Here is a 113,427-nt window from a genome sequence, read left to right on the forward strand (position 1 = left end):
ACACCCCCGTTCCACCCACCCCTGGTCATCTGGTTCGCGCCGAACCAGGGCGGCGACCACGTGGCCACAACCCCCGACGAACTCGATGCACTGCTAAACCGCATCGCGAGCCACCTCTACAAGACGGGAATCGTCGCGGAGATCACCCGAGAAGGCGACGACGACACCACGCTCTACGCCGGATTCCGGGGCGAGGTCGGAGCCCTGCGCTACAACGACGACAAGGCGCTGCACTACAGCTCGAACGAGGGCAACGCGGTAGTCACAGGCCCCCGCGGGCAGGGCGAAGCCCACACGATGACGGTGTTGCGATACCGGTACCAGGACAACGAGATGGAACTACCCCCCGACGCGGAGATCCCCGTCGCGGACGTCCGAGCAGCAGTGCACCAGTACGCGCGCACCGGCACCCGACCGACTACGTGTCGGTGGCAGCAATGGAAGGCCCCACGAACCCCGGGTAGCGATATGCCCGACCCCCTCGACGCCGACGTCTGGGGATGACCAGACGCACAGGTGGAAGCGCGCGCGCTGCAACCAACCGCGCCACAGCGCGGCCAAGGCAAGCGAGCACTTAGTTCACACCCCACCCGAACCGCCGAACTGTATCGACGTGGCTGGCCTATTACGTCCGGGCACGCCGCCGTCGGCCAGCACGACAACGACCATTTGGGTTGGTGAAAGCCTTTCCCTGGCGGCCCCCCGGTTGCCGCTCGCCCTTCGCTCAACTCGCCCGCGGGCCAAGCTGGCTCGGACGACCAGCGTGCGGCGTCAGCTCGGATGGGTCTGTAGGCGCCTCGTGTTGTTCACGACCGGCCGGCCGCACTACGGGAGACGTGTGCTTGAGCTGGAACGGCGGCCACCGTCACTCTGCTCCAACAGGAGCGTGATCTCGAGCCCCGTGTTGCTCACGGAGAAACACGGTGTGCCTCATCGCTGAGGTTTCACCGATGAGGCACATCCGACGCTGCGTTTCCGGGATGGTCAGTGTGATCCGGTGGTCGCCTCCGGCGGGGCGAGTGTGAACCGCCTCGGCCGGTCCTGGGTTCGTACCGCGACACCATCGCCGACCAGTTTGTCGAGCGCGTTGCTGACTGCGCCGGTGGATTTGCCGCCGAGCTTCCTGGCGATCTCGACAGGGCTGCACTCCTGGCCGGGATGATCGCGCAGATAGTCCTCGACCATGCCGCGCAACACGCCCGGAGCCAGTCGCTCGGTCTTGCCCCCTTCACCATCCGCCGTCGCGGCGGATTCGGCACTGCCGACCGGAGGCTCGGCGGCCTTGGTGACGGTGTCCTCGTCAGTCGGGGTGGAGGGCTCGCGAGCAGCCGCGCCCTGAACGTCCGTGATGGTCGGGGGCGAGGCGTTCGCGACACTGTCGGCGGATTCGGGGTCAGCGAGGACCGGGTTGTGCGGTGCGGGCGCGGGGGTGTCGGCTGCGGCGTGGTCGGTCTCAGAGGCGACGTCGGTGGCGATGTCGGGCGCGACTACGTCTGCCGGGGGAGCGGTCTTGTCAGTGATCGTCCACAGGTCGGCGGCGCGGCGTCCGGCCTCAACCCTCCCGATGGTGCGGGTGACGCCACCTTCGCCTGCCCATCGGAGCAGAATCTTCTGCGCGGTGGATTTCCCGATCCCGGCGACCTTGGACAGCACTGCGGCGGTGCTGTTCGGGTGGGCGTGCAACGCCGCCCACAGCTTGTCCTCGCTGTCGGTTCGAGGTGTCGCGACGTGGTCGGGGTTCGGCGACAGTGTCCGGGACGTCTCGGTCGTTTGCGTCGGCCCGCCGGTGGCGCGGGTCTTGTTGTTCGCACGGGTGCGGGTTGATGCGGTCATGACGTTCCTCGATTCGGTTTCGTGATCGGCTCAAGCTTCCTGATCGACGGCTGGCTGACGCCTCGGCCGGAGCCGGATGACACGAGTGCGCCGCCGGTCGTTCTGGGCCACACGACCATGGACGCTCTGTCGGCCCTCGAAGTCAAGCGATGCTTGGAGCGAGACACGGTCTCTTGTGGATTATCACCCGGTTCGGTGTATCGCTTGACAGTCCGGCCGGAGTGGAGCGTCCATACCGCTTGCCGGGCAATCGCCGGGCGCATACCGCCCAACGACGGGGGGCAGTGATGGAATCGCAGCAGTTCGCCACACTACGACTTCGCGGCGTCGACGGGATGACCGTGCACGGTCCCTACGCCGACCGCGCCGACGCCGACATCGTGACCGGACGATTCGCCAGCGACATCAGCACATTCGCCTGCACGCTCGCGATGTACCCTCCTGATGCCGACCCCATCACCAACTGCGCCACCACCGCACCGACCGGCACAGTGCTCGAACTGGCCGACGACGTCGCCGACGCACTACTCGCCGCCAGCGAATCCGACTCTGGGACCGACCGCGCAGGACCCGTCGCGGTGGCCGTGCTGGTCGATCCGCCCGCGCGGCGACTGCTCCTATGGATCGGACCCTTCCCCGACACCACCGCAGCACAGTCCTGGCTGGAGCAGGCCAGCACCGTCAGCGGCGGCACCTACCGCGCGACCATGGGCGTACACCCACTACACGCCACCGACGTCGCCGAGCCGGAAGCGGAAGCCGGCCCGACAACGACCGGAACCGTTACCTGGCCATGCCCGTTCGTGAACTCGTAGCCAACATGGATCAGGCGGCCACAGGGCCGTCGCGTCTGGTGAAGGGGTGTTACGTCATGACGCACCTCAACTTCCCGGACCCTGACTTTGTGTGGGGCGCTCAAGCGGGCATTGGTCTCGGCTACACCTTGGAAGCCGCCGCCGTCCGGCTCGCGAACGACATCGCCGCACTCCGCCAGGACGGAGGCATTCCCACGCAGGTGCGTACCGTCATCGCCGTGCTGCCGCACCAGCGCGTCCTGGAAATCCGCGTGGAGGGACTGACGGTCGAAGCCGACCCCGACCGCACCACCGTCCGGGAGGTCGCCAACACGCTCTTCGAACTGGCCAGCGACCACAACATCATCACGCTCGATGACAAACCACCGCTGTTCACTCAACGCATCCTCTTCCTCGGCACCGACGGCCGACCGTTCACAGCCATGGTCGGAGCAGGTGTCGGCGACGTCGACACACGCCCTGTGTCCTCGTGATGTTGAACGTTGGACACTTTCGCCGACGCCATTCTCAACCACAGCAACTGCCACGGTCGACATCCGGGCACCGCGGTTAACCGCCGCCGTCGGTGTCCGCGTCGGGATTGGTCTCCGGATCGTTGGCGTGGGCGAGGGTGGCCAGCAGTTCCCTCGGCCGCGCGGCCAGCAGGGCGGGCACGGCCTCGTCCTCGGGGATCAGCACCCACACGTTGCCCACGCCGGTCACCGCTCGCCGCTGGTGTCGACGGCCGAGAGCGGCGCGGCCGCGGTGACCTCGGGCTGGGGCTCGGTGTGGGGCTCGGTGCCTCGCGGCGGCGCAGGCGGGCGCCGATGCGCTTGCGCACGTCGTTGATGTGGTCGTCGTCGTAGGCGGTGCGCACCCCGGAGACCGACATGCCCCCGGCCTGGGCCAGGACGTCGAGGGTGTAGGGGCGCGGCTCGACGAACTACCGGCCGTAGGCCAGCAGCAGCCGCATCCGCTCCTCGGCCGCGGCGATCTCCGCCCGCGCCCGCCGGATCTCGTCGATCACCGGGCGTAGCGGTCGACGACCTCCCAGCTCTGGCGCAGCTCCTCCTCGCACTCCCGCCGTCGCCGGTTGGTCGGCCTCGTGGGCTTGGTCGCTCCACACGTCGAGCTCGAACTCCTCGGCGTCCGTGCCGGGGTCGTCGACCTGCTAACCAGGCTCGAACACCGAATTGGTTAACGATGTCCCCCCGTCGTGCGCCGTGGTTCGTCGACCACGACGGCGACCGGGCCTGCAGGACCTCGCCGATGTGCTCGCCGGGCGCCCGGGGCGAGGACTGGCCCGTGCTGGCGGCCCCCGTGCGGACGCCGACGTCGCCGACCTGCGCGAGCTGCCCGCGTCCTACCACCGCGCCGTCGCCGCCCGCGTCCGCCACGAGGACATGTCGCAACGCCGCCGGAGGCCGCGGTCACGGCATGATCGTCGCCATGACCGGTCCCGAGCGCTACCGCGCCGCCGAGCAGTTGCTGAGCGAGGTCGACGAGGTCGGCGACGACCCGCCCCTCGCCGTCGCCGCCCGCACCGAGTTGCTTGCCTGGGCGCAGCTGCACGCCACGCTCGCGGTGGCCGCGGCGACCGCGCTGGCCGCCGAGCCGTCGGGCCTGCCCACCGAGAACGGCTACGCCGCGATGGGCCACGAGGACATCACCGCCTGGAAGAAGGTCGCCGGGACCGCGCCGAAGCGCTACAACCACGGCTGACCCGAGCCCGGCGGTCATGTCGCGGGGACGACGCCGTGGTCCTCGGCGATGGCGCCGACCGCGGTGATGCGCAGGGTTGGCTGGTCGAGGTGGGTGCCCGGCTCGTGGAGGCCCGTCCTGTTCGACCGGCCGTGGACGGCTCGGCCTGTACCGGCTGCCCGCCGACCTGGTCCCGCGCTGATCAGCTACCGACCTCGCGCGGGAGGTTTCAGGCGTATTCCGGTCCGATCTCGTCCACGCGCGGCACCACCGAACCCGGGGCGGCTCGCGCTCGGCGTCGATCGTGACGCCCGCCACATTGGCGGCGATGTTCGTCGTTCCGGGTCTTTCTTGCAGCTAGGAGGTGGAGGTGAAGTCGATGACATAGGGGCGGTGCACGATGGCGACCATGAGGAAGGACAAGCGTCGCGCGGAGGATCTGCTCGCGCTGATCGGCCGGATGCTGCTGGAGAACAAGGTCGGCGGAACGCTGATGGTGAGCGACGCCGTGGTTCAGGCAGCCACCGGTCTCTCGCGTGCCGAACTGATCAATGACGCGGTGTGGGCGACGCGCCAGGGGAGACTTGGCGGTCGTTGGCGAAGGACGTCCTTCCGTCGGAGCTTCTCTCACGCCACCGCACTGCCACCCCTGGCAGTTCTACGAGCTGCCGGACACGTCGCCCTGGGCCTGGGGCCTGGGGGTGACATTGGTAGCCAACCGGTTCGCGGCATTTCAGGCCGACGTCGTCGGGGCGCTGTTGCGCGATCTCGACCTCGCTGGCGACCGGGAGGATCTGCCCCGGCGGTTGATCCTGGCCGAGGCCCGCGCGGTCCGCGCGCACCTGCTGTCTCCGGACGGCATGGACTCCGGCCCGGTGGAGGAGTTCGCCTTCAAGTGGTTGGGATACGCCCGTCCGCCGCGGGCAGAGGACCGGCAGGCCCTGCTCGACGCGGTGGTCGAGGTGCTGCTCGGCGAGGGCTGGGACAGCGGAGACGTCCGCGGGACGTTGCGGGCCACGATCGACCGCGTCCACCAGGGAACGCGCCCGATATGGAAACGGCAGGCCCGCAGCCGCACGGTCGTCTCCTATGACGTGATGGTCCCCGGCCCGATCATCGGCAGCCGCGTTCCACTGATCAGCGCCATGCCTCCCCCCGCCGACGTCGAGGTCATGGCGTTCTACAACCTGCACCTGAACCCCGGGGTGCAGTTCCTTGCCTCCGTGCTGCTGCCGGAGGAGATGCGGGTGGTCCTCTACTACGCGGCCAACCACCAGCAGATCGGCTGGACGGAAGCGGCGACCCTGCTGGGGTACCCGGCCCAGACGGGAGAGAGCGTGCGCCGCAAGGTGGCCTACCGGGTCGGCCAGTACCAGAACGCTCAGCAGGCCCGAGCCCGGCGACGTGTCCCCAGCCGCACATGCTGATCAGCGATTCCGCCCGACATGAGCGGGACCTTGGCCTTGCGGCCGCCCTTGCCGACCATCTCCAGCACTCGGTGCCCGCGGTCATGTCCGAGGTCGTCGAGGCCTGCGCCCGCGTCGGCCAGACCCCGACCCACAGGTCCACGTGCGCCGGGCCCGTGGTCAGCACGTCGACGCAGTGTTCGTCGCACCAGGCCAGCCACGTCCGCACGTCCTGCAGGTACGAGCGGCGGGTGCGCGGCGAGCGCAGGCTTGACAGCCAGGCGGCTGCCAGCAGCCGCTCGCGCTCCGGCAGCCCGAGCACCGCGAGGAACTCCGCGACCGCCCGGTCGACCAGCTCGTGCGCCAGCGCCCGCCGTGTCGGTGCTACCGGTCGCCCCAGGTGCCGGGCGACCTTGTCCATCGGGAAGGCCAGGTCCGCCATCACCTTCGTCTGCGCCTGGTTTATTACCCGGTCTGTCGGTCGTCATTGGGCTGCTCGCGTCGGGGGAGAAACGGTTCCACCTCTGGGGGGATGCCTCGCTCAAACCGCGCCCCGTCGAAGTAGGTAGCTGGGTTGTCGTCAAACGCCGCCAGACCGAGGTAGGGCGAGCGGCTACCGTCGACGGAGCCGGGAAGGCTCACCTGATCGAAGTGGGTTGCACCGCTGAAGATGCTCGCGCTGAACACAGCATCGCCGGTGAAGCGGGTCCCGTTGAACCACACGTCACCGCGGAAGACGGTCGCCTTGAACGCGGCAGCGCGAGCGAAGTTGACAACGCCTAGCCGGACGTTGTCGGTGAACGTGGCTCTGCTGAACACGGCGTCGTCGCTGAAGGCGGTCCGATCGAATACAGCGTCGCCGTTGAAGGTGGCCCGAGCGAACACGGCGCGGCGGGCGGCGCAGCCGTCAAGAGTGAAGTCGATGAGGGTGGCGCCGGTCAGGTCGAGATCGATATCCGCCCAGAAGCTCTGGGGTTTGTTGCCGCGCCTGTCGCGCGCGCGAAGGTGGTTGGTGAGGATACGTTGGGCCGCCAAGCGAACTTCGCGCTCCTGTGTGCGCTCGCGGTGAGCGTCAACGAGCTGGTCGTCAGTGTCGTCGAGGACGGGCGGGTTGTCGGGCGGGACGTAGGGCATGCGCAGGTAGGCGCACAGCACGTTGACGATGGTCTGCCGCTGCTCGACGTGGTCCTGGGCCAGGCGCTCCAGGGCGTAGAGCCCGCCCAACCGCACCGGCGCCTTGTCGGAGCCGAGCTGCTCGACGGCCTTGGTGTAGAGCTCAGTGATCCGGCGGGCCTCCGCATCATGTCGGTTGGTCTCGGCGGTCTCGCGCTGCAGCTCGTAGGCGCGGGCGACGTCGGCCTGGTCGCGCTCCTTCTGCTGCAGCGCGATCTCGGTGGAGCGTTGCCGCCGCCACGCCAGGTACAGGCCGAACAGCCCGCCGGTGCCCAGCAGCACGGTCAACCCGGTCCGCACCAACTCCAGCTGGGTGGGTGCCTGCGGGGAGCCGCCGTCGACCAGTAACCACAACAGCGTCAGCAGCCCGCCGACCACCACCACGACCCCACCCACCGCGGCGACGACCGCCCGCTTGGAGGGCGGCTTCATCGGCGCGGGCGGCCGCTCGGGCTGCGGAACCGGGGAACTCGTCACTCACTGATCATCGCCGTAGCAGCCGAACCGGTTTCCGAACACCTGCCCCCGTAGCCGCGACCGATACCGCCCGGGGCTGCCCCGTCCTCGCCGGCGGGCGGGCTTCCGACGGGCGGCACCAGGTCATCGATGTGGTTGTTCGGCGACGAACCTCGCGGGTTGCCTGGCCAATCCGCGGTGTTGCAGGCGTCGGGCCGCTGTTCTAACCGAGGCCGGAAGGTGTTGCGCAACGGTGTACTTGTCCTGCTCAGGTTGATGAATGGGCAGGTCAGCGTTGCGCAACATCGATCCGGCGGTGACGTCATGTGAAGGGCGGTGCTGCAATAGACAGGTCACCGCGCAGGACATGCCGTGCGGTGACGGCCTCTGGCTCGGCGCGTGGTTGCGGTGAGCACCAGGGCTTTCACACGGGTGCACTGGACATGTGCCCGTGTTGCGCAGTGAGTTCAGCCCCCCGCGGTCTGGCCGCGGGGGCTGACGCGCATCGAGACAGACCGCCGGATTGCCTTGCGGGGGACGATCTCGCCTGGCCTACTGGGCTTAGTCAGTACGAGCGGTCCGGTCGTGTCCAGACGACCAGTCGCACGAGCAGCATCTCCAGACTCACCGCAACCACGTCACCAGCGCTGCGCCTTCAACGCGCCGCGCTACCAGCCAGTCAGGGGCCACCTCATGACCGCGTCCAGGTCCAGATCCAGCGCGCCGCCCTCCACCCCCGTTCTGATCACCCGGTGGGGGTGGCCCGAGGTCGCCACACTGGGAATCGTCTGTGGCCTCGTCACCGCCTTGGTCTCGCGGGACATTCCCGTCTGGGAAGCCGCCAAGGTCGCCTTGGTGGTCTTCGTCGCCGTCTCCACCCCCCGCGCCCTGCGCTCCCTGCGCACGCTCCTGACCGCTGGCCACCTCAGCGGCTATGCCGGCACCGGCGGACATGGTGACGAGGGCGTCGTCGACCTGGGGGACCGCCGTCGATGATCACTCCGCCCGGCCCTGAGCGCGACCACGCTCCGGTGCCCGCCGCCGACACGATCGCCCAACTCCGCGCTGATCTGCGCCAACTCCTCGAGAGGGACGGGGTCTCCCTACGCGCCGCCGCCGACATGGTGCACTACAGCCCGTCGACCTTGTCTCGAGCTCTAAGCCCCGATAGTCCCGCACTCCCGACTCGGGCTGTGGTCACAGCTCTCGCGAACACCTTCGACGCCAAGAACACTAGGACGTGGATCGACCGCTGGACCGCCCTCGCCAAACCCGCGCCAGCAGCCGACGACCAAGACTCGCAGCCACAAGCCCCCGGAACCACCAGCAGAGCACCACGGCGCTATCGGAACGTCGAATCATTCCTTACAGAGCACGGAGCCAGGGAATGGGGTCCGCTGGCAGTCCTGTCACTGACGCTGATCTCCCTGGCGATGGTGCTGATCTCGATCGTGGCGAGCTCCGACGGCGAGATAAACCCGTTGGAGCGCGGGGGCGAGTGGAGACCAACACCTACGACTTTGACTATTGGCGCGATCGGGTTGGTTCTCCTGCTGATGGTTGCGAGTTCCGTCATCACCGTCCTGGTGTTGGCGCGTGCCCGGGGGCCCGTCCCCCAGGCAGGCGACAGTGATGACGCCACCCGACGCGTGCGCGAACCCGAGAAGTGACCACTCGGCTCATCACCAAACCCGACTCCGCCGCGATCACCGCCCACGGGCTCGGGTTCCGGCTCGCCGGGGACGCCGAGCTGGGCCCGAACGACGAGGACCCCGCACCGCTGGCGACTGTGATACGCCTTCCCAGTGCGGAGGTGCGTCCGTGCCGCCTGTCGGAGGCCCGCCCGGCGGCGAGGACCGGGTCAGCCCCGGGGCGGGTGTGGGTCGCGGCTGCGGGGGTAGGTGTTGCGGGCGCCGATGGTGCCGTCCTGGTTCTTGATAACGTGTTCGATCCCGCGCTGCTGGGCCATCTCGCGGCCGCGGGCCTGGGCCTCGGCTTTGGTGGGGGCGGTGTTGGCCGCGCGGGAGGAGCCCTGGACCTTGTTCTTCCAGGTCCCGTCCTCGTGGTAGGTCTCGATGTCGCCCTCGGCCACCTGGTCCTCCTGCTCACTGTCGACGCCGACGCTTCTCAGGGTGCGTCGCATGCCGCCGCCGCGCACGTCGAGGCCTGGCCAGGGCGGCGTGTCGGGTCACGTGTGCTGGAAGGCGGCGCTGATGTCCGTGCTCCGGCGGTCGGGTCGCAGGCCGCGCCAGCTGGGGTGGCGGAGTCTGTTGTCGCTGGTCCAGGCCCGATGTTCCACCTTTCCGACCAGCCGGGGCTGTACCCAGCGGGCCCGGCGCGCGTAGAGGGTGGGCACGAGGTCGTCGAACGGGCTGGAGTCGCGGGCCAGCTCGTGCAGGAGGTTCTGCAGGTCGTCGAGCGCGCGTTGGGTGAAGCCGGTGCCGACGTTGCCGACGTAGCGCAGCCGCCCGTCCGCCTGGTCGTGGACGCCGAGCAGCAGCCCGCCCAGGCCGCGGGCGCGGCGGCCTTCGCCGGGGGTCCAGCCGCCGATGACGACCTCCTGGGTCAGGCGCAGCGCGGTCTTGGTCCAGGCGCGGGAGCGGCGGCCGGGCTCGTACCGGGAGTCCGGCCGCTTGGCCACGATCCCCTCCAGCTGGCTGGCGGCGGCGATGTCGAGCATGTCCGTGCCGGTGACGTCGAGGTAGTGCGGCGACACCGGCAGCACCCGCCGGTCGATCCGCAGCCCGGCCAGCGCCTCCGGGCCAGGTAGGGCTCGTCGACGAGCTCGCGGTCGCCGAGGACGAGCAGGTCGAAGGCGTAGAAGGTCACGGGCCGCAGGGTGCGCAGCCCCGCGCTCGGCAGCGCCACGTGCATGCGGTCCTGCAGGCGCCCGAAGTCCGGGCGGCCCCCGGGGTCGAGCACCACCAGCTACCCGTCCAGCAGCACCGGCTCCCGGAACGCCGGGATCAGGCCCTGCGGCTCGGGGAACGACGAGGTCACCTCCCGCATCGACCGGGTCGTCACCTGAACCGCGCCGGCGCCGACGGCGACCTGGGCGCGCATGTCGTCCCACTTGAACTCGAACGCCCATCCCGGCCCCGCCGGAGCCTGCCCCGGGGCGGCCAGCATCGGCGGCACCGCGGCGGGCGGCGACTGTCCCACCCCGGACATCCTGCGCCCACCGCCGAACCCCGGCATCAGGATCTTCGCAGATCAGCCTGGTCATCCTCTACGGCCAACCGATCAACAAGATCGCCACACTCCGCGCCGACGACCTCGACCCCACCGCCGACCAGGTCCGGATCCGTCTCGGCACCGACTGGCTCGACGTCCCCGAACCCCTCGCCACCCTCCTGCGTCTCGCTCACACTCGCCGCCGCACCATGAACACTGCCGCCAACCCCACCTACCCTTGGCTGTTCCCCGGCCAGATGCCCGGACAACACCGCAGCCACCAACGCATCACCACCACCCTCACAGCACTCGGCATCCCACCACGAGCCATGCGCACCACCACATGGCGCACCTTCGTCCGCCAAGCACCACCACCAGTCCTCGCCAACGCACTCGGCGTCACACCCGCCACCGCCCTGCGCCACGCCCAACTCGCCGGAGCCGACTGGACCAACTACACCGCACGCCGAGCCCACGACAACTGATCACAGCCGAACACCCGGCTCTACCGGTTTTGACGTGATCAGTCCGCCGGCTCGGGGACAAACCGCGCTACCTCAGGCGGCACACGCCGCTCGAACCGCGCCGAGATGAAACTCGTCCATGGCGACGGCGTCGTGTGGTCGTCGAGGCGGGCACTTGGCAATGTGGCCCCGTCGAACGTGGCGTCACCGGTGAAGGTGGTCCCCGAGAAGTTGACGTTTCCAGTGAAGGCGGCCTCGTCGAATCTGACGTCGCCGGTGAACGTGGCCCCATCGAACGACGCAGCGTCGGTGAAGGCCGCCTCGCTGAACCAAGCTCGGTCGGTAAAGGCGGCTCCGCGGAACGAGACGATTGTGAAGATGGCGCGGTCGAACCAGGCGCGGCCGGTGAAGGTGGCCCCCCGGAACGAGACGTCGGCGTCGAAGACGACCTCTCCGAACCAAGCGACACCGGCGAATACCGCGCCATCGAACCCGGCGTTGCCGATGAAGGTCGCCTCGCTGAACCCGGCGTCGCCGGTGAACGTGGCCGCGGCGAACCCGGCGTCGTCGGTAAAGGTCGCGTCGTAGAACCTGGCATCGCCAGTAAAGGCGGCTGCGTCGAACCAGGCGTCGCCGGTGAAGGTCGCCCCTTCGAACCCGGCGGTGCGGATGGTGGTGTTGGCGAGGGTGAAGTCGATGAGGGTGGCGCCGGTGAGGTCGAGGTCGATGTCGGCCCAGAAGGTGGGGAGGGTGCGGCGTCGTAGTCGGGATCGGCTGCCAGGCTGGAGATGGCGGTGCAGGATGTGTTGGGCGGTGAGCCGGACTTCACGCTCTTGTCGCCGCTCCTGTTCCTCGGTTGTCGGCGCCTTGGGCGCCGTGAAGTTGGTTGGCCTGGCGTGAGCGGGGCGTAGCGGCGCGCGCAGGCCACCCAACCTGCTCGCCCCAGGTTTGTCGACGAGCGGGGTGTAGGGGGCGCGGAGGTAGGCGCAGATGACGTCGATCACGGTCTGGCGGTGGTCGGGGTTGTCCTGGGCGACGCGCTCCAGCGCGTACAGCGCCCCGTGCCGCACCGCGGCCTTGTCCGAGCCGAGCTGCTCGATGGCCTTGACATACAGCTCGGTCAACCGCCGCTCGGCCGCGTCGTGCTCGGTGGACCACTGCCGACGCCACGCCAACACCAACGTCATCACCGCGCCGGTCCCCGCCCCAACGGCCAGCGCGGTGCGGATCATCTCCAACCGGCCCTGCGAGGATGCCACATCCAGCATCCGCATCAGCACCAACACCGCGGCCGTGGTGGCCAGCACCACCGGCATCACGATCACCAGCACCGGCCGCACCCAGCCGGGTCCACCTCGTTGACGTCTCGCCACGGGACGATCATCGCGGACGGGTGGGTGACCGTTCCCGCGCCTGGCGAACTCGTCACCCGTCGAATACGCAGCTCTACCGGTTCTCCGCGCTCAGTTTTCCGCGTCTGCTGCGTCCCCCTCCGACGGTGTCGACACGAACCGCGCCACCTCCTCGGGTACTCCCTGCTCGAAGCGGGCGTCGGAGAAGTCGCTCCACGGCGACAACGTCGAATAGTCCACGTAGCGGCTGCTCGGCAAGCTCGCGCTCCTGAAATCGGCGTCGCCGGTGAAGGTGGCCCTGCCGAAATCGGCCGTTCCGGTGAAGGTTGCCCCGTAGAACCAGGCGCCGCCGGTGAAGGTGGCCCCGTCGAACCCGGCCGTCCCAGTGAAGGTGGCGGCGCCGAATTCGACGTTGCCGGTGAAGATGGCCCCGCGGAACCAGGCGTCGCCGGTGAAAGTCGCGCCACTGAAACGAGCGGTGCCGATGGCGCAGTCGGTAAGGTCAAGGTCGATGAGGGTGGCGCCGGTGAGGTCGAGGTCGATATCAGCCCAAAGGCCGTCGCCGGGACGTCGAGGTCCTCGCCGAAGCGCAGGTGGGTGGCCAGGATGCGTTGGGCAGTGAGGCGGACTTCGCGTTCCTGGGTGCGTTCGCGGTGCTCGGCGAGCAGTTCTTTACGCGCCTCGATGTCGGCGGTTGTGTCGGTGTCCGGATCACCAGGCATGGTGTAGGGCATGCGCAGGTAGGCGCAGAGGACGTTGACGATGGTCTGTCGCTGCTCGATGTGGTCTTGGGCGAGGCGTTCCAGGGCGTAGAGCCCGCCCGACCGCACCGGGGCTTTGTCGGAGCCGAGCTGCTCGACGGCCTTGGTGTAGAGGTCGGTGATCCGCCGGGCGACGGAGTCCTCGCGCTGCAGGTCGTAGGCGCGGGCCACGTCGGCCTGGTCCTGCTGCTTCTGCTGCAGGCCGATCTCCGTGGAGTGCTGCCGCCACCACGCCAGGTACAGCGCGAACAGCCCGCCGCCCCCGAGGCCGATGCTCAACCCGGTGCGCAGCGCGTCGAACCGCGCGGTCACCAACTTCTCCCCGTCCAGGCCGCTGGTCCCCGCCCACCACAACACCACCACCAGGGCGACGGTCGCGGTCGCGATACCCGCGGCGACCCAGGCGATCGCCTTCTTCGACAGCGGCGTCATCGGCGGGTCAGGCTGCGGCGGCTGCGGTACCGGTGCACTCCTCACCCACCGATCATCGCCTCAACCGCCGCCCGGTTGCGGGCCGCCTCGGGTCGGGAGGAAGCACGTCCCTATGGAAAGCGAGTGTTCGCTTACGCACACGCCGGGCGGGTCGGCCGCCCGTCGTCCACCGGATCGGGGGCGACTCCGGCGATAGACTGACGGCGGAGCCGTTCAGAGTCTGACGACGGCTGTCGCGGCCGACCCGCGCCCTTCTCCCCCGCCCCGGCGTGCAACAGGCCTACCTGGGTGCGATCTGGACCGGCCCGGCGGTGAGGGTGACGTCGAGCAGCTTCACGCCACCCACGACCAGGCCCGCGCACACAGTGATCACCACGAGCAAGCGGGTCGTGGTGCCCCAGGAGCCGAGCGCGTCCCGGACAACGCCGACCAACGTGGCCGGAGCGCTCGGCTGCGGGTCACCGGGCCGCCCGCCGCTGTCGGATGACTCGTCGTCGCCCATGCCTGGCACCGGCAGGGAAGGGGGATCTAGCCTCACAGAGGGTCGCCTTTCGGGGCTGCTGGAACGGTTTTCGACGGAGGCGACCTGCGCTGACTGGGTCGGAGGTGCTGGTCAGCGATGGTCCCGGCTACGCCTGCCAGCGTGGCCGGGACCGACATCATGGTTGCCGCCTGTCACCAGTGAGGCTAGGACCGATCCACTGGGCCGCAGACCTACTCAGCGCCGGACGGCAGCCGTCCCACGGTAAGCGCGAACCGATCTTCGGCCGGACGGGTCACGACCTCCGCGTCTTTCCTGACCTGCAACTAAGCCCCTTTCCGCAACGCGAACCCACTGACGGGCCGAAGTGCTGTTCGGGTGGGCGCAGGTGAGGCGCACGATCATGTGGACGGCCGGACATCGGCCTGTCACCCGCCCGTTGACGATCGACCCATCACGCGGTCCGTTCACCGCAGTAGAAGGCGCAATCCTGGTGACGGCTCGGACGGACAGGCGCCACCAGCCCAGCGGTTCGACCCACACGGGTCACCGGATCGGTGGAAGTTGCCGTCACCGGCGAAGTGTCGCCGTGGGCGGCAGCGGACGGGCGGCCAAGCTGCTGGCCATGCTGATCCCCGATGCCGCGCTGATCCCCGATGCGGCGAAGTCCGGCCCGGCCATGCGGTACGAGGTGATCGGGCGGGTGTTGATGGCCCTGCACGACACCTAAAGCCCGGCCCGCTGGAGGGCGCGCGCGAGCTGCAGCAGTGGATCACCGGCGACGGCGGGCTGGACCTGTCCTGGGTCGGCGGCCCACACGCCCACGAGGTGGCCGAAGCGCTGCTCGAACTCGCCGAGAACACCGAGACCTACGACGGCCTGGACCCCGGCGACGTGGTGATCGGCCGCACCGGCCGCGGCCCCACCCCGACCGACGCCGAACTCCGGGTGCGTGGCCTACGCGTGCGGCTGCGCCCCAGCGGCACCATCGGCCGCGAGGCCGCCATCGCCGCGGAATTCGACCGGATCCGCGACCGCCACCGCGCCCAGGCCTGACGCCCCCTGCCTCCGAGGCGGCTGGCCAGAAGGCCACCCTCCGAGCTGAGACCGCGCTGGCCGGGCGGGCGCACGCCGATCAGCCCGGCGCGTCCCGGAGCTGGTCGAGCAGCACGTCGAGGTCGGCGATCGGCCACCGTCGGTCGAGCGCTCTGGCGATCACACTCGTACGTGTGTTCGACTGCAGGAGTGCATCCGCGAGCCCGTGCCGAGCGCGACCACCAGCAGCGACAGCGGCTGGCCGCAGGCTCCGACCGGCTACGACGGCTGGCCCAAGCGCTGCCGTGGTTGCGCGTGGACGTCGTCGACGGGCAGACCGTTGCCCTCGACGGCGGCAGCATCGTTCTGGTCATCGCCGACCGCCGCCGCGAGGCGATGATCCGCTGGACCCGGGTGTTCGACACCAGCGCCGTGGCCGCCCTCGCCGACCTGCTCGACGTCGCCTCCCGCACCCAACACGTCCCCGCCCCGATCCTGGACCGACTCCTGCGCCTGGCCGACCGCTCCGACGTCGACACCGACCTACACCCACCCCGTCACGGCCTCGGCCACTAGCCCGGCCCCCCATCCGACGGGTAGGCCGTTCGGGTGCGACCAACACAGATCAATTGCGATGATCGCAAGAGACGGCGTAGCGCGTAGATCATGACGACACGCGATGTTTTCGCCGATCTGGCACTGCTGCTGCACCCGCTGCCCGCGCGCCGCCTGCCCGCAGCGGGATCACCCCATCTCGAAGGCACGGCAAATGATCGTTTGTTCGGCCATCCCCTCGCCATCACGCGCTCGGGCGTGCGGCCAGACGAACCTTCGCCCCCAACCGGGTGACATGGGGGGCTCGATCTTCCGCTCTGCTTGAGAGATGCCTATGCAGTACTCAAGTGCAGACGGAGATGTTCATTCTTCGGGCGGAACGTAGGCCGCGATAGGGGCTGCCGGGCGGGTGGCTCCGGCGTAGTCGTCGCCGTTGTAGCGGTGGTTGTCGATCTGTACCGGTTGGCCGAAGTCGGGTGCGTTGATCATTTTGCCGTCGCCGAGGTAGAGGCCGACGTGGTGGATCTTGTCGGGTGTGCCGTAGAAGACGAGGTCGCCCGGCAGCAGCGGCTGCCCGGCCGGGACGCGTGGGCCTGCGTTGAACTGGGTTTGTGCGGTGCGGGGCAGGGGCACTCCGGCGGCGGCGTAGGCGGCGGTGGTGAGTCCGGAGCAGTCGAAGCCAGCGTGGCCGTGGTCGGGGCCGTTGCCGCCCCACACGTAGGGCAGTCCTCGTTGGCCGCACGCGTAGTTGATCGCGGCGAGGGCGATGGCGTTGGGGGCTTGGATGGCGTCGCAGTCGCCGGTGCCGATGCTGGTCGCGGCGGCCTCGGCGTATGTGGCGGCTTGGTCGAGGACCTTGTCGACGTACCAGTCGGCGTGGTTGTAGGCGAAGATGGCCGCCCGCAGGTCGCCGCGCCGGACGCCCTCGTCGCACAGTAGGAAGGTCGCGGCGTGGATGGCGTCGTGCGGGTTGTACCGGGAGGGCGGGTTGGCGCCGCCGGGCGGGATCCGGTGGGCGGTGATGACGGCGTTGAAGGTCGGGGCGAGGAACTGCATCGGCCCGCCTGCGCCAGCATAGTTCTCGCCCTCGGTCACGCCGGGTGCCTTCAGGCGGCCGTGGTCGGTCTCGACCTTGCCGATCGCGGCGAGCACGGTCCAGTCCAGGCCGGGGCAGTGCGGGGCGGCGGTGAGGTAGAGCAGGCAGTACTCGGGCGGGATGTCCGCGATCGGTTCCGTGCAGTCGATGGTGGTGTTGGAGGAGTTGCCGAACAGCGCGTCCACCACGGCACCGCCGCTGTGGCCGATCATGACGGGGATGAGCAGCAGGATGGCCGCGGCTCCGATGGCGACCTTGGGGAGCACGCTGTCACCACCTTTCCTGTCGGGTCGCGTCGCGTGACGCCGGTGGGCTGATCGGGGCGGGCGGCATCGGCGGGGGCGGTGGCGACATCGGCTGTTGCGAGTCCGTGCCCGTCGGGTTCTCCTCGGTGGGTGTTACCGGCGGCGGCACGTGTGGCCAGGCGTCGGGCAGTCCCGACAGCGGTCGCCGGGACGCCCCGGCGGGGGAGGCCAGTGGGAGCCACATTGCGTCGGCAGGGCTGGGGTGGGCGGCTTCGGGATTGAGCAGCTCGGCCGCCGCCGTGGCGATCGGCACCGAGTTCCGGTCGTCGAGCTCGCGCCACGCCTTCGCGAGCAGTCGACGGGCGGCGGCCTCGCGCCGCGAGGTCGGCAGCCAGACCAGCAGCGGCGTGGTGATGCCGGTGGCTAGCGCGAGGGCGGCGTAGCCTGCCAGTTTCCCGGCGAGCTTGCTCAGCGGTTCGGTGCCGAAGTCGTACTCGAGGAACCACTCGACCTGCCGGTCACCGTGCTGATCGCTGGACCTCCAGCGGCCGTAGCCGTCGGGTTTGACCAGGTCGCCGAAGTGGCGGGCGCACCGGGTCTCCGACCACCACGCCGCCAGCTCGACCTGTTCGCTCGCGTGGGGGTGGCGGGCGCGGTCGACCAGGGCGGTGAACCACTCGTTGACCCCGACGGTGTGGGCCAGGCGCAGGCTGTGCGCTATGCCGAAGACCCGGTCGTGCCGGTAGCCGAGTTCCTTGAGGTCCAGGCCGTCTTCGGCGGCGAGCACGGCCGCACCGGCGGGCGCCAGCACGTAGTGCATCGGCGCGGTGCCGACGGTGACGAAGGGCTGGAAGCGGTCGACGACACCCCACAGGTAGAGCTCGCGCAGCCGCATCCGCCCGGAGCGGAAGCTGGGGAAGGCCAGGGCGGTGATCTGGTGGGCGGTGAGCACGCGGTGTTCCCAGAGCATCCGGGCGATCCACTTGTCGCGCGGGGTCAGCCGCCATGCCAGCACGGCCTGGTGCTCGGCGGTGTTCGCCACACGTGAGGTGGGTCGGGTGGGCTTGTGCCCGCGCAGAGCACGCTGCCGGGTGGGGTGGGTGATCATGGCAAGAACCTCCAGATGGTGCGCAGATTGGGGCTTAGATGAATTGACCAACCTAGACGGTTATGATCAAGATTCACTGTCCCGATTTCGACAGGAGGACGATGGTCAAGGAAGTTGAGTCCGTACGCGGTGACGCTGACCCGTCAGGGCCGTGGATGTGGGAGAACGCCAGGCTGGCAAAGGCGGGTTCACCGCCTGTGGGCGCCCTGGAGATCGGGTTTTATACAGATTCCTGGCGCGTGGACCTTCAGGGGAACGCTGGGCCACTCACTTTCTTGAACCAGTTGTACAATGTTTACCCGGCCGACTATCCATTGGGTGCTCACTCGGTGGGGTTGATGGTGCGTGTTGAGCAATACGTGGATCGGATATTGGATGAGTATCTGGATGATGCCTGGGAGCAAAGCGACCAAGCTGTTTTTCACGGCGGGGATGCCAGCGACGAACTGGCGGCGCTCGTATCGCTTGCCATCGGAGAACGCATACGATCGGCTGGTATTGCGAGGGTGTTCAGTGTGGACGACGACGATCTACGAGGGCAACCACACGTGTTGAGGGAACGGATTCCATATATTTCTCCGTCGCGTTTTGTGCGAGTCCTTCCCCATGTCGGCGCCCGGCATCGACCGGATGTTGCAAGATCGCTCAACCTGCTCGACCTCTATGCTCATTTGTCGCCGAACGAGGCCCGGGCGCTGGTTCGGGCGGCACGTACCTATCAGGAAGCGTTGTGGATCGCAGAGGCCGACCCCCGGCAAGCTTGGCTGCGATTGGTCAATGCGGTCGAGATTATCGCCCAGTTGGCTCCGGACATCCCTGCGGATGCACGCCTGGTGGAGGCCTTTTCGGACGCAGAGTCGTCGGCAATCGTGGGTCGCTTGATTGCAACGGAGGATGACGAATTGATCGAGTGGGTCGCAAAACGCCTCGCCGATCAAGGTAGGTCTACCAAAAAGTTTCTCAACTTCCTACAGAAGTACCAACCGCGGCAACCTCCTGGTCGCCCAACGGTGAAGGCTGCGCAAGTAGACTGGGCGAACATGCGTAAGCACTTTCGCCGTGTGTATGAGTACCGGTCGAATGATCTGCATGCCGGTATTCCTTTTCCGGCGTCGATGTGTGCCCCTCCTCGAAGAACCTCGCAGAACACTCCTTATGAAGTAGCCCCTGAGGCAAAGGGGGACAGGGGATCCTCTCTGATTCTGCTGCATACATTCGAATATGTCGTACGGGGTGCAATTCAGAAATGGTGGCTGCTGAACGGGCGGAAGAAGGCAAAATAGGTCCACCTGGATCATCTCGACGACGGGCCGCGTGCTACTCAATACGGCGTGGGTCCGCGCTCTGAGGGTGCCAGAGTGGCCGAGTGTTCGTGGCGTGGATCCTGTTGACGGCGGCCTTGGGCGCGCGAGTCTGCGCCGCGCGGCGTGCCACTGCGCGGATCACCCGTGCCCTGCCGGGGATGGCGGGCGGGAGTGGCTGGGTGAGCATGGTGAAGGGCTGGGCTTCCTCGCCGTTGAGCACCAGGCGCACGGCGGCGTGGTAGGAGCCGAGGTGGGCGAGGTCGTGGTCGGACAACCTGGGTGCTGTGTGGCGGGACAGTTCTCGGGCGTCTTCGGGGCTGGCGTTGAAGAAGATCTTGCTGCGGGCGTTGGTGGACATGCCTTCGCGGAGTTCGCGGGGGAGTTGGCCGAGGTGTTGGTGGGCAAGGGTCATGGCGACCCGGAACCCGCGCGCCTCGGCGAGCATGTCCTCGATGGGGTAGGGCAGGTTGAGGAAGTTGTGGCATTCGTCGATCACCAGGGAGGCGTCGCGGCGTTGGCGTTGCGGGGTGCGGGCCCGGCCGGTGGTGGCCTGCCAGGTCCGCGCGACCACCAGTGAGCCGACCAGCCGGGTGGTCTCCTCGCCCAGCGAGCCCTTCGGTATACGCACGAGGCCGATGCCGCCGTCGAGCACCTGAGCCATGTCTACTGTGGAGTGCCCGCCTGCGATCGCGTCGCGGACGAACGGCCGCAGTAGGAACGCGCGGAGTTTGTTCATGAGCGGGCTGATGACCTGGGAGCGGGACGAGTCGGTGAGTTCGGAGTACCAGGACCAGAATCCGCGCAGCACGGGGTCGGTGATCCCGGCGGTGACCCGGTTGCGGAACGCCTCGTCGGCCAGCAGTTTGGGGAGGTCGGCGAGGGTGGCGACGCCTTCCTGTGCGCGGAGGGTGAGGCTGGCGGCGCGCATGACGTCGTCGGTGCGCGGTCCCCAGAACGCCGAGTAGACCCGGCGGAAGACGCTGACGAGGTTGTCCACGGTCAGGTCGGTCTCGCCGCCGTCCAAGGGGTTGAGGCAGGGCGGGCGGGATTTGCTGTCGGCGTCGAAGATCACGACCCGGTCCGCGGCGGAGCGGGGCAGGCGGGACAGGACGTCGGTGACGAGGTCGCCCTTGGGGTCGATGAGCACGATGCCTCGGCCTGCTTCGGCGTCGGCGAGGATCATGTTGCCGAGCAGCGTGGACTTGCCGGAGCCGGTCGCGCCGATGACGTGCAGGTGGTGGCGGGCGTCGGGGACGCGGAGGGCGACGGGGCGCTGGTGGCCGGTGTCGGGGACCCCGATCGGCTTGGCTTCCGGCCCTGGGGTGGCGATGCCGGGTGGGGGTGCGATGGCGCGGGCTCCGGCGCGTTGGATGCCGGGGATGGCCTCGTCGGTGGGCAGGTGCGCGATCGTCGCCAGCTCGGGCACCGACAGCAGGTCGCCCCGCCCGAGTCTCCGGGAGTCCATCACGGCACCGGGATGGCGTAGGCGGTGGCGGGTGTAGTGGTTGTGCTCGGTGTAGGAGGCGAACGAGGCCGCCAGGGCGTGCGCCCGTCCGCGGGCGACATCCCGCGCCTGGCGGACCTCGCCCTCGTCGATATCGGCTGGCATCATGGTCGCCACGGCGTAGCGGATCACCGTCTCGAACTGGCTGCCGCGCTGCTTGCTCACGATCGCCCGGTTCTGCGCCGCGTACTCCAGCGAGGTCTGCGGGTCACTGTGCAAGGCGCCGGTCTTCGTCCGCGCCGCAGCCGTACGCCGCGAGCGGCTGCCGGTGCTGGGGGTGATCGCGTCGAGCAGGCGGCCGACCAGCCGGGTGGAGCCGCGGGTGTGGACCCGCCGAGCGGCGCGGCGCGCCTTCTGCACGCGGCGGCCGGTGACTGGGCGGGCCAGCACCTGCACGCAGGCGTACTCCTTCCGTCCGAGCCCGACTGGCGCGCCGATCAGCGCGCGGATGGGGTCGGCGTCGAAGTCGCTGCGGATCGGCAGCGCCTCTGGGCGCGCCAGCCGCAGCTCGCCGCCGACCACCAGGCGCCGCTGCCCCTCACCGGGCACGGGCAGGGGTGGCTCGGCCGGGCCGACGCGGGTGTGCGCGCCGGGCCACGCGGCCTCCACGGCGCGTTCGACCAGGCCGGGCGGGATGACACCGGGCACCCACAGCCGGATGGCGACCCCGGCTTCGGAGAACACGTACTCGCACGCCACGTGCGGCTGGCCGGTGAACGCGCGACGCCAGCCTGGGCGCAGGAGGCCGACGAGGTTGGACCACAACGCGGCTCCGCCCGCGGGGTCCACCGTTGGTGGGGCGAGCACGGTGACCTGACGGGCGTCGGCCAGCAGCAGCTCGTGGCAGCGCCGTGCCCACCACCGCCTGCTGAGCACGATCCCGGTGATGAGGACCGCGAGGACGGGGGCCGCGACCGGGCCCCGGTGCAGGGCGAGGTCGCGCAACCGGGCCAGCAGCGCGAGCAGTGCGCCGCCGGGATCGCGGAGGTAGTCCTCCAACCATCCGGCGGCGACCGGGGCGATCGCGTGGGTGGGCACGGTGGCCAGCAATGGAGTCGGCTGGTGGAGGGCGGACGCTATCCAGCTTCGTGTTCGCGGCAGCATGAACGACTCCCTTCACGGGAGATGCGAGGAGGTGTGGGCGGGTCAGGCGGCGTCGAGGTGAACCTCGTCGCCGGAGTCAGGGCCGAACTCGTCCCCGTCGGGGCCCAGGTCGACGAACGCGGCCTCGGTCTCGTCGCTGGGTTCGCCGGTGTCGGTGTAGGCGGCGAGTTCGGCGGGGTTGCTGGTGACCAGGTAGTGCTCGGTGGGGGAGGCGATGCTCTGGAACGCCACTCGCTGCGTTCCGGCCGAGAGCAGGCCTTGGCCGCGGTCGGCGGAGAGCAGGAACGCGCGTTCCCCGGCGGAGAGGTCGAAGGTCTGGGTGATCTCGTCGATGGCCTGGGATGCCTGTCGCAGCAGGATCTGGGTGGCGGCGTTGGCCACGACGGCCTTGCCGAGGTCGCTGCCGAGCAGGTCGGGGGTGTCCTGGGTCGCGACGGTCACTCCGGCCCAGTGTTTGCGTGATGCCTTGGCCATGCGGAACAGGAACTCGGCCCCGGCCTTCTGTTGCATGAGCAGCCATGCCTCGTCCACCACGACCAGGCGTGGGCGGCGGATGGCCGGGTTGGACACCCGCCGCCACACCGCGTCCAGGGTGAGCAGGGTGCCGATGCCCTTCAGTTCGTCGGGCAGGTCGCGCAGGCTGAACACGACGAGGTGGCCTTCGGGGTTGACGCTGCTGGGGCCGTCGAACAGTTGGTTGAACGCGCCCTCGACGAATGGGTGCAACCGAGCGGCGAGTGCGTCCGCGGCCGGGTCGCCGGCGTGCCCGGCGCCCGCGAGTTGGTCCCGTAGGACCCGGAGGGTCGGGGAGGGGCGGGTCCAGGTGCGGGCGTCGGCGGTGATGCCGACGCTGTGGTAGGTGGCGGCGATCGCCCGGTCCAACGCCGCCCGGTGGGCCGTTTCCAGCTCGCCACCGGTGAGGACGGCGATGACGGTGTGCAGGAACAGGGAACGGCGGACGAGGGCGTCCTTGGGGGCGGTGCGGCGGCCATCCGGTCGGGTGTGGATGGGCAGGTCGAACGGGTTGAGGCGCACGCCGCGCGCGCCGAGGTGGACGTAGGTGCCGCCGACGGCGGCGGCCAGGCGGGCGTACTCGTCCTCGGGGTCGACGACGGCGATCTCGATGCCCCGGTACAGCGACCGCAGGAGTTCCAGCTTGACCAGGTAGGACTTGCCCGCGCCGGAGCGGCCGAGGATCACCGAGTTGTGATTGTGCATCCCGTCGCCGAACCGATCCCAGTGCACCAGCCCCTGCGAGCCGACGTTGTAGCCGTAGAGCACACCGGACGGTGCCGAGGCCGAGGTGGGGTCGGCGGCGGGCAGGTCGGGGCTGGTGAACGGGAACGCCGCCGCCAACGCCGAGGTGTCGAACGTGCGGCGCATCCCGATGAGGTCCAGGCCCATCGGCAGGGTCGACACCCAGCCCTGCAACGAGCGGTAGGTGGTGTGCTTGGCGTCCAGCAACAACGACGCGCACAGCGACCGCAGCGCGGCCACCTCGTCGGTGAGGGTCTTCTCCGAAGCGGCGTGGATGGTCAGGTACAGGCCGACGCGGAACAGCTTTCCCTCCCCGCGGGCGACGCGGGAGGACAGGTCGTAGGCGTCCTCGGTGGCGGCCTCGACCTGCGGGTCGAACAGGCGGCCGTGTTCGGCGGTGTGCCTGCGCCCTGCCTCCAGCTTCGCGAGCTGCTTCTTGAGTCGGGAGGCGGCGGTGGCGGGGTCGATCGGCTCGATGTGCACCGAGACGTCCAGGCGGCCGGGGTAGGTCAGCAGCGGGGCGAGCCAGCCGGGGTGGACCTCGCGCGGGAAGCCGACCACCGCGAAGGAGGCGACCCACTCGCCGCCGACTTCCAGGTGCCGGGCGGCCACCGACAGGGCGTCGGGGGTGAACGCGGCCGCCGACGGGGCCGCCGGGGCGGACGGGCCGTGGTTGCCGCGGGTCTTGCGTGTGCGGGTGGCCATCAGGACTGCCCCCTCTCCTCGTCGTCGTAGTCGTCCTCGTAGTCCCAGTCGTCGTGGTCGTCGCTGCCCTCGCCCTGTCTGGTGGGCGCGACGAAGGAACCGCCGTCGAAGTCATTCGCAAAGTGATCCGTGATGTCGTCCGTGGCGAGGTCCGAGCCGGACGTGGTGGTGATGACCTCGTCCGCCCCGGCCAGCCCGGCCGACGGGGGCAGCAGGCTGTCGGGGTTGCACGCCGAGGCCAGCACCGCCGTGGCCTGCCCCGCGTCCAGCGGGGTGACCACGATCCCGGCCGGGGACAACAGCTCGATCGCCTCGCCGAGACGGCGCACCAGGCGTGACTCCGCGGCTCGTCGGGTTCCTGCGACGACGTGTTCACCGCTCTGCCTGCGGCGTTTGCCCGCCATCGAGCCGAGCACCGCCAGCGGGCCTGGCCCGCCCAAGCCATCGGTCAGGGGCGCCACGCCGAACGGTTCGCGCAGCACGAGCAGGACTTGGCGGCGCAGCAGGTCGGACTGCTGCCCGAGCCGGACCAGGTAGTCGGCGTGCTCGACGGCGGCGGTCTCCAGGGCGGGGTGGGGTAGCGCGCCCGCGCGCTCGCGCAGCTCGGCGATCTGGGCGGAGAGGTCGAGTCGTTCGGTGCGCACGAGCACCTGCACCGGGGCGGTCAGGGAGTGCAGGTAGCGGCCGAACGAGGCGACCAGCGCTTCCTGCTCGGTCGGGGTGCGCAGCGCGAAGTTGACCGTCGAGGCGACCGCGACCACCGCCAGGCCGTCGGCGCCGAGGTCGACCACCCCGGTTGCGGTGATGACTTCGGCCGGCAGCCGCAACGCCGAGGGCGACACCTGTTCCGGCTGCCCGGTTCGGCCCTTGCGACGACCCGAGGTCGGGCCTGTGGTCCGGTCGTTCTCGGGGGTGAGCCAGGCGGGCGCGGGGCGCACGCCCTCGGGCGCGGCGACGCGGTGGCGGGGTGCGAGGCGTTGGCGGATCGCGGCGACGAGCAGCGTGTCCATCGGCACGCCGTCGCGCCTGCCGAGGGCGAGCATCGCCGCGGCCGCGCCGACCGGGACGGCGAAGGCCAGGAACACCGGGACCGGCACCACGGCGCGGGTGGCCGCCCACAGCAGGTAGAGCACCGCGCCGGCGGTGGCGAGGATGGCCAGTTGGCGGGCGGTGAGCGGGCCGAGGACGCGGTCGTGCATGTCGACGTCGGCCGGGATGCGGACAGGTGTGGTCATGGGGTGCTACCTCCGGGCTCGGGAGGCCGCCGCGTCGCCGGCGGTGTCGGTGGTGGGGGTGGGCTGACGGCGGGTGTCGACGGCTTGGGTGGCTTCGGCAGGTCCAGCGGCAGTCGCAGCTGCCGCCCCGGGGGCGGTGCGGGTCGGGGTGGTGCCGCTGGCGGTGCGGGTGGGGGTGCGGGCACGCGGCGGACGTTGTCGAGGGGCAGCGGGTATTGACCGCTGCGGGTGGCCCGGTTGCCCTTGTAGGGGTCGAACGGCAGCTGCGGCTGCACCACCCGGTGGGCCGCTGGCCGCACGGTCGGAGGTGGTGGTGGGCTCGGCGGGCGCGGCACCCGACGGATGCCGTCCAGGGGCAGCGGGTACTGCCCGGAGCGGGTGGGGCGGTTGCCGCGGTAGGGGTCGAACGGGAGTGGGAGTTGTCCGCCGTTGCCCTTGCGGCCGGGCCGCCTTCTCTCGGTGTCGGTCCCGTCGGGCGGGGCGGGCGGCGGGGTGCGGTGGACGTTCAGGTGCAACCGGTACTGGCCGTCGCGGCCGAGGACAGGTTTGTTCTCCGGCCAGTCCTCGCCCAGCGGCAGCGCCAGCTGCCGTCCCTGCGCAACGGATGGTTTCGGTGCCGGGCCGCCCTTCGGGCTGGGGCTGCCCGCCGGGCGGGTGCGGCGTATGCCGGGTAGCGGCAGGACGTACTGCCCGCCTGCGGTGGTGCGCGGGTTGGCGTAGGGGGCGGGCGAGCCGCGGTTGGTGCTTGCCCCGGCGCGGCCGCCCCGGCCACCGCCGAGTGTGTGGGGTGTGCCGCCTTTCCCGCCGCCGCGGGCACCGAGTAGGCCGAAGGTCTTGTAGGCGAGGAAGCCTTTGACGAGCGAACCGATCAGCGACCGGCCGTTGCCGGTGCGGATGGAGGACAGCACCCAGAAGGGGATCTTGAACAGGATGTACATCAGCGCGAGCGCGACGAGGAGGTTGACCAGGCCGGTCATGGTGGGGCCGAAGAGGGTGAACCCGCCGGGGGCGAGGAAGACGTTCATCCCGACGATGAGGGTCATGCTCTGCCCCACCTGGATCGCGAGGCAGCCGCCGTAGGCTTTCCACCACCAGTAGGCGATGCCCTCGGTCTGCGGCAGCGCGTGGAACATCAACGCCAGCGGGGCGCCGGCGATGAGGATGATGGTGAGCGCGACGCGCACGACGTAGGTGACGAGCAGGGCGATGAGCATCCCGGCGAGGAAGATGCCGATGAAGATGATCCAGATGCCGCCGTTGAGGGAGCCGAGGACGAGGTTGCGCAGCGTCTCCCCGGCGGCGCCTGCGTCGACGCCTCCGCCCATGATGGCGGCGACGAGTCCGTTGGCGATCTGGATGCCCTTGGTCGCGACCCACAGCGACAGCGCCCCGGCGAGGAACCCGACCACGAGGCGCGGGGCGAGTTCCTTGATGGAGTGTCGGGTCTGGACGCTCTGGTAGCTCATCGCGATGACCCCGGCGATGAGGACCAGGAGTCCGTAGGCGAGGAGCAGGATCTGCCAGGAGTTGTCCCACAGCTCGCCCACCCTCGGCAGCTCGCCGGGCATGGGGGTGGTCAGCAGCGTTCGGGACAGGAGATCGAGGAGCGGGTTGAGCGCTTCGGTGACGATGCCGCGGAAGAAGGCGTTGATGGCCTCGGTGATGCAGGCGCCGATGTCGGTGATGCCGCACTCGTCGGTCGGCTCCCCGCCCTGACCCGGCGGACCCGTGCCGGGGTTCGTCGGGGGAGGGGTGGTGGCGTCGGGTCGGGGGATGCAGCCCTCGCCGGTGCACGGTGTCGACGGCGCGGTCGGGACCGTGGTGGGGTTGGGGGTGCAGGGCTGCTGCGGCAGTGTGGGGTCGCACGGGTCTGGGTCGACGGTCGGGAACGGTGGCGGCACCGGCTGCACGGCGACGGCGGGGGAGACCGCAGCCGGCGTGCTGGCCGTGGCGGCGAGGGCACCGCCCACCAGGACGACCAGGCTCACCGCCAACGCGAGGAGCGCGCGGCCGCGAGCGGTGTGGACACGACGCGACCCCGGGCGATCCTGGAGGCGGTGCGCGGCCGCAGGCGCGAGCATCGTCCGGCGGTCGACGTGCCTCGACCGGGCTTCCCAGGTCCGTGCCGGGTCGGGCGGCGGGATGACCGTGGAGGCGACCGATGCGCGGCGCGGGGTGGATGTGATCGTCGGGCGCATGGTCAGGCACCCACGATGCCTTTGAGGACGGTGACGACCAGCGGGGCGAGCGCGGCCAGTGCGTAGCCGATCCCGGCGGCTTTGAACGCCTCCTTGGACTTCTCCTGCTCGCCGGGGTCGCCGCCGCCGAACACCCGGCGCACGCCGCCGATGGTGAGGAACACGGTCGCCAGCGCGGCGAGGATGCCCATCAGCCAGTTGCGGATGTTGGTCAGGACCTCGTCGACGCTGCCGGCGATCGCGAGCACCACGGTGTCGGCGTGCGCGGTGGCCCCGGGGAACAGCAGTGTCCCCGCGACGAGTCCGGCCACCAGCAGCATGTGGCGGCGCGCGTTCCGGCATCGACGACGGTGCGTCGCGGACGTCGAGGACGTGCCGGGGTGAACGGTCTCCCGGTGCGGGGCGGACCACTCGGGCGGCTGGGAGAGCGAAGCGGTACCACGCGGGTCGGCGGCCGCTGCGCCGCCGGGCTGGTGGTCGTCCTTCGGGCGGTGGCGAGGGTGGACAGGGGGTTGGGTCAGGCGCATCGCGGCACTCCCGGAGTCGAGCCCGAGGGCCGTCGCGTCGGCTCGGGCGAGGAGGAGGTGGTGTGCGCGGGAGCGGCGTGCGTCCTCCCGCACCCCTGAACTCCGGGAAACCGGCTCCGCGGGGACACGCGCCCGCTCCCTGTCTTTCCCGTGCGTGCCGTCGGGTCGGTGACGGTGCGTGATGGCGGGGTGGTGTGGGTGGCGTGCGCGGCGGCGTCGGTGATGGTCACCGCGTCGGCCACCTGGGTCGCCAGATCGTGCTCGCGCGGCCCGGCGTGGAGGGTGTCGGAGGCGTCGTGGAGCAGGTAGGCGACGAGGCGGCGCTCGGCTCGGTGGCGTGCCTTCTTCGCCGCCTGATAGGACAGGTTCCGCGCGGCCGCGGCGTCGGCGAGCGGCACACCTTCCAGGCGGGTGGCGCCGATGAGTTCGGCCTCGGCGGCGGTGATCGCCCGCTCGGCGACCGCGCGGGCGAGGACGAAGTCCGGGTGACCCGACGGCGGCGGCGGCTCGGTGGAGCGGAACCCGTGCCCGTAGGGCGTCGGCGCGTCCAGTGCCTCGCGCACCGCCGCGTGCCCGGCGCGATAGGCCGCCCACCGCAACCGGAGCATGACGCGCGGGCGGCGCAGGTCGATCGTGTCGAGCTCGGCGACGAACCCGGTCAGCACCGCGGCGTGGATGTCGCTCGGGTCCCCGGCGAAGCGGGCCGAGAGGGTGGCGGCGATGGTGGTCAGCGCCGGCAACGCCACACCCACGCACCCGACCGTCCAGGCGCCGCCCTCGGCACGCGCCAACAGCACCAGGTGCGCCCACACCGCGTCCCGCAGCGCCTGCGGGCAGCCGCGGCGCAGCAGCCGGTCACGCACCTCGTTCAGCGGCACCCGCCGCCCCGGCAGACCGGGGAACAACCGGCCATCCACACCCAGGGGGTGCGGGCCGGTGACGAGCCACTCGAACGCCGCCCGCGCGGCGTCCAACGGCATGTGATCGCGCTCGAAACCCGAACGCGGAATAGCGTCACGAGAACTCATGAATGACCCCCGAAGCGAGTCGGAAACGACGACTCGCCCAGGACGCCACACCGGGTGGTACCGACCGATCACCGAACCGGTACCGGTCTAGTACCGCGCAGGTACCGGCGATCGTCGGTCACCATGCGACGGCACTTCGACATCCACGCGAGGTGTCGCTGTGGATCTAGCGATCTCGACAGACAAGATCGGGAGTCCTGCGCTGACAGTGCCCTTCTAGCTGCTGATACGAGGTCGTGGTACTAGCTCGGTACCAGTTCGGTAAGAGCCGTGGTCGTGCCGTCGCGCCCCACATCGACGCGCCGGGGGCGGGTGCACCGTCGGGGTTGATAGTCGATTCCTTGCACTGTTCTGTCGGCGTTGGCCTGTCCATTTCTCGCGCGGACGTATGCGCGGGCCTCTACGGCTGTTTCCGACGGTCGTGAAGCAGTGGGAAATGCGACGGCAGGTTGTCCCCGAGGGGCCTGTATTTCGGAGTTCAGGGCTGTCAACAGCGCCGTACACCCACGGCGCACTTACCCCGGCGAAGGGGATGCTCGTGACCCAGCCCGACCACTCCGGCCGCCGCTCGCCCCGGCGCCGCGCCGCCTCCACCCACCCGGCCTCGACCCGTGCAGGCGGGCGTCGGGCGGTGGAGCGCAGGCCCTGGCCGACCGCGCCGACCACCACCCGGGTCAGCCCCGGCAAACCCGTCGGCGAGACTCCTCGCTCACGGTCGCGAGGGTCGGCGACGACCCCGACTCCGGCGACCGTGTGGACCGCCGGCAGCGACCCGGTCGACCTCGACGCGACGTGGCCCGCTGCGCTCATCGAACGGATCGTCACCTCGTTCAGCGAGCCCGCCGCGCGGGTCGTGCTGCTCGCCCGGCCGACCCCGCACAACACCGGCCGCACGCTCGCCGCAGTCGGAGACGACGGCGTCATCGACCGCGCGCCCGGCACCGAGTCGGACCCCGAGGTGGCCGACGCCGCGGCCGTCGTCGAACGCCTCGGCCGCACCGTTCGCGTCGAGCACCTGCCCGCCGACCCGAGCGTGACCAGTCCTGCTTCCCGACCCTTCTGGGCCGACCTCGTCACCGGCTCCACCCCGGCCCCCGCGCCCCTCCCGACGGCCTCCGCCAAGGTCCCCACGTCGCACCCGGCGACGGGCACCGTCGGGGACGCGGACCTGATCGTGACGAGCCTGCCGCCAGCCCACTGCGGCGACCGCGCGGACCTCGTGGCGTTGTTCGCGGCTCGAGCGTTGCGGGTCGGCGGCATCCTCGCCGTGCTCACCCACTGTGACTGGACGAGCGGGGAGTTGACGGACCCGACGGGGGCGGTGGTGGCCGCCGGGCAGAACGCCGACCTGCTCTACCTGCAGCACATCGCAGCCCTGCACGCGCCCGTCCGCGACGGCCGCTTCGACCTCCCCGACAGCCCCGCCGACGACCTCGACGAGGAGGTCCGCGCGCGGCACCGCGCCGTGGTGCGCGGACTGCCCGCGCCACATCGGCGCATCCACTCCGACGTCCTCGTCTTCGCCCAACCGCACGACCACCAACCACCGCCCCCGCTGTCCGCGAACACCGCCGCGCAGGGCGGAGACCGCCGATGACCACCACGCCGAACACCGACCCCGCCCGCTCCGCCGACGGTGCGGCCGACACCGACCGCAGCGGCGAGTCGACCCAGCGCATCCCGGCGGCGGTCATCGCCGAGCTCGACACCGCGCCCACCGCTGTGGACAGCGCGGCGGGCGAGGAGGCCGGGGAATCGCCCGCGGTGTCGGTGTGGACGACCGCGCAGTCCTCGCCCGCCGCGCAGCGCAAGAACTCCTACGTGCCGGAGTCGACCGCGCATCCGGCCAAGATGCTGCCCGAGGTCGTCCGCCACGCAGTCGCGCACTACACCCGGCCCGGTGATCTTGTGCTCGACCCGATGTGCGGGATCGGCACCACGCTGGTCGAGGCGGTGCGGCTGGGCCGCCGCGCGCTCGGGGTGGAGTACGAACCGCACTGGGTCGACGTCGCCTGGGCCAACCTCGACCTCGCCCGCGACCACGGCTTCGACCACGACGCCCGCGTGATCCAGGGCGACGCCCGTCAGCTCGTGACGCTGTTGGCGCCGGAGTACGTGGGGCAGGCAGCGCTCGTGGTGACGTCCCCGCCCTACGGGCCCTCCACACACGGGCAGGTGTCGGTCGCCCCGGGCGCGGGGGTGCAGAAGTACCACCACCTCTACGGCAACACCCTCGACCGCGGCAACCTCGCCAACATCGGCCATCACCGCCTGCTGGCCGGGTTCACCCGCATCCTCGCCGCGCTGCGCACCTTCCTCAAACCCGGCGGGCACATCGTCATCACCATCCGCCCCTGGCGCGAACACGCCGAGCTCATCGACCTGCCCTCCCAGATCCTTGCCTGCGGACGCGCCGCCGGACTCATCCCCGTGGAGCGCGACGTCGCCCTGCTCGCCCGCGCCGCCGCCACCGACCTCGTCGCCCGCGGCTCGTTCTTCCAGCGCGACTTCATCCGCAAACAGCGCGAGCGCGGACTGCCGCTGCACCTGATCGCCCACGAGGACGTCCTCGTCTTCCGCACCGCCCTCCACAAGACCACCGGGAAAGCCGCGGCCGCTGCTCCGGACGCGGACGTGGTCGACCTCGAGCAGTACCGCTCCACGCGATCGGCGCGCGCCACGAGCCGAGGTAGGGCGGCATGACCACCCGTCCATCCCGTCCGCCCCACTCGGGGACGCGGCGTTCGCTCGCGCGAGACGATTCGGTCACGGCATCCGGTCCGGTCGTGGGCTCGTTGTGCACCGGCTACGGCGGCCTGGACCTCGGCGTGCTGGCCGCCCTCCGCGGCGGCCGGATCGCGTGGGTCGCCGACCCGGACCCGCACGTCCGCCTGATCCTCGCCGCCCGCATGCCTGACATCCCGAACCTCGGCGACCTGCGACGCATCGACTGGGCCGCCGTCGAGCCGGTCGACGTGCTCGTCGCGGGGTTCCCCTGCCAGGACATCTCCGCCGCCGGGAAACGCGCGGGCATCGAGAAAGGAGCGCGCAGTGGCCTGTGGGCCGACATCGTGGCGGGCCTTCGCCTACTACGACCCGCGCTCGTCGTGCTGGAGAACGTCGCCGCGCTTCGCTGGAAAGCGGGAGGTCTCCACCGTGTACTCGGCGACCTGGCCGAAGCGGGGTATGACGCGCTCTGGCGTAGCGTCCGCGCCGCCGACATCGGCGCCCCGCACCGCCACGAACGCGTGTTCCTGCTCGCCTGGCGCCGCGACCACGACGGCGCCGCCGACCAACCCCCAGGACGGCGAGGACCCCGCGACCTGGTCGCGGCCACGCCGACGACACCGGACCGGTGTCGATGGCAACGGGATGGTGATGCCGCTGTCGATCGCGGTGCGGCTGCTGCCGACGCCGAGAGCCTCGGACACCGGGACGGCGGGCCGCAAAGCCGGAGCGGGGTTCCGTCCACCGCTGTCGCAACAGGTGCTCCCCTTGGTGGAACGCGAAGCGCTGCTGCCGACCCCGCGGGCGACGGACGGGACGAAGGGCTGCCCGGCACAACGGGGCTCCAAGGGCGACCTGATGCTGCCCTCGGCGATCAGTCGCCTGCTCACCCCACCGGCGCGCAGCCGGGTCGACGGCAGCGGGACCGACACCACCTCGTAGCGGTCCGCGACGGCGAGGAGGGCGAGGCGAGCCGGGCGTCCGCCGTCGAGGCGACACCGGTGAACTGGGGTGTCTACGAGGCGGCGATCCGCGGCTGGGAAACGGTCCTCGGTCGACCGGTCCCGTATCCGATCCAGTCCGGCAATCACGGCCGGCCGGTGCTCGCGCCCGCCTTCGTCGAGCACCTCATGGGCCTCCCGCGCGGATGGGTCACCGACCTCCCGCTGCCCCGCACCGCCCAGCTCCGGGCGCTGGGCAACGGCGTCGTCCCCGCACAAGCCGCACACGCCGTCGCGCTGCTGCTCGAGGACCTCGCCACCCTCCTCCACGCCGAGCACCGCCCGCCGGTCCGGCGGGAGGTGGCGGCATGACCACCCACTCGACGTCGCCCGATCCCTGGCCCGCGCTGCGGCTGCTGTCCCTGGGCGCCGGGGTGCAGAGCACCACCGTGCTGCTGCTCGCGTGCGAGGGCGAGATCCCACCTTTCGACGTCGCCCTGTTCGCCGACACCGGCTGGGAACCCCGCGCGGTCTACGCCAACCTCGACCGCCTCGCCGCCCACGCCACCAGACACGGCATTCCGGTGCGCAGGATCTCGGCAGGGAACATCCGCGCCGACGCCCTCGACCCGCGCCACCGCTTCGTCTCCATGCCCCTGCACACCCTCAACCCCGACGGCACCCGAGGCCTCGCCCGCAGGCAATGCACCTCCGAATACAAGATCATCCCGCTCAAGAAGGCCGCCCGGGAACTGCTCGGCTACCCGCACCCGCGGCGCGTGCCGCGCGGGGTGTACGCCGAACAGGCCATCGGGATCAGCACCGATGAGGTCCACCGTGCCAAGGACTCCGGGCTGCGGTTCCTGCGCAACGTTTTCCCGCTGATCGAGCTCGGCTTCGACCGCGCCCGCTGCGTCGAGTTCCTTGCCGAACGCGGCTTCGGGCAGACGGTGAAGTCCGCCTGTGTCGGGTGCCCGTTTCACGGCAACGTCGGGTGGCGCTGGGTCCGCGACAACGACCCCGACGGGTGGGCGGAGGCCGTCGAGTTCGACCGCGCCATCCGCCACGGCTACCCCCACGCCACCACACAAGGCCAGGAGCTGCGCGGCCAGTACTTCCTTCACCGCTCCTGCCTTCCCCTGGACCAGGTCGACCTCGACACACCCGCCAAGCCCCGCAGGCACCTGCGGCTGATCAGCGCCGACACGGTCGATGACGACGGTGACCCGGACGGCTGCTCGCCGTGGTCGTGCCGCTCCGGCGAACCAGCCACCGCCACCGACGACCCCGGTCACCGCGAGCGTGCGGCGTGAACACCGCGATCGCTTTGCCACAACGCGACTCGATGTCGCTCAAGCGGCGGGGCTGGCCAGCGGTCCCGCGATCTGTGAGGTGGGCCGGGGTGGCGGTGGTGGGGTGGCTGCTGTTGGTTGTCGCGGCCAACGTCGCCTCGGTGCACTGGCCGCCGCTGGTGATCGGCGGGCTGGTGGTCCCGGCGGGCACGCTGTTCGCCGGAGCAAGCCTGACGCTCCGCGACCTCGTCCACGACACAGCGGGGATCCGTGGTGTCGCCGCGGGGATCCTCACCGGAGCGGGGCTGTCGGCCGTGCTGGCCGCCCCGCAGATCGCGGTGGCCAGCGTCCTCGCGTTCACCGTCTCGGAGGTCGTCGACGCGCGCATCTACGCGCGGCTGCGCCACCGCGGGCGGACGGCGGCTGTCGCGGCATCCAACGCGGCCGGGCTGGTGGTCGACAGCGTGCTGTTCGTTCCGTTAGCCTTCGGCGGCTGCGCCGCCGTGCCCGGCCAACTCGTCGGCAAGACGCTCGCCACCGCCCTCACCCTCGCCGCACTCCACACTGCCCGCTGGGCGGTGAGCCGGTGAAGTTCTACCTGGGCACCCATCAACCGTCCTGGCTCGCCCGCGACCTCGGCGTGCCGTTGCTGGTCAGCCACCGCCGACTGGCCGGCCGCCGCACCCTTCCCCGCGCCAGCGGCCCGTGGGCGTTGGACTCCGGCGGCTTCACCGAGCTGTCGCTGCACGGCCGCTGGCGCACCGACACCGCCACCTACGTCCGAGCGGTGCGCCGCTACGCCACCGAGATCGGCCACCTCGACTGGGCCGCACCCCGCGACTGGATGACCGAACCCCACGTCCTGGCCCGCACCGGCCTCAGCCTGCGCACCCACCAACACCGCACCGTCACCGACTACCTCCGCCTCCGCGACCTCGCCCACGAACTGCCGATCATCCCGGTCCTTCAAGGACAGACCATCACCGACTACCACCGCTGCGCCGACCTCTACGAACACCACGGCATCAACCTGGCCGCACTGCCGCTGGTCGGGATCGGCAGCATCTGCCGCCGCCAACACACTTACGAAGTCGAACAGATCATCCACGCCCTCGCCCACCGCGGATACCGGCTGCACGCCTTCGGCGCCAAGGTCCTCGGCCTGTCCCGCTACGCCACACACCTCACCTCCAGCGACTCCGCCGCCTGGAGCTTCCGCGGCCGCCACCTCCCCGGCTGCGCCCCCGGACACCGCAGCGAATCGAACTGCCTGCGCTTCGCCCTTGCCTGGCACCGCCACCTCACCGACCGCGTTCCCGAGATCACCCCACCCGCCGACATACCCCCACGACCCGACAACCGCTCTCGGCCACCCAATCCGAGGCCCGGGCGGACCCACCCACGCCGTCCTCGATCGAACTGCACGCAAGGAGCCCGACATGGTCAACAACGGTCCCCGTCGTCCCGCCCGCCTGGCCGGACCCCAACGTCCAACTCCCGGCAACCGTCCCCAACCTCGCCGCGGTGATGATGCCCCGTCTACAGACCAGCGGTCGGACCAGATCGCGACGGTGGGGGAGGAGGGGCTGGTTCTGCTCACCGCCGAGCAGGCAGCGGCGCGCCTGCAGTTGCGGCCCTCGTGGTTGCGGCGCAAAGCAGCCGCCCGCGTGATCCCGTGCCGCTACGTCGGCAAGCACCTGCGCTTCACCCCGGAGGACCTCACCGCCATCGCCACCCAATACGCCCACACACCAGCCGAACCCGGTCTACAACTTCGGCGGCGGGTCCCCTGATCGGGCGGCCTCCGGCAGCCCCGCTTGCCCACTCGCCCCGACGCACGCGTCCATACAGCCGTACCCCGTCGACCCGCGATGAGAAGAGGTGCCGCCCGTGGCCTACGTCGAACCCTCCGGGCCCAACACCTGGCGGGTCCGCTTCCGCAAACCCGACGGATCACTCGGTTCGATCCCCGGCTTCACCAGCATCACCGACGCGCAAGACCGCGCCGAGGAGATCAACGTCGACCAACGCCGGGGCCAGTTCATCGACCCCGACGGCGGGAAGACCCGCCTCGAAGCATGGGCCGACCTGTGGTTCGACGCACTCGACGTCGGACCCAACACCGAACGCCAGTACCGCAGCCTCTGGCGCAACCACCTCCAACCCGACTGGGGCCACCAGGCCCTCGCCGGGATCACCAACCTGTCCGTGCACGCCTGGGCCAAGACCAAACGCGCCGACGGCTACGCCCCGACCACCGTGACCACCATGGTCAAGCTCCTGTCAATGCTGCTCACCGACGCCGCCGACGAACGCCTCATCCACGCAAACCCCTACCGCCCCAAACGACGCGGACCCCGCCACGCCACCGCCCCACGCGAACGCGTCCACACCACACCCCACAACGCCCTCCGCGTCGCCCTCCACGCCCACCAACTCGCCGGAGCCTGGGCGGCCGTCCTCATCATCACCGGCGCCTGGACCGGAGCCCGCTGGGGCGAACTCCTCGGCCTGCAACGCCACAACCTCCACCTACCCGCCGACAGCCCTGGCCGCATGGTCATCCACCCCGACCACGGATCCCTGCTGGAAATCGACGGCAAATTCCAACTCGCCCCACCCAAGACCATCGAATCCGCCCGCACCATCACCCTCCCACCCTTCCTCACCCAACTATTGCGCCACTACCTCTCCACCCACACCCACCCCCACGTCTTCACCACCCTCGCGGGCGACCATCCCCGCCGCTCCAACTTCTCCCGCCGCGTCATGCGCCCCGCCGCCGACGGCACCACCGGCCACCCCGCCCACTGGCCGCGCCTGTCCCCGATCGAACCCGGCCTCACCTTCCACGGCCTACGCCACAGCCACAAGACCTGGCTCATCGCCGACCTCATCCCCGACATCGCCCAAGCCAAACGCCTCGGCCACCGCCTCGCCGACAAGATCGAACACATCTACAGCCACGTCGCCCCCGAAGTCGAAACCCGCCTCCTCGACGCCCTCCAACAACGCTGGTGTAACGCCGTGCAGAACATCATCGCAGCGGACCTACGCCCACTGCTCGAACTGACCCCGAGCCTTGCCGCCTGATCCAAACGGCGCGTTGCTGATCACGCCCTGATCCCAGCTACGTGCCCGTACCTGGCCGCTGTTTGGCGAAGCTAAACGGCCTAGTCGCTTGGAATGTCTGGCCCCTCCGGCGTGACAACGAGGGAGAACAACCCGACTACTCCGCTCAGCTCCAAGATCCGCAGTACGCGAGGGTGGCAGTGCGTGATCACGACGGTCTTTCCCTTGCGTTTGCAGTCGGCGTGCAACTGAGTCAGGAGACGCACGCCGCTCGATCCGCAGAACGTGACCTCCGCTAAGTCCAGTTCCACCCGCGCGCCAGGCAAGGTGAGCACGGCCAGCAACTCCTCCAACACCGCAGGCTCGGTGGCCATGTCCAACTCACCGCTCACCGTGGCCATCGCCCCGGTGTCAGTCTTATCGACCCTGACCGCTGCGGACCTCTTGTTCACCCGTCGCTCCCCGGACACCATGCCCGCCGCGACGCAGACCGGGTGTTCCCCGCGCCAAACGTCGGGGCCGCACACGGCCACCGGTGAACTGTAGCCTTTATGTCCAGCCCGAAGCCATGCCAACCCGCCTGCATTGCCCGGAGGTGGGAGGACGGCATCGCGTGGCGCAACACTCGACACGGCCCTCCGTGTGGGGGCACGCTGCTGTTTACTGGTTTGTAACCTGGTTTAGCAGCGTGTACCCCTGCGCGACCGGCGCGCCGACTACGGCCCAGAGGGCACCGGAAATCCGGCGAAACGTCTGATGGCACTCAGAGCAGCAATTGTGCTGGTTTCTCACGAGAACGTCACCTCTTTTTCTATACGTGGTGATCGTCGACCACGACAGGCCACCAGGGCGGTAAGTGCACAGTTTGTGCGCTGACCCACCCGATCGTTGATCAAATCCGGCGGTAGGAGAACGGACTTAGTCACGGGTGAGACACGGTGTCCTACCCGTGGCTAGAGGTGGCGGACCGTCGCCTGCGGAAACTAGACCGCCACTCCTCGATGACCAGCAATCAACTTCGCGTCAAGGTAGCGCGTCGCTTCCAGAGCGCCTCGCCGCGGAAAGCTGAGCGCGAAGACCGGGTGATAATCCGCTGCATCACTCAGTCTCTGTCGGTGCCTGTGGTCGATCACCTCTGGCACCTCTTTCGCGATGGTTGATCAGGGCTACCGTGACAGGGGATGCTGTCAACCCTGGTTGACCACAGCAGGTTCGTCAACTACCGTTGACAGATGGATGTGGGAAAGCTGACCGAACTCGCGGGATCGACAGCCAACCATGACTCGTTGATGGGACCGGCACTGTAGCAGGGCTCCGCATCGAGTTTGGGCGCATCGAGGTGGCTGTGCTGCGCCACACGAGACAGTGGCGCCGGATGGCCGCAGATCGCGGCTGTCGTGGGTGTCGTGAAGCACTGGGTCCACACTGGCGCTCATTGCCTGATCGGCGGCCGGTCATGACCAGGAACCACGGTGACGAGCGGCTCGCGGCCAGGCTCGGCGAGCTGTTGGGGCCGCGCCATCCGATCGCCGCAGTGGCCGTGGTCTCGCCCCAGGGCACGGCACTGGCCTGCCGCGGCGCCAACCTCGACGCCGACTTCGAGATCGGGTCGATCGCCAAAGGCGTCACGGGGCTGCTGTACGCCGAGGCGCTTGCGCGAGGTGAGGTCGGCGCTCACACCTCCCTCGGCGAGCTGCTGCCGCTGGGCGACGCCCCCGCCGCGCGGGTGACGTTGGAGTCGCTGACCACGCACCGGTCCGGTCTGCCCAGCCTGCCTCGATCCGCCCGACCATGGCGGCGCACCATCGCGTTGTGGCGCCACGGCACGAACCCCTACGGCGAGGACCTCGGACAGTTGCTCGTCCAGGCCCGGGACGTTCCGCTCGGCAGACCGCGGCCCCGCTATTCCAACCTCGGGTTCGAATTGCTTGGCCACGCCCTCGCCCGCGCCGCCGCGACGACCTACGCCCAACTTCTGCACCGGCGTATCGCCGCCCTGTTGGAACTCGACCACTTCTACACTCCGGCGACCGCCGACCAGCTCCGTCCTGGGGCGCTCACCGGCAGAAGCCGTCGAGGAGAACCTCGGCAGCCGTGGACCGGCGAGGCATTAGGACCGGCAGGCGGCATCCGCGCCTCCATCACCGCCATGGCGCGCCTCACCGCGGCGCTGCTCGGCGGAACCGCCCCGGGCGTCGCCGCGCTCGACCCGGTCGCTTCCTTCGGCACAGGTGCCCATATCGGCGCAGCCTGGATCACCATCCAAAGGAAAGACCGATCGATCACCTGGCACAACGGAGGCACCGGCGGCTTCCGGTCCTGGCTCGGACTCGACCGCGGCGCAGGCACCGGCGTTGTCATCCTCTCGGCCACCGCCGCGTCGGTCGACCGCCACGGATTTACACTCCTCGCCGAGCACGACGGCAACGACAGTCAATGACAGCGAACCGACGCCGACACACACCTCACACTCGCAGAACGTCCCTGACGAACCGTCGGGCAGCTGTCTCGTACCTGACGAGAATGGTCATGTGGTGGTGACGGCAGGCAGAAGTGGTCAAGTTCGCGTGGCAAATCACAGCGGCGTCCTTTCCGCATAGAGGTGACCACGAGGATGTCGTCGCGTGCGGTTCCGCGCGTGTCCTTTCCGCTTTGAAGTGAACACCTTGGCGGCTTCCTTCTGCCGCTTCCGTGGTAGTTGACCACTGCTGGTGGTGCTTCTTTGGCGGCGTAGTTGATTGTTGGCCCTTCAGCTGGTCGGATCGAAGTCGATCCTGCGTCCGCGGACGGCGGCCACGGCCCTGGCGACCTGCGCGTCGAAAGCGTCGAGCTGTTCGGCTTCGGCAGGGCTCGCGACGAAGGCCTTTCGGTCGCAGGCTGTGCCCGCGCGCCAGATTCGCTCGATGCTGCGGGTTGTGGTGATGTCCGTCAGCGGGTCACCGGACACCAGGACCAGGTCCGCGCGTTGCCCGGCGGCAACCCGTCCTCGGTCGGCGAGGCCGAACACGCGTGCCGGTTGGGTTGTGGCAGCGGCCAGGGCCTGGGCCGGGCTGATGCCGCACCGGACAAGGAGCTCCAGCTCCCGGTGCAGGCTTGCCCCGAACACGGTGCCCGGGTTCGGGGCGTCGGTGCCCGCCAGCAGTGTGACCCCCGCATCAGCCAGCCTCCGCACGTTGTCCTCGGCACGCGAGTAGGGCGGCATGTCCCGGCCACGCGGTCCCGAGACACCCGAGGTCAACCGGCGCGCCCAGGCGTCCCCCAGCGCCTCAGCCAGCCGCGGATCCCCTGCCACTGCCGCGCCACCCGCTTCACCGAGGGTGTTCTCGATGGTGGCCAGCGTCGGACAGATCACGATTCCGGCCTCGGCGATGCGGTCGACCAGGGCCTTGTGCAGCTCGGCAGCCGCGGGGACGTGGGCCAGCACGTCGACACCGGCGGACACGACCTGCTTCACCCCGGCTGTCGAGCTCACGTGAGCGACGACGACCAGGCCACGGGCGTGCGCGGCAGTGACCAGTGCCGTGATGGTGTCGAGATTCAGCGACGGCCACAGACCCCCGGTGCCGGAGAAGATCTTCAAGTAGTCCGAGCCCTCCGCGATCCGTTCCGCGACGAACCGCTCGGCCTGGTCAGCGGCGGTCAACGTCGGGAACGGGGCATAAATGATCGATGGGTGCCCGCCGGGTGCGGTGGCGCCGACGCCCGAGGAACGCACATCGGCCACGTCCGGACGGGAGCTGGCCTGCTCCTTGGCCTTGGCCACCACGTCGGGCTTGCTGAACATGTCCAGAACGGTGGTCACGCCGAAGGTCAACGATTGCGCGAGAGCGCCGGGAACGAGGTGCACGTGCGCGTCGATCAGACCAGGAAGCACAGTCCCGCCCGCCGCGTCGATCACTTCGTCGCCTTCATGGGCGGCCGAGGCCGCCGAGCACTCGGTGATCAGCCCGTCGACGAACCTGACCGAAGTCCAGTCCCGGGACATAGTCCCGTCGAACACCTTCGCGTTCACAATAGTTGTTGCTGCGGCCACAACATCCTCCCGATCTACGAGTCCTGCACCACCGGCACAGTAGGGGAGCACCCGATGTCGTCCGGCGTACTCGCCGTCCTCTTTCTCCTCTTCAACGAGGGCCACCTGACCGCTGGCCGTACACCGTCCCCTGACACGACCTGACAACGGAGGGGATCCGACTCATCGCCTGATCCACGCCTTTACACCGGGCGATATGAGGTGGCCGGACTGCTGGCGCTGGTGCTCCTCACCGACGCCCGCCCCCGCCGCACATCAAGGTGGCTCCCGCCGGGCAGCATTCGCCCTGCACCTAGTAACGAACCCCGTCTCGAGGCGAATTTCTATGCGGATGTCCACACCTGACTTTTCGAGCCGCTGCACGGCCACAAACCACCCGCGACAGCGCCCGCCTTGGCAACCTAGCCGGTTTCCTGATGGCGGTTAGAACCGGGCGCGATTCTCGCTTCACGGTCTTTAGTTGCTATCGGCCGGATGACCTTGGGCGCACATCGTCGTAGGACGGGGTTCCCCGGACGCTGATCGGTCAGCAGGTCGGGGGATGTACTTCCCGATGGCGGTTCCACCACGGCTGGAACACCGGACTGGCCTTGGCGTGCACGGCGTAGGCGGCGGCTGCCTCTGTGTACACGGTGGCGGCTTGTTCCCAGGTGAGCCGTTGGCGCCGCCAGGCCATGACCAGCCGCATTCGCAGTGGTTCACCGACTAACGGCCGGATTACCAGGCCAGGCGCGCCCTTGGAGGTTGGTTCCACCAGCTGTACGGCGGTTCCGGACGTGATCAGCCCCCGGCCCGCTCCGCTGGGAACCTCGAATCGGATCTGCGGCGTGAAACCCGCTTCCCTTGCTGCGGCGCGCAGCGCGGCCAGCGATCCGTCCTCCGCGCCTGGCGGCCTGATCCAGGACTCGTGCGCTAGGTCGGCGAGGTTGACCGCGGGTTGGTCGGCGAGCGGATGGCTCGCCGATAATGCCACGAACACCGGCACCCACGGCAGCAGGATTCGCTGCGCGAGGTCGCGCTCCAACGGGATGTGCTGCTCCTCCGCCACTGCGAGCACGGCAGCATCGAGGTTGCCGCGGCCGAGCTGATGAGCCAGCACCGTGCTCGACGGTTCGACCGTCAACGACACCTTCGCGTCGGGGAAGGCATCGTCGAGCCGTTGGAACAAGGTGGCGACGCACTCCATGTGCACCGACCCGAACCGGATCGGTCCAGTGTTGTCACGCGTCAGGTCTGCGCCGATCGTCTCCAGATCAGTGAGCAGCAGCTGTGCACGTTGCACCAACTGCGCGCCCAACTCCGTGGGTGTCACACCAGCGCGGCTGCGCTCGAACAGTTGCCCATTGACCAAGCGTTCCATGCGCTGCAACAGCCCGGTGAGCGACGGCTGTGAGATGCCGAGCCGTGACGCGGCTTGGGACAGGCTGCCGGCTTCAGCGATCGCGCACATCGCACGCAGATGTCGGATCTCCAAGTCCATAGGACGAGCCTATCCCCGGCAATGAATAGTGGGAAGTGATTCCCCGCCGCTAGCGGGTGACATCGCGAAGCTACTTTCCGGTAGCCTAGGAGCGGCCGGGCGCACGGACTGGCCTGTCCGCTGCTCTTGCGATCAGCAGCCTCTGGAAGGCCGTCTTCGCCGGTCAGGCACGTTTATAGGCCCGTCCTATCTGGGGCTGAGATAGCTGGGTGGCGCATCGGCGTGTGACGCTGTGCTCACGGTCAGGTTCCCTGCCACCCTGCCGAAGCGACGTCCGGCGTCGCTCCACTGGAAAGAGAAGTCATGAACCTTCAAGGGTTTCGACGACGCATGCCCGCAATCCTGCTCGCAGTCGCCGTGGCACTTGGCGCGACAAGCGTGCTCCCAGCGCGAGCGGATGTCGCGTCGCCAACCAAACGTGCTGTACCGACAGGAACAGATACTTCCTTCCCGCACATCACGCGATCGGCCTTCCGGGCCGACCAGAGGCCGCCGCGTTCGGCGTCCTCCCACGAATTGCGCCGCACCTACGACAGCCCTCAGCAGGAATCGGCGGAGCCGCGTCCGTCGATGAACGGCGCGAAAACGGCCGCCACGTGCAACGTCTCTGACTTCACCAGTCGCACCGGATGGGCGTTGGTGGACCAGATCCGAGCATCGACCACTGAGTGTGTGAACACGCTGTTCAGCCTCACCGGTTCCGACGCGTACCACGCGTTCCGCGAGACCCAGATGACCAGCGTCGCCTACGGTCTTCGGGACAACGGCACCTCGTATCCGGGCAACAACTCGACCGGAACCACTCAACTGGCGCTTTACCTGCGCGCTGGCTACTACGTCCAGTGGTACAACCCCACCGACGTGGGACAGTACGGACCGACGCTTCGCGCGGCGATCCAGTCCGGACTGGACGCGTTCTTCAACAACCCGAACGCGTTCGCCGTCAGCGACGCCAACGGTGAAACCCTGTCCGAAGCCGTCACGCTCATCGACAGCTCGGAGCAGAACGCCCGCTATCTGTACGTCGTCAAGCGCCTGTTGACCAGCTACAACTCCACCTACGACAGCTCATGGTGGATGCTCAACGCGGTCAACAACGTCTACACGGTCCTGTTCCGCGGCCACCAGGTGCCAGAGTTCGTCTCCACCGTCCGGGCTGACCCGAGCATCACGGACACGCTGTACAACTTCGCTTCCCGCCACCTAAACCTGCTTTCGGGGGAACGGAGCTATCTGACGTCCAACGCTGGGCGGGAACTGGGCCGCTTCCTGCAACACACCTCCCTGCACTCGAAGGTGCGGCCCTACGCCAAGGGCCTGCTGGACATGTCGTCGATCCGCGGTTCCACGGCGGCGTTGTGGGTTGGCGTGGCGGAGATGACCGACACCTACGATAAGGCCAACTGTACCTATTACGGCACATGCGATCTCCAGAGGCGTCTGGCTGCCGAAGTGCTACCGATCAACCACTCGTGCAGCACCTCGTTACGTATCCGCGCGCAGCAGATGACCTCGACCGAGCTGTCGCAAACCTGCACGTCTCTGCTCGAGCAGGATGCCTACTTCCACCGCGTGGCCAACGACCCCGGTCCCGTCTCCGGTGACCGCAACACGAGCCTGGAAGTGGTCGTCTACGACTCTAGCACCGACTACCAGACCTATGCGGGAGTCATGTGGGGGATCGACACCAACAACGGTGGAATGTACCTGGAGGGTGATCCGTCGGCCTCCGGGAACCAGGCTCGGTTCATCGCCTACGAGGCCGAGTGGCTGCGGCCGACGTTCGCCATCTGGAACCTCAACCACGAGTACACCCATTACCTCGACGGCCGGTTCAACATGCACGGCGACTTCACGTCGAACGTGTCCACTCCGACCATCTGGTGGATCGAGGGCTTCGCCGAGTACATCTCCTACTCCTACCGCAACGTCACCTACGACGCGGCGATCACCGAGGCGGGCAAGCGCACCTACGCGCTCAGCACCTTGTTCGACACCACCTACAGCCACGACACCACTCGAATCTACCGGTGGGGCTACCTCGCGGTGCGCTACATGCTCCAGTCGCACCGCGCCGACATGGACGCTGTGCTGGGCTACTACCGCTCGGGAAACTGGAGCGCCGCGCGCACTTTCCTCAAGAACACCATCGGCAACAGGTATGACGCCGACTGGTACAACTGGCTGTCCGCCTGCGCTGCGGGCAGCTGCGGTGGCGGTGGAGGCGGCAACCAAGCGCCCACAGCGGACTTCGCCACGTCGGTCAACGGACTCACCGTCACGTTCACCGACCGATCCCGCGACCCCGACGGCACTATCGCCGCACGACGCTGGGACTTCGGCGACGGCACCATTTCCACAGCCACCAACCCGACCAAGTCGTTCGCCACGGCGGGCACCTACCAGGTGACCCTGGCAGTGACCGACAATCAGGGGGCCACGGCCACAGCTACCCGGTCAATCACGGTCGGCAACAGCACCCTGCCCGAATGCACCATGACCGACACCCGCGCACTGGGCAAAGACTGCTCGCGCAGCAACCGCGGCACCTCGGCTGGTCAGTACGACTACCTCTACCTCTACGTCCCCGCTGGCGCGACCGATCTGCGCATCACCAGCACCGGAGGAACCGGCGACTGCGACCTCTATTACAACCCGACCGGCTGGGCGACCACCTCCGCCCACACCCAACGGTCCACCGGAACCGGCAACACCGAAACCGTGACCATCGCTACCCCGCCCAGTGGCCACAACTACGTGAGCCTGCACGGCAAGACAGCCGGCTGCACCGGGGTCACCGTCGCCGCCACCTTCGTAGCCGGGCAACGTGGCACGCCCGCCATCTGAGCACAACTCAGGTCCGTCAGGTATCCAGCACCCACGGGAAGGTCAGATGAGAAGCAGACGACTAACGGCGCTCACCCTAGCCGCGGGAGTACTGACCACGGCACTCGTCGGCACGCCCGCCATGGCCGCGCCGGATCCGCGCCCCGAAGCGGCACGAGCGGTCGACACCGCAGCGGCCCAACTCGCCCGCGACCACGGCGTGAGCACCGCCGAGGCCGCGCGGCGCATCGAGCGCCAGGACGCCCAGCTCGCGATGGCCGACGAGATGAAGACCCGGCTCGGTCAACGGTTCGGCGGCGCGTGGATCGACCACGACCGGGGCGGGCGGCTCACCGTCGCGGTCGCCGAACCCGAGAAGGCAACAGCGGGCGCCCTCACGCGGACTGTCACCGACGCGGCCGCCAGCAAGGGGCTCACCGACACGCACACGGTGTTCGTCAAGCGCACCGAAGCGGACCTCGACCGCATCTCGGCCAAACTCGCGGAGCGCATCGCGGGCGCGAACAGCGGCGCCGAGCACGGGCTCCAGTCCGCGATCGACGTGACCCGCAACCTGGTGCGCCTTGACCTGCCGAAGGACAAGGCGCTGACCAAAGCCCAGCAGGAAGTCGTCAACTGGGCCAGGAACACCTACGGCGACGCGATCGAGGTCGCCCACTACGACAATCCGTCGGTCCCGCGCTACTGCGGCGATCAGTACTCCTGCGACCCGCCGCTGCGCTCCGGGCTGGCCACCTACATGGGCGGAGGCCGGTGCACCACGGCGTTCATGACCTACGCGGGAAGCTATTACTACATGCTCACGGCCGGTCACTGCGCCGAGATGGGGTCGTACTTCTCCGTCCCCACCTACACCTATGGCACCCAGACCGTGGGTGTGAGCGCGGGCTACGACTTCGGGTACTACGGTGACTCGGCGGTCGTCCGCGTCAGCGACGCCTCCTGGTGGCAGCCGCGCGGATGGGTGTACCCGCAGACGGCGATCCGCTCTTACGGTTACGATTACGTCGGGCAGTACGTCTGCAAGCAGGGTTCCACCACCGGTTACACCTGCGGACAGGTCACCGAGACCAACGCGACGGTCTACTACCCCGGCCGCACGCTCACGGGCATGACCTGGAGCACCGCGTGTGTCGCCGCAGGCGACAGCGGCAGCGGCGTCTACTACGGCTCCCGCGCGTACGGCATCCTCAGCGGTGGGCCCAACAGCGGATGCGGCATGATCCACGAGCCCATCACCCGCGCGCTCAGCCGTTGGGGGGTGACGCTCCTGGCAGGCTGACCACCTGAGTCGGTGGCCGTCGCACCCGGACGCGACGGCCACCGACGCATGCGCGCGGCTTCCTAAGTCGCCCAGGCCGAACTCAGGTCCGGTGACCAACCCGCTGTCCACGTCCCGGATCAGCGACCCTCTCGACGTGGCGGGATCGACAGCCTGGGCAGCCGCCATCGCGCGGTGCTATGTGATTCGCCGACGCGCAGCGACCCAGTCCGCGATGCCGTCCGGATCGATCGGCAGCGCCGCGGACAGGATCTCGGCGGCGGTGTCGGTCACCACCAGGTCGTCTTCGATCCGGACGCCGATGCCACGCAGCTCGGGCGGGACGGTGAGGTCATCAGGGTGGAAGTAGAGCCCAGGCTCCACAGTGAGCACCATCCCGGGTGCCAGTTCGGCGTCGTGGTAGGCCGCGGGTCGCGCGTCCGCGCAGTCGTGCACGTCCAGTCCGAGGTGGTGGCCGGTGCCGCAGACGATGTAGCGACGGTGGTGCTGTCCGTTGCTCGCAAGTGCCTCGTCCACCGACACCGGAAGCAGTCCCCAGTCGCTGAGCCCTTGCGCGAGCACGGCCATCGCGGTGTGGTGGAAGTCGCTGAACACCCTGCCGGGGCGGACTTCGGCCAGCGCGGCGACGTGGGCGGCGTGCACCAGGGCGTACACCTGGCGCTCGGCGGGGGAGAACGACCCGGAGACCGGCATGGTGCGCGTGACGTCCGCGGTGTAGAGGGTGTCGGCCTCGACCCCGGCGTCGATGAGAATCAGGGCGTCCTCGGCCACCGGACTGTCGCACCTGGTCCAGTGCAGAATCGGCGAGTTGGCGCCGGACGCGACGATCGAGGCATAGCCGGGGCCGTTCCCGAGAGTGCGCGCCCGCCGGTCGAAGGTGCCTTGCAGCCAGCGTTCTCCCCCGGCGAGGACGGCCTTGCCGAACTCGGCCGCGACATCGGCGAATCCCACGATCGTCGCGTCCACCGCTGCCCGTAGCTGCGCGATCTCCCAATCGTCCTTGATCCGCCGCAGCTCCGCGAGCGTGAGGCGCAGTTCCGGGCTGTGCCCACCGACCAGCGCGCTGAGGCGGGGATCGTCCGCGGGCGCCGCGAGGATGCCGGGGTGCCTGCCGCGAAGCGTCCGGGAAAGGTCGTCCACGGGGCGGCACGGAATGCCGAGGGCACGCGCCCAGTCACCGGGTTCGGCCTCCCTGCCGACCCAGAATCGGCTCCGGTCGGCGTCGGCGAAGAAGTCCGCGTCATCGACGGGCGCCGGGGCGGGGAGGAACAGGGTCGCCTCGTGCCCGCCGGCGACCGGCGTCATGACGAGGACCGCGCCGGGAACCTGGCAGCCGGTGAGCCAGACGAAGTCGGAGTTGGCCCGGAAGCCGTGGAACGTGTCGTTGGACCGGACCGATGGCAGCCCTGATGCCACCGCGATGCGCTGCCTCGGCAGCGCGGCGGACAGCCGGTCGCGGTGCGCCGCTGCGGCCGCGGCCGTCTCCGGGGCACACGGAGCGGGTGTCTCCCAGCGGTCCCAGTCGGTCTGGATGGCCGCTCGGAACCCTGCGGCGTCAACCAGTTGGGCCATGTCTCGGCGGGTCCGCCTGCTCATGCTCATGCACCTTCCATCGGCTGTCGGTGTCACCCAGTCTCACCGTCGGAGAGGCGAAGCAGTAATGCGGAGTGGCATAACGATCACTGATAGCGGACCGGTCATAGCGCGCTCCTATCCGCCAATTCTATGAATCGGTCGGATCGACAGAATCTACACTGCACGAATGGACCTGGACCTCCGCCACCTACGCACTGTCGCGGTGATAGCCGAGACCGGCAACCTGACGAAAGCGGCGGCGGTGCTGGGGCTGACCCAGCCCGCGCTCTCGAGTCGGCTCAAGCGGCTGGAGGGCTGGATCGGCGCGCCGCTGTTCATTCGGAGGCAGACCGGCATGGAGCTGACCGCGGTCGGCAGGTTCACGCTGCTGCGGACCCGTGCGATCCTCGCGTCGGTCGCGGAACTGCGGCGAGGGGCGCTCCAGTTCACCCACAATGTCGATCCGATGATCACCATCGGCGGTTCGGCCGACTCGGTCCTGCTGGGGCTGGCAGACCGCCTGGCGACTCATCTGCCGCTCATGGAGGCCCACATCCTCATGGAGTACTCGCCGGTGCTGCTGCGCGATCTCGTGTTGGCGGGCCGACTCGATGCGGCCACCACAGTGGAATACCCCGGTTTCCCCACCCTCGCCCACGAATCGCTGCACTCCGAGGTCATCGCCGAGGAGCCGGTGTTCATCGCGATCTCGGCCGCCGATCCGCTGGCCGAGCGCGGCGCGATCGATCTGGCCGACCTGGCCCGCCATCGGTGGGCGATCTCGCCACCAGACGGGGCCGGGTGGCCGGACTGCTTCCGCGTCGCCTGCGCCGAGCACGGCTTCGATCCGGACGTGCGGTACACCACGCCGAACGCGGGCTCCATCCACGCGCTTGTCACGGCGGGGCGGGTCGTGTCGCCGGTCCAGCCCTCCTACCCGGCCGACCACCTCGTCGCCGTCCGGCCACTGACCGGGAACCCGGTCGTCCAGCGGCATGTCCTGCTGTGTCCCCGCGACGGAGTGCTCACCTGTCAGCTCGGTCTCCTGACGGAGCTCGCCACCGAGTCGTACTGGTCGTACGTGCGTGACCACACCGATCATTTCGCGCTTCTCCGGTGCGGTGGGTGACCGCCGGGAAGGCGGGCGCCCGGGCCCTGAGGCGCGGCCGAACCAGAGCCGGAGGCCACAGCCGGTTCCGGGAACCGGAGCGCGGGCGTACCTGAGCACCATGAACCCGGAAACGGACAATCCCCGAAAGGCGGTGTTCGTGCCATGGCTGCCACCAGACTGGAGTTGCGCCACCTGCGCACGCTGTGCGTGATCGCCGACGCGGGCAGTCTCGGCCAGGCGGCGCTGGCTCTGGACCTGTCCCAGCCCGCGGTCAGCAAGCAGCTGAGCAGGTTGGAAGCGCTCATCGGAGGAAAACTGTTCACCCGGAGCAATCATGGCGTCCGCCTGACCCCCCTCGGTCAGGACGTGGTGGACGAGGCAAGGGACATCATCGCTCGCGTCGATGTGCTCGGCGTCGGACCGTCGAAGGCTTCGGTGGCGGTCACTACGCTGCGGATCGCGGCGACGCACACCCCGGTGCTTCCCGGTCTGGTCGCCAGGATCAAGGCCGCCTACCCGGATATCGGCATCACGGTGCGCAGCGAGTACGCGATCGACGCGCTGGTGACGTTGCTGGAAACGCGCGAGGTTGACGCTGCCCTGGTGCTTGACTACCCCGGTCGGGAACTGCGCGAGTCCGCCACCATCGCTCGGCGCGTCTTCGCGAACGAATCGTCGTTCGTGGCCCTGCCGACCGGACATCCGCTGTCGCGTCGGGTCGAACTCGCTCTCGACGAGTTGTCGGGGGAGGCGTGGTTCGTCACCCCCAGCGACGGAGCGGGCTGGCCGGAGGTGTTCTACCAGGCCTGTGCCCAGGCGGGCTTCACGCCCGCGAAGACCCACGAGTTCCTTGGTGACAAGGCGCTCCACGGCCTGATCGCTGAAGGTTTGGGCATCACCGCATGCCAACCCACCACCGCCGCCGTGCCCGGGGTCCTGGTCAAGCCCCTTCGCGGATCGCCGATCCGCTACCGCCAGCTCCTCGCATGGCATCGCCAAGGCCCCGCTCATCCGGTGTCGGCCGACCTGCACCGATTCGCTGCGGAGGCGTACCGGGAACTGGCCTCACGGGCGCCGCACCTGCAGGCGTGGCTTCGCCGCCGGGCGCTAGCCTGAGCCCCACTCCGCGCAGCGTGTGCAGGTAGCGGGGGTGGGTCGCGGTGTCGCCCAGCTTGCGCCGCAGCAGGTGAAGGTGGACGTCGATCGCGCGGTTGACGTCGTGCGTCGCTCCCGGCCACACCTCGCGGACCAGGTCGCGTCGGGTCACCACCTCGCCAGCCCGGTTGGCCAGACAGGCCAGCATGTCGAACTCGCGCCGGGAGAGCCTGAGCGGCTTGCCGCTCAACCACGCCTCCCGGCTCGCCAGCTCGATCCGCAGATCGCCGATGGTCAGCGTGCCGCTGCGGTCGCTGTGGCCGCGGCGGAGCGCCACCCGGGCGCGGGCCAGCAACTGCGCCGCCGAGAACGGTCGAGAGAGGAAGTCGTCGATGCCCGCGGTGAGGAGCCCGGCCGGGTCCACCGGTCGGGGAGACTCGATCAGGACCAGGGCGGCCGCCGTGCGTCGTCGGATGATCAGGACCGACTCGGTGATCTCCGGGATCGACCCGTCGACCAGCACCAGGTCGATGCGCTCGCGGCCGATCGCCGCGCATGCCTCGGCAAGCTGGTGTACGACCTCGACCTGGTACCCGGTGTCGGCGAGGGCTCTGGCGACGCCAGCGCCCGATCCCGGGGGCGTGAGCAGGAGAATCGACGCAACCATGGGAGAAGGGGACAGCATCCGACGTGCCGGGACAACCGGCTCCGCCGAATGTCATGGCCCCTCATAACCCGAGGGAATGGCCGGTTCGGGAAAGTGACACGCGACGACTCCCCGGCTGGTGCGGACCAGCTCGGGCCGCTCCACCCGACACCGGTCGGCGGCCTTCGGACACCGCGGTCGGAAGGCGCAGCCGGACGGCGGGTCGGCCGGGTTCGGCGGGTCGCCGGACAACACGATCCTGGTCCGCGTGCGTTCCACCAGCGGATCGGGCACCGGCACAGCCGACAGCAGGGCCTGCGTGTACGGATGAGCGGGCGCGGTGTAGAGCTGCTCGCGGTCGGCGACCTCGACCACCCGGCCGAGGTACATGACCGCGATCCGGGTGCAGACCTGCCGCACGACCGCGAGATCGTGTGCGATGAACACATAGGACAGACCGAGGTCGCGGCGAAGTTCCGCCAGCAGGTTGATGATCTGCGCCTGGATCGAGACGTCCAGCGCGGAGACCGGCTCGTCGGCGACGACCAGCCTCGGCTCGGTGATCAACGCGCGGGCTATCCCGATCCGCTGCGCCTGGCCGCCGGAGAACTGGTGGGGGTAGCGGTCGATGTGTTCGGCGGCCAGTCCGACCCGATCCAGCATCTGCCGCACGGCGGCGCGCTCATCGACCTCGGGCCGCAGGATGCGCAGCGGTGTCCCGATGATCTCACCGACCGTGTGCCTGGGGTTCAGCGACGAGAACGGGTCCTGGAAGATCATCTGGAGTTCGCTGCGCAGCGGGCGCATCCGACGCTGGCCGAGATGGGTGATGTCCTGCCCCGCGAACGTTATCCGACCCGCGCTCGGATCGAGCAGTCGGACGAGCATGCGGCCGGTGGTCGACTTCCCGCATCCGGATTCGCCCACCAATCCGAGTGTCTCGCCCGCGTGCACGGTGAGATCGACGCCGTCCACCGCCTGGATCACGCGGCGTCGTCCTGCGGGGAACGTCTTGGCCAGCCCGGCAACTTCAAGCAGGGGCGCGGTCATCTCGTCTCCTCCAACAGGTGGCAGGCGGCGCGATGCGCCGGACCGGGCTGGGGCAGGAGCGGCCTGATGACCGCGCACGGCAGCCGCTCCTGGCGCTCCGCGCAGCGGGGGTGGAAGCGGCAGCCGTCGGGCGGGCTCAGCAGCGATGGCGGGTTGCCGGGAATGGGGATGAGCGCGGCCTCGGCGTCACCGTCGAGACGGGGCAGGCAGTTCAGCAGGCCCCGGGTATAGGGGTGGCGCGGCTCGGCGAACACGGTCAACGCCGGTCCGTGCTCGACCGCGGCACCGGCGTACATGATCAGCACCTCGTCCGCGGCCCGTGCGACGACGCCGAGGTCGTGGGTGATCATGAGCACGGCCAGGCCGTGGTCCTGCTGGACGCGAGCGATCAGCTCCAGGATCTGCGCCTGCACGGTCACGTCCAGCGCCGTCGTGGGCTCGTCGGCGATGAGCAGCTCTGGCTCGCAGGCCAGCGCCATCGCGATCATCACCCGCTGGCGCATACCACCGGAGAACTGGTGCGGGTACTCGGCCAGCCGCCGCTTGGGGTCGGGAATGCCCACCTCGCCCAGCACCTCCGCGGCCCGCAGGCGGGCCGCCCTCCGTCCGGCGCCGAAATGCAGCCGGTAGGCCTCCGCGATCTGCTCGCCGACGGCATAGGCTGGGTGCAACGACGACAGCGGGTCCTGGAAGACCATCGCCATCCGCCGACCGCGCATCCGGCGGACCTGGTCAGCCGGGGCGCCCACGACCTGGACGCCGTCCACTTCGATCGAACCCTCCACCGCGGCGTCGCGGTGCAGTCCCATGATCGCCAGGCTGGACACCGATTTGCCGGAGCCGGACTCGCCGACGATGCTCAGGGTCCGTCCCCGGTCGAGGGTGAAGGACAGACCGTCGACGGCGCGCAGCGCGCCACGACCCGTGGTGAACGTGACCCGCAGATCCCTTACTTCCAGCAGGCTCATGAGACGCGCACCCTCGGGTCGACGACTGCGTAGAGGAGATCGACCAGCACCGTGAAGAGGGTGATGAAGAACGCGGCGAGCAGTGCCACGCCCATCACCACCGGCTGGTCCGACTTGTTGATGGCGTCGATGGTCAGCTGGCCGATACCGGGCAGCCCGAACACGCTCTCGGTGATGATCGCGCCGCCGAGCAGCGTGCCGAGGTCCATGCCGAACACCGTGACGATCGGCGTCAAGGCCGAACGCAGTCCGTGCTTGATCACGACGACCCGCTCGGGCAGTCCTTTGGCCCGTGCCGTCCTGATGTACGGCTCGGAGAGCGTCTCGATCATCGACGAGCGCGACAGCCGCGCGTACATCGCCGCGTAGAGCAAGGCCAGCACGATCCACGGCAGGATGAGGTTGCGCGCCCAGCCGAGCGGGTCGTCCCCGAAGTCCACGTAGGTCGGGAACGGTAGGAGCCCGGCGACCTGGACCACGAGGTAGAGGGCCATGAGGCCGGTGAAGAACACGGGCAGGGACGCGGCGGTCAGCGTCGCGGCCATGAGCGAGCGGTCGAGCCCGCTGCCCTTGCGCAGCGCCGAGCCGATGCCCACGGACAGGCCGATGACCAGCCACAGGACCGCGGCGCCCGCCGCGATGGACGCGGTCGTCGGCAGCCGGTCGACCATCAGGTCCCACACCGGGCGATCGGCCTGGTAGGAGAAGCCGAAGCAGGGGAAACCGCAGTGGACGGCCAAGTCTCCGGTGCCGATGGTGCGACCGCCCACGATACCGCCCAGGTAGTCGGCGAACTGCTGCCACACAGGCTTGTCCAACCCCATCTGCCGGTGCAGCTCGGCGATGCGTTCTGTGGTGCAGCTCTTGCCGCACGCCTGGAGCGCGGGGTCGCTGGGCAGCAGGTAGAAGATCGCGAAGGTCGCCGCGCAGACGGTCAGCAGCACGAGCACCAAGCCCGCGACGCGGCGCAGCGCGAAACCCGCCATCAGGCGCCCTCCTTGGGATCGACGGCGTCGCGAAGGGCGTCGCCGAGCAGGGTGAAGGCGAGCACGGTCAGGAACAGGCAGGTGCCCGGGATGAGGAAGAACATCGGGTCGATCTGGTACCAGGCCATGGCCTTCTGCAACATCTGTCCCCAGGAGGGGGTGGGGGGTTGGACACCGATTCCGAGGAAGGACAGGGCGGCCTCGGTGCCGATATTGACCGGGATCGACAGCGCCGCGTACACCAGGATGGGGGCGAGCAGGTTCGGCAGGATCTCCCGGACCAGGATGCGCATCCGGTGCTGGCCGCCCGCGCGCGCGGCCTCGACGAACTCGCGCCGCCGCAGCGACAGGGTCTGCCCCCGCACGATCCGACCGACATACGGCCAGCCGAAGAAGCTGATCACCAGGACCAGCAGCAGCGTGCGGTCGCCGCCCGGCAGCACGGACACCAGCGCGATCATGAAGATGAGCTGCGGGAACGACAGGACCAGGTCCATGGTCCGGCTGATGGCCGCGTCCACCCAGCCACCGAAGTAGCCCGCGGCCATCCCGAGCACGGTGCCGATGACGACGGACACGCCGGTGGCCAGCAACGAGATCACCAATGAGACGCGGGCGCCGTAGGTGACGCGGGCGAGGACGTCGCGTCCGTTCACCGGTTCGACGCCGAGCCAGTGGTCCGCGCTGATCCCGCCCAGCACACCGATCGGCGGCCCGCCGAGGGACTTGTCGATCAGGTCTTCGTTGAACTCGTTCGGGTCGTTCCCGGTGAGCATGCTGATCAGTGGCGCGAAGACGGCCAGCAGCACGAACAGCGCCACGATGGCCAGGCCGACCCGGGCGCCGCGGTCGGCCCACACGCGTGCGGCGAGCGCTCGGAAGGGCGCGGCGGGGGCCGTCGGTTCGGCGGCCCCCGCGATCGTCGTCGTCATGCCACCGAGACCGTGGCGTAGTCGATCTCGCCCTGCCAGATCGGATGCCCGAAGGCTCCGCTGACCCGCGATCCCCGCAGCAGCGGCATCTTGTCCCAGACGAGCGGGACCGCGGGCATGAGCGCGACGATCCGGGCGTCGAGTTCGCCCCACGCCCGCTGGGCCGCGGCCGGGTCCGTCATCCCGGCGATCGCGTCAATCTGGGCGTTCACCTCCGTGTTGTTGAGCTGGCTGATGATCGTGTTCCCCTTGGGCTGGATGTTGCGCCCGTCGAACTTCTGCGGGATGAACGACGCCCCGTTGGGCCAGTCGGCGCACCAGCCGTCGAACACCATGTGGTCCTGACTGGCGGGTGTTCCGGTCGTGGAGTAGAAGACCGACGCGTCGACCGCGTTGATCCGCACGGTGACGCCGATCCTCGCCAACGAGGACTGAACCGCCTCCGCCGTGGCTCGCCCCTGGTCGCTGGACGTGGTGGTGAGTGTGACCTCGAAGCCCTCGGGCATGCCCGCTTCGGAGAGCAGGCCCCTGGCCCGCTCGACGTCGCCCTCCGGCGGCGCGGTGAACGCCTCGTTGACCGTGCCGCCGGTCAGCGCGGGCGGCATGTAGGACGAGGCGAAGTCGGCGATCGCCTCGCCGCCCTTGGCGGTCCGGTAGGATTCGCGGCTCAGACCGTATGCGACCGCTTCGCGCGCCTTCTGGTTGTCGAAGGGCGCCTTGGCGGTGTTGAACGCGAGCATGCGGGTGCAGATGCTCGACTCAGCGATGAAGCGCGCCCGGACATCGGGGTCGCCGAGCACCCTGGGCATGCTGGCCGCGGAGATGTCCTGCCAGGCGACGGCGGTCTGGTCCGGGCCCTGGTCGGCGATGAGGCGCTGGTCGATGGTGGCGGCCGAGAGCCCTTGCCGGACCTCGATGCGGTCGGGGTTCGCCTTGCGGATCGGGTCGGTCGACTGGTCCCAGTGCGGATTGCGGACCAGGATCAGCTCCTTGCCCCGGTCGTACTTCTCGATCATGTAGGGGCCGGAGGAGAACACCGCGTTGTCATAGTGGACGCCGGTGTCCTTCGCCTTGAGCACCGGCGCGGAGGTCGGCAGCGCCAGGATGTAGTCGAGGTCCGCAGTGGACCGCTTGAGGTGGAACACGATCGTCTGGTCGTCCGGAGTCTCGATGGAGGGCAGTCCCGCCGGATCCTTGTACGGCCCCTCGTAGTCGTCCCCGCCGACGAGCATGTCCCGGAGGTAGCCGGGCCCCTCCTGGAGTTCGCCGTCGAAGATGCGCTCGATGCCGTACTTGACGTGCTCGCTGGTGACGGGCGTCCCGTCCTCGAACTTGACGCCGTCGCGCAGGCGGTAGGTCCACGTCTTGTTGCCGTCGGACGGTGCGCCGAGCGCGGTCGCGAGGTCAGGGAGCACCTGGGTGCCCTCGGCCCCGGGAGCCGCCGCGTACGCGGTCAGCGTGCGGTACAGAGTGCGTCCCCCGAACAGGATGTCGCGCATGGTCCAGTTCTGAGCGGGGTCGAGATGGGCGAAATCGGCGGTCGCCAGGACGGTCAGGGTTCCTCCGCGACCCCCGGTGCTCTCGGCGGCCTGCCGGGGTGCCCCGCCGCAGGCGGTCAGTGCCACGACCAAGGCCGCGCCCACGGCGATGAGGGGTCGTCTCTTCATGCTGTGCTCCGGGAGGGTGCGGTGACAAAGGCGATTCGCGGTCCCTGATCAGCGAGACGATGACCAGGGGACATGGCGGTGAACCGTAGCTAGCAGCGGTAACCCCGGCCAGCCTCGTTAAGGCTGCGTTGAGGAAGTCGACTTGCGATAAATCCACGGAATGGCCTGCCTCGGCAGCTGTGCCTGCAGGACAGATTTATGGACTTTCTTATCGTTTGGGCGCGGATTATCGCCGATACGCTAACCCCGATATCGGTTCCAGTTGGAACGAGGCCACCCACCCTGCTCCTTGAAGTCGAGGCGACTTCACGAAAGGTGTCCCGTAATGAGAATCCGAACATCCCGTCACATCGCGGTTGCGCTCCTGGCCGCGGCCATCGCGCTGGGCGTGGCGAGCCCCGCGACCGCCCAGGACGCGGTCACGCAGGCCGCGCCCGCGCAGACCACGCCCGGCGACCCGCCACCCGCGGGCCACCCCGATGTCGACTCCGAAGCCGAGCACGTCGCGCGCACCGAGCTGCCGGTCTCCCGCCGAGCGCCGATGCCGTCCACGGACGCCGAACTGCGCGCGGACTACGACGAGTCCGAAAGCCACACCGGCCAGGGCCGCGCAACATGCGGCATTGTCGGGCTGAGTGGCGCCGCGCTCGCCGACTCGGTCGCCGCCGCCGACCCGAGCTGCGTCAGCGGGCTGTTCGCGCTCACCGGACAGGACGCGCGGCGAACACTCAGCGAGGCGAACATGGCGGCGGTGGCCGAGCGGCTCCGTACCGTCGCGGCAGCCTATCCGGGCGACGACTCCACCGGAGCGGGCAGGCTGGTGACGTTCCTGCGCGCCGGCTACCACGTCGCCTGGCACGAGACAGCCATCGGCGGCTACGGCGACGGCCTGACGGACTCCGTCCGCTCCGCGCTGGACACGTTCTTCGCGGCCGAACGGGCCTTCGACATCAGCGAGGGCAACGGCCGCGTGCTCAGCGAGGCCGTCCTGCTCGCGGACGGCGCTGGTCTCGGCGCCCGCTACCTGCCTGTGGTCAAGCGTCTGCTGAACGGCTACAACTCCGCGTACGACCGTCACCCCGGGATGGTGGACGCGGTCAACTCCGTCTACACGTTGCTGTTCCGCGGTCACACCCATCCCGACTTCGTCGCGGCGGTGGACAAGGACCGCGGGGTGCTCACCGCTCTGCGCGGCTTCGCCGTGCGGCACAAGGGCCTGCTCTCCGGAAGCAAACGCTTCCTGCCCGCCAACGCGGGCCGGGAGCTCGCGCGCTTCCTCCAGCACGACTCCCTGCGTCCGGCGGTGCGCCCGATGGTCCTCCAGCTCCTGGCCCAGTCCAGCAGGCGCGGCGGCACGGCCGCGCTCTGGGTCGGCCTCGCCGAGATGACGGACAGCTACGACAAAGCGAACTGCGCCGCGTACGGCACCTGCGATCTACGGGCGACACTGTCGGCCGACGTGCTGCCGATCAACTACACCTGCGCCTCCACACTGCGTATCCGTGCCCAGGAGATGACCGCATCCCAGCTGAGCCAGACGTGTGCGAGCCTGCTCAACCAGGACGCCTACTTCCACAGTGTCGCCAGGGACCCCGGACCGGTCTCCGGTGACCGCAACACCAGCCTGGAAGTGGTCGTCTACAACTCCAGCACCGACTACCGCACCTACGCCGGTGCGCACTGGGGGATCGACACCAACAACGGCGGCATGTACCTGGAGGGTGACCCGTCGGCCTCCGGGAACCAGGCTCGGTTCATCGCCTACGAGGCCGAGTGGCTGCGGCCGACGTTCGCCATCTGGAACCTCAACCACGAGTACACCCATTACCTCGACGGCCGGTTCAACATGCACGGCGACTTCACGTCCAACATGCGCACGCCTACGGTCTGGTGGATCGAGGGCTTCGCCGAGTACATCTCCTACCACTACCGGGGAGTGACCTACTCATCCGCCATCACCGAGGCGGGCAGGCGCACCTACGCGTTGAGCACGCTGTTCGACACCACCTACAGCCACGACTCGACCCGGGTCTACCCCTGGGGCTACCTCGCGGTCCGCTACATGCTCCAGTCGCACCGTGGTGACCTGGACACCGTGCTGTCCTACTACCGCAGGGGCGACTGGAACGGCGCGCGGTCGTTCCTACTCAACACCATCGGAACCCGCTACAACAGCGACTGGTACTCGTGGCTGTCCCGGTGTGCCAGCGGACAGTGCGACGGAGGGTCCGGCGGCAACCAGCCCCCCACCGCCGACTTCACCACCACCATCGCCGGACGCACCGCTGCCTTCACCGACCGCTCTACCGACGCCGACGGCACCATCACCTCTCGCCGCTGGGACTTCGGTGACGGAACCACCTCCACCACCACCTCGCCCACCCGCACCTACACCGCCGACGGCATCTACACCGTCACCCTCACCGTCACCGACAACAACGGGGCGACCGCGACGACCAGCAGGTCCGTCACCATCGGCTCCAGCTCGCTACCGGAGTGCACCGGCTCGGACACCAGGGCGCTCGGCAAGGACTGCCAACGCTCCAACCGGTCGGCGAGCAACAGCTACTACGACCACATGTACCTGCTGCTGCCCGCAGGCACAACGCAGCTGCAGATCACCGCTTCCGGCGGGTCCGGGAACTGCGACCTCTACTACAACGCGGGCACCTGGGCGACCTCGGACAACGCGACCCACCGCTCGACCAGCCCGGCCAACCAGGAATCTGTGACGGTGGCGAACCCGCCGTCCGGCTACGTCTACATCAGCCTCAAGGGCTCGACCGCGTGCACCGGAGTGGCGGTGAGCACCAGCTTCTGATCACCCGATGGTCCGTCCTCCGGCTCAGGCCGGGGGACGGACCTCCCAGCACACCCGCAACCCGTCATGCACCTGGGCGATGTGGCAGCGCGCCGTCGAAGTCTTCACCCGAGCATGGTGATGTTCCAGTCCGCATTGCAATCGCCATCGGCGGGACATGGGCGTTCTTGCCACGGAGAGTTGGCCGTGCAGACCACCTCTGAACTGCCCGGCCCGGGTTGCGCGGCGTCACGTCACAACCCGGGCCGAGCAGGTTCAGCTACACGTCATCACTTCGCGGTGCGACAGGTGTTGGGTCCTGCGTCATCGACACACACCCGGAAGACCAGGAACTTGATCGGGTGCTTCCATTTGATGTAGGAATCGAAGGTGGCGTACTTCGCCTTGCATCCCAGCTTGTTGTACCGGGCCGGGAGCCAGGTAGGGGACGTGAGACTCGTCTCATCCCAGACGCCCGCCTGGATGTAGACCGGGTGGCCGTCACACTTGTTGTCCCTGACCGACATCCTGACCGGCTTGTAGTACTGGTTGTTGACCTTCGTGAACGTCGCGCTGCCGCAGGCTCCGGCGAAACACGCATCCACCCGGCCGGTCGCCCCCGCGAGCTCCGATCCCCCGCCCTCGGCGGCCGAAGCCGCACCGACGCCCATCCCCAACAATGCCAAAATAGTGGCAATGATGGTGATTATCCTGCCTCCACGCATTTCATCTCCCCTCGTCGAGGTGGTGCTCTAGCAACGCCATCCTGACACGAATTGCAACCCGATGTGCCGAACTTCGAAGACGTGCAACCCACTTTTTCCTCACCCATCAAGCAATCACCTCGATTCGTCCGACTAAGCCCAACGGTGGCATATGTGCCGTCCTATGACGCATTCGGCGCCGTGCGAATTTTTGAGCGTCGTGCCGGACTTGCCGCGATCCCGGTTCCAGGACAACAGGGCAGCGACCGGCGGCGCGGTCAGAGGTGCGGGAGCGCCTGGACAAGCAGGAATGGCGCGTCGACGCCGACGGAAGGGCCCAGGTAGGCGGCGTGGCCGGACCCGACCCAGATCGTGGCCCTGTCTCTCGGCAGCACGTTTCCGGAAACCCGGCGTCGTCCACGCGCGGCGATGGTTCACGCGTGCGGATGAGACGAACAGGACTCGGCCACACGTCGCTCGTGACGATGAGCTTGATCAACCTGTCAGGGGGCGGAAGCGGTGCTGGCGCGCAGGTCCGGGGAGTGAGCGGACGACCGTCACCGTCCTCACTGCGTTCTTCCGCGGCGGCGACAGGTTCGGGCCTGTGAGGATAAACCGGCAGGAAGGCGGCCAGGAACGGGAGCGGGCAGGGTGACGCTGGGTGTGGTCGAGAGGATGGAGCACCACCAGATCGCGATCTACCTCGCGGCGATGGCGGTCGGCGGCCTGCTCGGCTGGACGCTGCCTGCCGCCGGGCCGGGTCTCGCGCACGCCATCAACCCGGTGCTGGGCGCCTTGCTCTACGTGACCTTCCTCCAGGTTCCCGCGGCCGAGCTGCTGCGGTCGCTGCATGACGGGCGGTTCCTGTCCGCGACGCTGGCGGTGAACTTCCTGCTCGTCCCGGCCGTGGTCGTGGCGATTGTCGTGTTCCTGCCCGCCGACCAGGCCGTGCGCATCGGGGTCCTGCTGGTCTTGCTCACCCCGTGCGTGGACTACGTCATCGTCTTCTGCGGCCTCGCTGGCGGCAGCAGCCGGCGGCTGCTGGCCGCCACCCCGCTGCTGCTCATCGCCCAGATGCTGCGCTGCCGGTGTTGCTCTACCTGTTCGTGGGCACGGAGCTGGCCGACATCGTCGAGCCCGGGCCGTTCGTCGAGGCGTTCCTCGTGCTCATCGTGGGCCCGTTGGCGCTGGCCTGGGCCACCCAGGCATGGGCCGCCCGCGCACCCGCGGGTCGGGCTGTGTCCGCAGCGGCGTGCACCACAATGGTGCCGCTGATGGCCGCCACCCTGCTCCTCGTCGTCGCCTCCCAGGTCCCCAAGCTGGACGGCAACCTCGCCGCTGTCGCCGCCGCCGTCCCTTTCTACGTGGCGTTCCTGGTGATCATGGCCTTCCCCGGGTGGGCGGTGGCCCGCGCGTTCCGCCTCGACGTCCCGGCCGTCCGCGCGGTGGTGTTCACCGGAGCGACCCGCAACTCCCTGGTCGTGCTCCCGCTCGCGCTCGCCCTACCCGACCGATTGGCGTTGGCGGCGGCCGTGGTCGTCACCCAGACCCTGGTCGAGGTGATCGGCATGCTCGCCTACATCCGCGCCGTGCCGCGGCTGCTGCCGGACCGCACCGCCACCGCCTCCTGAGCGCGTCCGGCGCCGGTGGCGCTGCCCGGCAGCTGTCGGCGGATCGTGTCAGCCTCGGTCAGGTTCGCTGACCGCATCGTGTCCTGCCGAGATTCCGAGCGCGGGCAGGCCGTCTGAGGCTCTGGCTGCCTCGGTCGGGCGGAAGACGAGTTGGCGGCAGTCGCCGTCGTCGATGGGGCGGACGGTGACCCGGTAGATGGGTTCGACCACCTCGGGGGTCAGCACCTCCTTGGTCGGGTCCGAGGCGGCGACCAGGCCGCTGTCGAGGAGGACGAGGTGGTCGCAGTAGCGGGCGGCCAGGTTCAGGTCGTGCAGGACGACCACGGTGGTGATGCCGAGGTCGCGGACCAGGTACAGGATCTCGTGCTGGTAGTGGATGTCGAGGTGGTTGGGGGGTTCGTCGAGGAGCAGGTGGCCGGTCTGCTGGGTCAGGGCGCGGGCGATCAGGGTGCGTTGCTTCTCCCCGCCGGACAGGGTGGCGAAACCGCGGTCGGCGTGGTCGCGCATGCCGATCCGGTGCAAGGCGGTCGCGGCGATGCGGTGGTCGTCCGCGGTGTAGGACTGCAGGGACAACCGGTGGGGCGAACGTCCCAAGAGGACCATCTCGGCCACGGTGACCGGGAGTTCGGGCGGGGCCTCCTGGGCCACGACGGCGATCCGGCGGGGCAGTTCGCGGCCGCGGAGGTCGGACACGGGTGTCCCGTCGATCAGCACGAGGCGTTCTACAGCGGCGGTGTGGAGTTCGCCGCCGGGACGTTGCCGCGGGGCTCGGCGGGCGGGTCCAGCGTGGCGGTGGTAAAGCCGATGTCGGTGCCCGCGGACTGGCGATCACGTGCGCACCGCCACCAGGGATTTGGTCAGACCGAACGCCTTCTCGTGCCAGACGGTCGAGTCGGGGAACAGCAGCCGCATCTCGGTGAGTGAGATCAGGTCGGTGGTCAGCACGGCTGTGAGGGCTTGCTCTCCGCTCAGCTTGGCGTGGCTGAATGGCCAGTGCCGCACCACCGCCGCGCGCAGGTTGACGGGTAGGAACTGCAGGCCGGGGAACACCCAGTGTGGCTCGACCGGGAAGTAGCGGTAGGGAGTCTGCACCCAGTGGCGCTCGGCGAAGGCGTGTACGACATCGGCCAGCGCCTGGCGTGGGGTGTGCCCGCCGACGTGCTCGATGAGGCTGTTGGACACCACCAGGTCGAACCGCTCGCCCTTGATCCGATCGGGAGCGCAGGCGTCGTCGACCAGATGCCGCAGCCACGACTCCGGTGCGTCGGCGTCGACCAGAGTGACGGTGGTGACCTCGGCTGGCCGGGTGGGCGCGCTGCGCCAGAAGTCCGGAAGGCCGCCGAGGTCGAGCACTCGCATCGCGGCCAGGTCGGGAAAGCGCCGTTCCAACTCGTCCCAGCGGCGGGCCCGGGCTCTCGCGGACACTGGATCTCGGATTGGTCGGCTCGTTGAGCAACGACCGCATCCATCGGAGCGCACTCATCTCGGATCCCCTCGTCAGCCACGTACCGGGGAAGATCGACTTGCCGGTGCTGGGGGTTATCCGGCCGTTGAGAACTTCACTCGGCAGGCCGAGCGCGCTCGCACGGACGGTGGCCCAGGTTGAACCGGTCAGGCCAGTACAGATCCCTATGCTGCCGGAGCGCGGACGGTGAGGGTGGTGAAGCCGCGTTCGGTCCACCCCTCCCGGGGACCCGGAACTCGGAGGCCGATGTCCTGCGATGCGGGTCGAAGGAGGCCCCAGATGATGTCCACCGCACCGTCCAGACATCCGCGAGTCCAGGGGTGCCCGCGTGGCCCACTCGACGCTGCGCAGTGCTACCTCGGTTTCAGGCAACTCCAGGTGGGCGGTGGGACCGGGGAGCAAGCCTGGGCAGGTCGGGTGGATCGGCGGGGATGGGTCCGGCGCGGCGGCCTGGAAACAAAGAAGGTGACGATCGGTCGGGTTTCGGTCCGTTACTGCTGGACAGGCCCTGCTGCGGCGCGTTCCCAACAGTCGTCCGTTGACTTACTCGGCGTCACTGGCATGAAACTCGAGCACCGCGTCCATCCCTCATTCGCTGTGCTCGGGCTCCACCCGGTGCGAATGCCCGGGTCAACCACGGTTGTGGCCGTATCTCCGACAGCCCGGGTCGCGGTCCTCCATACTTGTGGGGCGTGTCCGTGATCGAGACGGGGTGCGGGTGGTCGAGCCGGGGCTGACGCTGAACACCGTGCGGACTGGGACGGTGATCGGGTCGATCGTGCAGGCGCGGTCGGTGGTGTTCGGCAGTGGTGACGTGCCGGTCGATGAGGCCGTGTGTGACCCGGGGCCGGTGTTCGCCGACGTGCTCGCCGACGGGTTCACCGGGCGGGGGTGGCTGATCGAGCGGATCGACCGGTTCCTGGGTGAGCGCCAGTGCGGGTATCTGTGGGTGGAGGGGGACGCAGGCGTCGGCAAGACCGCGCTCGCGGCGCACCTGGTGCGGGAGCGTGGATGGGTAGGGCACTTCGCCCGTCTGACCCGCGGCGGCCTTGCCCGTGTGGGGCTGCGGAACCTGGCGGGACAGCTGGCGCGCCTGCCCGGGCTGGATGATCTCGCCCCGGGCGGGTTGCTGCCTGAGCGGTTGTGCACTCCGGAGGGTTTCGTGACGGCGCTGGCCAAGGCCGTCGGCCGCATCCGGCCGCCGCTCGTCCTGGTGATGGATGGCGCCGACGAGGCGGAGCGGGTGGCGGGGGCGCTCCCGTGGGGGCTGCCGGTCGACCTTCCCGCCGGCGTGTTCGTGGTCGGGACCTACCGCACGGGAAGCCCGCCGCCGCTGACCGCCGCGCCGACAGAGGTGGTGCGTGTCCGCGCGGACGCCCAGGAGAACATCGCCGATCTGGAGGAGCACCTGGCCCGGTTGCTGCCCGACCGGATCGCCAAGGAGTTGACCGCGCGCTGTCGGGGGCTCTGGGTATACCAGAGACACGTGCGCGCGGAACTTCGGCAGGGCACGCAAGTCGATCTCGGCACTCTCCCCACGGGGCTGGCTCGGTACTACGCGAACCGGTTGGAGGGGTGGAGCCAGGCAGACGACTGGCACAGTGCGCTGCTGCCGTTGCTCGCCACTTTCGCCGTCGCCGGTGAGCCGCTGGCGGCGCCATCGCTGGCCAGTCTGTCCGGTGTGGACGAGGACGTCGTGCGCGCGCACTGCCACACGACGTTGCGCCCCTTCCTCAGCGCCGTCGATAACCCTGATGGTCGTCGATTCCAGCTCTACCACGCCAGTCTGACCGAGTTGCTGAGTGGCGTGCGGCCACGCGACGACGGACCTGAGCAGGACTGGAAGTGGTGGGACATCCTCAGCGCGGCCAGCCTGCAGGCTCATAGCCGCGTTGCCGACCAGTACCTGCACGTGTTCGGGCCCGACGGGTTGCAGGCCCTGGTCGCCGACCCGGCGTTGGCCGCCGTCGACGGCGGCTACCCGCTGCGACACCTGGCGCGGCACCTCGTCGCGGCGCGCAGGTACGACGACCTGCACAGCCTGCTCCGCGCCGGGCCGACGGCCTGGTTCGCCGCGCATGACCACGCCAACACCATCGACGACTTCCTCGCCGATGTCGCCACCGCACGCGCCCTGCACACAGCGACGACGGATCGAGCTCTGTCCGCCGGGATGCCCGCGCCGACCCTGTGCGACGAAGCGCATTACGCGCTGGTGGCCGCGTCCGTCGTCAGCCGCGCCAACGCGGTCTCGGCCGAACTGGCCGCCGCGCTGGTGGCGGAGCGCGTGTGGACACCGGAGCGCGCGGTCGCCCACGCCCGGCGGCTGCCGACGGCGAGCGCGCGGGCCCACACCCTGGCCGTGCTCGCCGCGACCCGACCTGACCTCGTGGACCAGGCGTTCGCCGCCGCCGACCAGGTGACCTTCCCGTACGCCCGCGTCGAGGTGCTGCTGAAGCTCATCCCGCTCGCCCACGACCGGCGCACGGACCTCGTGGACCACGTGCTGGCGGCCGCGGCCGACCACCCCGAGGTCTTCGCCGATCTCGCGCCCTGGCTGTCCCCTGACCGCCTCCAAGTCGCGCTGTCGACGGCGTCGGACATCCCCCATGCCCGCGCCCGCGCGCGTGCCCTGACAGCGCTGGCCCCTTACGTTCCCGAGGCGTCGACCGGCGCGCTCGCCGCGATCCGCGCCATCAGCGCCGAACACGACCGCGCCGAGGCCATCACCGGGCTGGCCCCGCACCTGTCCGATGCACAGCTGAGCGATGCTCTTGACATCGCGGCCGCGATCACCGGCCACCACCGACTTCCCGCGATGGCGGCCCTGGCGGGCGTCGACACCGTCCTGCCCGAGGCCCACGCTCTCACCGACAAGAACCACCGCGCCGACACGCTCGCACGGTTGGCGCCCTACCTGTCCGTCCCGCAGTTGCGCGACGCGCTCGCGCTGGCGGTGGGGGACCGGCGGATCGACCTGCTCCTCGTCCTCGCCCGCCACCTGCGCGAGGCCGCCGAGCCCGCGTTCGCCGCGGTGTCGGGGATCGGCGAGCCGTCGGCGCGGGCCACCGCGCTCACCCGCCTGGCGCCCCACCTGCCCGCGGGCAGACGACGCGCGGCCCTGCGCGCCGCGCTCGCCGCAGCGACCGCCGTCGCGCCGAGGAAACGGGACGAGCCCGCGGGGCTGGCCTGGCCCGGGCCCACCGAGACCCACGCCGTGGCCGCCGCCCGCCGCTCCGCCGACCCCGTGCGGCCGCTCGCGGACATTGCCCGGATGCGCGATGACCACAAAGCCGTCGCCCTCGCCGCCCACGGTCCACACCTGCGTGGTGACGACCACACCACCGCGCTCGCGCTCGCCGTGGTCATCACCGACGAACGCTCACGTTCCACGGCGTTGACCGGCCTTGCCCCACACCTGCTCGACGCCGCCCAGCTCGGCGCCGCGCTCGCCGCGACACCGTACGGAGACCGCGGGCTGCTCTGCGCGATCGTGGCGCGCGCGGACACGGTGGCGGGCGACGAGGACTTCACCAGGCTGCTCCGCGAAGCGCTGCGCGACACCGGCCGCGACACCTGCGCGGCGATCCTGGCCGCGGCCGTGCCTCGACTGACCGCGCTCACCGGGACGGACGCCGCCGCGTGGCTCGACGCCGCGCTGCGGGAGGTCCGCAGTTGGTGGACAGATTCATGACAGCGGGCGTGTTGACCGGTTCTTGACCCTACGATGGATCTTCCGGGAGCCGCAGCGTCGGAGGATGGATGGATGAGCGAGGTCCCGCTCGACGACCTGCTGCCCGGTGACCTGCGGCAGGTCGGTCCCTACCGGGTGCTGCGCAGGCTCGGCGACGGCGGGATGGGCGTGGTCTACCTGGCATCGTGGTCCGGGACCGACCGGGAGGTCGCGGTCAAGGTCATCCACCCGGCGTTCGCGGCCGCCGCGAAGTACCGGGCCCGGTTCGCCAGGGAGGTGCGGACCGCGATGCGGGTCCGGTCCCGCCACACGGCGCGGGTCCTGGACGCGGAGCTGGACACCGACACCCTGTACGTGGTGACCGAGGTGATCGGCGGGACCACCCTGACCGACCTCGCGGCCGGGACCGGCATCGACGCCGAGCGCCTGCTGCCATTGGCGAAGGACACCGCCCAGGCCCTGCTCGACATCCACGAGCACAAGATCGTCCACCGCGACCTCAAGCCGTCCAACGTGATGGTGGCCGACGGCCGCGCGACGGTGATCGACTTCGGGATCGCCGCGGACCTGTCCGACCTCGGCGGCGTGACCACCACCAACCACGTGCTCGGGACACTGCCCTACCTGGCCCCGGAGCTAATCGACCCCAACGGACCCCGTCGGGCGTCCCCGGCGTCGGACGTCTTCTCCTGGGGCTGCATGGTCTACTACGCCGCCACCGGCCGCGCCGCCTTCTCCGGCGCGTCGACCACGCTCGTGCAGCGGGCACCCGATCTCTCCGGCGTGCCCGGCGCCGTCCGCGACCTGGTGGCCCGCTCATTGGACAAGCGGCCCGACCGGCGGCCCTCGGTGCGCGACATCCTCGGCGACCTCGACACCGTCGGGGCCAAAGTCGTGCTGTGCGGGGAAAGCCGACGCAGCTACACCGCACAGCTGCGGGCCCGCCTGCTCGACTCCGGGCTGGCCGTGCGGGTCTCCGCCGACCCCGATTCCCTCGCCGACGCGTCCGTGCTGGTCCTGGTCGTGTCCGAGCGGCCGGACCCGGCAGTGCGCGACATGCGGCTGGCGGCCCGCGGGCGCGGAGTCACCGTGCTGCCCGTGCTCGTCGGCGGCCACAGCGAGCCGGACGCGTTCCTCGACGCCCGCACCGGCGCCCTGCCCGACGCCACGCACCTGCGGCGGATCCGCGAACTGGCGGCGCGGGAACAGCGGTCCGTGCCGGTGCGCGGGCTGTTCGATCCGGCGATCGCCGCGATCGCCGCGGAGCTGGCGGCGGGCGACCTGGTGACGGCCGACCGGCACACGACCGCGGTGCTGCTCGCCGCGGCGGGGTGCGCGGAGCGGGGTTGGGCAGGCCCGGAGGAGGTCGCGGCGATCGGCGCGGATCTGCTGCGGGACTGCGCGCACGTGTGGGAGGACGGCACCGGCGGTGACCACGGCTTCCTTGCCCAGCGCCGTCTCATGGCCGACGGGGAGGGCACCGAGGTCGCCGACCTCGCCGCCTGCTTCGGCTGGGGCGACCCGGCGAGGATCGCCGCCGACTACGGCGCCTGGGTGGCGACGGCAGGCGCAGGCTTCTTCCCGACCCTGCGCTCGGCTTCCCTGTCCAGTCCGTGGTTCGACTCGTGGAACAGCACGGTGTCCGCGGTGTACCGGCGAATTCGGAGTGAGTTCTGATGGTCTTCTACATCGTCCTGCTGCTGCTGGTCGGCGTGGCCGTCGGCGGCGCGCTGGTGTTCATCCGCGGCATGCGGACGCTGCCGCTCGACCAGTACGCCCTGGTGAGCAGCCGCTTCGCCGGGCTGCGCCGGGTCTCGTCGCGGGAGGAGTACCTGCTGCGGCACACCAGGATCGTGCTCGGCGGACAGCCCTCCTGGCTGCCGCAGTGGCTGTACCGGGTGGAGACGTACGACTACGTTCGCGTCCCGCCCGGCTCGGTGGGGCTCGTCGTCGCCAAGATCGGCACGCACAAGCCCACCCATCGGCAGCTCGCCAAGCACGTCGAGTGCGCCCGGTTCCAAGACGCCGCGAGGTTCCTGGACAACGGCGGCGAGCAGGGTGTGCAACCGGAGCTGCTGCTCGGCGGCGAGCACTACGCCATCAACCCGTTGCTGTTCGACGTATTTACCGTCAACAACCCGCCGAGCGACTTCCCGGTCACCGCCGATGACCTGCGCCTGGTGTCGGTCGACGCGGAGGATGTCGGCGTCGTCATCGTCCACGACGCGCCCGCGCCTGACGATCAGCGCGCTCCCGCTCCCGTCGTGCCCGGGCACGCCAACTTCCAGCAGCCCTGGACGTTCCTCGCCGCGGGAGGGCGCAGCGGGCCGCAGACGGAAATCCTGCCGGGCGGGGCGAAGTACGCCATTCATCCGATGTTCGCCCGGGTCGTGCACATCCCGACCCGCGAGCTCACCCTCACCTGGCAGGCCAAGTCAGGCGCCGAGGACCGCTACGACTCGGACCTCGCCCCGCTCAACGTCACCATCGAGGGCTACGACCTGCAGGTCGACCTGACGCAAACGCTGTCGATCCCCCCGTACGCCGCGCCCTACCTGGTCAAACGGTTCGGCGAGGACTCCGACGGCGACGTCGGCGACCGCAAGTCGACGGCGGTGAAGCGGTTCGTCAGCAAGGTGCTCGGCGAGAAGGTGAAGGGGTACTTCACCGAGCGCGCGGCCGCCGCCGAGATCGACCGGTTCATCCACGAACTCGCCGACCTGCGCGGCAAGCTCAAGGTGCAGATCACCCAGGCGCTCGCCGAGGTGCAGGTCGAGGCCTACGAGACGACGATCGGCGAGATCCGCTTCGCCTCCGACGAGCTCAACCAGGAGTACCGCAAGTACGCCCAGCTGCGGCAGCGGTACCGCCAGCGCGAGCAGGAACTGGCCATCGAACGGGTGACCACCGACATCGAGCGCGAGAAGCTGAAGGTGACCAGGGAGCAGCTCGCCGCCCAGGAGCAGGTGCTGATCGCGCTGTTCGGCGCGGAGCACCGCAGGAAGGAACGGCGCGAGGCGATCGCGGTCCGCGCCCAGCCACCGATGATCCTCCTCCCCGGCGGCGGCATGGTCGGCGGGCCGCCCGTCCAGGTCCCGCAGGCGACCCCCATCGCCGTGCCCGAGTTCGACCCCACCCGGGACATGGACCTGCTCGACGCCAGCCCGGGCGTGCCGACCGACCGGAAGGCCGACGCCGGTGACCGGGAGTGACCAGCGCAGGCCGCTGCTCGGCATCGACCTCGGCACCACCTACACCTGCGTCGCCGCGGCCGACGGCGCGGGCGGCGAGACGGTGCTGCCCAACGCCGACGGCGACTCCACGACGCCGTCGGTGGTGTACTTCCACGAGGACGGCACGGCCCTGGTCGGTCGCGCGGCCGTGGCGCGCCGCGACGACGACCCGAGCCGCGTGGTCTCGCTGATCAAACGGGAGATGGGCCGGGCCGGGGTCACCGTGGACGCGGGCGGGCGCCGGTACCACCCGCAGCAGGTGTCGGCCGTCATCCTGCTGAAGGCGGTGCAGGACGCGCTGGCCGGACTCGGCCGCCCCGCGCCGGACACCGGGCCGCTGGCCGACGTCGTCATCGCCGTCCCCGCCTACTTCGGCGCGGCGGAGCGCAAGGCCACCGCGCAGGCCGCGCGGCTCGCCCGGCTGACCCTGCTCGACATCGTCAGCGAGCCCGTCGCGGCCGCCGTGGCGCACGGCCTGCACCGGCGGGAGGGGCGCACCGCGATGGTGTACGACCTCGGCGGCGGCACCTTCGACGTCACCGTCGTCCAGGCCCGTTCGGACACCCCGGCCAAGGTCGTCGCCATCGCCGGGGACCATCGCCTCGGCGGGGCCGACTGGGACCGGCGGCTGACCGACCTCATCCTGTCCCGAGTCGATGGAGAATCGCTGCGCGCGGACCCGATGGTGATGGCCAGGCTGGTGCGGCAGGTCGAACAGGTCAAGATCGCACTCACCGCCACCGATCGGCACACCGTGTCCATTCCGGACCTCGGCACGGTCACCGTCACCCGCGAGGAGTACGAGGAGGCCACGGCGGACCTGCTGGACCGCACCATCGAGCTGACCAGGGACGCGCTCGAACTCGCCCAGCGGAACGGCGTCGTGGCCATTGATGACCTGCTGCTCTCCGGTGGCATGGCCCGCACCCCGGCGGTGGCCGCCCGGCTCGCCGGGGAACTGCCCGACCTGCCACCCGCCCGGCTGGCCGACGACACCGACCACACCGTCGCCAGGGGCGCGGCCCGGCTGGCCTGGCGCGCCTCGGGCGGGCAGGAGCCCGACGACGCGGTGGGCTCGGTCACCGCCAAGGGGTACGGCCTGGCCGTAGTGCGGGACAACGACCGTCCCGCGCTCGGCCACGGTGTGCTCTGGATGATCCCGCCCGGTGCCGAGGTGCCCGCCAAGCACCACCACGAGCTGTGCACCATCCGCGACGGCCAGCGGCGCATGGCCATCCGGGTGTACGAGTCGGCCACCGGGTTCGTGCGCGGCGACCTCGCCGACGACCCCGCCCACCACCGAGGCCTGATCGAGGGCGAGATCACGGGCCTGCCCGCCGGCCTGCCGAAGGGCCAGCTGGTCGGGATCGACCTCGAACTGGGCGCCGACGGCATCCTCTCGGTGCACGCGCGCGCGGTCAACGGGGCCGACCTGCGGCTGGAGGTCGAGGTCGCGGGCGCGATGTCCGAGCCGGAGATGGACGCGCCGCTGCCCGGGATCCGGAGCTGACATGGCCGATCTCGACGTAGAGTCCTATGTGGATGACGTGGTCGTTCCGATCCAGACCGGCTGGTCCCCGCACAACAACTACTTCCGCGTGTACCGGATCAGGCCGGACGCCTCCGACGCCGAAGTGGACGACGCGCTGTCGGACATGCCGGACCACTGGGGCGCGGCAGGTCTGCGTCAGCACGCGCTCGCCTTCGACCGGTTGCACGCCTGCCACGAGCAGGCCGCGGTGGTCCTCCGCGATCCCGCCCGCCGCGCCCGGCACCGCGCGACCGTCGAACGGGAGCACAGGGCGCTCGTCGCCGTCGTCCGCCACCGGCTGCACGGCGCGCCCGCGATGCCCCCGGGCGAGGTGGCGGCGCTCGTCGGCGCCGCCGAGGGCCGCTGGAGCCGACCGGACGTCGTGGCCGCGCTGGCCGCCGCAGGCGCGGAGGTCCGCGCGGCGGACCCGCTGCCGCGCCCGGTCCGGCCGAAGCGGTGGCAGCGGCTGCGGGAGCACCTGGCCGACCTGCCGCACGACTCGCTGTGGGAGTACCTGACCGGCACCCCGGACCTCGACGGCGCCAGCACCCAGGCCGTCGGACTGGAGGCGCGGCGGAAGCTGCTGCGGGTGGCGCGGGACCGGGCCGCGGACGCGGAGCGGTCCGTCATCGCGCTGGTCCGGCTGTGGATCGGCGAACCGGGCGGGCTGGCCGCCGTCCTCGCCCACGAACTGGTGGCCGACCTGGCCGCGGCCGCCGTGTGCGGCTACGCCGCCGTGCGGGACCTGGCCGACCCGAAGCGGTGCGCGGCGGCGAACCTGCCCCCCGACCCCGACGCCCTCGCCTACGCGGTGTGGGCCGCTCGCGCCGAGTCGCCGTGGACGGCCGGATACACCACCGCGGTGGCCGAACGAAGGCTGCGGGACGCGCTCGCCCTGCTCGACGCCCACCCGCTGCCCGAGTTGTGGTGGCGAACGCGGGGCGAACTCGCCGACCGCCTCGCCCGGCTGGACACCGAGCTCGCGCACGCGCTGGCGCTGATCGACACCGCGCCCGAGGACGCCGCCGCCCGGCTCCTGGCGGTCGGCCGGGAGCTGGCGGACAACGCGGTCGCCGAGGGCCTGCGGCGCTGTCCGGCCGCGCCGCCTGGAGCCGTCGATGCCACAGTGGACGGCGATCGGGTCGTGGTGCGGTGGCGGCCGTCGCCCTCGACGGCGGGGCGTATCGGCTACCGGGTGACCCGAGGCGCGATCACGCTCGCGGCGGAGACGAGGACGCTGTCCGTTGTCGACGAGGACGTCCCGGTCGGGCCCGACCTCGTCTACACGGTCACGACAGTGCGCGAGGGCGAGCCCGGCATGTCGGCCTCCAGCGAGCCGGTGGCGGTCCGACCGGAGGTGACGGACCTTCGGGTCACCTCGGAGCCGGGGATGGTCGTGGGGGAGTGGTGCCTGCCGAGGGCCGCCCTGCGGGCGGTAGCCGACCGTGTCGGCGACGGCGCTGTGATGGCGGGCGACACGGGCTTCGTCGACCAACAGGTGACCCCTGGGCATGAGTACGTCTATCGGGTGCGAGTCGACTACCCCGAGGGCCGCAGCAGCGGTGTCGTCGCGCGGGTGGTCTGCCTCCGCGAGCCGGACGCCGTCGCCGACCTACGGGCCGTGGCGTCAGGCGACGTCGTCGAGCTGACATGGACCCCGCCGGGCGGCGCGCTGGTGGAGATCCGGGTGCTCACCCGGCCTGGGGGCGAGAAGCCCGGAGTCGTCCGTCCTGAACAGGCTGACCACGTCGGTCCGCTCCTGGCCGCGAGCCGCACCGGTCGGGCGCGGGTCGACGCGGCCGATCTCGCCCTCGGGCGGACGTTCGTCCCGGTGACCGTGTCCGGCCCGCTCGCCGCGATCGGGACGGCGGCGGTGCTGGACATCTCGCCCGCTCGGGTCGATGGGCTGCGGGCGACCAGGTTCGGGCCCGAGGTGCGGCTGACCTGGCACTGGCCCGCCTGGGCGCACGACGCGCTCGTGGTCTGGCGGCCCGGAGCGCCGCCCGACGGGCCCGCCGACGCCGCGGCCCGCCGGATGCCGACCACGCGCACGGCGTACCTGAGCCGGGGCGTGCGGGTGAGCGCGGCCGAGCCAGGCGACCACTGGTTCGGGGTCTGCGTCGCCGACCGGGGCGACTACGGCCCGCTCACCACGGTCTGGTCGCCGTGCCCGGTCCAGGCCCGCTACCGGATCAGCGGACGGTTCCGCACCCGGGCGATCGCGGTCGAAGGCGACGCGGGCCTGCCCGACGTCGTGGTCGTCGCGCAGACCGGCCGCAGGCCGCTGGCGCCGGAAGACGGAATGACGCTGGCCGTGCTTCCCGGCGGTGCGCGCACGAGCGGCACGGAGTTCGCCGTGCCCGCGGCGCTGCGCCGCCCGGTTTACCTGCGGGCGTTCTCGTTGGACGACTCGGTGTGGCTGCGCCATCCCGATCCACGCGAACTCGTGGTGCGCTGATCGCGGTGCGGACGGTCACCTGCCCGTACTGCCGCTCGGTCGCCGCGCGCGACCGCCTCGTGCTGAGCTGCATGCCCGGCTGCGGGGCGGACGCTGCCTCTTTTCCGGCTCGGGACCTGCGCCGCGGCCGGTGCCCGCACGGCCGCGCCCCGCAGGCCCGGCGATGCTGCCCGGAGTGCGACCGGGCGATCCCGCGCGAGTACGCCGAGGCCGGGAGCCGGACGATCGTCGTGGCGGGGACGGCGGGGGCGGGCAAGAGCACCTGGGTCACCGAGGTCATCCGGCATCTGTCCACGGGCGAGGGCGCGCACACCGGCCTGTCCGCCGACCTGCTCGGCGAGGACTCGCGGGGCTGGCGCGCGGGGTCGGACGGTCCGATCCTGCTCAGCCTGCGTCTGCCCGCGCGCGTTCGGCCGGTCGTCCTCGCGCTGTACGAGCGCGGGCTGGGGGACTGGCCCGGCAGGGCGGCGGGCGTCGTGCTGCTGATCGACCCGACCCGGCTGCCCGGGGTACGGCCCGTGCTCGGACTGCCGCCCGAGCCGCTCGCCCCGGTCCTCGCGGACCTGCCGCCGCGCACTCCGGTCGCGGTGGCGGTGAGCAAGCTGGACCAGGTGCGGGACATGTTCGACGTCGGCTCACCGTTGCGGCAGCCGTCCCCGCACGGCGAGCGCTACGTCGAGGCGGACGGCGTCGACGTCCACCACGAGGTCGCGTCCTGGCTGACCCGCTGGGCCGGGATCACGGCGGGACACCGGTACTTCGCCCTGTCCGCGCACGACGGCGGCTACCGGGTGGCGGACCCCCTGCTGTGGCTGCTCACCAGGTTTGGCGCGTTCCGTGTCACGAGAGGCAGGCGATGACACCACACCAGATGCACTACACGTCCTGCCTCGACGGGATCGAGGGCGCCGCAGGGTTCCAGGTGAGCGCCGTGTCCCTCGGGGCGCCGTGGCCGCTGCTCCGGCTGGTCACCCAACACAGCGTCCACGAGCCGGGCCCGCCGACGTTCGGGCACGTCGCCTCGCCTGCCGGCTGGGCGGTGTTCCGCAGCGTCGACGCGGGGGGGGGGATGTCACCGGCAGGCCGGGGAACTATTTCGTCCACGCCGTTCTGGACGACGCCGCGTTCGGGGTCGACGACGCCCTCCCGGTCGACCTGTGCTCCGGCGGGTTCTGGATCGGACGGAAGATCGAGGGCACCGTGCTCCCCCGGGTCACGGGGTCGGTGACCGCGCCCATCCCGGACGCGGTCGTCGCCGCCTTCCTGGCCGAGGGCGAGCGGTCGGACCACCTGGCCGCACTGGTCGCCGCGGTGCAGACCGGCCTGGTCGAGCACCGGCCGACCGTGCTGGTCTGCCCCCAGGAGGAAGTGCTGGTGTGGTTGACCGCCGTCAGCCGCTCGTTTCCACGCGAGGTGGCCCTGCGCATCACGTTCCTGACCCGCGCGTCGGGTCCGCCGAGCCAGGACGTGGTGCTCTCGTGCGCCACGTCCGCGCCGCGGGTTCCCGCCGTCGTGTGTGACGTCGGCGCTGCTCCCTCGGATCGGCTCACCCCGTACGCCGCCGCGCTGCGCCGGTCCTGGTCGGCGGGGTGGTCGCGCGAGCAGGCGTCGGTCTCGATCGGACTGGCGGACCTGGACGCCGTCGCCGAAGGGCTGGCAGCCGCGGACGAGCCCATCCTGCTGCGCGTCGCGGCGCGACGGAACGCGGCGTTGTGGCCCGCGGTGCTCGACGGTGTGGCGAGGGTCGGCATGACCGAGCTGGAGCCGTGGCTGGCACTGGTCCCGGACGCGCCAGCCGCGCTGGCCCGACACTGCCTGGACGCGATCGTCGCGCGCGGTGTCGCCCAGGTGCCGCGGGCGGCGGTCCCCGCGCTGCGGGACGGGCTCGCCGAGCTGCCCGGGCCGACCGCCTGGCGCCTGCGTCCGGAGGTCGCCGCGCAGCTGGCGCACCCGCCCGCGCCCCGGGCCGTCGAGGTCGCGCTGGCGCGGCACGGGCGGCACGACCGCGTCGCGGTGACCCGGCGCTACGCCGAGGAGAGCCCGGCCGACCTGCCCGCGCTCGGCCGGGTGCTGTGGGCGGAGCCGCCCGACCACGCCGAGACCGGACCCGTGCTCGACCTGCCGGACGACGTGCTCCGGGACACCGGGCTCATCGACCACCTCGTCGCCCAGATACGAGCACTGCGGGATGAGCGGGTCGGCAGCAGGCTGTCGGCGGTGTCCGCCCGCGTCCTGGCCGTGGCGCCCGATCTGACCGACGTCGACCGCGCGGTGATTGAGGCCATCCGGTGCCTGGACACGCTGGGCGGGCGCGCCCCGCTGCGCAGAACGGCCGCCACCGCCGTCGGACCCGCGCTCGAACTGGCGGGCGTGCTGCCCGGGCTGGACCGGACGGGGCTGGCCCGGCGGCTGCGCTCGGCCGTCGAGACGCGGCTGCGGCTGGTGGCTGACGCCGGGGCGGCCGCGGCCGCGGTCCGGTCGGCGCTGGACAGCGACCAAATCCGCGCCTTCGAGGTGGTCGCGGTCCGCGCACTCTCCGCCGCGTCCCCCGAGACGGTGGGCGTCACCTTCACCGCGTGGACCGCCATGAACCGCTGCGCCGTCCGGGACCGGCTGCTGCACGATCGCCTGCCCGTCGCGCTGCGGGACAGATCGGCCGACTTCCTCGCGAGCGTGCCGGTTCCGGACGACCGCAAAGCGGACTGGTCCCGCTGGCGGGCCAGACACCGCCGTCGTTCGGTCCTCAGCAGACTGTTCAGTCGGGGTTGAGCGTGTGGGGCGTGCAGGCGTTCGCCGCTGTCATCGGGTTCCTCCTCGCGCTCGTGGCCACGGCGGTGGGGTTCATGGTGGCGCTTGCCGCCAGCGCTCTGCTCGGCGCGGCCGTCTCAGCCGTCGCCTTCCTCCGTTCCCTGCCGCGGGACCACCGGCAGGTGGCGCCCGCGCCGGGTAAGGACCCGGCCCCGCGCGCCTATCTGACCGGCCCGGTCTTCCACGACGTGCGCCGCGCGGCCCGCACCGCCCTGCTCGCCGCGCACCGCAGGCTTGTCGCGCTGCCCGACCCCGATTCGCCGGACTCGCTGCTCGCCCGCCTGCTGCGGCGGGAGACGGTGATCCAGCAGGAGTTGGTCCTGGTGCTGCCCGCCGCGGGCGTGGCAGGCGGCGTGGTGGCGGGATTCGGGGTGGTCGCTGCCCTGGTCGCGATCACCACGGCCATGCACGCGTCGCTGGTCGGTCTGGTGGTCGCCGTCGTGCGGGCGACCGCGACCGGACTGCGCTGGTTCGAGGTCGCCGCCCTTACCCTGCGGGGGATCACCACCGAGTGCGGCACCTGCCAACAACGGCTGTACCGTCCGGAGTTCGTGTGCGGGTGCGGCCGGGCCCACGCGCGCCTGGTGCCCGGCCTGCAAGGCGTGTTCCGTCGGACCTGCCACTGCGGAATCCGCCTGCCCACGTTGCTGATCACCGGTAAACACCTGCTGCCCGCACGCTGCGGCCTGTGTCGCGCGCCTCTGGCCAATCCCGTGCAGAGGGCCCCTACGGCACACCTTCCCGTCGTCGGCGGAATGGGCGCGGGCAAGTCGGTCTTCATGCACACCGCGATAGCCCGACTGCGCGACGACGCCACCTTCGCCCCCGCCGACACCACCACAGCCGACCGCATCACCCATGCCCGTGACCTGCTTCGAGCGGACACCCTTCCCCCGACCCCGGTGACCCAACCCGTCGCCTTCACCGTGCACCTCGCACGCCACCTCCTGCACCTCTACGACGCCGCCGGCGAGATCATCGAACGCGCCGACCACCGCGCAGTGTCGGGATTCCTCAACCTGGCGGGCGGCGTGATCCTGGTGGTCGACCCCTTCTCGCTCCCCGCCGTCGCCACCCGCGTCGACCGCGCCGCCCTCTCCGCCGCCCGCCCGTCTCGCTCCGACCCGAAGTCCGTCCTCGACGGACTGGTCGAGACCCTCACCGAAACCCGAGGCAGCGCCCCGATGATCCCCGTGGCCGTCGTGCTGACCAAGGCCGACGCGTTGGTGGACCTGCCGACCGTGCCCCACCCGCTCGCCGGTGTCACCCCCGAGGACCGCTCTGCCGCGACCCGCCGGTGGCTCATCGATCAAGGCCGGATCGACCTCGTCAACTCGGTGGAACGGCACTTCACCGAGGCCCGCTACTTCGCGGTCACCTACCTGGACGCGGACGAGGTCCACGAACACCCGACCCTGACGACCCCCATCGTCCACGACGACCCCGCGTCCCCGATCCGGTGGCTGTTGGGCGGGGGTCGGCACCGCCAACCGCGCCCTGCTCGGTCGTTAGCCTGACGAGGTGACCCATCAACGACATGTGCGATTGATGAGCGATTACGGCGTCGGCTGGCCCCTGTGGGACGACGGGGGCGCGATGGACCGATCGGCGGTGGAGCTGTCGGAGGCGCTGACCGCCCGTCTCGGGGCCTGGCAGCAGCACTTCGAGGAACGGTTCCACCACGAGACCGGCTGGCGATCCGCTCCCGATGCCGCGAAGTACGCCGAGGAGGGCAAGGAGTTGCACCGACTCCTCACCGACGAACTGGCCGGACACGCGAGGGTTGAGCTGGACCTCTGGCCGGTCCAACCGGAGCAAGGCGGACCGCCTCGCCGCTGATCGCCACACGTCGTAGAGGTGCTAGCCGGGCACAAGGCCCTGACCGGAGGCTCGACTCGCAGCCAACCCACGGGGCCGTCGACATGAGCGGCCAGGTGCAACCAGCCGCGCACGGGGTGGCCGTCGAACTCCGGCACGTCGAACGTGCGCACGTGGGTCCGGGTCGCGCTGCGGATGACGGCTGGGCGGGGGAGGGTGGTGGCGGAGCGCCGGGAGGGAAGATGTCGCTGATCGATCGACTCGTCTCCCGTTGGCCCGCGCACGTGCCGGTCAGGCCGATCGAACCGGGGTCGTGGGCGGCGCAGGAGCCCACCTGGCGGCAGGCGCGGCCTGGGGTGATCGCGGCTGCGACCCGGCGGGCCGTGGGGCGACCGTCTGGCAACTGGTTCGTGCTGACCGCCAGTGGCGAGGTCCGCGCCGATGTGCCGTTCGGCGCTTATGTGGGGCGGCACGAGGTGGTGGCCTGGCGGGACGAGGACGGCGAGGTGGTGGCTGGGCCTGGCGCGTGCCCCCACCTGGGTGCGCCGCTGGCCCTGGGCCGGGTGGACCGGGGGGTCCTGCGGTGTCGCTGGCACGGTCTGCCGGTCTCCGGCGACGGCGGTCCGGGATGGCGGCCGTTCCCCGTGCACGACGACGGGGTGCTGGTGTGGGTTCGGCTGGACAGCCTCGGGGGCGAGGCGCCGTCGCCCGCCCCGGTCGTTCCCGTCCGGCCGAGCCGCGGTGTGGCCGCGGTGGCGTCGGTGACCGGGGTGTGCGAACCGGTCGATGTGATCGCGAATCGGCTCGATCCGTGGCACGGCGGCTGGTTCCACCCGTATTCGTTCACCAGCCTGCGCGTGGTCAGTGCTCCTGAGGAGGATGGCCCGTCGGAGCGGGACCGGTTCGTGGTGGATGTGACGTTCCGGTTGGGGCGTCGGCTCGGTGTGCCGGTGCGCACCGAGTTCACGTGTCCGGAGCCGCGGACGGTGTGCATGCGCATCATCGAGGGGGAGGGCGCGGGCAGCGTGGTGGAGACGCACGCGACGCCGCGGGCGCCGGGCCGGGACGGGCGGGCGCGTACCTCGGTGATCGAGGCGGTGATCGCCACCTCGGAGCGGGAGGGGTTCACGGCGGCGATGCGGGCGGCCGTCGTGTTGCGTCCGGCGATGCGGTGGGCGGCGAAGCGGCTGTGGCGCGACGACCTGGCCTACGCCGAGCGCCGGTACGCGCTGCGCACGGGTGGCTGCTGAGCCCGGTGGGCGCTGAGGGTGGTGCGGTAGCCGAGGATCAGCACGACGTGCAGCAGGTACAGCCACAGCGCGAGGGCGGCGGCGACGCCGACCGCGGCGAGTCCGGCGAAGGGCACGCTCCAGTCGACCGGGATGGCCAGGAACAGCAGGAAGCCGTGCAGGAACCCGGTGAGGAACGCGCCGGTGGCGAACGCGCCCGCGACGGCGGCGCGGCGGGGCAGCGCGGTGGGGGCGGTGACGGTGAAGACCAGCGACAGCGCCGCCGAGATCAGGACCCAGTCGAGGTGGAAGGACGCCACCACGCCCAGCGCGAGCGACCAGCCACCCGCGCCGTAGAGGGATCCGATGGCGGGGGCGAGCGCGAGCGGCGCGGCCAGCAGCACCGGGGCGGCGGCGAGGACCGGGAGGAACCCGAGCCTGCCCTTCCACCCGGTCGTCCCGGTGGCGGGGTGCCCGGCGGGCTGGTCGAGGGCTCGGCGCAGGCCTTCGCCGTAGAAGGTGGCGGGGATCAGCGCGACGGCCAGCACGGGCCAGGGGGCGCGCAGCGCCGCGTCGGTGATCGCCGCGACCGCCGACCCCGCGCGTTGCTCGTCGGGCAACGCGGCCGCCAGGGCGTCGGCGCCGTTGACGACCCCGGCCTGGCCGAGGAGCGCGGCCGCGCCGCGCAGGCCGAGCAGCAGCAGGGGAACGATCGCCAGGCAGGCGAAGAAGGTCAGGCCCGCGGCCCACAGGGCGACGTCGCGTCCGCGCAGCGCGGCGGCGGTGTGGCGCAGGACGGACCGGACCGGTGGGGGCATGGCGGTGTCGTACCCGCTGTCCGCGCTGCTCTCACCCGCTGGCCGGGGTTACGGTGGCGCGACGGACCGGCGGGGGTGACCGATGGCCGAGGATCGGATGGACCCGGTGCGCGGCTGGGAGCGCCTGCACGGCGTGAACGTCTCCGGCAACCGGTTGGCGGTCGGGTGGATCCGGTTGGTGCACGTGCTCGCCCGCCCGGTGCTGCCGGTGGCGCCGGACGCGCTCTCGGCGGCGGGGGTGGCCGCGGCCGCCTGCGCGGTGGCCGTCGCCGCGCTGGGCTGGACCTGGGCGGCGCTGGCACTGGTGCTCGTGTCGGGCCTGCTGGACGGGATCGATGGGGCGGTGGCGCTGCGGACCGGGCGGGCTCGGCCGCTGGGTGCGGTGGTCGACGCCGTGGCCGATCGGCTCGCGGACCTGTGCCTGATCGCGGTGCTGGTGGTGCTCGGCGGCGACGCGCGACTGGCGGTGGTGGTGGCGGCCGCGGTGCTGCTGCACGAGTACGCCCGCGCCCGTGCCCAGGGGGCCGGGATGGGCTCGGCGGGCGCGATCACCGTCGCCGAGCGCCCGACCCGGGTGATCCTGGTGGCGGTGACCTGCCTGGGCACCGGGGTCGCGCCAGCAGGCGCGCCGGGCACCGGGTGGGCGTGGCCGATGGTGACGTTGTGGCTGTGGGTGGGCATCGCGGTGGTGGGCGGGGCGCAGTTGGTGGCGGGGATCCGGCGGGAGCTAGGCCGGGCCGATCAGGCGGGCGACGATCGCGGCGGACAGGGCGACCAGGGGTAGTCCGCCGCCGGGATGAGCGGAGCCGCCGACCAGGAACAGCCCGGGCACGCGGCTGCGGTTGGCCGGGCGCAGCAGGGCCGCGCGGGCGCCGTTGGACGAGGGCCCGTAGAGCGAGCCGCCGACCGAGCCGGTGTCGCGTTCCCAGTCCGCCGGGGTGCGGATCGCACGGTGCGCGACGCGGGCGCGCACGTCGAGGCCGCGGGCGGCGAGCACGGCCAGCACCTTCTCGGCGTAGTCGTGGGCCAGACCGGGGGCGTCCCAGTCGACCGCGCCGTGGCGAGGGGCGTTGACCAGCACGAACCACGCCTCGCAGCCAGGTGGGGCCGTGCTGGGGTCGTCGGGGGAGCAGACGTAGACGGTCGGGTCGTCGACCGGGCGCGGCCGCGGGCCGAAGACGGCGTCGAACTCGGCGTCGTAGTCGGCCGGGAACAGCACCCGGTGGTGGCGTCGCGGCGTTGTAATGCCGCGGAGGGCGAGGAGCAGCACGAACCCCGACAGCGATGGCTGGGTGCGGGCCAGCGCGCGGCGGGCGCGCGCGGCGCGCGGGTCGGAGAGCAGGTCGCGGTGCAGATGGTGCGCGTCGGCGTCGGAGACGACGATGTCGGCGGGCACGGATTCGCCCGCCACCCGCAGCCCGCTGACGCCTCGGCCGTCGGTGTCGATCCCGGTGACCGGCGCCGCGAAGTGGAATCGCGCGCCCAGCTCGCGGCAGTGGGCGTGCAGGGCGTCGGCGAGGCGGCGCAGGCCGCCTCGGACGTACCAGCCGCCGTGGTGCTGCTCGATGTAGGGCACGACGGTCATCAGCGCGGGCACCCGGCGGGGATCGGAGCCGGTGTAGGTGGCGTAGCGGTCCAGCAGCATCCGCAGCCGCGGGTCGGCGAGGCCGCGCCCGGCGCCGCGCAGCGTGCGCCATGGGGCGATGGCCAGCAGGTCGCGCACGTTCCTGCTGTGGCGCAGCAGGTCCGGCACCCCGTTGAGCGGTCGGTGCAGCACGGGTTCGCCGACCAGGTCCCACAGCCGCCGCCCCCGCCCCATGAGCCGGGTCCACTGCTCGCCCGCGCCGGGGCCGAGCGCGGCGGCCAGGGCGGGGGCGACCTCGTGCTCGGCGTGCGGCAGGTCGAGCACGGAGCCGTCGGGGAACCGGTAGTGGCACAGCGGGTCGACCGGCACGATGTCCACGTGCTCGTCGAGGTCGCCGCCGGTCTCGGTGAACAGGTCGCGGTAGACCTGCGGGAGGGTGAGCAGCGACGGCCCGGTGTCGAAGGTGAACTCCCCGAGCCGGGCGACGCCGAGCTTGCCGCCGTACGTGGGCGCGGACTCGAACACCGTCACCGCGTGCCCGGCGTGGGCCAGGCGCGCGGCGGCGGCCAAGCCGCCCATGCCCGCCCCGACGACGGCGACGGCGGCCATCAGCGGCTCCCGTGCAGGGCTCGGCCCCGCCACACCAGCGTGCCGCGGCGGCGGGCCCGCCATGACCTGCCCAGCAGCGTCAGCAGCGCCGCCACCGACACCGGGTGCGCCAGCGCGTCCGGCCAGGCCCGACCGCCGCTGGCCCGGGCGGTGACGACCCGCCCGAGCACCCCGGCGGCGTACCCGAGCAGCCCGGCCCGCGACCCGGTGGCGGCGGCCAGCGGCGGCACCAGGAACATCCAGGCCAGCAGCGCCGCGACCCCGGCGGCGGCGACCGGGCTCCCGGTGGCCGACCACAGCGACTTCTCGTAGCCCGCGCTCACCTGCGCCCACCCCCGGTACATCCGGCACGCGGCCAGGGTGCTGCCGTCGACGACCACGCCCCGCCCGCCCGCGGCCTTGACCGCCCGCATCAGCGCGATGTCGTCGAGCACGGCGTCTGCGACGGCAGCGAACCCGCCGCACCGGGCCAGCATGGCCGCGTCGATGACCAGGAACTGGCCGTTCGCCGCGGTCAGCGACGGCCGGGGGGACCGCTCGGCGGCGCGCAGCGGGAGGAACACCAGCCAGGACCACTGCAGCAGCGGCTGCACGAGCCGGGTGGCGGCGTCCTCGGCCAGCTGACGGGGGAACGGCGACACCGCGTCCAGGCCGTGGGCGCGCATCAACGCCACCGCGGCGGCCACGGCGTGCGGCGCGAGCTCCACGTCGGCGTCGACGAACACCAGCACCCGACCGCGGGCGTGCCGGGCCAGCAGGTCGCAGGCGTACGGCTTGCCCGGCAGGCCAGCGGGCGGTCCCGGAGAGCCGATCAGGCGCACCCGCGGGTCCCCGGCGGCGATCTCGGCGACGAGCGCGGCGGTGCCGTCGGTGGAGCCGTCGTCGCACACCACGATCTCCAGGTCGGCCACGCCGCGCTGGGCCAGCAGCGACCGCAGGCACGGCCCTACCCGGTGGACCTCGTCGCGCACCGGGAGCAAGAGCGACACCGACTCCGGGCACTCGCCCGGGTTCGCCGAGGGCCTGCGCAGCAACCGCGCGTTGATCAGCGCGTGCACCGACGACAGCGTCGCCGCGACCGCCGCCGCGCGCACCACCGCCCCGCTCACCGGTGCGCCCGCCACAGCGCGACCGCGAACGGGACCGCCACCGCGCCCATGAGCAGCCCGCCGACCAGCGACACCGCGGGCCGGTCGAAGAACGCCGCGTGCGCCCACACCGATGACCCGTAGGTCCACAGGTACAGCACCGGCGCCGGGCCACGCCGCAGCTCGACATCCGATCGGGTGAACACCACAAGGCCCGCGCTGATCAGGGCGGCCACGAGCAGCCACCCGGCGAAGTTCGTCACCGGCACCCCCGCGACCCCGGGCAGCGCGGGCGTGGGGTCGGCCCAGACCCAGTGGCCCGCGTCGACCATCTGCGGATCGAGGAACACGTCCCAGGACGCCAGCGCCCATGCCGCCACGGGCACCGCCAGCCAGCCGCGGCCCAACACCCGCCCGACCAGCGCCGCGGGCCACGCCATCATGATCCACGCCAGCGGCACGAGCACCGGCACGCCGACGAGCGCCGGGCCCAGCGAGCCGGTGTAGGCGTAGTCGCCGAACGGGAAACCCGTGTGCACCCCGACCGCCTCAGCGGCCAGCCCGCCGCCACCGGCGACCGCGACCAGCGCGACGGCGGCCCGTGGCCCGCAGCGGGCCGCGGCGTCGAGCACCGACGCCGACGCGAAGGCGACCACCGCCAGCACGGTCATGGTGGTGCGGTCCGCGGGCTCGGTCATCGAGTACACGATCTGCGCCACCATGGCCGTCGCGCCCAGCGCCCACGCCGCGACCGCCGCCGTCCGGACGCCGGGGACGGCGCGCACGGACATGCGGCTGAGCATGGGTGAACCCTAAGCGCGGCAGGCGCGGTCGGCCCGATGACCGGTCCCGGAGGCGCCCGAGGCCCCGATCCGGGGCCCCGGGCTTTCCAGCGCCCGTGACGGCGACCCCGGTCCGCGGACCGGTCGGCGCCGCGTCGGGCAGTCCGGTGCTCCCACCGGCTACCCGTTCGCCGTCGCGGGAACCGCGGGCCGCCTGCCGGGGCGGCGCCGGAGCAGGGCCCAGCGGCCCCGGTTCGGCACCGTCCACAGGTCGTGGCCGTGCAGGTCCCAGCGGGCGAGCAGGGTGTTCGCGGCGAGGAAACCGCTGGTCGCGGCGCGTTCCATCAGCGCGACCGGCAGGTCGACGCGCACCAGGTCGCCCGCGACGACCAGGGTCGGGTCCGGTGTGGAGACCGTCGGGCGCTCAGCGAAGGTGCCGGGCGCGAACAGCGGGCAGTCCGCTTCCATGACGTGCTGCTGGTGCAGCACCTGCGCGGCGCGCAGCTCCGGGTAGACCGTGTGCAGCTCTTTAATCAGCGCCTGGGCGCAGTGGTCGGGGTCGGTGTGCCCGGGCAGGGCGTAGGCGTGCAGTTCGACGACCGACCCGCCGGTGCGGGCGCGCCAGCGGCCTGCCTCGCCCTCGAACAGGTCGACCAGGCTGATGTTGTCGAGCAGCCGGTATCCGCTGGTGCCCAGGAACGCCGGGCGGTCCGGCCGCGCCGGGCGGTCCAGCCACAGCCTGGTCACCAGGAACGGCGGCGCGCACGCCAGTCCCGCGACGCGTCGCCGCCATCGCGGGTCCCCGAGCTCGGGGGACGCGGCGACCAAGGCCCGCAGGCCGCTGACATCGGTGGCGAGCACGACGCCGTCCGCGCTGTGCTCGGCCCCCGCACGCACCCGGTACCCCGCGTCGGTGCGCCCGATCCGCTCGACCGCGGTTCCGGTGTGGACCTCCGCGCCGAGGGAGAGCAGGTAGGCGTGCAACGGGTTCCACAGGGTGTGCGGGTAGGGGTCGTCGGGCACGTCGAAGAGCAGGCCCTCGCTGGAGCCGAGGAAGTAGATGTGGAACATCGTCGCCAGCTCCGCGGCCGACAGCGCGCCGGGGTGGGCGAAGAAGCTGCGGGAGAACACCTCGAACGCCAGGTGCCGCGCGGAGGCCGGGAAACGCAGCTCGCGCAGGAAGGTGTCGGCGTCGACCGAGTCGAGTTCGTGGTAGACGCGGGGGAGGTTGACGTCGAACAACGCGCTGGCCGCGCGCGTGTTCATGCCCATGAGGTCGCGTGCGGAGAACGTGGAGCTGCGCGCCATGAACCCGGCCGCGTTCCACGGTGGTGTGCGGGGCAGTCCCACGAAAGTGTCCTGCGCGCCGTCGATATGACGCAGCGGGTAGTCGCCGATCGGGGCGAGCATGGACAGGTCGGGGTCGACGCGGCGCAGCAGGCCGCGCAGGTTGTAGTACTGGCGGAAGAACGCGTGGAAGCCGCGGGTCATGGTCGCGCCGTGGCCGGTCGTCCAGCCGCGCAGCCGCCCGCCCAACTCGGCGTGGCGCTCGAACAGCCGGACCCGCACGCCGCGTTCGGCCAGCGCGACGGCGGCCGTCACCCCGGCGATGCCGCCGCCGACCACCGCCACCCGTGGCGCGTCGCCGTCCGCCCGGTCACCGCCCGGGTGGGCCGGGTGCAGCACCGCGCGGCGGTCCCGCCCCGGGCGTGGCGACGAGCCGCCGTCGAGCAACCAGGGCGATGCGACACGGGCCATGCCCTGATGCTGACACCGGTGGTGCGCGGCGGCGATTCGACGGAGACGGCGGGTTATCCGTCGGCGGTAGGCGGAAGCCGCGTGCCGCAGGTCACTTGAGCGGGTCGTGGCCCCAGTTCATCAGCGAGTAACGCCATCGGGTGTCGCTGATGTCGCCGTCCGGACGTTGGGCGAGGTGGCGGTGGATGTAGCCGACGACCGTGCGCATGTGGGCCAGGTCGGCGTCGGTGAGGTCGCCGGGCTTCTTGTCGAGCAGGGAGAGGATGCGGCGGCCGGACGCGTGGCCGGTAGACTCGCCGCCGTCGTCCTTCTGCCCCACCGCCTTGGAGTCCTCGGTGTCCAACCAGTGGCGCAGTTGCGTGGCGGTCATGTTCACCGCCTCGGCGAACTCCTTGCGCGTCGTGGTGGCGTCGTCGGTCATCCCGGCCTCCCGGTGCGTTGAGGGTGTCGGATCAGGCGAGGGAGACGTCCCAGCCGCCCGCCAGGGGACAGTGGCCCACGGCCTGGTCCACCAGCTGCTGCTGCACGTCAGTGTCCACTTTAGGCAGTGTGACGACCAGGCGGGCCTGCAGGTCGTACGCCTGCGCGCCGGACTCGCCGAGGGTGACCTCGGCCCGGACGCTGCTGCCCGAGGTGTCATGGCCGCCCGATGAGGCGACGATGACCAGGCTCTGGTGCAGGCAGGTGGTGAGGGCGGCGGCGTAGAGCCGCTCGGGGTCCCAGCCGCCGCCGCTGCCCCCGAGCTCGGCGGGTTGGACGATCGCCAACGAGTCGGGCTCGGCGCCCTCGACCTCGACGCGGCCGCCGTCCCGGGAGACGGCCGCGGTGCTGTACAGCCTGGTTGCGTTCATCCTCGTCCACTCCTGTCGCCGCGTCGCAGGCGTGGTACCCGCTACCGACCTGATGCACTCGACCACCTGTGTGCGGCTTGCGACGGTGCCCGCCTGCGCGTCCACCGCACGGTTCCGCGGCCGGTTTCGGTCGCAGTCGGGCGGTGAGCGCATCAACACCGGCCCGGGTGGGTAGACCCGACCGGGACGGCGGGTCGGAGGCAGGCGATGGGGTATCCAAGCGCGACGAGGCGTCCGCCCGCGACCGCTCGCGCGGCGGGCGCGGCGGCCCGGTGGGCCGATCAGCGGTATCGGATGGCGGGCGGGCTGCGTCACCAGTTCAACAAGGTGTTCCCGACCCACTGGTCGTTCCTGCTGGGCGAGATCGCCCTGTACTCGTTCATCGTGCTGCTGCTCAGCGGCACCTATCTGGCGCTGTTCTTCGACCCTTCGATGCAGGAGGTCGTCTACGACGGGTCGTATGTGAATCTGCGCGGCGTCGAGATGTCCCGGGCGTACGAGAGCACGCTGGAGATCTCCTTCGACATCCGCGGCGGCCTGCTCGCCCGGCAGGTGCACCACTGGGCGGCGCTGCTGTTCGTCGCCGCGATGATCGTTCACATGATCCGGATCTTCTTCACCGGGGCGTTCCGCCGTCCTCGGGAGCTGAACTGGGTCATCGGGGTGCTGCTGCTGGTCCTGGGCATGTTCGAGGGGTTCTTCGGCTACTCGCTGCCCGACGACCTGCTCTCCGGCACCGGTATCCGGGCGACGCTGTCGGGCATCGTGCTCAGCCTTCCGGTGATCGGAACGTGGACGCACTGGGCGCTGTTCGGCTCGGAGTTCCCGGGCGATGAGATCATCCCCCGGCTCTACACCCTGCACATCTTCCTCATCCCGGGCATCATGCTCGCGCTCATCGGCGTGCACCTGGCGCTGGTGTGGTACCAGAAGCACACCCAGTTCCCCGGCGTGCGGCGCACCGAGCGCAACGTCGTCGGGGTGCGGATCATGCCGGTGTTCGCGCTCAAGGCGGGCGCGTTCTTCGCCGTGGTCGCGGGCGTGACGACGGCGATGTCCGGGCTGTTCCAGATCAACCCGATCTGGAACCTCGGCCCGTACAACCCCGCCCAGGTCTCGGCGCAGTCGGTGCCGGACTTCTACATGATGTGGGCCGACGGGCTCCTGCGCATCTGGCCGCCGTGGGAGATGTACCTCGGGGACTACACCGTCCCGGCGGTGTTCTTCGCGGGCGTCGGGGGACTGACGTTCTTCATCGGGCTCCTCTTGTGCTACCCGTGGATCGAACGCCGCCTGTCCGGCGACACCGCCCACCACAACCTCATCCAGCGGCCCCGGGACGCGCCCGTGCGCACCGGGCTCGGCGCGATGGCGCTGTCCGCCTACATGATCATGACGCTGAGCAGCGTCAACGACACCATCGCGCTCACCTTCGACGTCTCGCTCAACGCCACCATCTGGGCGGGACGCATCGGCCTGCTCGTGGTTCCGCCCATCGCCTACTACGTCGCCTACCGCGTCTGCCTGGGCCTGCAGCGCTCGGACCGGGAGGTGCTCGCCCACGGGGTCGAGACCGGGATCATCCGCCGCCTCCCCGAGGGCGGCTACATCGAGATCCACCAGCCCCTGGACGGAAAGGCGCTCGAGTACCAGGCCGCGCCGGTGCCCAAGAAGATGAACAAGCTGGGCGCGGCGGGCCGCCCGCTGCCCGGCAGCATGCTCACCCCGGACCCGCCGGAGGAGACCGTGGCGTTGGAACGCGCCCGCGAGCACGGCAGCACCGGCCACCCCATCGACCCGTCCCGCACCATCGGCGGCTGACCACTCCGCGGTGGAGAAAGGCGGCATCCTCGTGCACGCAGTGCGGTCCCGCGCACTCAGACAGGACCCGGCGGCCGCGTGGTGGCGCGCGCGGACCCGCACGGCCGTCTCCGACCATCTGGTCGCCTTCGTGCGGGACCGGTGCGCCGAGGAACTCGGCGGCACCGAGGACACCGCCGAGCTGGCTGAGGTGCTCATCGACTTCGCCTCGGGCGGCAAGCTCCTGCGGTCGGCGTTCCTGATGGCCGGGTGGGCCTGCGGCGCGGCCGAGTCCCCGGCCGCGGTGCGGGCGGCGGCGAGCATGGAACTGCTGCACTGCTTCGCCCTGCTGCAGGACGACGTCATGGACGAGTCGACGACCCGGCGCGGGCGGGAGACGGCGCACCTGCGCTTCGCCCGCTGGCACCGCGCCGCCGGGCTGACCGGGTCCGCGCGGCGGTTCGGGGAGTCGGCCGCGGTGCTCGCCGGGGACCTGTGCCTGGTCTGGGCCGACCGGATGCTGCGGGAGAGCGGACTGGACGCCGAGTCCCTGGCCCGCGCGCGGCCGCGCTACGACTCGCTGCGCGCCGAGCTGGCCGTCGGGCAGTTCCGCGACCTGGTCAACGACGCCCGCCGCGAACCCCGCCTCGCCGACGTGCTCGCCGTCGCCCGGGCCAAGTCCGGCGACTACACGGTGCGCCGCCCGCTGGAGCTGGGCGCCGAGCTCGCCGGCTGCCCGACGGCGACGGTGGCCGCGCTCGGCCGGTACGGCACGGCGGTGGGCGAGGCGTTCCAGCTCCGCGACGACCTGCTCGGCCTGTTCGGCGTGGCCGAGGAGACCGGCAAGCCGGTGGGGGAGGACCTGCGCGCGGGCAAGGCCACCAGCGTCCTGGTGATCGCCCGGGACCGAGCCCGCCCCGCGCAACGCCGCGCCCTGCGCGCCCTGGCCCGCCAGCCGGTGCTCAGCGACGCCGACGTGGCCCGCTACCTCGATGTGATCACCGAGACCGGGGCTCCCGAGCACACCCGTCAGCTCATCGACCTGCGCATCGCCCAGGCGAGCGCGGAGTTGGCTGTCCTGCCCGCGACGGTCCGAGGGCGGTTGTCCTGGCTGGCCCGCTCCTGCGTCGACCGCGACCGCTGATGCGGACCGTCACCGGGCGCACCGACAGGGTGGTCGTCGTGGGCGCGGGGCTGTCCGGGCTCGCGGCCGCCCTGCAGCTGGCAGGTCGCGGCCGGGAGGTCACCGTCCTCGAGCGCGCCGGTGTCCCGGGCGGGCGCGCCGGTCGACTCGACGCGGCGGGCTACCGCCTGGACACCGGGCCCACTGTGCTCACCATGCCCGACATCGTCGAGCAGACCCTTTCCGCCGTCGGCGACAGCCTGTCCTCCCGGCTGGACCTGGTGCCGCTGCACCCGGCGTACGAGGCCCGCTTCGCCGACGGCAGCAGCCTGCCGGTGCACACCGACGCCGAGGCGATGACCGAGCAGGTGCGCGCCTTCGCCGGGCCTGCCGACGCGCGCGGCTACACCAGGCTGCGCGCCTGGCTCACCGAGCTGTACCGGGTCGAGCACGACCGCTTCATCGCCGCCAACCACGACTCGCCGCTGTCGCTGCTCGGCGTCGACCTCGCCCGGCTCGCCGCCCTCGGCGGGTTCGGCCGCCTCGACGCCCGCGTCGGCCGCTTCCTGCGCGACGAGCGGCTGCGCCGGGTCTTCACCTTCCAGTCCCTCTACGCCGGGCAGTCCCCGCGGCGGGCACTGGCCCTCTACGCCGTCATCGCCTACATGGACACCGTCGCCGGGGTGCGCTTCCCCCGTGGCGATGTCCGCGCCCTGCCCGACGCGCTGGCCGCGGCCGCCGCGGACGCGGGCGTCAAGATCCGCTACCACGCCACCGTCGACGCCGTCGAGAAGACCGGCAGGCGGGTCACCGCCGTCCGCACCACCGACGGCGCCTCCTACCCCTGCGACGCGGTCGTGCTCACCACCGAACCGCACACCGCCTACCAACTGCTCGGCGCCACTCCCCGCCGCCCGCTGCCGTTGCGCGCGGCACCGTCGGCGGTGGTGCTGCACGTGGGCGCGAACCGGACCTGGGACACCGCGCACCACACCATCAGCTTCGGGCACGCCTGGCGCGCCACCGTCGACGAGATCATCGACCGGGGTGCGCTCATGAGCGACCCCTCCCTGCTCATCACCCGGCCGACCGCCACCGACCCCGCTCTGGCCCCGACGGGCGGCGACGCGCTCTACCTGCTGGCCCCCGCGCCCAACCTGCGCGCCGGGCCCATCGACTGGGCGCGCCGCGGCGCGGACTACGCGGCGGAGGTCATGGCCACCGCCGAGCAGCGCCTGCTGCCCGGCCTGCCCGCCCACGCGCGCGTCCTGCGGGTGGTCACGCCTGCCGACTGGGCCGCTGAGGGCCATGTCGACGGCACGCCGTTCAGCTACGCCCACACCCTCGCCCAGACCGGGCCGTTCCGCCCGGGCAACTTCCCCCGCCGAACCGACAACGCCGTCCTGGCAGGCTCCGGCACCGTGCCCGGCGTCGGCGTCCCCACCGCCCTGGTCTCCGGCCGCCTGGCCGCCGACCGCATCACCGGCATCCCCGGGAGGATCCCGTGACCCGACGCGAACTCGACGCCGCAGGCATCACCGACCCCAGGCTGCGCCGCGCGTACACCGCCTGCCGGGCGCTCAACGCCCGCCACGGCCGCACCTACTTCCTCGCCACCCGCCTGCTCACCCCCGCCCAGCGCCCCGCCGTGCACGCCCTCTACACCTTCGCCCGCTACGTCGACAACCTCGTCGACGAACCCGGCGACGCCACGCCCGACGACGTCGCCGCCCACATCGACACCACCGAGCACGCCCTGCGCCTGGGCCTCTCCGAAGGCGTCAGCGGCCACCCCGTCATCGCCGCCCTCGTCGACACGATCCACCGCCACGCGATCGACCCCGGCCTGTTCGCGGCCTTCCTGCGCTCCATGCGCATGGACCTCGCCCTGCGCGACTACCCCGACCGCGCCGCGCTCGCCACCTACATCCACGGCTCCGCCGAGGTCATCGGCCTGCAGATGCTGCCCGTCCTCGGCACCGTCGCCGATCCGGGTGACGCCGCGTCGGCGGCCGCCGCCCTCGGCGCGGCCTTCCAACTCACCAACTTCATCCGCGACGTCGCCGAGGACCTCGACCGCGGTCGCGTGTACCTGCCCGCCGACGAACTCGCCGCCTTCGCCGTCGACCGGGACCGCCTGACCTGGTGCCGCCGCGCCGGGCGCGCCGACCGCCCCGTGCGCCGCGCCGTCGCCGACCAGATCGCCCGCACCCGCGCCGTCTACGCCCAGGCCCGCCCCGGCGTCGCGATGCTCGCACCGCTGTCGCGGCCCTGCGTCGAGACCGCGCTGATCCTCTACTCGGAGATCCTCGACCGGGTCGCCGCGATGGGCCACGACGTCTTCGCCGCGCGCGCCGCCGTTCTCACCCGCCGCCGCGCCGCGGTCGCCGCCGGTGCCCTGGTCCGCGTCGCCCGGCTGCGGGCGGCGGGGTTCACCAGGCGGAGGGCTTCGCGCCGGTCGGATGACACCCGTGTCCCGATCGGGCTGCCGCGCAGGGCCGATGTGGAACGAGCGGACGCCCCCTAGCCTTCAGCGCTTCTCGGGCGGGTGCTGTCGAAGCATGCGCTGTGAGGCGGCGTGGTATCCGGTCCGCTCTACGAGCGGTGAGGAGCGTGCCATGGCCGAGGACAAGTTCCGCAAGGGCGACAAGGTGGAGTGGAGCAGCCACGGGGGCAAGGCGGTCGGCGAGGTCGAGGAGGAGATCACCGAGGACACCGAGGCCGCGGGCCGAACCGTCCGCGCGTCCAAGGAGGACCCGCAGTACCGGGTCCGCAGCGACAAGAGCGGGAAGGACGCGGTGCACAAACCTGGAGCGCTGCGTCGCGCCGAGGATTGAGCGCGGGCACCCCTCGGTACCGCCCCGCCGGACACTCAAGGCTGCCGACCTCTGCGGTTATCCCGCTGGGGCGCCGTCCGATCCCGGGTCGATGACGATTCGGGCATTTCTCGTGAGCACCGTGCTCGCGGTCAGCCCGAACATGTCGTGGAAGGAGTCGCTGAAGTGGCTCGGCGAGGCGAACCCGGCCTCCGCCGACGCCCTGGTGAGGTCCGCGCCGCGCGCCGCGGCCGCCGCGACGCGCAGCATCCGCGCCCACAGCCGGTAACGGCGGAAGCTGGTGCCGGTCTGCACCGAGAACAGGTGCAGGAACCGCGACGTCGACAGCCCGACCTCACCGGCGACCCGCGGCGCGCTCAGGCACGGATGCGAGCGGAGCAGGCCCAGCGCGGTCCGGACGCGCTCGTCAGTGAGGTCCGGGTCCAGATAGAGGAACAGCATCTGGCCCTCGGACACGACCTGGTGCCGCGTTCTGGCCGGAATGAGCGCGCTGCGGACCGTCCGTTCATCGTCACCGACACGCAGCAGGAACGGCGCGTCGACGCCGACGGCGAAGCAGTGCACGGAGCCGAGATGCGGGTCGAGGTCGAGCGACGGCCCCAGGTAGGCGGCGTGACCGGACCCGATCCAGATCGTGGCCCCGTCGCTCGGGCAGCACGTTTCCGGAAGCGGGGCATCGTCCACGCCCCCGATGATTCCACGCGTGCGGATCAGACGAATCGGCCAGACGTCGCTCGCGGCGATGGGCCTGATCAAGGTGTCAGGGGCGGGAGCGGAGCTGGCGCGCCGGTCCGGGGAGGGAGCGTGACGACAGCGGTCATCGTCCTCACCGCGGTGTTCTTCCTCGGCATGGGCCTCTACGCCCTCGCCGTTCCAGCGGCCCTCGTCAAGCCCTTCGGCATCACCGTCGACACCCCGGAGAGCCGATCGGAGATCCGAGCCGTCTACGGCGGTTTCGGCCTGGCGATCGCCACCGTCCTCATCACCGCCCTGTTCCTCCACGACCTGCGCACCGGCGTGGTCGTCACGGTCGCGGCCGCCCTCGCAGGAATGGCCCTGGGCAGACTCGTCTCCCGGCTCACCGACACCCCCACACGGTTCTACCCGGTCTGGTTCTACTTCGGAGTCGAGGCGATCACAGCCGCGCTGCTGTTCGCCGTGGCATGACGTGCGACCGGCCCTCGCCGCAACGCTGGTGAGGTCGTGGATCACAGACGCTCCGCTTCTGCTTGCTCGTTGACGCGGACAGTTAGGCGTAGCCGTACCCTCGGATAGACGCCGAGCACCGTACGATCGGCGACCGCGCGTGGACAGCCCACGTCACCGGGGGGTGGCGGTGACGTGGGCCGGACCGTGTACGGCTCTCAGATAACCCGGACGACCTCGCGGTTCTCGATGTTCACCTCGGCGATCGTGAGGTCCTTGTTCAGTACCCATGCGATCTTGGAGTCGGTCCTGAACGTGATCGCCTGGCGCGGCTCGTCGAGTCCGATGACGGTGCCCAGCACCGTACGGTCGACAGGGTTGATGACAGTCAGCGTGTTGTCGGCGCTGTTGCCGGAGAGCAGAACCGTCCCGTCCGGGGACAGGGCGGCTCCGTAGGGCTTCGCGCCGACCGGAACCGTGTGCTCTGGGACGCCGGTCGCGGTGTTGATGACGACGATGGTGTTGGTGCTGCTGCTGGCGGCGTACACCCACTTGCCGTCGTTGCTGACGGACAGGCCGCGCACGTCGTCGACCTGGACCTTGTGCCGCAGTGCGAAATCGCCGGGGTCCAGGATGCTGATCGAGTCGTCCCGGAAGTCGGTGACGAACAGTTGGTCGCCGGTCCGGGAGAGCTTGATTCCCTGGCGAGGCTCCAGGAATCCGGTGTGGACGATCTCAGGCCTCCTCTCGTGCAGGTCGATCCTGGTGACGGTGCCCGACGCGTGGTTGTTGGCGTACAGCGTCTTGCCGTCACCGGTCTGCGCGGTGCCGAAGACGCCCACGCCGAGCGGCAGCCGCTCCACGACCGTGTAGGTCAGCAGCGAGATGCGGTCCAGCACTCCGAGCGTGCTGTCGGACACGGTGAAGCTCAAGCCGTCCGGCGCGAAGAGGATGTTGCGCGGAGTGGCGTACCCCGGGATCTCCCGCCTGTCGCCGCTGGCCAGGTTGACCACGACCAGCTTGCGGGCGTCGGACCGCGTCACCACGGCGATGGTCTGGGCGGGGTTGATCGCCATGGAGTTGTTGGTGATGTCGCCGAAGGGCCGGGCGTCGCTGTAGGCGCCGAACCCGAACGGCACCGACTGCGCGCCGACGACCGCCGCAGGCGGCGTGTCGGCGGAAGCCATGGTGCCCATCAGGGAAAGCGCGGCCACGGCGGCTGCGGCCGTCATCAGGCCGCGCTTGACTCTGGTGTGTTTCATCTCGTTTGTCTCCAATGCAACAGATGCCCCCATGGCGAGAAACACTAGGGATCGAGCCGAGAGCCTTCGACCCAGAAGGCGCCCAACAGCGTGGTGGTGCAGGCGCTACTGTGCGCGCCGCGGGAAGTCGATCATCGCGGGTAGGGTGGTCGTATGGCGCAAGTCGTGCCTCGACCGCGGACCGGGGCGGGTCTCGTCCGCGCCGTCCCCGACGCGTTGGAACGGCTCGCGGACGGTTTGGCCACGGCCGTGCTGGCGGTGGTCGGGATGGCGGTGCTGTGCCTCACCGCCGTGCTGTGCCTCGTCGGCGTCGGGTTGCCGCTGGTGCCCGTAGCGCTCCGCCTGGTGCACGTCGTCGCGGACCGGGAACGAGCGCGGCTGAGCCGATCAGGCCCACCCGTGCTCAGCCCCGGACCCGCGCCAAGCCGCCTCGCCGACGCGGTGCGGAGTCGCGCGACACGCCGCGAGCTGGCCTGGCTGGCAGTCCACGCCGTCGGCGGGCTGCTGCTGGGCGCCTCCGGACTGACGATCGTGCTGAACATCGTGCGAGACGGGACTTTCCCGCTGTGGTGGCGTCTTCTGCCGCCGGATGCCGCCACGCCGTCGCTGGGCCTGTGGGTCGTCCACGACATGGCGGACGCGCTCGTCGTCGGGTTGCTGGGATTCGGGTGGATGGCCATGGCGCTGTTCCTGCTGCCGGTGTTGTCCAGGCTGCAGGGCATGCCTGGGCGCAAGTTGCTCGACGTGGGTACCGCCGCCGATCCGGCGCTGCGGATCGCCCACCTGACCGCCACCAGGGCCGCCGCGCTCGACGCGCACACCGCCGAGCTGCGCCGAATCGAACGGGCGCTGCACGACGGCACGCAGAACAGGGTCGTGGCGGCCATCGTGCTCCTGGGAGCGGCGCGCCGCGCACTGGCCCGCGGCGCCGAGGACACGGACGTGATCCTCGGCCGCGCGCAGGAGACCGCGGAGGAGGCGCTGGCCGAGTTGCGGGCCGTCGTCCGCGGCGTCTTCCCGCCCGTGCTGGCCGACCGGGGCCTGACCGACGCGCTCGCCGAACTGGTCGCGGATTGCCCGGTGCCGTGTGTGCTCGACGTCGATGTGGGCAGATGCGCGGCGTCGGTGGAGGCGACGATCTACTTCGCGATCGCCGAGGCGCTGACCAACATCACCAAGCACAGCGGCGCGCGCAGCGCGTACGTGACGATCCGCGGCGAAGGAGGCCGGGTGCGGGTGGAGGTGTTCGACGACGGGTGCGGCGGCGCGAACGTCGACCGCGGCTCCGGCCTCATCGGCATCCGACGGCGGATCGAGGCGCACGACGGCACCTTCACCCTGGCCAGCCCGCCGGGTGGGCCGACAGTGTTGGCCATGGGCCTGCCATGCGGCTTGTGATCGCCGACGACGACCCGCTTCTGCGGGAAGGGGTCGCCATGCTGCTGCAGGCCGAAGGGCTCGACGTGGTGGCGACCGCGGCCGACCCGCAGGAGTTCCTCGCCGCGGTGGACGCGCTCCGGCCCGACACGGCGATCGTCGACGTGCGGATGCCGCCGACGCACACCGATGAGGGCATCGGCGCCGCGGTGGCGGCCCGGCGGCGCAATCCGGATCTCGCGGTGCTCGTCCTCTCCGCCTACGTCGAACGGGCCTTCGCCGTCGAACTGATGGCGTCCGGCGCCGCCGGGCTCGGGTACCTGCTCAAGGAACGGGTAGGCCGGGTCGCGGAGTTCCTCGACGCGCTGCGGCGGGTGGCGGCGGGCGGCACCGCCATCGACCCCGAGGTCGTCGCCCAGCTGTTGACCCGAACCCCCGCACGCGCCCAACTCGATCGCCTCAGCCCCCGCGAGCGCGACGTGCTCGCGCTGATGGCCGAGGGTCTGGGCAACAAGGCCATCGGCGAACAACTGGTCGTCAGCGACGGCACCGTGCATAAGCACATCCGCAGTATCTTCGCCAAACTCGACCTCCCACCGGACGACCGGGCGGACCGCAGGGTCACCGCAGTGCTTCGCTACCTCAGACTCCGGGACAGCTGAAAGGGCGGGATGGGAGACACGGATAGCGTATCCGCGCGGATGTGCCTGAAGCCGAGCGAAGGCGACACGACCCGGCCCGGTCCTGCGCGATCACGACCCACACGCTCGGACTCCGGTTGGCCGACCAGGACGAACTCGGTCTCGGCATCGGGGATCCGCGCCTCTGGCACCTGTGACTACCGTGGGATCGCTGCCGGATGGGACGTCTACGCTACCGCCCGCACGTCACGACCCTACGTGCACGAGCCGCCGACTGGACGTGCCCTGGTCCTCCGACGGCATCAGGGCCTGGCTGTCAGCGCTAACTGCTGTCGATCGCGTTGTGGTCTTTTAACCGTCACCTGCGAGAAAGAGGAACTCAACCAAGGCGTGCATCGGGACGCCTTCACTCCGCCACCTCGCCCATACGACTGACCCATACTATGTGCGGCATGGAACTGGAGTTCCGGCATCTGCGGGCCCTGATCGCGGTGGCGGACGAAGGCAGCATCACCCGGGCGGCCGCCGTGCTCGGGTTGTCGCAGCCTGCCCTGACCGCGCAGATCCAGCGCATCGAACGGGCGCTGGGGGCGCCGGTGTTCGAACGGGGGTACTCGGGTGTCGTGCCGACCGGGTTCGGGCGGACCGTGTTGACCAGGGCCCGGACTGTGGTCAACGAGATGGCGGGCTTGCAGGGCGTCGTCCCGCCCGGGTCCGTCGCGACCGGTGGGGTTGAGCTGCAGCTGGGTTGCTACCCGGGCGCCTTGGCCTCCGCTGTGGTCCCGCCGCTGGTGGCCGCGTACGAGGAGCCGTTGCGCATACACATGCATTGCGACCCGAGTGCCGCGGACCTGTTGGCCAGGGTGCGGACGGGGCGGCTGGACGCCGCGGTGGTGGTGGAGGTCATCGGGTTCGAGACCGGCCCCCAGGACGGGCTGCTGCGCGAGGTCGTCGTGCCCGTCGAGCCCATGTTCGTCGCGTTGTCGGAGAACCACCCGCAGGCGTCCCAGGACGAGGTCGACCTCATCGAGCTGGCGGACGAGAACTGGATAGTCGACCCTCAGGTCGACGCGGGTGTCACCGCCGCGCTGCGCTGGGCGTGCGGCGAAGCGGGGTTCGAGCCGCGGATCACCCACGAGATCAGCGACGCCAGCGCCGCACGGGAGTTCATCGTCAGCGGCCAGTGTGTCAGCATGGCCCAGGCGACCTCGGCGGAGGGGCGCGGCCTGGTCGTGCGACCGATGCGCGGTGACCCGATCATCCGCCGGATCGACCTGGCAACGCGGCGTCCCTGTCCTGTCGAACCCGCGTCGCTGCGCAGGATCGTCGCCGAGGCGTACCTGGGCCTTACCGGCCGCAACCCGAGCTATGCCCGCTGGTGGGCGGAGAATGCGGTCATGACCAACTAGCGAGCAACAGCACGATCTCCCGCGCGGTCATCGTGCTCAAGGTCAGCGTCCGGTCACCTGCCCGATGTCTACCGTGGTCGCGAGCGGGAGTCGGGCCAGGCGGGCTGCAGGCCCTGTTCATCGGCGTCACGGGCGCTCCGATCCATCGACGTGGAACCGGGCCGGCTGCATCCCACTGGCACGAGTTCCCGTTCCAGATGGCGTCGGCGGGCAATTCCCGCAGCCCGCAGACCTCGGAGGTGAACCGCATGCGCACGCGCTCGGGTCGGGTCGGGCGTGGTCCATCCGCCGTCGCAGGCTGCCGCCTTGTTTAGGTTCCTGCCCGCCTCGTCGACAGTGTGCCTGTGTGGTCTGCCGGGCGACCTCCGTGTCAAACTTGCTAAGGTTAGCAACTGGTGAATCATCGAATCGGTGTCTCTGCCGTCCTGGCGACCGTGAAACCGCGAGAATCGATGGCATGACGACGGGTGGCGAGTGGACGGGAGGGGGTCGATGAGCAGGCCCTTGTACCAGCTCAAGGCGGAGTTCTTCAAGACCTTGGGGCATCCGGCGCGCATCCGGGTGTTGGAATTGTTGAGTCAGCGGGAGCACGCGGTGGCGGAGATGCTGCCGGAAGTGGGGATCGAGGCGGCCAACCTGTCGCAGCAGTTGGCGGTGTTGCGGCGCGCGGGTCTGGTGGCCACGCGCAAAGAGGGGTCCACCGTCTACTACTCGTTGACCAGTCCCTATGTGGCGGAACTGCTGGCGGTGGCCCGTCGCATCCTGACGGGCGTGCTGTCGGGGCAGGTGGAACTGCTGGACGACCTGCGCGCTCCGACCGCTTCGGCGGGCGGATCAGCTCGCGGTCGTCGGGTGTCCCGGTCCGTCGCCAGGGGACGATGACATAGCAGCGGGCAGGACGTGGGCCACGTCGCGCGCCACGCAGTTGCAAATTTTCGCAAGTGTGCAGATAATGGATTTCTGATGGTCGGGGCTCCGCGCTCGATGGGAATGAGGGGCGATGAGCGAGTTCGCGACGGTCCTGCGCGACCAGGTCGACGAACGGTTGAAGACGCTGGTCGTGGCCCGCCGCGCCGGTCTCGACCACGAGACCCACCTGCACGGCGCGCGCATCCGGGACCTGCTGGACCTGGCCGCGCGGCACGGGGTCGACACCGGTGACTGGATCGACCCGGCGGTGCTGGACCTCGCATCGCCCGACGAGTCGATCAGCTGACGCGGCTCGGCGTGGTGTCCGAACAGGGACGGGATGACCGCCGCGTGCTGGTCGCGACGGTGGTGGCCGGGGATGAGGCCGACGACGCCCTCCCGGCGGTCCGGTGCGCGGCCGTGATCGAGCGGCTCGGCGGCCTGGCTGCCCGCGTTGTGGACCTCGACCTTCGCAGCCCGTTCCGCGGTGACCCCGCACCCTGGGCCCGCTTGGCGGAGTCCGACGCGGTCTTCCTGCCCGGCGGGCGGCCCGGGGACGCCGAGCGGATTCGGGACCTGCTGGGCGTGCCCGTCCTCAGTTGGCGCGACACCGCCGCCACCGTCCTCGTCGCCCAGGTCCTCACCACCCTGACGCGGCTCGGCCACCCACCTCGGGTCGCCCGCGTGGTGATCGCGGGCGCCGAGACGATGCCTGTCGTCGAGCCGCTGCTGCTCGCCGCCGGAGTCCGTGACCTCACGGTGTGGAACTCCGCTGACGCCGCGGCGTTCCCCCTGCGCGACATCGCCGCGGACGCGCACATCGTGCTCGACCTGGACGCTCTCTGGCCCTGGACGGGCCCAGCCGATCTGGACCCGGTCGTCATCACCGCGCGGGGCGATCACGACCCGCTGATCACGTTGCCCGGCCTGCTCCGCGCGCTGGCGGGGACACCCGGCGCACAGCCGCACATCACCGTGTTGCACGCCTGTGTGCTCGCGTTGGTCATGGCCACCGGGGCTGATCACCACCTGCCCAGAATCCCGGCGGGTGAACTGGCCGACCGGACCGCGGACGCCGCCGCGGGGGCTCTGCGCGCGCGCTCGCGCAGATTCGACGGTTGACGACGGTCACGACCTTCTCCGTGCCGGGGGGACGGCGGGCGGCGACCTCCGCCGCCACCCGCCTGTGGCCTACCTTCCGGTCAGGGCGCGCCGCCTTCCAGGTCAGCGGCGACGCGGTGGTGGGCCTGCCAGATCTCCTGGGGCAAACCTTCGAACCGGGCCAGGTGCCTCTCGCGGAAACCGATCTCCTGACGCCAGCGCTCAAGGTCGATGGTGAGCAGTCTGTCCAGGTCAGCCTCATCGATCCGCAGACCGTCGAGGAGCAGTTCGGACCTCGCGGGCAGGACGCCGACCGGCGAGAGCACGCCGCGCACCTCACCGTCGCGCAGCCGCATCAGCCACAGCAGCGCCCGCAGGTTGTCGCGATAGCCCGGCCACAGAAAGCGCCCGTCCTCGGGGTCCCGCTGGAACCAGTTGACGTGCGCGAAGATCGGCTTCTCGGTGACCTGTCCGATGATCCGCAACCAGTGCTCGGCGTAGCGCCCCTCCGGGTAGGACATGAAGGGACGCATCGACATCGGGTCGTAGCGCAGCATGCCGTCCACGCCCTCGGCCGCGAAGGTCGCCTCGGCGCCGAGCGTCAGCCCGTCGTACACCCCTTCGGCGACGCCGGTGATGGCCCGGATCAGCGGTTCGCGGTCGCGGGTGCGGCCACCGAAGATGATCGCGTCGATGGGCACGCCCGACGGGGCGGCGTAGTCGGCGGCGAGGTTCGGGACGTTCGACAGCGTCGTGGTGAACCGGCTGTTCGGGTGTGCCCACGGATCGCCCCGCCGTTCCGGGGAGCGCTCGGCGACGGGCTCGCCCGTCCAGTCCAGCCAGCCGTCCAGGTCTGCGGGCGGCTGCTCGGTCTTGCCCTCCCACCAGACCTCGCTGGTCTTGGTGTTGTAGGCGACGTTGGTGAACAGGGTCTCCGTGCCGGGGCCGATCGCGGCCAGCGCGGTCGGATTGGTGGCGGCGTTGGTGTCCTTCGCGACGCCGAACACCCCGAACTCCGGGTTCATCCCGTACAGCCTGCCGTCGTCGCCCACCCACAACCAGGTGATGTCGTCACCGTAGAACTCCACGTGGTAACGGTCGCCCAACGCGTCCGGGGCGAGCGTCATCGCCAGGTTGGTCTTGCCGGACGCGCTGGGAAAACCGCCGCAGATGTGGTGCTTGCGCCCGGTCTCCCTGTCGGTGATGCCCAGCAGCATGAACTGCTCGGCGAGGAACGCACCCGACGCCCATCCGTCGTAGGACGCCTGGCGCAAACCGTGCGCGATCTTGCCCAGCAACGCGTTGCCACCGTAGGAAGAGCCGTAGTGCAGGATGGTCCGCTCGTCGGCCACGGTGACGAAGTGGCGCCTGTCGTGCGCGGTGCCCTGGCCCAGGTTCTCCAGATCGCCCGTGACGTGCACGGCGCGGACGAATCCGGCGGGCTCGCCGAGACCGTCGATGTGCTCGATGCCGACCCGGGCCATCCTGATCATGTGCAGGGCGACGGTGCGGTGGTCGGTGAGTTCCACGCCCGCGGCGTAACGCGCCAAGGGAGAGCCGGGCGGGGCCATCAGGTACGGCACCACGTACATCGTCTTGCCCACGGACGCGCCGCGCATCAACTCGGTGACCGTGGCAGTCATCTCCGCTGCGGGCCGCCAGTTGTTGTAGACACCCTTGTCGGCCGGGTCGCTCGTGGCGACCACGGTGCGCTCCTCGGAGCGCGCGGTGTCCTTGCGGTGGCTGCGTGCGTAGTACCCACCATCGCTGGTCGGCAGGATCTCGCCCGCGGCCAGACTCTCCCGGATCAGCCGGGCGTCGTCGGCCGCGCTGACCACCTCGATCCGATCGGGACGCGTGACATGTGCCCAATGCCGGACGTACTCGCGCACATGCGCGTTCCCCACGCCCGCCTCGTCGAGAACCGCGTCCACATCCACGGGTGCCACCCTTCATAGTTATAGAAATTCGCAATTCCGCAGGTCTTCAGCACCATACGGCGGCCCCCGGGGCTGCGGCTCGCTGCATCGGTCCAGTGCGAGGCGGTTCACACCGTCACGCGTTCGCGATCGAGTTGCCCAGCTGTGGTGGATCGCTACTCGATGACGAACCATGCAATTGCGAATATATGCAATCGCGCTGGTAGTCTCTGTGGCAGGCCCTCGGGAGCTGCCTGCGGCAGGCCCCCTCAGAAGGGCGGGTGCTGATCGCGGGGAGTGTCGTGCCAGTCTCGCTGTACCAGATCGGGTTCCTCCGCATGCCTGCGCTGTCACAGCAGCTCGCGGTCGTGCGACGAGCACTGACCGGGCAGAGCGATCTGCTCGACCGGCCGCGCTACACCGACTCGGCCGCGCGGTGAGGGCCGTCTGCTCCGCGGCGTGGTCTCGGCTGCGTCCGCTGCTGCCCGCTCGTGCGGACGCGGTCGCCGCGCGAAGGCACTTCCGCCGTGACCTGCTCGCCGGATCGACCGTGGCCATCGTGGCGCTGCCGCTAGCCTTGGGCTTCGGGGTGTCCTCGGGGCTGGGCGCCCAGGCCGGGCTGGCGACGGCCGTGGTCGCCGGTGCGCTCGCGGCCGTGTTCGGCGGGTCGAACCTGCAGGTGTCCGGTCCCACCGGCGCCATGACCGTCGTCCTCGTGCCCATCGTCGCCGCACACGGCGCCGGGGGCGTCCTGGCGGTCGGTCTGATCGCGGGAGTGGTGCTGGTCGGGCTGGCGCTCGCGCGGGCGGGCCGCGTCATGCGCTACGTGCCTGCGCCCGTCGTGGAGGGCTTCACCCTGGGCATCGCCTGCGTCATCGGTCTGCAGCAGATCCCGGCAGCACTCGGGGTCACCGCGACGCAGGGCGAGCGCGTTCTGGAGACGGGCTGGCACGCGGCGCGCGCCTTCGTCGTGTCCCCGAACTGGGCCGCGCTGGGGCTCGCGACGGGGGTCGCCGCGATCATGCTGGTCGGCGCCCGGTGGCGGCCCGTCGTCCCGTTCTCGATCGTCGCGGTGGTCGCGGCCACGGTCGCAGCCGAGGTGTTCTCCCTGGACTCGGCTACTCCCATCGGCGACCTGCCCGCCGGGCTACCCGCACCGTCCCTCGCCTTCCTCGACTTCGCCGTGTTCCCGTCGCTGCTGGTACCCGCCGCGGCCGTCGCCGTGCTCGCGGCACTGGAGTCGCTGTTGTCGGCGTCGGTGGCCGACGGGATGACCATCGGGCAACGGCACGATCCCGACCGTGAGCTGTTCGGGCAGGGCTTGGCGAACATCGCCGCGCCCCTGTTCGGCGGTGTCCCGGCCACCGGCGCGATCGCGCGCACCGCGGTCAACGTCCGCGCGGGGGCGTCCTCCCGGCTGGCCGCGCTCATCCACGCCGCCGTGCTCGCCTGCATCGTCTACGCCGCCGCCCCGCTGGTCTCCCGCATCCCCCTGGCCGCGCTCGCCGGTGTCCTCATCGCCACCGCGATCCGCATGGTGGAGGTCGGCAGCCTGCGGACGATGGCCCGCGCCACCCGCGCCGACGCCGCCGTCCTCATCCTCACCGCGCTGTCCACGGTCGCCCTCGACCTGGTCTACGCGATCGTCATCGGCCTGCTGGTCGCCGGGGCGCTCGCGCTGCGCGCGGTCGCTGGTCAGGCCCGAATCGACCAGGTCGGCATCGCGGGCGACCTGCCCGGTGCCACCAGCGATGAGGAACACGCCCTGCTCGCCGAGCACATCGTCGCCTACCGGATCGACGGGCCGCTGTTCTTCGCCGCCGCCCACCGGTTCCTGCTCGAACTGCCCGACATCGCCGACGTGTCCGCTGTCATCCTGCGCATGTCACGGGTGACCACGATCGACGCCAGCGGCGTGCTGGTCCTCAAGGACACCATCGACAGGCTGGAACGGCGGGGAATCGCCGTGTACGTCTCCGGTGTCCGCGACGGCCACCACCGGCCGCTGGAGGCACTCGGCGTCATCGGCCGCCTCGACGCCGACGGCCGCGTGTTCGCCACGACCCCCGAGGCGATCGCCGCCGCGCGCGACCGGCTCCGCCGCGCAGGCGTACTGCCGCTGCCCGCCCGCCACACCGCGGCGGCTGACTGAGCACCTGACGGCCGTCCCGACGTCCCGCGATCACCCATCCTTCCGGCCGGACGCGGTCGCCGGGTGGTGCCCCGCTGGCGGAGCAGCGGCGCGCGGCGCGGCGTGGGTCCTGGAACGCCAGACGCCGAGCGCGCCGAGGAGCAGGAGCACCGCTCCCGCGACCAGCACGCCCGCAGCGGCGCCCACGGTGCCGCCGGTCCAGTCCCACAGGGCTTGCGGTACGGCGACAGTGTTCCCGATGACGGCGCCCGCGAGCAGGATCGGATGGCGGTAGCGGGCGTAGGCGACGGAGCAGAACACCGCGACCCCCGCGGTGAGGATGTAGGCCCACGTGACCCGACCGAGGCCATCGATCGACAGTTGGGCTCCGATCAGCGCGGTGGCCACCCCGATCCCGTATCCGGTCCAGGCCGGTCGCACGAATTCCGAGACGGTGAGGGCGCCCCACAGCACCCCCAGGGCCGTCAAGGCAGCGGCGGCGGCCCGCCCATCGCCTCCGGCTTCTACCAGCACCAGGTCGACGACCAGGGCGAACGCGCTGATCCCCGCGACGCCCAGGCCGGGCAGCGATGGCAGGTACCCGTAGGTCAGGGCCGACAGGGCCAAGGCGGTCGAAGCGGCCCACGCTCCTTCGTGCGCCGTCGCGAAGGTGCCCGCGGCGAGAGCGCCGACCCCGGCGCCGAGAGCGAACAGGGCGGTCGCGGCCCGGCGGCCCGCCCGGCCACCGTGCCGAGAGCCCAGCAGACCGGCGAGGAGCAGGCCCGTGGTGGCACTGATCAACACAATGCCGCGCGCCGTGCGCGACAGATCCTCCCAGGAGGTGGCGACTGTCAGTACCGCGCCAACGAGAACCAGACCACCGCCGAGGTAAGCCAAGACCTCGCTGCGCCTGGTGGGCGCGAGGGCCTGCCCAGAAGCGGCGAGGGCGACGCGCACGGCGTCGTTCTGCCATCCGGCCAGCACACCGTCATCGACCAGCTTGCGCAGTGCCGTTTCCTGTTCCGCTGTGAGGGCCCGGTCCATGGCTTCTCCTGTCCGCTTGCGAGCACGGCCCTTCCGGGAATCGGGGGTGCTCATGTCCTGACCCCTAGCCGCGCCGGTGCAGCGCGATCTTGAGCGCGCCGCTGTCCATGGGACGGGCGAACACCTCGTAGGCATGTTCGATGTCGTCCAGGTCGAAGCGGTGGGTGGTGAACTGGGCGGCGTCGAGGCGCCCGGAGGCGACCATCGCCAGCAGCCGAGGCGTCGAGTAGGTGTCGACCAGTCCGGTGGTGATGGTGATGTTGCGGTTCCAGAGCCGTTCCAGGTGCAGCGTCGCCGGGCTGCCGTGGACGCCGACGTTGGCGAGGTGGCCGCCGGGGCGGACGAGGTCGGCGCACAGTTCGAACGCGGCGGCTACCCCGCTGCCTCGATGACGACGTCCGCGCCGAGGCCGTCGGTGCGCGCCATGACCACCGAGGTCGGATCGGTCGCGGTGTCGACGACCATGTCGGCACCGAATCGCTTGGCCGCATCGCGCCTCGGCGCGGCCGGATCGATCGCGATGATCGCGCCAGGGCTGAACAGCCGCGCCGTGGCGATGGCGGCGAGTCCGATCGGTCCGGCGCCGACGATGGCGACGGTGTCGCCGGGGGCGACGGCGCCGTTGAGGACCCCGACCTCGAAGGCTGTGGGCAGGATGTCGGACAGCATCAACGCGGATTCGGCGGACAGCCCCGTGGGCAGCAGGTGGGTCGAGGTGTCGGCGAAGGGCACCCGGACGAGTTCGGCCTGGCCGCCGAGACCCAGTTCATCGTCGCGACCGACGGCGACACCCGCCGCGACCACCTGGGTGCGGGCATGGCCCTGCAGCGCCTCTGGCTGACCGCGGTCGCCTCGGGGCTGGCGGGCTCACTGATCACCCAGCCGCTGCACGTCAGCGAGGCCAGGGCCGCGCTCGTGACGGACCTCGGCCTGCCGGGCCCGCCCCAGGCCGTGCTCCGGATCGGCCATCCCGCGCACGTGACGCCCCCGACCCACCGCAGGCCGCTGGCGGATCTGGTCCGCTAGAGGCCGGATCACGGCGGGCATGCATAGCGCGCCCTGATCAAGCAGGCACGGACTAGGCCCGGCGAGGGCGAGACCCGGTGCCGGGGAGGCGGTGGCACACCTCGCCGACCGAGCGCCTCGCGGTGGCGGGCAGCGGGCCCGCCGATTCCGGCGCGTAGCCGACCCGGATGACCAGCTGCGGCTCGCCGCGCCCGGCCAGGAGACGGTCGCGCAGGCGCGCCCGCACGCCGTCGACCTCGACGTTCTGGGAGAGCACGCAGGTCGCCATGCCCAGCGTGGTCGCGGCGAGCAGCACCGCGCTGGCCGCCTCCCCGGCGCGCAGCCACGCCGCGCGGGTGTCCCCCGCGGTGGCGAGGACCAGCAGCAGCCCGGCATCCGGCCCGACCGGGTCGCCAGGCGGTTCGGTCAGCACGCCCCGGGGGAAGTACCGCATGGGCAGCCCGCCGTGGCGGACAGCCCCGTTCGGCGAGTTGGCGGCGGGAACGCCCTCGGGCACACCGCGGGTCCGGCCGGTCCAGTGGACCAGCTCCCGCCGCACCCCGGGATCGACCCGCTGTCGCGCCGCACCCGCCAGGAGGCTCACGGCCACCTCCAGCCGCTCCTCCTCGCCGACGAGCGGGAGCGCCGCCACGCCGAGGCGCGCCGCGGCCCGCGCCAGTTCGGCGACGGCCCTGTCCGGGACGGGGCGAGCGCTGTAGCGGCGCCGGTCGGTGCGCCGCAGCGCGATCGCCGCGGCGAGTTCCGCGCCCTCGGGCGGGCAGGGGCGCAGGCCGAGGGCGGCGAGGTGATCGTCGCCCTCGGCTTCGACGGGCAGGGTTACGGCGGACCAACCGCGCGCGGCCAGTGCGACCCGCAGGTGGTGCAGCGCGGCGCCGCAGCTCATCACCAGGTCGCGGCCGCGCGGATCGGTGGCGGGTAGCCACCGGGTGCGGTCGGCCATCAGGTGCAGCGACCGCGTCCCGACGAGCCACCGCCACGGCTGGGTGTTGTGCACCGAAGGGGCCCGGTTGGCGAGGGCGATCGCGGACATGAGCGTGTCGTGGTCCGGCCACGGCGACGAAGCGGACATGGCTGCTCCTCCGGTCGGTTCCCTGCCATTGCAGCCGACGGCGGAGCGCTTGCGCCGTCGTCGGACGTCCCGAGCCACGGGGACGTTCGACCCTCTTCGCGCAGAGGGGAGGACGCGAGGCTGGGGATGCGACAACCGACATCGAGGGAGAGCGCCATGTCCAACCTGGAGGGGACCACCGCCATCGTGACCGGTGGCGCGCGCGGCATCGGCCGCGCCGTGGTCGAGGCGCTGGCCGAGGCGGGCGCGTCGGTGATGGCCGCCGACGTGCTGCCCGAGCCCGCCGATCTGCCACCCGGCACCGCGTACACCCACCTCGACGTCACCTCCGAGGATGACTGGCACCGCGCCGTGGCCGCCACCGAGGCCGCGTTCGGACCGGTCTCCCTGCTGGTCAACAACGCGGGCATCGTGGAGTTCGGCGCCATCGCCGAGCAGAGCCTGAAGTCCTTCCAGCACGTCATCGACGTAAACCTCACCGGCGCCTGGCTCGGCATGCACGTCGTCGCCCGGTCGCTGCGCGCGGCGGGCGGCGGGGTCGTCATCAACATCTCCTCCACGGCGGGCCTCACCGGCTACCCCAACCTCGGCGCCTACACGGCCAGCAAGTGGGGCCTGCGCGGGCTGACCAAGACCGCGGCCCTGGAGTTCGCCCGCGACGGGGTGCGGGTCTGCTCCGTGCACCCCGGGCCGATCCGCACCCCGATGACCCAGGGGTTCGACGACACCATGACCGCGGGCCAGCCCATCGCCCGCTTCGGCGAGCCGGAGGAGGTCGCCAGGATGGTGCTGTTCATCGCCGCCGAGGCCACCTACAGCACCGGCTCGGAGTTCGTCGTCGACGGCGGCGCGGTCGCCGGGTCGCCGCTGACCGCGTCGATCCGATGACCGCCGACAGTCCACGGTGGACTCTTGCGGAGGAGGCTGTCCTCGCCGCGGCGATGGACCGCGCGCCGTCGGTGCACGACACCCGCCCGTGGGCGCTGGAGACCCGTGACCGCGACGCCCTGGTCATCGAGCGGGTCGCCCTGCGCCTGACGCGGCAGGACCCGATCGGCCGGGACCGACTGATCTCCTGCGGCGCGGCCGTGGCCACCCTGCGGCTCGCCTGCCGCAGGCTCGGCTGGACCGAGTCGTGGCGGCAGTTCCCGCTGCCCGAGCGCCGCGACGTCGTCGCCATGGTGCGCGCGGGTGAGCGCAAGCCGCCGACCCCGGACGAGCTGGCGCGTTACGCGGCCATCGGCGCCCGCCGCAGCCACCGGGCCCGATTCGCCGCCCCGCCTTCGGTCACCGCCCGAGCCGGGCTGCTGAAGGCGACCGACGTGGCGGGCGCGGCCGTGGTCCTGCTTGCCGGGCCCGAGCGCGACGCCGCCGTGGGGCGCCTGCTCACCCACGCCGCCGACCACATCGGGAACGACCCCGCCTACCGCGCCGAGCTGGCTGCCTGGTGCGGGCCGGACGCGGACCCGAGGCTGTGGGCCGGTCTGGGCGCTGCGGACCCGCGGCCCGGCGGGCCGTCCCTGGCCGACCGGCTCGCCGATGAGGCGCACCTGGTGGTCATCACCACCGGCGACGGCCGCAGCGACCACCTGCACGCCGGGATCGCGCTGCAGCAGACCTGGCTGGCCGCCACCGCCATGGGGCTCGCGGCCTCCGCCGTCACCCTGCCCCTGCACCTGCACGAAGTCCGCGCCGGGCTCGTCGAGACCGCCGAACTGCCCGGTTTCCCGCAGGTGATCCTGCGGGTCGGCGTCCCGGCGGTCGACACCGCGCCCACGCCCCTCCGTCCCCCCACCGCGTTCTCACGCACACCCGGAAAGGTCCGCTGATGTCCCAGATCATCGCCGCCGTCGACGGCTCGCCCGCCGCTCTCGACGCCGTCCGCTGGGCGGCCCGCGAGGCCGCGGCGCGCGGCCTGCCGCTGCGGCTGCTGCACGCCTACCCGCCGCCCCCGCCCCGGCTGCCAGCCGCCCTCGACCCGGACGACCGGTGGGTGGCGGCCATGACCGACCACGCCGAGCGCGTGCTCGCCGAGGCGTCCGCCGCCGCCCGGGCCGCGGCGCCCGGCGTCACGCCGATCCTCGACGAGCGGATGGGCACGCCCTCCCAGGTCGTCGTCGACGCCTCCCTCGACGCTCACGCCGTGGTGCTGGGCAGTCGGGGGCTCGGCGGGTTCCGCGGCCTGCTCGCGGGCTCGCTCGCGCTGACGATGGCCACCCACGCCCACAGCCCGGTCGTCGTCGTCCGCGGCGCACCCGAGCAGGGGCCGGTCGTCGTGGGCGTCGACGGGTCCCCGGCGGGCGAGGCGGCGCTGGCGTTCGCCTTCGACCAGGCCGCGCACCGCGGTGTCGGCCTGCGCGCCGTGCACACCTGGCTCGACACCGCCTACACCGGCGGCTGGTACCCGCTGCCGGTCCTGATGGACTGGGACGCGATCGCCGAGGACGAGCGCGCGTTCCTGGCCGAGCGGCTGGCGGGCTGGACCGAGAAGTACCCCGAGGTGCCCGTCGAGCGCATCGTGGTCCGCGACCGTCCGGCCAGGGCCCTGCTCGACCACGCCGAGGACGCCCAGCTGCTGGTCGTCGGCAGCCGAGGGCACAGCCCGCTGGCGGGTGTCGTCCTCGGCGGCACGGCCCAGGCCGTTCTGCACCACGCCGAGTGCCCGGTTGCCGTCATCCCGCCGCGCTGACCCGGACACCCGAACGGCCCCGGACCTCGTCGGTCCGGGGCCGTTCGCCAGTCCGCGTTCAGGTCCGTTCGGGGATGACGGCCACCGGGCAGCGGGCATGCCGGACGCAGTCCATGGCGAAGACGCCCATGCCGGTTGTCAGGCGCGCCGCGTGGTGGTGGGCGCCGATGACGATGAGGTCGGCGCCCTCGGCGGTCTCGGCCAGCGCCTTGCCGGTGCGCCCGGACACCCGGCGCACCCGGAGGCGGGCGCCCGCCTCGTCGGCGACCTGCTCGGCGATGCGGGCCAGCGGACCGGCGCCCGGGTGCGGGACCGTGCCCCTGGGGTGCAGGCTCATCGAGGTCGCGGGCAGGAAGGCGGTGTCGGGCGGGCACACCTCGACGGCGGTGACGGTCGCCGCGAGCGCCCGGCCCTCGGCCAGTGCCCAGCGCAGCGCGGCCACGCTCGACGGCGACCCGTCGAAGCCGACGACGATGCGCTTGCTGTTGCCGGTCATGATCACTCCTTGGGATTGTCTGTCGTGGACATGACGCCGAGTGCGGCGACGACGATGGCGTAGCCGAGGCAGAACGGCTGCAGCCAGGAGAACGTGCGGATGACGGCCAGCTGCACGACGATCCAGCCCGCGAGCAGCACCCCGGCGACCACCAGCGCCCTGGGCGCGCGGCCCGAGCCGCGCCACACCAGGGCGCAGGCGGCGGTCATCGGCGCCGCGACGCAGGCGAGCAGCGCGATCCCGGCCACCGTGGTGCTCTCCCACGGCAGGCGGGCGGTGATGTCCGGGCCGAAGTCGACCCCGCCGCCGATGACACCGACCGCGCCCGCATAGGCCCAGACGGCCATGAAGCCCGCGAGGACACCGCCGAGCCCGGCCCACCTGCGCCGTGTGCGGGCCCGCAGCGCCCGGGTCACCGGGCACCGCCTCGGGCCGCCTCCAGCACGATCCGCCGTTCCGCGGCGGCGATGGCCGCCCGCGTGGCGGGGACCGCGGTCGGGTCGACCGAGATCGAGGTGATCCCGAGCCGCACCAGGCGCTCGGCGTACTCGGGCCTGGTGGTGGGCGCCTGCCCGCACAGCGACGAGGTGATCCCGGCGCGGCGGCAGGCGCCGACGATGCGCCCGATCATGTCCAGCACGGCCGGGTCGCCCTCGTCGAACAGCTCCGCGCAGGTGGTGGAGTCCCGATCGACGCCGAGGACGAGCTGGGTGAGGTCGTTGCTGCCGATGGACACCCCGTCCACACCCATCCCGGCGTACTCGGGGATCCAGTAGGCGGCGGAGGGGACCTCGGCCATGATCCAGCGCAGCAGGCCGCGCTGGGCGCCCAGCGGGCTGGCGTCGACCAGGTGCAGGCACGCCTCCAGCTCCCAGCGGGTCCGCACGAACGGGAGCATCAGGTGCAGGTTCGGCGCCTGCTCCCGCACCCTGGCCAGAGCGGCCAGTTCGAGGGAGAACAGCTGGGGGTCGCGCACGTAGCGGTGGCAGCCCCGGAAGCCGATCATCGGGTTGCGCTCCAGGGGCTCGAAGTCCGCCCCGCCAGCCAGGCCGCGGAACTCGTTGGTGCGGAAGTCCGTGGCCCGGTAGACGACGGGGCGGGTGCCGAAAGCGGTCGCGATGCGGGCCAGGGGGTCGGCCATGGTCTCGATGAACCGGTCGGCGCCCTCCTGAGCGAGGAATCTGCGGGGGTGGGTGCCGCGCAGCGCCTGGGTGATCAGGAACTCCGCGCGCAGCAGCCCGACCCCGTCGACCGGCAGCGCTGCGGCCGCCGCCGCGCCGTCGGGCAGGGCGAGGTTGACGTAGACCCGGGTGCCGAGCGCCTCGACGGGCTCGACCCGCACCGGCTCGGCGACCTCCGCGCGGGCCGTGCGCACGCCCTCGGTGACGGTGCCCGCCGCGCCGTCGACGGTGACCGTCATGCCCTCGCGCAGCGCCGTGGTGGCGGTGCGGGCGCCCACCACGCAGGGGACGCGCAGCTCGCGGGCCACGATAGCGGCGTGGCAGGTGGCCCCGCCCTCGTCGGTGACCACCGCGGCGGCACGGCGCATCAGCGGCACCCAGTCCGGGTCGGTCATCCGGGCGACCAGCACGTCGCCGTCGGCGAACCGGTCCGCCTCCGCCGGGTCGCGGAGGACCCGGACCCGGCCGGAAGCCACCCCGGGCGCGGCGGGCAGGCCCGCGACCACGGGCCGCTCCCCGCCCATGGTGGTGACGGGACGGGTCTGCACGATCCAGGTCTTGCCGTCGGCGATGGCCCACTCGATGTCCTGCGGGCGGCCGTAATGGCGCTCGATGGCCAGACCCGTGCGGGCCAGCTCGACCGCCTCGGCCGCACCGAGCACCCGGCTGCCCGCCCGGTCCGCGGGCAGTTCGACCCGGCGCTCGCCGTCCGCGCCGAGGGCGATCACGTGGGTCTGCCTGCCGACGCGCACCCGCTCCACCGACGGACCGGC

107 protein-coding genes and 1 pseudogene (1 of these 108 only partly in view) are annotated in these 113,427 nt (G+C 71.1%); 59 read left to right on the forward strand and 49 right to left on the reverse strand.

The window, feature by feature from the left end; genetic code table 11:
• The coding region (locus tag ACWEPX_RS27640) for an Imm1 family immunity protein (RefSeq protein WP_451900172.1) at nt 1-504 on the forward strand (504 nt) is incomplete at its 5' end.
• A gap of 480 nt (nt 505-984) precedes the next feature.
• On the opposite strand, the gene ACWEPX_RS27645 is transcribed toward ACWEPX_RS27640, so the two are convergent.
• Nucleotides 985-1,833, reverse strand: a complete 849-nt coding sequence (locus ACWEPX_RS27645) for a winged helix-turn-helix domain-containing protein (protein ID WP_451900173.1) — start codon at nt 1,831-1,833, stop codon at nt 985-987.
• Nucleotides 1,834-2,120: 287 nt separating this feature from the next.
• Here ACWEPX_RS27645 and ACWEPX_RS27650 point away from each other — a divergent pair, with 287 nt between their 5' ends.
• On the forward strand, nt 2,121-2,648 hold the full coding sequence (locus ACWEPX_RS27650; RefSeq protein ID WP_451900174.1) for a hypothetical protein: 528 nt from the start codon (nt 2,121-2,123) through the stop codon (nt 2,646-2,648).
• Nucleotides 2,649-2,704: 56 nt separating this feature from the next.
• Nucleotides 2,705-3,121, forward strand: a complete 417-nt coding sequence (locus tag ACWEPX_RS27655) for a hypothetical protein (protein ID WP_451900175.1) — start codon at nt 2,705-2,707, stop codon at nt 3,119-3,121.
• Nucleotides 3,122-3,197: 76 nt separating this feature from the next.
• Here the strand turns inward: ACWEPX_RS27655 and ACWEPX_RS27660 are convergent, their stop codons facing one another.
• Nucleotides 3,198-3,341: a hypothetical protein gene (locus tag ACWEPX_RS27660; protein ID WP_451900176.1), complete on the reverse strand. Its 144-nt coding sequence runs from the start codon at nt 3,339-3,341 to the stop codon at nt 3,198-3,200.
• 229 nt (nt 3,342-3,570) lie between these two features.
• Entirely contained in the window at nt 3,571-3,753 is a 183-nt protein-coding gene (locus ACWEPX_RS27665) for a hypothetical protein (protein ID WP_451900177.1), read from the reverse strand.
• A 323-nt stretch (nt 3,754-4,076) separates the two neighbouring features.
• Here ACWEPX_RS27665 and ACWEPX_RS27670 point away from each other — a divergent pair, with 323 nt between their 5' ends.
• Together ACWEPX_RS27670 and ACWEPX_RS27675 are read left to right on the forward strand one after the other, a co-directional pair.
• Nucleotides 4,077-4,349: a hypothetical protein gene (locus ACWEPX_RS27670; protein ID WP_451900178.1), complete on the forward strand. Its 273-nt coding sequence runs from the start codon at nt 4,077-4,079 to the stop codon at nt 4,347-4,349.
• Nucleotides 4,350-5,029: 680 nt separating this feature from the next.
• The gene (locus ACWEPX_RS27675; RefSeq protein ID WP_451900179.1) at nt 5,030-5,755 is read left to right on the forward strand and encodes a hypothetical protein; all 726 of its coding nucleotides are present in this window, start codon (nt 5,030-5,032) and stop codon (nt 5,753-5,755) included.
• A 444-nt stretch (nt 5,756-6,199) separates the two neighbouring features.
• Here ACWEPX_RS27675 and ACWEPX_RS27680 read toward each other — a convergent pair whose 3' ends face one another.
• On the reverse strand, nt 6,200-7,384 hold the full coding sequence (locus ACWEPX_RS27680; protein WP_451900180.1) for a pentapeptide repeat-containing protein: 1,185 nt from the start codon (nt 7,382-7,384) through the stop codon (nt 6,200-6,202).
• 786 nt (nt 7,385-8,170) lie between these two features.
• On the opposite strand from ACWEPX_RS27680, the gene ACWEPX_RS27685 reads away from it, so the two are divergent.
• The gene (locus ACWEPX_RS27685) at nt 8,171-8,359 is read left to right on the forward strand and encodes a hypothetical protein (RefSeq protein WP_451900181.1); all 189 of its coding nucleotides are present in this window, start codon (nt 8,171-8,173) and stop codon (nt 8,357-8,359) included.
• On the forward strand, nt 8,356-9,033 hold the full coding sequence (locus tag ACWEPX_RS27690; RefSeq protein WP_451900182.1) for a helix-turn-helix domain-containing protein: 678 nt from the start codon (nt 8,356-8,358) through the stop codon (nt 9,031-9,033). Before ACWEPX_RS27685 ends, ACWEPX_RS27690 begins: the two co-directional genes overlap by 4 nt.
• A gap of 191 nt (nt 9,034-9,224) precedes the next feature.
• Here the strand turns inward: ACWEPX_RS27690 and ACWEPX_RS27695 are convergent, their stop codons facing one another.
• From ACWEPX_RS27695 to ACWEPX_RS27710, 4 genes are all read right to left on the reverse strand, one after another.
• A complete protein-coding gene (locus ACWEPX_RS27695; RefSeq protein WP_451900183.1) occupies nt 9,225-9,506 on the reverse strand; it encodes a DUF2188 domain-containing protein in 282 nt (93 codons plus the stop codon).
• A 45-nt stretch (nt 9,507-9,551) separates the two neighbouring features.
• Nucleotides 9,552-10,079, reverse strand: a complete 528-nt coding sequence (locus tag ACWEPX_RS27700; protein ID WP_451900184.1) for an ATP dependent DNA ligase — start codon at nt 10,077-10,079, stop codon at nt 9,552-9,554.
• Nucleotides 10,080-10,291: 212 nt separating this feature from the next.
• A complete protein-coding gene (locus tag ACWEPX_RS27705; RefSeq protein ID WP_451900185.1) occupies nt 10,292-10,534 on the reverse strand; it encodes a hypothetical protein in 243 nt (80 codons plus the stop codon).
• 26 nt (nt 10,535-10,560) lie between these two features.
• Nucleotides 10,561-10,731, reverse strand: coding sequence for a hypothetical protein (locus ACWEPX_RS27710; protein ID WP_451900186.1), 171 nt, complete (start codon nt 10,729-10,731; stop codon nt 10,561-10,563).
• Nucleotides 10,732-10,746: 15 nt separating this feature from the next.
• Here ACWEPX_RS27710 and ACWEPX_RS27715 point away from each other — a divergent pair, with 15 nt between their 5' ends.
• Entirely contained in the window at nt 10,747-11,022 is a 276-nt protein-coding gene (locus ACWEPX_RS27715; protein WP_451900187.1) for a hypothetical protein, read from the forward strand.
• 38 nt (nt 11,023-11,060) lie between these two features.
• On the opposite strand, the gene ACWEPX_RS27720 is transcribed toward ACWEPX_RS27715, so the two are convergent.
• The 3 genes from ACWEPX_RS27720 to ACWEPX_RS27730 form a co-directional block, all read right to left on the reverse strand.
• Entirely contained in the window at nt 11,061-12,332 is a 1,272-nt protein-coding gene (locus ACWEPX_RS27720; protein WP_451900188.1) for a pentapeptide repeat-containing protein, read from the reverse strand.
• Nucleotides 12,333-12,464: 132 nt separating this feature from the next.
• A complete protein-coding gene (locus tag ACWEPX_RS27725; RefSeq protein ID WP_451900282.1) occupies nt 12,465-12,896 on the reverse strand; it encodes a pentapeptide repeat-containing protein in 432 nt (143 codons plus the stop codon).
• Nucleotides 12,897-13,826: 930 nt separating this feature from the next.
• Nucleotides 13,827-14,048 (reverse strand): hypothetical protein, encoded by a 222-nt coding sequence (locus ACWEPX_RS27730; protein WP_451900189.1) that lies wholly within the window; start codon nt 14,046-14,048, stop codon nt 13,827-13,829.
• 568 nt (nt 14,049-14,616) lie between these two features.
• Here ACWEPX_RS27730 and ACWEPX_RS27735 point away from each other — a divergent pair.
• The 4 genes from ACWEPX_RS27735 (at nt 14,617) to ACWEPX_RS27750 (ending at nt 15,911) form a co-directional block, all read left to right on the forward strand.
• Nucleotides 14,617-14,757, forward strand: a complete 141-nt coding sequence (locus ACWEPX_RS27735) for a hypothetical protein (RefSeq protein WP_451900190.1) — start codon at nt 14,617-14,619, stop codon at nt 14,755-14,757.
• Between the two features lie 98 nt (nt 14,758-14,855).
• Complete coding sequence (locus ACWEPX_RS27740) at nt 14,856-15,083, forward strand: hypothetical protein (protein WP_451900191.1); 228 nt, start codon at nt 14,856-14,858, stop codon at nt 15,081-15,083.
• Between the two features lie 189 nt (nt 15,084-15,272).
• Complete coding sequence (locus ACWEPX_RS27745; RefSeq protein WP_451900192.1) at nt 15,273-15,638, forward strand: hypothetical protein; 366 nt, start codon at nt 15,273-15,275, stop codon at nt 15,636-15,638.
• 90 nt (nt 15,639-15,728) lie between these two features.
• Nucleotides 15,729-15,911, forward strand: coding sequence for a hypothetical protein (locus ACWEPX_RS27750; RefSeq protein WP_451900193.1), 183 nt, complete (start codon nt 15,729-15,731; stop codon nt 15,909-15,911).
• A gap of 69 nt (nt 15,912-15,980) precedes the next feature.
• Here the strand turns inward: ACWEPX_RS27750 and ACWEPX_RS27755 are convergent, their stop codons facing one another.
• Nucleotides 15,981-16,979: a C40 family peptidase gene (locus tag ACWEPX_RS27755; protein WP_451900194.1), complete on the reverse strand. Its 999-nt coding sequence runs from the start codon at nt 16,977-16,979 to the stop codon at nt 15,981-15,983.
• Nucleotides 16,980-16,983: 4 nt separating this feature from the next.
• Complete coding sequence (locus tag ACWEPX_RS27760; protein ID WP_451900195.1) at nt 16,984-18,066, reverse strand: replication-relaxation family protein; 1,083 nt, start codon at nt 18,064-18,066, stop codon at nt 16,984-16,986.
• Nucleotides 18,067-18,128: 62 nt separating this feature from the next.
• Here ACWEPX_RS27760 and ACWEPX_RS27765 point away from each other — a divergent pair, with 62 nt between their 5' ends.
• Nucleotides 18,129-19,349, forward strand: a complete 1,221-nt coding sequence (locus tag ACWEPX_RS27765) for a hypothetical protein (protein ID WP_451900196.1) — start codon at nt 18,129-18,131, stop codon at nt 19,347-19,349.
• 34 nt (nt 19,350-19,383) lie between these two features.
• On the opposite strand, the gene ACWEPX_RS27770 is transcribed toward ACWEPX_RS27765, so the two are convergent.
• The 6 genes from ACWEPX_RS27770 to ACWEPX_RS27795 all read right to left on the reverse strand — a co-directional run bounded on the left by ACWEPX_RS27770 (nt 19,384) and on the right by ACWEPX_RS27795 (nt 28,880).
• Nucleotides 19,384-21,978, reverse strand: a complete 2,595-nt coding sequence (locus ACWEPX_RS27770; protein ID WP_451900197.1) for a type IV secretory system conjugative DNA transfer family protein — start codon at nt 21,976-21,978, stop codon at nt 19,384-19,386.
• Nucleotides 21,979-22,020: 42 nt separating this feature from the next.
• Entirely contained in the window at nt 22,021-23,940 is a 1,920-nt protein-coding gene (locus ACWEPX_RS27775) for a VirB4 family type IV secretion system protein (protein WP_451900198.1), read from the reverse strand.
• Nucleotides 23,940-25,175 carry a PrgI family protein gene (locus ACWEPX_RS27780; protein WP_451900199.1) on the reverse strand — a complete coding sequence of 412 codons (1,236 nt, stop codon included), beginning with the start codon at nt 25,173-25,175 and terminating at the stop codon, nt 23,940-23,942. The genes ACWEPX_RS27775 and ACWEPX_RS27780 overlap by 1 nt, the downstream gene beginning before the upstream one ends.
• Nucleotides 25,172-27,163: a hypothetical protein gene (locus ACWEPX_RS27785; protein WP_451900200.1), complete on the reverse strand. Its 1,992-nt coding sequence runs from the start codon at nt 27,161-27,163 to the stop codon at nt 25,172-25,174. The genes ACWEPX_RS27780 and ACWEPX_RS27785 overlap by 4 nt, the downstream gene beginning before the upstream one ends.
• Before the next feature lie 212 nt (nt 27,164-27,375).
• Nucleotides 27,376-27,693, reverse strand: coding sequence for a pilin (locus ACWEPX_RS27790; RefSeq protein WP_451900201.1), 318 nt, complete (start codon nt 27,691-27,693; stop codon nt 27,376-27,378).
• A 197-nt stretch (nt 27,694-27,890) separates the two neighbouring features.
• The gene (locus ACWEPX_RS27795; RefSeq protein WP_451900202.1) at nt 27,891-28,880 is read right to left on the reverse strand and encodes a hypothetical protein; all 990 of its coding nucleotides are present in this window, start codon (nt 28,878-28,880) and stop codon (nt 27,891-27,893) included.
• Nucleotides 28,881-29,679: 799 nt separating this feature from the next.
• Here ACWEPX_RS27795 and ACWEPX_RS27800 point away from each other — a divergent pair.
• From ACWEPX_RS27800 to ACWEPX_RS27835, 8 genes are all read left to right on the forward strand, one after another.
• Nucleotides 29,680-30,525, forward strand: a complete 846-nt coding sequence (locus tag ACWEPX_RS27800) for a hypothetical protein (RefSeq protein WP_451900203.1) — start codon at nt 29,680-29,682, stop codon at nt 30,523-30,525.
• Entirely contained in the window at nt 30,522-31,631 is a 1,110-nt protein-coding gene (locus ACWEPX_RS27805) for a TRM11 family SAM-dependent methyltransferase (protein ID WP_451900204.1), read from the forward strand. Before ACWEPX_RS27800 ends, ACWEPX_RS27805 begins: the two co-directional genes overlap by 4 nt.
• The gene (locus ACWEPX_RS27810) at nt 31,628-32,968 is read left to right on the forward strand and encodes a DNA cytosine methyltransferase (RefSeq protein WP_451900205.1); all 1,341 of its coding nucleotides are present in this window, start codon (nt 31,628-31,630) and stop codon (nt 32,966-32,968) included. The genes ACWEPX_RS27805 and ACWEPX_RS27810 overlap by 4 nt, the downstream gene beginning before the upstream one ends.
• Nucleotides 32,965-33,909 (forward strand): hypothetical protein, encoded by a 945-nt coding sequence (locus tag ACWEPX_RS27815; protein WP_451900206.1) that lies wholly within the window; start codon nt 32,965-32,967, stop codon nt 33,907-33,909. The genes ACWEPX_RS27810 and ACWEPX_RS27815 overlap by 4 nt, the downstream gene beginning before the upstream one ends.
• An 89-nt stretch (nt 33,910-33,998) precedes the next feature.
• Nucleotides 33,999-34,478 carry a VUT family protein gene (locus ACWEPX_RS27820; RefSeq protein WP_451900207.1) on the forward strand — a complete coding sequence of 160 codons (480 nt, stop codon included), beginning with the start codon at nt 33,999-34,001 and terminating at the stop codon, nt 34,476-34,478.
• Nucleotides 34,475-35,416, forward strand: coding sequence for a deazapurine DNA modification protein DpdA family protein (locus ACWEPX_RS27825; RefSeq protein ID WP_451900208.1), 942 nt, complete (start codon nt 34,475-34,477; stop codon nt 35,414-35,416). Before ACWEPX_RS27820 ends, ACWEPX_RS27825 begins: the two co-directional genes overlap by 4 nt.
• A gap of 43 nt (nt 35,417-35,459) precedes the next feature.
• The gene (locus tag ACWEPX_RS27830) at nt 35,460-35,681 is read left to right on the forward strand and encodes a helix-turn-helix domain-containing protein (protein ID WP_451900209.1); all 222 of its coding nucleotides are present in this window, start codon (nt 35,460-35,462) and stop codon (nt 35,679-35,681) included.
• A 97-nt stretch (nt 35,682-35,778) separates the two neighbouring features.
• On the forward strand, nt 35,779-36,981 hold the full coding sequence (locus tag ACWEPX_RS27835; RefSeq protein ID WP_451900210.1) for a tyrosine-type recombinase/integrase: 1,203 nt from the start codon (nt 35,779-35,781) through the stop codon (nt 36,979-36,981).
• 80 nt (nt 36,982-37,061) lie between these two features.
• On the opposite strand, the gene ACWEPX_RS27840 is transcribed toward ACWEPX_RS27835, so the two are convergent.
• Nucleotides 37,062-37,412 (reverse strand): STAS domain-containing protein, encoded by a 351-nt coding sequence (locus ACWEPX_RS27840; RefSeq protein ID WP_451900211.1) that lies wholly within the window; start codon nt 37,410-37,412, stop codon nt 37,062-37,064.
• Between the two features lie 1,004 nt (nt 37,413-38,416).
• Here ACWEPX_RS27840 and ACWEPX_RS27845 point away from each other — a divergent pair.
• Complete coding sequence (locus ACWEPX_RS27845) at nt 38,417-39,400, forward strand: serine hydrolase domain-containing protein (RefSeq protein WP_451900212.1); 984 nt, start codon at nt 38,417-38,419, stop codon at nt 39,398-39,400.
• Between the two features lie 309 nt (nt 39,401-39,709).
• On the opposite strand, the gene ACWEPX_RS27850 is transcribed toward ACWEPX_RS27845, so the two are convergent.
• Both ACWEPX_RS27850 and ACWEPX_RS27855 read right to left on the reverse strand, forming a co-directional pair.
• On the reverse strand, nt 39,710-40,972 hold the full coding sequence (locus ACWEPX_RS27850) for an amidohydrolase family protein (RefSeq protein WP_451900213.1): 1,263 nt from the start codon (nt 40,970-40,972) through the stop codon (nt 39,710-39,712).
• A gap of 547 nt (nt 40,973-41,519) precedes the next feature.
• Complete coding sequence (locus ACWEPX_RS27855; protein ID WP_189213637.1) at nt 41,520-42,473, reverse strand: LysR family transcriptional regulator; 954 nt, start codon at nt 42,471-42,473, stop codon at nt 41,520-41,522.
• 330 nt (nt 42,474-42,803) lie between these two features.
• Between ACWEPX_RS27855 and ACWEPX_RS27860 the strand changes: the two genes are divergently transcribed.
• Nucleotides 42,804-45,320, forward strand: coding sequence for a collagenase (locus ACWEPX_RS27860; RefSeq protein ID WP_451900214.1), 2,517 nt, complete (start codon nt 42,804-42,806; stop codon nt 45,318-45,320).
• A gap of 199 nt (nt 45,321-45,519) precedes the next feature.
• Nucleotides 45,520-46,602 (forward strand): S1 family peptidase, encoded by a 1,083-nt coding sequence (locus tag ACWEPX_RS27865; protein ID WP_451900215.1) that lies wholly within the window; start codon nt 45,520-45,522, stop codon nt 46,600-46,602.
• A 177-nt stretch (nt 46,603-46,779) separates the two neighbouring features.
• Here the strand turns inward: ACWEPX_RS27865 and ACWEPX_RS27870 are convergent, their stop codons facing one another.
• The gene (locus ACWEPX_RS27870; protein WP_451900216.1) at nt 46,780-48,198 is read right to left on the reverse strand and encodes an aminopeptidase P family protein; all 1,419 of its coding nucleotides are present in this window, start codon (nt 48,196-48,198) and stop codon (nt 46,780-46,782) included.
• A 166-nt stretch (nt 48,199-48,364) separates the two neighbouring features.
• On the opposite strand from ACWEPX_RS27870, the gene ACWEPX_RS27875 reads away from it, so the two are divergent.
• Together ACWEPX_RS27875 and ACWEPX_RS27880 are read left to right on the forward strand one after the other, a co-directional pair.
• Nucleotides 48,365-49,306, forward strand: coding sequence for a LysR substrate-binding domain-containing protein (locus ACWEPX_RS27875; RefSeq protein ID WP_451900217.1), 942 nt, complete (start codon nt 48,365-48,367; stop codon nt 49,304-49,306).
• Nucleotides 49,307-49,450: 144 nt separating this feature from the next.
• Nucleotides 49,451-50,404 (forward strand): LysR family transcriptional regulator, encoded by a 954-nt coding sequence (locus tag ACWEPX_RS27880; protein ID WP_451900218.1) that lies wholly within the window; start codon nt 49,451-49,453, stop codon nt 50,402-50,404.
• 55 nt (nt 50,405-50,459) lie between these two features.
• Here ACWEPX_RS27880 and ACWEPX_RS27885 read toward each other — a convergent pair.
• The 6 genes and pseudogenes from ACWEPX_RS27885 to ACWEPX_RS27910 all read right to left on the reverse strand — a co-directional run.
• Nucleotides 50,460-51,068 (reverse strand): annotated as a pseudogene (locus ACWEPX_RS27885) (response regulator transcription factor); the annotation flags it as partial.
• A 33-nt stretch (nt 51,069-51,101) separates the two neighbouring features.
• On the reverse strand, nt 51,102-52,079 hold the full coding sequence (locus ACWEPX_RS27890; RefSeq protein ID WP_451900219.1) for an ABC transporter ATP-binding protein: 978 nt from the start codon (nt 52,077-52,079) through the stop codon (nt 51,102-51,104).
• The gene (locus tag ACWEPX_RS27895; RefSeq protein WP_451900220.1) at nt 52,076-53,047 is read right to left on the reverse strand and encodes an ABC transporter ATP-binding protein; all 972 of its coding nucleotides are present in this window, start codon (nt 53,045-53,047) and stop codon (nt 52,076-52,078) included. The genes ACWEPX_RS27890 and ACWEPX_RS27895 overlap by 4 nt, the downstream gene beginning before the upstream one ends.
• Nucleotides 53,044-54,033: an ABC transporter permease gene (locus ACWEPX_RS27900; RefSeq protein WP_451900221.1), complete on the reverse strand. Its 990-nt coding sequence runs from the start codon at nt 54,031-54,033 to the stop codon at nt 53,044-53,046. The genes ACWEPX_RS27895 and ACWEPX_RS27900 overlap by 4 nt, the downstream gene beginning before the upstream one ends.
• Nucleotides 54,033-54,965, reverse strand: a complete 933-nt coding sequence (locus tag ACWEPX_RS27905; RefSeq protein ID WP_451900222.1) for an ABC transporter permease — start codon at nt 54,963-54,965, stop codon at nt 54,033-54,035. The genes ACWEPX_RS27900 and ACWEPX_RS27905 overlap by 1 nt, the downstream gene beginning before the upstream one ends.
• Nucleotides 54,962-56,632: an ABC transporter substrate-binding protein gene (locus ACWEPX_RS27910; protein WP_451900223.1), complete on the reverse strand. Its 1,671-nt coding sequence runs from the start codon at nt 56,630-56,632 to the stop codon at nt 54,962-54,964. Before ACWEPX_RS27910 ends, ACWEPX_RS27905 begins: the two co-directional genes overlap by 4 nt.
• Nucleotides 56,633-56,957: 325 nt before the next feature.
• On the opposite strand from ACWEPX_RS27910, the gene ACWEPX_RS27915 reads away from it, so the two are divergent.
• Nucleotides 56,958-59,453, forward strand: coding sequence for a collagenase (locus ACWEPX_RS27915; protein WP_451900224.1), 2,496 nt, complete (start codon nt 56,958-56,960; stop codon nt 59,451-59,453).
• 269 nt (nt 59,454-59,722) lie between these two features.
• Here ACWEPX_RS27915 and ACWEPX_RS27920 read toward each other — a convergent pair whose 3' ends face one another.
• The gene (locus ACWEPX_RS27920) at nt 59,723-60,157 is read right to left on the reverse strand and encodes a hypothetical protein (protein WP_451900225.1); all 435 of its coding nucleotides are present in this window, start codon (nt 60,155-60,157) and stop codon (nt 59,723-59,725) included.
• 630 nt (nt 60,158-60,787) lie between these two features.
• On the opposite strand from ACWEPX_RS27920, the gene ACWEPX_RS27925 reads away from it, so the two are divergent.
• Both ACWEPX_RS27925 and ACWEPX_RS27930 read left to right on the forward strand, forming a co-directional pair.
• Nucleotides 60,788-61,411 carry an arsenic resistance protein gene (locus tag ACWEPX_RS27925; RefSeq protein WP_451900226.1) on the forward strand — a complete coding sequence of 208 codons (624 nt, stop codon included), beginning with the start codon at nt 60,788-60,790 and terminating at the stop codon, nt 61,409-61,411.
• Complete coding sequence (locus ACWEPX_RS27930; protein ID WP_451900227.1) at nt 61,411-61,767, forward strand: hypothetical protein; 357 nt, start codon at nt 61,411-61,413, stop codon at nt 61,765-61,767. Before ACWEPX_RS27925 ends, ACWEPX_RS27930 begins: the two co-directional genes overlap by 1 nt.
• Before the next feature lie 48 nt (nt 61,768-61,815).
• Here the strand turns inward: ACWEPX_RS27930 and ACWEPX_RS27935 are convergent, their stop codons facing one another.
• Both ACWEPX_RS27935 and ACWEPX_RS27940 read right to left on the reverse strand, forming a co-directional pair.
• A complete protein-coding gene (locus ACWEPX_RS27935; RefSeq protein ID WP_451900228.1) occupies nt 61,816-62,481 on the reverse strand; it encodes an ABC transporter ATP-binding protein in 666 nt (221 codons plus the stop codon).
• 114 nt (nt 62,482-62,595) lie between these two features.
• Nucleotides 62,596-63,192, reverse strand: a complete 597-nt coding sequence (locus ACWEPX_RS27940) for a class I SAM-dependent methyltransferase (RefSeq protein ID WP_451900229.1) — start codon at nt 63,190-63,192, stop codon at nt 62,596-62,598.
• A gap of 752 nt (nt 63,193-63,944) precedes the next feature.
• Between ACWEPX_RS27940 and ACWEPX_RS27945 the strand changes: the two genes are divergently transcribed.
• From ACWEPX_RS27945 to ACWEPX_RS27995, 11 genes are all read left to right on the forward strand, one after another.
• Nucleotides 63,945-66,926 (forward strand): AAA family ATPase, encoded by a 2,982-nt coding sequence (locus tag ACWEPX_RS27945; protein ID WP_451900230.1) that lies wholly within the window; start codon nt 63,945-63,947, stop codon nt 66,924-66,926.
• Nucleotides 66,927-66,998: 72 nt separating this feature from the next.
• Nucleotides 66,999-68,603, forward strand: coding sequence for a protein kinase domain-containing protein (locus ACWEPX_RS27950; RefSeq protein ID WP_451900231.1), 1,605 nt, complete (start codon nt 66,999-67,001; stop codon nt 68,601-68,603).
• Complete coding sequence (locus ACWEPX_RS27955) at nt 68,603-70,138, forward strand: SPFH domain-containing protein (protein ID WP_451900232.1); 1,536 nt, start codon at nt 68,603-68,605, stop codon at nt 70,136-70,138. Before ACWEPX_RS27950 ends, ACWEPX_RS27955 begins: the two co-directional genes overlap by 1 nt.
• On the forward strand, nt 70,125-71,669 hold the full coding sequence (locus tag ACWEPX_RS27960) for an Hsp70 family protein (RefSeq protein WP_451900233.1): 1,545 nt from the start codon (nt 70,125-70,127) through the stop codon (nt 71,667-71,669). The genes ACWEPX_RS27955 and ACWEPX_RS27960 overlap by 14 nt, the downstream gene beginning before the upstream one ends.
• Before the next feature lies 1 nt (nt 71,670).
• Nucleotides 71,671-74,148, forward strand: a complete 2,478-nt coding sequence (locus ACWEPX_RS27965) for a hypothetical protein (protein ID WP_451900234.1) — start codon at nt 71,671-71,673, stop codon at nt 74,146-74,148.
• Nucleotides 74,149-74,153: 5 nt separating this feature from the next.
• Nucleotides 74,154-75,008 carry a hypothetical protein gene (locus ACWEPX_RS27970; RefSeq protein WP_451900235.1) on the forward strand — a complete coding sequence of 285 codons (855 nt, stop codon included), beginning with the start codon at nt 74,154-74,156 and terminating at the stop codon, nt 75,006-75,008.
• Between the two features lie 11 nt (nt 75,009-75,019).
• Nucleotides 75,020-75,376, forward strand: a complete 357-nt coding sequence (locus ACWEPX_RS27975) for a GAP1-N2 domain-containing protein (protein ID WP_451900236.1) — start codon at nt 75,020-75,022, stop codon at nt 75,374-75,376.
• On the forward strand, nt 75,349-76,917 hold the full coding sequence (locus ACWEPX_RS27980; protein ID WP_451900237.1) for a GAP1-M domain-containing protein: 1,569 nt from the start codon (nt 75,349-75,351) through the stop codon (nt 76,915-76,917). The genes ACWEPX_RS27975 and ACWEPX_RS27980 overlap by 28 nt, the downstream gene beginning before the upstream one ends.
• A gap of 443 nt (nt 76,918-77,360) precedes the next feature.
• The gene (locus tag ACWEPX_RS27985; protein WP_451900283.1) at nt 77,361-78,473 is read left to right on the forward strand and encodes a TRAFAC clade GTPase domain-containing protein; all 1,113 of its coding nucleotides are present in this window, start codon (nt 77,361-77,363) and stop codon (nt 78,471-78,473) included.
• 4 nt (nt 78,474-78,477) lie between these two features.
• Complete coding sequence (locus ACWEPX_RS27990; RefSeq protein WP_451900238.1) at nt 78,478-78,795, forward strand: hypothetical protein; 318 nt, start codon at nt 78,478-78,480, stop codon at nt 78,793-78,795.
• Nucleotides 78,796-79,016: 221 nt separating this feature from the next.
• Complete coding sequence (locus ACWEPX_RS27995; RefSeq protein WP_451900239.1) at nt 79,017-80,024, forward strand: DUF5914 domain-containing protein; 1,008 nt, start codon at nt 79,017-79,019, stop codon at nt 80,022-80,024.
• Here the strand turns inward: ACWEPX_RS27995 and ACWEPX_RS28000 are convergent.
• Nucleotides 79,982-80,821 carry a YhjD/YihY/BrkB family envelope integrity protein gene (locus tag ACWEPX_RS28000; RefSeq protein WP_451900240.1) on the reverse strand — a complete coding sequence of 280 codons (840 nt, stop codon included), beginning with the start codon at nt 80,819-80,821 and terminating at the stop codon, nt 79,982-79,984. The two genes, ACWEPX_RS27995 and ACWEPX_RS28000, sit on opposite strands and share 43 nt — an antisense overlap.
• A gap of 82 nt (nt 80,822-80,903) precedes the next feature.
• Here ACWEPX_RS28000 and ACWEPX_RS28005 point away from each other — a divergent pair, with 82 nt between their 5' ends.
• Nucleotides 80,904-81,605 (forward strand): CDP-alcohol phosphatidyltransferase family protein, encoded by a 702-nt coding sequence (locus ACWEPX_RS28005; protein WP_451900241.1) that lies wholly within the window; start codon nt 80,904-80,906, stop codon nt 81,603-81,605.
• Here ACWEPX_RS28005 and ACWEPX_RS28010 read toward each other — a convergent pair.
• From ACWEPX_RS28010 to ACWEPX_RS28035, 6 genes are all read right to left on the reverse strand, one after another.
• Nucleotides 81,549-83,015 carry a phytoene desaturase family protein gene (locus tag ACWEPX_RS28010; RefSeq protein WP_451900242.1) on the reverse strand — a complete coding sequence of 489 codons (1,467 nt, stop codon included), beginning with the start codon at nt 83,013-83,015 and terminating at the stop codon, nt 81,549-81,551. The two genes, ACWEPX_RS28005 and ACWEPX_RS28010, sit on opposite strands and share 57 nt — an antisense overlap.
• Complete coding sequence (locus ACWEPX_RS28015; protein ID WP_451900243.1) at nt 83,015-84,124, reverse strand: glycosyltransferase; 1,110 nt, start codon at nt 84,122-84,124, stop codon at nt 83,015-83,017. The genes ACWEPX_RS28010 and ACWEPX_RS28015 overlap by 1 nt, the downstream gene beginning before the upstream one ends.
• Entirely contained in the window at nt 84,121-84,906 is a 786-nt protein-coding gene (locus ACWEPX_RS28020; RefSeq protein WP_451900244.1) for a carotenoid biosynthesis protein, read from the reverse strand. The genes ACWEPX_RS28015 and ACWEPX_RS28020 overlap by 4 nt, the downstream gene beginning before the upstream one ends.
• A 159-nt stretch (nt 84,907-85,065) precedes the next feature.
• Nucleotides 85,066-86,643 carry an FAD-dependent oxidoreductase gene (locus tag ACWEPX_RS28025; protein ID WP_451900245.1) on the reverse strand — a complete coding sequence of 526 codons (1,578 nt, stop codon included), beginning with the start codon at nt 86,641-86,643 and terminating at the stop codon, nt 85,066-85,068.
• 91 nt (nt 86,644-86,734) lie between these two features.
• Nucleotides 86,735-87,064 carry a DUF3140 domain-containing protein gene (locus ACWEPX_RS28030; protein ID WP_451900246.1) on the reverse strand — a complete coding sequence of 110 codons (330 nt, stop codon included), beginning with the start codon at nt 87,062-87,064 and terminating at the stop codon, nt 86,735-86,737.
• A 31-nt stretch (nt 87,065-87,095) separates the two neighbouring features.
• Nucleotides 87,096-87,494, reverse strand: coding sequence for an OsmC family protein (locus ACWEPX_RS28035; protein ID WP_451900247.1), 399 nt, complete (start codon nt 87,492-87,494; stop codon nt 87,096-87,098).
• Between the two features lie 207 nt (nt 87,495-87,701).
• On the opposite strand from ACWEPX_RS28035, the gene qcrB reads away from it, so the two are divergent.
• The 5 genes from qcrB (at nt 87,702) to ACWEPX_RS28060 (ending at nt 93,254) form a co-directional block, all read left to right on the forward strand.
• Entirely contained in the window at nt 87,702-89,315 is a 1,614-nt protein-coding gene (gene qcrB, locus ACWEPX_RS28040) for a cytochrome bc1 complex cytochrome b subunit (protein ID WP_451900248.1), read from the forward strand.
• A gap of 130 nt (nt 89,316-89,445) precedes the next feature.
• Nucleotides 89,446-90,438, forward strand: coding sequence for a polyprenyl synthetase family protein (locus ACWEPX_RS28045; RefSeq protein ID WP_451900249.1), 993 nt, complete (start codon nt 89,446-89,448; stop codon nt 90,436-90,438).
• Nucleotides 90,438-91,925 (forward strand): phytoene desaturase family protein, encoded by a 1,488-nt coding sequence (gene crtI, locus ACWEPX_RS28050; protein ID WP_451900250.1) that lies wholly within the window; start codon nt 90,438-90,440, stop codon nt 91,923-91,925. Before ACWEPX_RS28045 ends, crtI begins: the two co-directional genes overlap by 1 nt.
• Nucleotides 91,922-92,944, forward strand: a complete 1,023-nt coding sequence (locus ACWEPX_RS28055) for a phytoene/squalene synthase family protein (protein WP_451900251.1) — start codon at nt 91,922-91,924, stop codon at nt 92,942-92,944. Before crtI ends, ACWEPX_RS28055 begins: the two co-directional genes overlap by 4 nt.
• A 91-nt stretch (nt 92,945-93,035) precedes the next feature.
• On the forward strand, nt 93,036-93,254 hold the full coding sequence (locus ACWEPX_RS28060; protein WP_189213651.1) for a hypervirulence associated TUDOR domain-containing protein: 219 nt from the start codon (nt 93,036-93,038) through the stop codon (nt 93,252-93,254).
• Between the two features lie 57 nt (nt 93,255-93,311).
• Here ACWEPX_RS28060 and ACWEPX_RS28065 read toward each other — a convergent pair whose 3' ends face one another.
• Nucleotides 93,312-94,010, reverse strand: coding sequence for a helix-turn-helix domain-containing protein (locus tag ACWEPX_RS28065; protein WP_451900252.1), 699 nt, complete (start codon nt 94,008-94,010; stop codon nt 93,312-93,314).
• 48 nt (nt 94,011-94,058) lie between these two features.
• Between ACWEPX_RS28065 and ACWEPX_RS28070 the strand changes: the two genes are divergently transcribed.
• A complete protein-coding gene (locus tag ACWEPX_RS28070) occupies nt 94,059-94,421 on the forward strand; it encodes a DUF4345 family protein (protein WP_451900253.1) in 363 nt (120 codons plus the stop codon).
• A 197-nt stretch (nt 94,422-94,618) separates the two neighbouring features.
• On the opposite strand, the gene ACWEPX_RS28075 is transcribed toward ACWEPX_RS28070, so the two are convergent.
• Nucleotides 94,619-95,662: a YncE family protein gene (locus tag ACWEPX_RS28075; RefSeq protein WP_451900254.1), complete on the reverse strand. Its 1,044-nt coding sequence runs from the start codon at nt 95,660-95,662 to the stop codon at nt 94,619-94,621.
• A 153-nt stretch (nt 95,663-95,815) separates the two neighbouring features.
• Here ACWEPX_RS28075 and ACWEPX_RS28080 point away from each other — a divergent pair, with 153 nt between their 5' ends.
• From ACWEPX_RS28080 to ACWEPX_RS28105, 6 genes are all read left to right on the forward strand, one after another.
• Complete coding sequence (locus ACWEPX_RS28080; protein ID WP_451900255.1) at nt 95,816-97,060, forward strand: sensor histidine kinase; 1,245 nt, start codon at nt 95,816-95,818, stop codon at nt 97,058-97,060.
• Nucleotides 97,048-97,701, forward strand: a complete 654-nt coding sequence (locus tag ACWEPX_RS28085) for a response regulator transcription factor (RefSeq protein ID WP_451900256.1) — start codon at nt 97,048-97,050, stop codon at nt 97,699-97,701. Before ACWEPX_RS28080 ends, ACWEPX_RS28085 begins: the two co-directional genes overlap by 13 nt.
• Nucleotides 97,702-98,132: 431 nt before the next feature.
• A complete protein-coding gene (locus ACWEPX_RS28090; protein WP_451900257.1) occupies nt 98,133-99,089 on the forward strand; it encodes a LysR family transcriptional regulator in 957 nt (318 codons plus the stop codon).
• 492 nt (nt 99,090-99,581) lie between these two features.
• The gene (locus ACWEPX_RS28095; RefSeq protein WP_451900258.1) at nt 99,582-99,971 is read left to right on the forward strand and encodes an ArsR/SmtB family transcription factor; all 390 of its coding nucleotides are present in this window, start codon (nt 99,582-99,584) and stop codon (nt 99,969-99,971) included.
• 118 nt (nt 99,972-100,089) lie between these two features.
• On the forward strand, nt 100,090-100,305 hold the full coding sequence (locus ACWEPX_RS28100) for a hypothetical protein (RefSeq protein WP_451900259.1): 216 nt from the start codon (nt 100,090-100,092) through the stop codon (nt 100,303-100,305).
• Between the two features lie 44 nt (nt 100,306-100,349).
• Nucleotides 100,350-101,120, forward strand: coding sequence for a hypothetical protein (locus ACWEPX_RS28105; RefSeq protein ID WP_451900260.1), 771 nt, complete (start codon nt 100,350-100,352; stop codon nt 101,118-101,120).
• Nucleotides 101,121-101,200: 80 nt separating this feature from the next.
• Here the strand turns inward: ACWEPX_RS28105 and ACWEPX_RS28110 are convergent, their stop codons facing one another.
• Nucleotides 101,201-103,039 (reverse strand): phosphoenolpyruvate carboxykinase (GTP), encoded by a 1,839-nt coding sequence (locus tag ACWEPX_RS28110; protein ID WP_451900261.1) that lies wholly within the window; start codon nt 103,037-103,039, stop codon nt 101,201-101,203.
• 281 nt (nt 103,040-103,320) lie between these two features.
• Here ACWEPX_RS28110 and ACWEPX_RS28115 point away from each other — a divergent pair, with 281 nt between their 5' ends.
• A complete protein-coding gene (locus tag ACWEPX_RS28115) occupies nt 103,321-103,458 on the forward strand; it encodes a hypothetical protein (RefSeq protein WP_451900262.1) in 138 nt (45 codons plus the stop codon).
• Nucleotides 103,455-105,170 carry a SulP family inorganic anion transporter gene (locus ACWEPX_RS28120; RefSeq protein ID WP_451900263.1) on the forward strand — a complete coding sequence of 572 codons (1,716 nt, stop codon included), beginning with the start codon at nt 103,455-103,457 and terminating at the stop codon, nt 105,168-105,170. The genes ACWEPX_RS28115 and ACWEPX_RS28120 overlap by 4 nt, the downstream gene beginning before the upstream one ends.
• 30 nt (nt 105,171-105,200) lie before the next feature.
• On the opposite strand, the gene ACWEPX_RS28125 is transcribed toward ACWEPX_RS28120, so the two are convergent.
• The 3 genes from ACWEPX_RS28125 to ACWEPX_RS28135 form a co-directional block, all read right to left on the reverse strand.
• Nucleotides 105,201-106,193, reverse strand: coding sequence for a DUF2157 domain-containing protein (locus ACWEPX_RS28125; protein WP_451900264.1), 993 nt, complete (start codon nt 106,191-106,193; stop codon nt 105,201-105,203).
• Between the two features lie 64 nt (nt 106,194-106,257).
• Nucleotides 106,258-106,398, reverse strand: coding sequence for a hypothetical protein (locus ACWEPX_RS28130; RefSeq protein ID WP_451900265.1), 141 nt, complete (start codon nt 106,396-106,398; stop codon nt 106,258-106,260).
• Nucleotides 106,399-106,565: 167 nt separating this feature from the next.
• Nucleotides 106,566-106,925 (reverse strand): zinc-binding dehydrogenase, encoded by a 360-nt coding sequence (locus ACWEPX_RS28135; RefSeq protein ID WP_451900266.1) that lies wholly within the window; start codon nt 106,923-106,925, stop codon nt 106,566-106,568.
• Here ACWEPX_RS28135 and ACWEPX_RS28140 point away from each other — a divergent pair.
• Complete coding sequence (locus ACWEPX_RS28140; RefSeq protein WP_451900267.1) at nt 106,899-107,219, forward strand: nitroreductase family protein; 321 nt, start codon at nt 106,899-106,901, stop codon at nt 107,217-107,219. The genes ACWEPX_RS28135 and ACWEPX_RS28140 overlap by 27 nt on opposite strands.
• Before the next feature lie 52 nt (nt 107,220-107,271).
• On the opposite strand, the gene ACWEPX_RS28145 is transcribed toward ACWEPX_RS28140, so the two are convergent.
• The gene (locus ACWEPX_RS28145) at nt 107,272-108,288 is read right to left on the reverse strand and encodes an Acg family FMN-binding oxidoreductase (protein ID WP_451900268.1); all 1,017 of its coding nucleotides are present in this window, start codon (nt 108,286-108,288) and stop codon (nt 107,272-107,274) included.
• Between the two features lie 156 nt (nt 108,289-108,444).
• Between ACWEPX_RS28145 and ACWEPX_RS28150 the strand changes: the two genes are divergently transcribed.
• From ACWEPX_RS28150 to ACWEPX_RS28160, 3 genes are read left to right on the forward strand one after another with little or no spacing between them, the layout of a single operon-like run.
• Nucleotides 108,445-109,176 (forward strand): SDR family NAD(P)-dependent oxidoreductase, encoded by a 732-nt coding sequence (locus tag ACWEPX_RS28150; RefSeq protein WP_451900269.1) that lies wholly within the window; start codon nt 108,445-108,447, stop codon nt 109,174-109,176.
• Entirely contained in the window at nt 109,173-110,117 is a 945-nt protein-coding gene (locus tag ACWEPX_RS28155) for a nitroreductase family protein (RefSeq protein WP_451900270.1), read from the forward strand. Before ACWEPX_RS28150 ends, ACWEPX_RS28155 begins: the two co-directional genes overlap by 4 nt.
• The gene (locus ACWEPX_RS28160; protein ID WP_451900271.1) at nt 110,117-110,977 is read left to right on the forward strand and encodes a universal stress protein; all 861 of its coding nucleotides are present in this window, start codon (nt 110,117-110,119) and stop codon (nt 110,975-110,977) included. The genes ACWEPX_RS28155 and ACWEPX_RS28160 overlap by 1 nt, the downstream gene beginning before the upstream one ends.
• A gap of 58 nt (nt 110,978-111,035) precedes the next feature.
• Here the strand turns inward: ACWEPX_RS28160 and ACWEPX_RS28165 are convergent, their stop codons facing one another.
• The 3 genes in view from ACWEPX_RS28165 to ppsA are tightly spaced (at most 2 nt apart) and all read right to left on the reverse strand, a layout consistent with a single transcriptional unit that may run on beyond the window.
• Entirely contained in the window at nt 111,036-111,473 is a 438-nt protein-coding gene (locus ACWEPX_RS28165) for a universal stress protein (RefSeq protein WP_451900272.1), read from the reverse strand.
• Nucleotides 111,474-111,475: 2 nt separating this feature from the next.
• The gene (locus ACWEPX_RS28170) at nt 111,476-111,889 is read right to left on the reverse strand and encodes a hypothetical protein (RefSeq protein ID WP_451900273.1); all 414 of its coding nucleotides are present in this window, start codon (nt 111,887-111,889) and stop codon (nt 111,476-111,478) included.
• Nucleotides 111,886-113,427: the 3' portion of a phosphoenolpyruvate synthase gene (gene ppsA, locus ACWEPX_RS28175; protein ID WP_451900274.1), read on the reverse strand. It continues 648 nt past the right edge of the window; only the last 1,542 of its 2,190 coding nucleotides appear in the window; its start codon lies off the right edge, out of view; it ends in the stop codon at nt 111,886-111,888. The genes ACWEPX_RS28170 and ppsA overlap by 4 nt, the downstream gene beginning before the upstream one ends.

This window comes from Actinokineospora sp. NPDC004072 (assembly GCF_053604195.1).

Coding starts and splice junctions, on each gene's coding strand:
- ACWEPX_RS27645 (WP_451900173.1), bottom strand. CDS start 1,833: ATGACCGCATCAACCCGCACCCGTGCGAACAACAAGACCCGCGCCACC.
- ACWEPX_RS27650 (WP_451900174.1), top strand. CDS start 2,121: ATGGAATCGCAGCAGTTCGCCACACTACGACTTCGCGGCGTCGACGGG.
- ACWEPX_RS27655 (WP_451900175.1), top strand. CDS start 2,705: ATGACGCACCTCAACTTCCCGGACCCTGACTTTGTGTGGGGCGCTCAA.
- ACWEPX_RS27670 (WP_451900178.1), top strand. CDS start 4,077: ATGACCGGTCCCGAGCGCTACCGCGCCGCCGAGCAGTTGCTGAGCGAG.
- ACWEPX_RS27690 (WP_451900182.1), top strand. CDS start 8,356: ATGATCACTCCGCCCGGCCCTGAGCGCGACCACGCTCCGGTGCCCGCC.
- ACWEPX_RS27695 (WP_451900183.1), bottom strand. CDS start 9,506: ATGCGACGCACCCTGAGAAGCGTCGGCGTCGACAGTGAGCAGGAGGAC.
- ACWEPX_RS27705 (WP_451900185.1), bottom strand. CDS start 10,534: ATGTCCGGGGTGGGACAGTCGCCGCCCGCCGCGGTGCCGCCGATGCTG.
- ACWEPX_RS27715 (WP_451900187.1), top strand. CDS start 10,747: ATGAACACTGCCGCCAACCCCACCTACCCTTGGCTGTTCCCCGGCCAG.
- ACWEPX_RS27730 (WP_451900189.1), bottom strand. CDS start 14,048: ATGGGCGACGACGAGTCATCCGACAGCGGCGGGCGGCCCGGTGACCCG.
- ACWEPX_RS27750 (WP_451900193.1), top strand. CDS start 15,729: ATGACGACACGCGATGTTTTCGCCGATCTGGCACTGCTGCTGCACCCG.
- ACWEPX_RS27760 (WP_451900195.1), bottom strand. CDS start 18,066: ATGATCACCCACCCCACCCGGCAGCGTGCTCTGCGCGGGCACAAGCCC.
- ACWEPX_RS27765 (WP_451900196.1), top strand. CDS start 18,129: ATGATCAAGATTCACTGTCCCGATTTCGACAGGAGGACGATGGTCAAG.
- ACWEPX_RS27770 (WP_451900197.1), bottom strand. CDS start 21,978: ATGCTGCCGCGAACACGAAGCTGGATAGCGTCCGCCCTCCACCAGCCG.
- ACWEPX_RS27775 (WP_451900198.1), bottom strand. CDS start 23,940: ATGGCCACCCGCACACGCAAGACCCGCGGCAACCACGGCCCGTCCGCC.
- ACWEPX_RS27780 (WP_451900199.1), bottom strand. CDS start 25,175: ATGACCACACCTGTCCGCATCCCGGCCGACGTCGACATGCACGACCGC.
- ACWEPX_RS27790 (WP_451900201.1), bottom strand. CDS start 27,693: ATGCTGCTGGTGGCCGGACTCGTCGCGGGGACACTGCTGTTCCCCGGG.
- ACWEPX_RS27795 (WP_451900202.1), bottom strand. CDS start 28,880: ATGCCGTTGGACGCCGCGCGGGCGGCGTTCGAGTGGCTCGTCACCGGC.
- ACWEPX_RS27805 (WP_451900204.1), top strand. CDS start 30,522: ATGACCACCACGCCGAACACCGACCCCGCCCGCTCCGCCGACGGTGCG.
- ACWEPX_RS27810 (WP_451900205.1), top strand. CDS start 31,628: ATGACCACCCGTCCATCCCGTCCGCCCCACTCGGGGACGCGGCGTTCG.
- ACWEPX_RS27815 (WP_451900206.1), top strand. CDS start 32,965: ATGACCACCCACTCGACGTCGCCCGATCCCTGGCCCGCGCTGCGGCTG.
- ACWEPX_RS27845 (WP_451900212.1), top strand. CDS start 38,417: ATGACCAGGAACCACGGTGACGAGCGGCTCGCGGCCAGGCTCGGCGAG.
- ACWEPX_RS27855 (WP_189213637.1), bottom strand. CDS start 42,473: ATGGACTTGGAGATCCGACATCTGCGTGCGATGTGCGCGATCGCTGAA.
- ACWEPX_RS27860 (WP_451900214.1), top strand. CDS start 42,804: ATGCCCGCAATCCTGCTCGCAGTCGCCGTGGCACTTGGCGCGACAAGC.
- ACWEPX_RS27870 (WP_451900216.1), bottom strand. CDS start 48,198: ATGAGCAGGCGGACCCGCCGAGACATGGCCCAACTGGTTGACGCCGCA.
- ACWEPX_RS27875 (WP_451900217.1), top strand. CDS start 48,365: ATGGACCTGGACCTCCGCCACCTACGCACTGTCGCGGTGATAGCCGAG.
- ACWEPX_RS27880 (WP_451900218.1), top strand. CDS start 49,451: ATGGCTGCCACCAGACTGGAGTTGCGCCACCTGCGCACGCTGTGCGTG.
- ACWEPX_RS27890 (WP_451900219.1), bottom strand. CDS start 52,079: ATGACCGCGCCCCTGCTTGAAGTTGCCGGGCTGGCCAAGACGTTCCCC.
- ACWEPX_RS27895 (WP_451900220.1), bottom strand. CDS start 53,047: ATGAGCCTGCTGGAAGTAAGGGATCTGCGGGTCACGTTCACCACGGGT.
- ACWEPX_RS27900 (WP_451900221.1), bottom strand. CDS start 54,033: ATGGCGGGTTTCGCGCTGCGCCGCGTCGCGGGCTTGGTGCTCGTGCTG.
- ACWEPX_RS27905 (WP_451900222.1), bottom strand. CDS start 54,965: ATGACGACGACGATCGCGGGGGCCGCCGAACCGACGGCCCCCGCCGCG.
- ACWEPX_RS27910 (WP_451900223.1), bottom strand. CDS start 56,632: ATGAAGAGACGACCCCTCATCGCCGTGGGCGCGGCCTTGGTCGTGGCA.
- ACWEPX_RS27915 (WP_451900224.1), top strand. CDS start 56,958: ATGAGAATCCGAACATCCCGTCACATCGCGGTTGCGCTCCTGGCCGCG.
- ACWEPX_RS27920 (WP_451900225.1), bottom strand. CDS start 60,157: ATGCGTGGAGGCAGGATAATCACCATCATTGCCACTATTTTGGCATTG.
- ACWEPX_RS27930 (WP_451900227.1), top strand. CDS start 61,411: ATGGCCGCCACCCTGCTCCTCGTCGTCGCCTCCCAGGTCCCCAAGCTG.
- ACWEPX_RS27950 (WP_451900231.1), top strand. CDS start 66,999: ATGAGCGAGGTCCCGCTCGACGACCTGCTGCCCGGTGACCTGCGGCAG.
- ACWEPX_RS27955 (WP_451900232.1), top strand. CDS start 68,603: ATGGTCTTCTACATCGTCCTGCTGCTGCTGGTCGGCGTGGCCGTCGGC.
- ACWEPX_RS27965 (WP_451900234.1), top strand. CDS start 71,671: ATGGCCGATCTCGACGTAGAGTCCTATGTGGATGACGTGGTCGTTCCG.
- ACWEPX_RS27975 (WP_451900236.1), top strand. CDS start 75,020: ATGCACTACACGTCCTGCCTCGACGGGATCGAGGGCGCCGCAGGGTTC.
- ACWEPX_RS27985 (WP_451900283.1), top strand. CDS start 77,361: ATGCACGCGTCGCTGGTCGGTCTGGTGGTCGCCGTCGTGCGGGCGACC.
- ACWEPX_RS27995 (WP_451900239.1), top strand. CDS start 79,017: ATGTCGCTGATCGATCGACTCGTCTCCCGTTGGCCCGCGCACGTGCCG.
- ACWEPX_RS28000 (WP_451900240.1), bottom strand. CDS start 80,821: ATGCCCCCACCGGTCCGGTCCGTCCTGCGCCACACCGCCGCCGCGCTG.
- ACWEPX_RS28005 (WP_451900241.1), top strand. CDS start 80,904: ATGGCCGAGGATCGGATGGACCCGGTGCGCGGCTGGGAGCGCCTGCAC.
- ACWEPX_RS28010 (WP_451900242.1), bottom strand. CDS start 83,015: ATGGCCGCCGTCGCCGTCGTCGGGGCGGGCATGGGCGGCTTGGCCGCC.
- ACWEPX_RS28020 (WP_451900244.1), bottom strand. CDS start 84,906: ATGCTCAGCCGCATGTCCGTGCGCGCCGTCCCCGGCGTCCGGACGGCG.
- ACWEPX_RS28025 (WP_451900245.1), bottom strand. CDS start 86,643: ATGGCCCGTGTCGCATCGCCCTGGTTGCTCGACGGCGGCTCGTCGCCA.
- ACWEPX_RS28030 (WP_451900246.1), bottom strand. CDS start 87,064: ATGACCGACGACGCCACCACGACGCGCAAGGAGTTCGCCGAGGCGGTG.
- ACWEPX_RS28035 (WP_451900247.1), bottom strand. CDS start 87,494: ATGAACGCAACCAGGCTGTACAGCACCGCGGCCGTCTCCCGGGACGGC.
- qcrB (WP_451900248.1), top strand. CDS start 87,702: ATGGGGTATCCAAGCGCGACGAGGCGTCCGCCCGCGACCGCTCGCGCG.
- crtI (WP_451900250.1), top strand. CDS start 90,438: ATGCGGACCGTCACCGGGCGCACCGACAGGGTGGTCGTCGTGGGCGCG.
- ACWEPX_RS28060 (WP_189213651.1), top strand. CDS start 93,036: ATGGCCGAGGACAAGTTCCGCAAGGGCGACAAGGTGGAGTGGAGCAGC.
- ACWEPX_RS28075 (WP_451900254.1), bottom strand. CDS start 95,662: ATGAAACACACCAGAGTCAAGCGCGGCCTGATGACGGCCGCAGCCGCC.
- ACWEPX_RS28080 (WP_451900255.1), top strand. CDS start 95,816: ATGGCGCAAGTCGTGCCTCGACCGCGGACCGGGGCGGGTCTCGTCCGC.
- ACWEPX_RS28085 (WP_451900256.1), top strand. CDS start 97,048: ATGCGGCTTGTGATCGCCGACGACGACCCGCTTCTGCGGGAAGGGGTC.
- ACWEPX_RS28090 (WP_451900257.1), top strand. CDS start 98,133: ATGGAACTGGAGTTCCGGCATCTGCGGGCCCTGATCGCGGTGGCGGAC.
- ACWEPX_RS28095 (WP_451900258.1), top strand. CDS start 99,582: ATGAGCAGGCCCTTGTACCAGCTCAAGGCGGAGTTCTTCAAGACCTTG.
- ACWEPX_RS28100 (WP_451900259.1), top strand. CDS start 100,090: ATGAGCGAGTTCGCGACGGTCCTGCGCGACCAGGTCGACGAACGGTTG.
- ACWEPX_RS28125 (WP_451900264.1), bottom strand. CDS start 106,193: ATGGACCGGGCCCTCACAGCGGAACAGGAAACGGCACTGCGCAAGCTG.
- ACWEPX_RS28130 (WP_451900265.1), bottom strand. CDS start 106,398: ATGGTCGCCTCCGGGCGCCTCGACGCCGCCCAGTTCACCACCCACCGC.
- ACWEPX_RS28145 (WP_451900268.1), bottom strand. CDS start 108,288: ATGTCCGCTTCGTCGCCGTGGCCGGACCACGACACGCTCATGTCCGCG.
- ACWEPX_RS28150 (WP_451900269.1), top strand. CDS start 108,445: ATGTCCAACCTGGAGGGGACCACCGCCATCGTGACCGGTGGCGCGCGC.
- ACWEPX_RS28155 (WP_451900270.1), top strand. CDS start 109,173: ATGACCGCCGACAGTCCACGGTGGACTCTTGCGGAGGAGGCTGTCCTC.
- ACWEPX_RS28160 (WP_451900271.1), top strand. CDS start 110,117: ATGTCCCAGATCATCGCCGCCGTCGACGGCTCGCCCGCCGCTCTCGAC.
- ACWEPX_RS28165 (WP_451900272.1), bottom strand. CDS start 111,473: ATGACCGGCAACAGCAAGCGCATCGTCGTCGGCTTCGACGGGTCGCCG.